This is a genomic window from Desulfobulbus rhabdoformis (assembly GCF_016919065.1).
GTDB classification, from domain to species: Bacteria; Desulfobacterota; Desulfobulbia; order Desulfobulbales; family Desulfobulbaceae; genus Desulfobulbus; species Desulfobulbus rhabdoformis.
Genome location: NZ_JAFFQA010000018.1, coordinates 1 through 88,709, shown reverse-complemented (window position 1 = coordinate 88,709; position 88,709 = coordinate 1). Strand labels below are relative to the sequence as shown.

The 88,709-nt window shown below is 51.3% G+C and carries 66 protein-coding genes, 1 rRNA gene, 1 pseudogene, 1 CRISPR repeat array and 3 riboswitches; of the genes and pseudogenes, 27 read left to right on the top strand and 41 right to left on the bottom strand.

The annotated features are described in order from the left end of the window. Nucleotides 1-217, bottom strand: a 16S ribosomal RNA gene (locus tag JWJ90_RS11270); the annotation flags it as partial. A gap of 517 nt (nucleotides 218-734) precedes the next feature. Here JWJ90_RS11270 and istA point away from each other — a divergent pair. Further along, a complete protein-coding gene (gene istA / locus JWJ90_RS11265; protein ID WP_205227322.1) occupies nucleotides 735-2,288 on the top strand; it encodes an IS21 family transposase in 1,554 nt (517 codons plus the stop codon). A gap of 11 nt (nucleotides 2,289-2,299) precedes the next feature. Continuing rightward, nucleotides 2,300-3,037 (top strand): IS21-like element helper ATPase IstB, encoded by a 738-nt coding sequence (istB, locus tag JWJ90_RS11260; RefSeq protein ID WP_205227321.1) that lies wholly within the window; start codon nucleotides 2,300-2,302, stop codon nucleotides 3,035-3,037. Nucleotides 3,038-3,417: 380 nt separating this feature from the next. Here the strand turns inward: istB and JWJ90_RS11255 are convergent, their stop codons facing one another. The 4 genes from JWJ90_RS11255 to metK form a co-directional block, all read right to left on the bottom strand. Beyond that, nucleotides 3,418-3,786 (bottom strand): NifB/NifX family molybdenum-iron cluster-binding protein, encoded by a 369-nt coding sequence (locus tag JWJ90_RS11255; protein ID WP_205227320.1) that lies wholly within the window; start codon nucleotides 3,784-3,786, stop codon nucleotides 3,418-3,420. Between the two features lie 689 nt (nucleotides 3,787-4,475). Next, nucleotides 4,476-5,102 (bottom strand): class I SAM-dependent DNA methyltransferase, encoded by a 627-nt coding sequence (locus JWJ90_RS11250; RefSeq protein ID WP_205227319.1) that lies wholly within the window; start codon nucleotides 5,100-5,102, stop codon nucleotides 4,476-4,478. 106 nt (nucleotides 5,103-5,208) lie between these two features. Next, the gene (gene ahcY, locus JWJ90_RS11245) at nucleotides 5,209-6,609 is read right to left on the bottom strand and encodes an adenosylhomocysteinase (protein ID WP_240194895.1); all 1,401 of its coding nucleotides are present in this window, start codon (nucleotides 6,607-6,609) and stop codon (nucleotides 5,209-5,211) included. Nucleotides 6,610-6,816: 207 nt separating this feature from the next. Further along, on the bottom strand, nucleotides 6,817-8,004 hold the full coding sequence (gene metK, locus JWJ90_RS11240; RefSeq protein ID WP_205227317.1) for a methionine adenosyltransferase: 1,188 nt from the start codon (nucleotides 8,002-8,004) through the stop codon (nucleotides 6,817-6,819). A gap of 1,137 nt (nucleotides 8,005-9,141) precedes the next feature. Between metK and JWJ90_RS11235 the strand changes: the two genes are divergently transcribed. Next, nucleotides 9,142-10,428 (top strand): sigma 54-interacting transcriptional regulator, encoded by a 1,287-nt coding sequence (locus JWJ90_RS11235; protein WP_205227316.1) that lies wholly within the window; start codon nucleotides 9,142-9,144, stop codon nucleotides 10,426-10,428. Between the two features lie 17 nt (nucleotides 10,429-10,445). Here JWJ90_RS11235 and JWJ90_RS11230 read toward each other — a convergent pair whose 3' ends face one another. The 10 genes from JWJ90_RS11230 to JWJ90_RS11185 all read right to left on the bottom strand — a co-directional run bounded on the left by JWJ90_RS11230 (nucleotide 10,446) and on the right by JWJ90_RS11185 (nucleotide 20,730). Continuing rightward, complete coding sequence (locus JWJ90_RS11230; protein WP_205227315.1) at nucleotides 10,446-11,114, bottom strand: sensor histidine kinase; 669 nt, start codon at nucleotides 11,112-11,114, stop codon at nucleotides 10,446-10,448. Next, the gene (locus tag JWJ90_RS11225) at nucleotides 11,104-11,493 is read right to left on the bottom strand and encodes a response regulator (protein WP_205227314.1); all 390 of its coding nucleotides are present in this window, start codon (nucleotides 11,491-11,493) and stop codon (nucleotides 11,104-11,106) included. Before JWJ90_RS11225 ends, JWJ90_RS11230 begins: the two co-directional genes overlap by 11 nt. Nucleotides 11,494-11,502: 9 nt before the next feature. Next, nucleotides 11,503-13,284 (bottom strand): sensor histidine kinase, encoded by a 1,782-nt coding sequence (locus JWJ90_RS11220; protein ID WP_205227313.1) that lies wholly within the window; start codon nucleotides 13,282-13,284, stop codon nucleotides 11,503-11,505. Further along, nucleotides 13,281-13,634, bottom strand: a complete 354-nt coding sequence (locus JWJ90_RS11215) for a hypothetical protein (protein WP_205227312.1) — start codon at nucleotides 13,632-13,634, stop codon at nucleotides 13,281-13,283. Before JWJ90_RS11215 ends, JWJ90_RS11220 begins: the two co-directional genes overlap by 4 nt. Before the next feature lie 12 nt (nucleotides 13,635-13,646). Next, entirely contained in the window at nucleotides 13,647-15,035 is a 1,389-nt protein-coding gene (locus JWJ90_RS11210; protein WP_205227311.1) for a sigma-54 interaction domain-containing protein, read from the bottom strand. A gap of 185 nt (nucleotides 15,036-15,220) precedes the next feature. Further along, entirely contained in the window at nucleotides 15,221-16,672 is a 1,452-nt protein-coding gene (gene nhaD, locus JWJ90_RS11205) for a sodium:proton antiporter NhaD (RefSeq protein WP_338032322.1), read from the bottom strand. Nucleotides 16,673-16,766: 94 nt separating this feature from the next. Continuing rightward, nucleotides 16,767-18,257 carry an SLC13 family permease gene (locus JWJ90_RS11200; protein WP_205227310.1) on the bottom strand — a complete coding sequence of 497 codons (1,491 nt, stop codon included), beginning with the start codon at nucleotides 18,255-18,257 and terminating at the stop codon, nucleotides 16,767-16,769. 10 nt (nucleotides 18,258-18,267) lie between these two features. Beyond that, on the bottom strand, nucleotides 18,268-18,810 hold the full coding sequence (locus JWJ90_RS11195) for a CBS domain-containing protein (protein ID WP_205227309.1): 543 nt from the start codon (nucleotides 18,808-18,810) through the stop codon (nucleotides 18,268-18,270). 140 nt (nucleotides 18,811-18,950) lie between these two features. Beyond that, a complete protein-coding gene (locus JWJ90_RS11190; protein WP_205227308.1) occupies nucleotides 18,951-19,391 on the bottom strand; it encodes a response regulator in 441 nt (146 codons plus the stop codon). A 121-nt stretch (nucleotides 19,392-19,512) separates the two neighbouring features. Next, nucleotides 19,513-20,730: a response regulator gene (locus JWJ90_RS11185; RefSeq protein ID WP_205227307.1), complete on the bottom strand. Its 1,218-nt coding sequence runs from the start codon at nucleotides 20,728-20,730 to the stop codon at nucleotides 19,513-19,515. Nucleotides 20,731-21,730: 1,000 nt separating this feature from the next. Here JWJ90_RS11185 and JWJ90_RS11180 point away from each other — a divergent pair. The 8 genes from JWJ90_RS11180 to JWJ90_RS23945 all read left to right on the top strand — a co-directional run bounded on the left by JWJ90_RS11180 (nucleotide 21,731) and on the right by JWJ90_RS23945 (nucleotide 33,360). Further along, complete coding sequence (locus JWJ90_RS11180; RefSeq protein ID WP_205227306.1) at nucleotides 21,731-22,549, top strand: flagellin N-terminal helical domain-containing protein; 819 nt, start codon at nucleotides 21,731-21,733, stop codon at nucleotides 22,547-22,549. Nucleotides 22,550-23,076: 527 nt separating this feature from the next. Continuing rightward, on the top strand, nucleotides 23,077-23,643 hold the full coding sequence (locus JWJ90_RS11175; RefSeq protein WP_205227305.1) for a nitroreductase family protein: 567 nt from the start codon (nucleotides 23,077-23,079) through the stop codon (nucleotides 23,641-23,643). A 139-nt stretch (nucleotides 23,644-23,782) separates the two neighbouring features. Next, the gene (locus tag JWJ90_RS11170; RefSeq protein ID WP_205227304.1) at nucleotides 23,783-25,645 is read left to right on the top strand and encodes an ATP-binding protein; all 1,863 of its coding nucleotides are present in this window, start codon (nucleotides 23,783-23,785) and stop codon (nucleotides 25,643-25,645) included. 86 nt (nucleotides 25,646-25,731) lie between these two features. After that, nucleotides 25,732-25,926: riboswitch (cobalamin riboswitch) on the top strand. Between the two features lie 433 nt (nucleotides 25,927-26,359). After that, on the top strand, nucleotides 26,360-28,525 hold the full coding sequence (locus JWJ90_RS11165; protein ID WP_205227303.1) for a TonB-dependent receptor: 2,166 nt from the start codon (nucleotides 26,360-26,362) through the stop codon (nucleotides 28,523-28,525). A gap of 289 nt (nucleotides 28,526-28,814) precedes the next feature. Further along, nucleotides 28,815-29,600 carry an ATP-binding cassette domain-containing protein gene (locus JWJ90_RS11160; RefSeq protein ID WP_240194888.1) on the top strand — a complete coding sequence of 262 codons (786 nt, stop codon included), beginning with the start codon at nucleotides 28,815-28,817 and terminating at the stop codon, nucleotides 29,598-29,600. Next, the gene (locus JWJ90_RS11155; RefSeq protein ID WP_205227302.1) at nucleotides 29,590-30,339 is read left to right on the top strand and encodes an ABC transporter permease; all 750 of its coding nucleotides are present in this window, start codon (nucleotides 29,590-29,592) and stop codon (nucleotides 30,337-30,339) included. Before JWJ90_RS11160 ends, JWJ90_RS11155 begins: the two co-directional genes overlap by 11 nt. Before the next feature lie 6 nt (nucleotides 30,340-30,345). Further along, nucleotides 30,346-31,341, top strand: coding sequence for an ABC transporter substrate-binding protein (locus JWJ90_RS11150; RefSeq protein ID WP_205227301.1), 996 nt, complete (start codon nucleotides 30,346-30,348; stop codon nucleotides 31,339-31,341). A 462-nt stretch (nucleotides 31,342-31,803) separates the two neighbouring features. Then, on the top strand, nucleotides 31,804-33,360 hold the full coding sequence (locus JWJ90_RS23945) for a DEAD/DEAH box helicase (RefSeq protein WP_420828905.1): 1,557 nt from the start codon (nucleotides 31,804-31,806) through the stop codon (nucleotides 33,358-33,360). 219 nt (nucleotides 33,361-33,579) lie between these two features. Here JWJ90_RS23945 and JWJ90_RS11135 read toward each other — a convergent pair whose 3' ends face one another. From JWJ90_RS11135 to JWJ90_RS11120, 4 genes are all read right to left on the bottom strand, one after another. Beyond that, complete coding sequence (locus JWJ90_RS11135) at nucleotides 33,580-34,371, bottom strand: HD domain-containing protein (protein ID WP_205227300.1); 792 nt, start codon at nucleotides 34,369-34,371, stop codon at nucleotides 33,580-33,582. Between the two features lie 67 nt (nucleotides 34,372-34,438). Next, nucleotides 34,439-34,579 carry a hypothetical protein gene (locus JWJ90_RS23940; protein WP_420828906.1) on the bottom strand — a complete coding sequence of 47 codons (141 nt, stop codon included), beginning with the start codon at nucleotides 34,577-34,579 and terminating at the stop codon, nucleotides 34,439-34,441. A gap of 201 nt (nucleotides 34,580-34,780) precedes the next feature. Beyond that, the gene (locus JWJ90_RS11125) at nucleotides 34,781-35,041 is read right to left on the bottom strand and encodes a hypothetical protein (RefSeq protein WP_205227298.1); all 261 of its coding nucleotides are present in this window, start codon (nucleotides 35,039-35,041) and stop codon (nucleotides 34,781-34,783) included. Nucleotides 35,042-35,049: 8 nt separating this feature from the next. Then, complete coding sequence (locus tag JWJ90_RS11120) at nucleotides 35,050-35,427, bottom strand: HIT family protein (protein WP_205227297.1); 378 nt, start codon at nucleotides 35,425-35,427, stop codon at nucleotides 35,050-35,052. 358 nt (nucleotides 35,428-35,785) lie between these two features. Between JWJ90_RS11120 and JWJ90_RS11115 the strand changes: the two genes are divergently transcribed. Beyond that, complete coding sequence (locus tag JWJ90_RS11115; RefSeq protein WP_205227296.1) at nucleotides 35,786-36,523, top strand: Mut7-C RNAse domain-containing protein; 738 nt, start codon at nucleotides 35,786-35,788, stop codon at nucleotides 36,521-36,523. A 329-nt stretch (nucleotides 36,524-36,852) separates the two neighbouring features. Here JWJ90_RS11115 and JWJ90_RS11110 read toward each other — a convergent pair whose 3' ends face one another. Next, complete coding sequence (locus JWJ90_RS11110) at nucleotides 36,853-37,344, bottom strand: ferritin family protein (RefSeq protein WP_205227295.1); 492 nt, start codon at nucleotides 37,342-37,344, stop codon at nucleotides 36,853-36,855. 557 nt (nucleotides 37,345-37,901) lie between these two features. On the opposite strand from JWJ90_RS11110, the gene JWJ90_RS11105 reads away from it, so the two are divergent. After that, entirely contained in the window at nucleotides 37,902-38,942 is a 1,041-nt protein-coding gene (locus tag JWJ90_RS11105; protein ID WP_205227294.1) for an acyltransferase family protein, read from the top strand. Nucleotides 38,943-39,018: 76 nt separating this feature from the next. Here the strand turns inward: JWJ90_RS11105 and JWJ90_RS11100 are convergent, their stop codons facing one another. The 7 genes from JWJ90_RS11100 to JWJ90_RS11070 all read right to left on the bottom strand — a co-directional run bounded on the left by JWJ90_RS11100 (nucleotide 39,019) and on the right by JWJ90_RS11070 (nucleotide 45,258). Continuing rightward, entirely contained in the window at nucleotides 39,019-39,930 is a 912-nt protein-coding gene (locus tag JWJ90_RS11100; protein ID WP_205227293.1) for a sirohydrochlorin cobaltochelatase, read from the bottom strand. 126 nt (nucleotides 39,931-40,056) lie between these two features. After that, complete coding sequence (locus JWJ90_RS11095; RefSeq protein WP_205227292.1) at nucleotides 40,057-41,349, bottom strand: tetratricopeptide repeat protein; 1,293 nt, start codon at nucleotides 41,347-41,349, stop codon at nucleotides 40,057-40,059. A gap of 4 nt (nucleotides 41,350-41,353) precedes the next feature. After that, nucleotides 41,354-42,031, bottom strand: a complete 678-nt coding sequence (locus tag JWJ90_RS11090; RefSeq protein ID WP_205227291.1) for an energy transducer TonB — start codon at nucleotides 42,029-42,031, stop codon at nucleotides 41,354-41,356. After that, a complete protein-coding gene (locus JWJ90_RS11085; protein WP_205227290.1) occupies nucleotides 42,031-42,447 on the bottom strand; it encodes an ExbD/TolR family protein in 417 nt (138 codons plus the stop codon). The genes JWJ90_RS11090 and JWJ90_RS11085 overlap by 1 nt, the downstream gene beginning before the upstream one ends. Then, entirely contained in the window at nucleotides 42,441-43,058 is a 618-nt protein-coding gene (locus JWJ90_RS11080; RefSeq protein ID WP_205227289.1) for a MotA/TolQ/ExbB proton channel family protein, read from the bottom strand. The genes JWJ90_RS11085 and JWJ90_RS11080 overlap by 7 nt, the downstream gene beginning before the upstream one ends. Further along, nucleotides 43,052-44,488: a MotA/TolQ/ExbB proton channel family protein gene (locus JWJ90_RS11075; RefSeq protein WP_205227288.1), complete on the bottom strand. Its 1,437-nt coding sequence runs from the start codon at nucleotides 44,486-44,488 to the stop codon at nucleotides 43,052-43,054. The genes JWJ90_RS11080 and JWJ90_RS11075 overlap by 7 nt, the downstream gene beginning before the upstream one ends. Continuing rightward, complete coding sequence (locus JWJ90_RS11070; RefSeq protein ID WP_205227287.1) at nucleotides 44,485-45,258, bottom strand: DUF3450 family protein; 774 nt, start codon at nucleotides 45,256-45,258, stop codon at nucleotides 44,485-44,487. The genes JWJ90_RS11075 and JWJ90_RS11070 overlap by 4 nt, the downstream gene beginning before the upstream one ends. A 164-nt stretch (nucleotides 45,259-45,422) precedes the next feature. Then, a riboswitch (cobalamin riboswitch) is annotated at nucleotides 45,423-45,607 on the bottom strand. Between the two features lie 223 nt (nucleotides 45,608-45,830). Next, nucleotides 45,831-46,044, top strand: a riboswitch (cobalamin riboswitch). A 173-nt stretch (nucleotides 46,045-46,217) separates the two neighbouring features. Between JWJ90_RS11070 and JWJ90_RS11065 the strand changes: the two genes are divergently transcribed. From JWJ90_RS11065 to JWJ90_RS11035, 7 genes are all read left to right on the top strand, one after another. After that, a complete protein-coding gene (locus tag JWJ90_RS11065) occupies nucleotides 46,218-46,640 on the top strand; it encodes a DUF4019 domain-containing protein (protein ID WP_205227286.1) in 423 nt (140 codons plus the stop codon). A gap of 19 nt (nucleotides 46,641-46,659) precedes the next feature. After that, nucleotides 46,660-48,702: an adenosylcobinamide amidohydrolase gene (locus JWJ90_RS11060; protein WP_205227285.1), complete on the top strand. Its 2,043-nt coding sequence runs from the start codon at nucleotides 46,660-46,662 to the stop codon at nucleotides 48,700-48,702. Then, complete coding sequence (locus JWJ90_RS11055; protein ID WP_338032321.1) at nucleotides 48,703-52,662, top strand: cobaltochelatase subunit CobN; 3,960 nt, start codon at nucleotides 48,703-48,705, stop codon at nucleotides 52,660-52,662. Between the two features lie 651 nt (nucleotides 52,663-53,313). Continuing rightward, entirely contained in the window at nucleotides 53,314-54,069 is a 756-nt protein-coding gene (locus JWJ90_RS11050; protein ID WP_205227284.1) for a DUF2162 family putative transporter, read from the top strand. Beyond that, the gene (locus JWJ90_RS11045; protein WP_205227283.1) at nucleotides 54,069-54,674 is read left to right on the top strand and encodes a MotA/TolQ/ExbB proton channel family protein; all 606 of its coding nucleotides are present in this window, start codon (nucleotides 54,069-54,071) and stop codon (nucleotides 54,672-54,674) included. Before JWJ90_RS11050 ends, JWJ90_RS11045 begins: the two co-directional genes overlap by 1 nt. 1 nt (nucleotide 54,675) lies before the next feature. After that, a complete protein-coding gene (locus tag JWJ90_RS11040) occupies nucleotides 54,676-55,044 on the top strand; it encodes a DUF2149 domain-containing protein (RefSeq protein WP_205227282.1) in 369 nt (122 codons plus the stop codon). Between the two features lie 49 nt (nucleotides 55,045-55,093). Next, entirely contained in the window at nucleotides 55,094-56,992 is a 1,899-nt protein-coding gene (locus JWJ90_RS11035) for a TonB-dependent receptor plug domain-containing protein (RefSeq protein ID WP_205227281.1), read from the top strand. Nucleotides 56,993-57,192: 200 nt separating this feature from the next. On the opposite strand, the gene JWJ90_RS11030 is transcribed toward JWJ90_RS11035, so the two are convergent. Then, complete coding sequence (locus JWJ90_RS11030; RefSeq protein WP_205227280.1) at nucleotides 57,193-58,506, bottom strand: hemolysin family protein; 1,314 nt, start codon at nucleotides 58,504-58,506, stop codon at nucleotides 57,193-57,195. A 553-nt stretch (nucleotides 58,507-59,059) separates the two neighbouring features. On the opposite strand from JWJ90_RS11030, the gene JWJ90_RS11025 reads away from it, so the two are divergent. Continuing rightward, nucleotides 59,060-59,524 (top strand): arsenate reductase ArsC, encoded by a 465-nt coding sequence (locus tag JWJ90_RS11025; protein WP_205227279.1) that lies wholly within the window; start codon nucleotides 59,060-59,062, stop codon nucleotides 59,522-59,524. Between the two features lie 12 nt (nucleotides 59,525-59,536). Here JWJ90_RS11025 and JWJ90_RS11020 read toward each other — a convergent pair whose 3' ends face one another. The 3 genes from JWJ90_RS11020 to JWJ90_RS11010 all read right to left on the bottom strand — a co-directional run bounded on the left by JWJ90_RS11020 (nucleotide 59,537) and on the right by JWJ90_RS11010 (nucleotide 62,105). Further along, nucleotides 59,537-60,646 (bottom strand): tetratricopeptide repeat-containing S1 family peptidase, encoded by a 1,110-nt coding sequence (locus JWJ90_RS11020; RefSeq protein WP_205227278.1) that lies wholly within the window; start codon nucleotides 60,644-60,646, stop codon nucleotides 59,537-59,539. Between the two features lie 31 nt (nucleotides 60,647-60,677). Then, nucleotides 60,678-61,277, bottom strand: coding sequence for a flavin reductase family protein (locus tag JWJ90_RS11015; RefSeq protein ID WP_205227277.1), 600 nt, complete (start codon nucleotides 61,275-61,277; stop codon nucleotides 60,678-60,680). A 306-nt stretch (nucleotides 61,278-61,583) separates the two neighbouring features. After that, nucleotides 61,584-62,105: a hypothetical protein gene (locus tag JWJ90_RS11010; RefSeq protein WP_205227276.1), complete on the bottom strand. Its 522-nt coding sequence runs from the start codon at nucleotides 62,103-62,105 to the stop codon at nucleotides 61,584-61,586. A gap of 306 nt (nucleotides 62,106-62,411) precedes the next feature. Here JWJ90_RS11010 and JWJ90_RS11005 point away from each other — a divergent pair, with 306 nt between their 5' ends. Next, a complete protein-coding gene (locus tag JWJ90_RS11005; RefSeq protein ID WP_205227275.1) occupies nucleotides 62,412-63,809 on the top strand; it encodes a tetratricopeptide repeat protein in 1,398 nt (465 codons plus the stop codon). A 12-nt stretch (nucleotides 63,810-63,821) separates the two neighbouring features. Next, nucleotides 63,822-67,316, top strand: a complete 3,495-nt coding sequence (locus JWJ90_RS11000) for a hybrid sensor histidine kinase/response regulator (protein WP_205227274.1) — start codon at nucleotides 63,822-63,824, stop codon at nucleotides 67,314-67,316. Nucleotides 67,317-67,367: 51 nt separating this feature from the next. On the opposite strand, the gene JWJ90_RS10995 is transcribed toward JWJ90_RS11000, so the two are convergent. Further along, the gene (locus tag JWJ90_RS10995) at nucleotides 67,368-68,108 is read right to left on the bottom strand and encodes a tRNA threonylcarbamoyladenosine dehydratase (RefSeq protein WP_205227273.1); all 741 of its coding nucleotides are present in this window, start codon (nucleotides 68,106-68,108) and stop codon (nucleotides 67,368-67,370) included. 277 nt (nucleotides 68,109-68,385) lie between these two features. On the opposite strand from JWJ90_RS10995, the gene JWJ90_RS10990 reads away from it, so the two are divergent. The 4 genes from JWJ90_RS10990 to JWJ90_RS10975 all read left to right on the top strand — a co-directional run bounded on the left by JWJ90_RS10990 (nucleotide 68,386) and on the right by JWJ90_RS10975 (nucleotide 72,008). Then, entirely contained in the window at nucleotides 68,386-68,964 is a 579-nt protein-coding gene (locus JWJ90_RS10990; RefSeq protein WP_205227272.1) for a TetR/AcrR family transcriptional regulator, read from the top strand. A gap of 70 nt (nucleotides 68,965-69,034) precedes the next feature. Continuing rightward, nucleotides 69,035-69,919, top strand: a complete 885-nt coding sequence (locus tag JWJ90_RS10985; RefSeq protein ID WP_205227271.1) for an NAD(P)-dependent oxidoreductase — start codon at nucleotides 69,035-69,037, stop codon at nucleotides 69,917-69,919. After that, on the top strand, nucleotides 69,919-70,437 hold the full coding sequence (locus JWJ90_RS10980) for a nitroreductase family protein (protein WP_205227270.1): 519 nt from the start codon (nucleotides 69,919-69,921) through the stop codon (nucleotides 70,435-70,437). Before JWJ90_RS10985 ends, JWJ90_RS10980 begins: the two co-directional genes overlap by 1 nt. Before the next feature lie 476 nt (nucleotides 70,438-70,913). Continuing rightward, the gene (locus tag JWJ90_RS10975) at nucleotides 70,914-72,008 is read left to right on the top strand and encodes an NADH:flavin oxidoreductase/NADH oxidase (RefSeq protein ID WP_205227269.1); all 1,095 of its coding nucleotides are present in this window, start codon (nucleotides 70,914-70,916) and stop codon (nucleotides 72,006-72,008) included. A 46-nt stretch (nucleotides 72,009-72,054) separates the two neighbouring features. Continuing rightward, nucleotides 72,055-78,594: direct repeats of the CRISPR family, unit length 31 nt; unit sequence GTTTCAATCCACGCCCCCGTGAAGGGGCGAC. 172 nt (nucleotides 78,595-78,766) lie between these two features. On the opposite strand, the gene cas2 is transcribed toward JWJ90_RS10975, so the two are convergent. From cas2 to JWJ90_RS10930, 9 genes and pseudogenes are all read right to left on the bottom strand, one after another. After that, on the bottom strand, nucleotides 78,767-79,057 hold the full coding sequence (gene cas2, locus JWJ90_RS10970; RefSeq protein ID WP_205227268.1) for a CRISPR-associated endonuclease Cas2: 291 nt from the start codon (nucleotides 79,055-79,057) through the stop codon (nucleotides 78,767-78,769). Between the two features lie 9 nt (nucleotides 79,058-79,066). After that, complete coding sequence (cas1c, locus tag JWJ90_RS10965; protein WP_205227267.1) at nucleotides 79,067-80,095, bottom strand: type I-C CRISPR-associated endonuclease Cas1c; 1,029 nt, start codon at nucleotides 80,093-80,095, stop codon at nucleotides 79,067-79,069. Continuing rightward, the gene (gene cas4 / locus JWJ90_RS10960) at nucleotides 80,092-80,694 is read right to left on the bottom strand and encodes a CRISPR-associated protein Cas4 (RefSeq protein ID WP_240194890.1); all 603 of its coding nucleotides are present in this window, start codon (nucleotides 80,692-80,694) and stop codon (nucleotides 80,092-80,094) included. Before cas4 ends, cas1c begins: the two co-directional genes overlap by 4 nt. A gap of 67 nt (nucleotides 80,695-80,761) precedes the next feature. Then, nucleotides 80,762-81,805 carry a virulence RhuM family protein/type II toxin-antitoxin system death-on-curing family toxin gene (locus JWJ90_RS10955; protein ID WP_240194886.1) on the bottom strand — a complete coding sequence of 348 codons (1,044 nt, stop codon included), beginning with the start codon at nucleotides 81,803-81,805 and terminating at the stop codon, nucleotides 80,762-80,764. A 23-nt stretch (nucleotides 81,806-81,828) separates the two neighbouring features. Next, a complete protein-coding gene (gene cas7c, locus JWJ90_RS10950; RefSeq protein WP_205227265.1) occupies nucleotides 81,829-82,689 on the bottom strand; it encodes a type I-C CRISPR-associated protein Cas7/Csd2 in 861 nt (286 codons plus the stop codon). Nucleotides 82,690-82,691: 2 nt separating this feature from the next. Continuing rightward, nucleotides 82,692-84,452: a type I-C CRISPR-associated protein Cas8c/Csd1 gene (gene cas8c / locus JWJ90_RS10945; RefSeq protein ID WP_205227264.1), complete on the bottom strand. Its 1,761-nt coding sequence runs from the start codon at nucleotides 84,450-84,452 to the stop codon at nucleotides 82,692-82,694. After that, nucleotides 84,449-85,114: a type I-C CRISPR-associated protein Cas5c gene (gene cas5c, locus JWJ90_RS10940; protein ID WP_205227263.1), complete on the bottom strand. Its 666-nt coding sequence runs from the start codon at nucleotides 85,112-85,114 to the stop codon at nucleotides 84,449-84,451. Before cas5c ends, cas8c begins: the two co-directional genes overlap by 4 nt. Before the next feature lie 126 nt (nucleotides 85,115-85,240). Continuing rightward, nucleotides 85,241-87,424, bottom strand: coding sequence for a CRISPR-associated helicase Cas3' (gene cas3, locus JWJ90_RS10935; protein ID WP_205227262.1), 2,184 nt, complete (start codon nucleotides 87,422-87,424; stop codon nucleotides 85,241-85,243). A 258-nt stretch (nucleotides 87,425-87,682) separates the two neighbouring features. Further along, nucleotides 87,683-88,093: pseudogene (locus JWJ90_RS10930) on the bottom strand (class I SAM-dependent methyltransferase); the annotation flags it as partial. Between the last annotated feature and the right edge of the window lie 616 nt (nucleotides 88,094-88,709).

Genomic DNA, 88,709 nt, shown 5'->3' with positions numbered 1-88,709 from the left:
AGAGGCCACCTTTACTTTCAATTCTTATAAAATGAAAGACCATCCGGTATTAGTCAGCCTTTCGGCTGGTTATTCCAGACATCAAGACAGGTTATCTACGCGTTACTCACCCGTGCGCCACTCTACTCAAGTTCCGAAGAACTCTTTCGCGTTCGACTTGCATGTGTTAAGCACGCCGCCAGCGTTCGTTCTGAGCCAGGATCAAACTCTCCAGTTTAATATCCTGACCAATCACAAATGATTGGTGCTAATCAATCAAAAACCAAAAAAAACTACTTGGCCCGCTCTTACTGTTCAGTTTTCAAAGATCAAAAGCGCTTGCGTTCCGCAAGCTGCGTCAATTAGTCTATCATGTTTTCGAAACGTTGTCAATCATTTTTTTATTTGATCTCAAATGTTTCCGTCGCTGCTTGATGCTGCTCGGCAGCGGCGAGGCGTTAATTAACCATGGATGAAACAAAAGGGCAAGAGCCTTTTGCACGTTGGGATCGCTTTTCTCGCAACTCTATACATCGCTGTTCGTGAAAAAGACGCCAGGGTGCGAATTCCAGACGATCCCGGCCACCCATTCCATTTGATCTCGGCCAGTGATTCCATTTCATTCCGGCCAGTGATTCCATTCGATCCCGGTCACTGATTCCAGACCATTCCGGTCACCATTTTCGGAGCGAAACGACGCATAGAACCAGATGGTATAAAACCCTTTCTTCAAAGAAATAATCAAGGAGGGGTTCATGCCAGGCAAGAGGGTATCTATGCGCAAAATACGAGAGGTGTTACGCCTCAAACATGACCTACGTCGCAGTAACCGGGAAATCGGTTTGAGTTGCGGCATAGGGAGCAGTACTGTTGGCGATTACCTGCAACGTGCCAGGAATGCCGGGCTGCGTTGGCCGTTGCCTGAGGAACTTGGTGATACAGAGCTTGAACAGCGACTATTTCCACCGCCCACACCAGCCAACAGCTCCCGGCTGTTCCCTGATTTTCAGGAAGTCCATAGGGAGCTGCAATCACGCAAGCATGTCACCTTGAACCTGTTATGGCAGGAGTACAAGGAGCAACACCCAGACGGCTACCAATACAGCTGGTTTTGTCAGCGGTATCGAGAGTGGGCCGCCAGACTGAATGTGGTGATGCGCCATGAGCACCGGGCAGGCGAAAAACTCTTTGTCGATTATGCCGGACAAACCATAGATGTCATCGATCCAAGCACGGGCGAGATCCGTAATGCCCAGATCTTTGTTGCTGTACTGGGGGCGAGCAATTACACCTACGCGGAAGCCACACTCAGCCAGCAGCTTGAAGATTGGATAGGATCGCATGTGCGGGCCTTCAATTTTCTCGGCGGAGTTCCGGAGGCTGTTGTTCCCGATAATCTCAAAAGCGGTGTCATCAAAACCTGTAAGTATGAGCCCGACATCAACCCAACCTATCACGACCTGGCACGACATTATCAGACCGTGGTCCTGCCTGCTCGTCCCAGAAAACCGCGTGACAAGGCCAAGGCGGAAGCCGGTGTACTCCTGGTGGAGCGGTGGATCTTGGCAAGGTTGCGCAAATACACCTTCTTCAATCTCGCGGATTTAAACCGGGAAATACAACGGCTGCTGCAGATCCTGAACACCAAACAGTTCAAGAAACTCCCCGGCACCCGCCACAGCCGTTTTTGCGAGATTGACCAGCCCGCCCTCAAACCACTTCCCCTTACTCCCTACGAGTTGGCCTATTGGAAAAAGGCGACCGTCCACCTTGATTATCATGTGGAAGTGGAGGGCCACTATTACTCCGTCCCCTATACCCTAGTGAAGAAGAAACTGGATGTTCGCTATACCGCGCACACGGTCGAATGTTTTTACCGGAATCGACGTATAGCCAGCCATCTCCGCAGTACTCTTCGCGGTCGCCACACCACCGTCAAAGCACACATGCCCCTCAATCACCAGAAATACTCGGAATGGAATCCTGAACGGTTCAAACGCTGGGCAGCCAAAATCGGGCCGCAGGCGCTCCTGCTCACCGAAACGCTGTTGGTCCAGCGCCAACACCCACAGCAGGCCTACCGAAGCCTGCTGGGCATTCTCAGGCTGGGTAAAGCCTATAGCGATGAACGGCTGGAAGCAGCATGTGCACGAGCACTCAAGATCAACGCGCTCTCCTACCGGTCCATCGAGTCCATTCTCAAAAACGGCCTGGATCAAAAAACGCTGGTTAACAACGAGAAGAGCAGCAAACCAGTTGAACACGGCAACATCCGTGGAGCCGATTACTACCACTCAACAGTCCATTAAAGGAGAATCACATGCTGTTGCATCCAACACTTGAAAAACTCAATACCTTGCGTTTCACCGGCATGGCAGCGGCCCTTGACGAGCAAATGCAGATGAACTCCCTTACCGACATGAGCTTTGAAGAACGACTTGGCCTGCTGCTTGACCGGGAAGTAACCGTTAGAGAAACACGGAGACTGCAAACCCGACTCAGAGCGGCCAAACTACGCCAAGATAGTTGCATCGAAGATATTGACTTCCGCCATCCACGTGGGCTGGATAAGTCATTGGCCCTCAGGTTGGCCGGCTGTGACTGGATCAGAGAGCGAAACAACCTGATCATTACCGGACCTACCGGCGTTGGTAAAACCTACCTTGCCTGCGCCTTTGCTCAGAAGGCCTGCCGAGAAGGGTTGAACACGCTGTACCTGAGAACGACAAAGCTCTTCGAGGACCTTGCCCTGGCCAAAGGTGACGGCAGATACCTAAAGCTCCTGAAAGCCTTAGCCAAAGCCGATCTGCTGGTACTTGATGACTATGGCTTGGTCCAGCTGGGGCGGGAGCAACGACATGACCTACTGGAGATACTGGAAGATCGTCATGGCTTGAAGTCGACCCTTGTCACCAGCCAGCTCCCTGTAGACCACTGGCATGAACAGATCGGTGATCCGACCGTGGCAGACGCCATCCTGGACCGGTTGGTCCACACTGCGCACAAAATACAACTGAAAGGAGAATCAATGAGAAAAAAGAAGGCAAACTTGACCTGAATGGCGACAACGAGGTAATGACTAAATAACCGCGTCGCTTCGCTCCGATCACCCGACCGAGATCACTGGAACAGGTGGCCGGGATCGAATGGATTCAGTGACCGGCTTCGACTGGAATGACTGGCCGGATTCCCTGGAATACGCACCAGGGCTCGGATATAGCCCAATTCCTCCTTCAAGCTCATCATGCATTTTTTTGAAAGGGGTGAATTGAGTAACCTCTACTGCCAAGGATTTTCGGCCAATTTTGTGCGATTAGAAGAAATTCTAAAACCCTCCGGCCGTATCGTCTCCAATATTTGCATAAAAAAAGGACATGCAGCCTATTGGCCGCATGCCCTTTGTCTTCCCTCAATTCGGGAAATTCAAGCGTGTTTGCTTTATGCGTGATGGTGATCGCCCTTGCACTCAGTGGTGCCATCAGCGTTACGTATAATATCTAATCGCCTTCCTTCCATTGCCTCCACAGCCGCTTTGACTGTCAGACCAGGAGCCATATAACGGGTAATCATTTCATCGGCAATAATTTCAAAGGAACTTTCTGACAACTTACCCGTAATAACTGCCTCGCACCCGTGCTCAGCTACTTTTCTCGCCAATTCCAAATCCGACCCCGGTGAGACTGCATGCTCGATTGCATTACAGTCCATAGTCTCCACATCAACGATGAGCAAAAAGGGGGCTTTGGCAAACTCCTCAAATACTGCGCTTTCCGGGGTAGCCCCTGCGGCGGTTACGGCAACTTTCATAGTACTCTCTCATTTAGGTAGTGTCTTAACATAAACCTGAATCCGTGGCGGAGGATGATAGCTTAACAGCTTGTCACTCTCCCTTGTGCTTGATTACATACCACATATTCTATACAGCCTCATCTTTTGTCTTCGATTTCTCATTCTGCTGTTGCCAGTGGGGATATAGTCGAATTAAAAAAGAAAACCTCTTCACCGCAGAAAGGGGGAGCTAAAAACGGTGAAGAGGTCTAGGAGAACAGAGGTTATAGGAGAACGCCTCTATTCTTTCCAGAGTAAACCTGAAATATTTGTTCTCTGTTTGGATTGCATCAGAGTTTCTCAAGCTTCCCTGGACAGGAGAACGCAATCTGAATCAGTGCCTCCCATTTTTTGCTAAACGAGACATCTTCTTCAAAAAAAAAACTTTTTTCAAAAGAACGCTTTATGTCCCCCTTTCGCTTCGCCTGCTGCTCCTCACATTTTCAGATAAAAAAAGCCCCAAATCCGCGAGAGTCAAAAGTGAGGGAAACTCTCAATGGGTTCGGGGCTTCTGGTGCATCCTGCACCAAGGGGGTTATTTCATTGTAACTTCGTTCAAGTTATTGTCAAATGAACATGAGAACTCTTTCCAAAAAGTAATCTTAGCAAGGGCTTCAACCTTAAAAAAAATGTACACCTAAAATCGTGTCCCAAGGACACGTATGCTCTTATGCAGTCACTCGATATGTACAAATCTTGCAGGAAACTTTTTCTTTCACAAAATACGTGGCATCGACAAGAGCGACTTGTTCCCAGGATTGGCCATGCTCCATCTCAGCCATTTTCTCCTGATACCCACAATCATCAAATGCCCCTTCGCGAATTGTGAAACAGATAATTCCTCCAGGTTTAGTAATGCGGACCAATTCTTCAAAGGCATCTGCCTGCACATGCCCGTAAGTAAAAGTCCCTGTGCAAATAACAGCATCGTAGCGGTTGTCTTCAAACTCGAGCCGCTTGCTCATGTCCGCCTGAAAAAGCTCATGATATACCTTTTTATCCCTGGCTTCCCCAAGCATCTGTTCAGAGCAATCAAGAGCGTCGACCTTTTGGTATCCACGTTGGCTTAGCTCCTTTCCGACAAGCCCTGTCCCACAGCCAGCATCAAGAATATAAGCACCTTTATGGCTCATGACCTGCTCAAAGGCATCTGCAGACTCGATATGGGCAACATATCCAAACCGATCTACCGTGTCTTTCTCATACTCGTTTGCCCACTCACCATACGCATCCATAAGCTCATCGTGATCTTTGGCGGTGTACACTTTGTCTAGGGTTTTATTTTCACTTATCATTTTGATTTTTTATGAAAAAAATGGCTCTTGCATTGCAGAGGAGGCAATGTATTCCCTCCTCTGCAAGCTCCTTAGCCCGAATTTCGGGAGCCCCCCTTGGCCCGTATTAATAACGGTAATGGTCAGGCTTATACGGCCCCTCTACAGCAACACCAATATACTCGGCCTGATCCGGGCGAAGCTCGGTAAGTAGAGCACCGAGTTTATCCAAATGGAGACGTGCGACCTCTTCATCCAGCTTTTTATCCAGGGTATAGACGCCAACCTCACGACTCTGCTTATTTCTCCACAGATCCATCTGGGCAAGGACCTGGTTGGTAAAAGAGTTGGACATAACAAAGCTCGGATGCCCGGTAGCGCAACCAAGGTTGACCAGACGCCCCTCGGCAAGCAGAAAGATCGAGTGACCGTCGGGGAAGGTGTATTTATCTACCTGCGGTTTGATATTTTCTTTGACCACCCCTGGCCAATTATTGAGCTTATCTACCTCGATTTCGTTATCGAAATGACCGATGTTACAGACAATGGCCTGGTCTTTCATCTTGCTCATGTGCTCAGCAGTGATGATATCTTTATTGCCTGTGGTGGTTACGTAAATATCTGCCTTGTCCAGCACATCCTCAACACGGCAGACAGTATACCCGCCCATGCAGGCCTGTAGGGCACAGATGGGATCGACCTCGGAAACAAAGACGCGACATTTCTGGCCAGCCAGGGATTCGGCAGACCCCTTTCCGACATCTCCAAAGCCACAAACCATGGCTTTTTTACCGGAAAGCATAACATCCATAGCACGGCAGATACCGTCGACCAGTGAATGGCGACATCCGTATACATTGTCAAATTTGGATTTGGTCACCGAATCATTCACGTTGATCGCAGGGACAAGCAGAGTCCCCTCTTTCTGCATATGATACAAGCGATGCACACCGGTGGTTGTCTCCTCGGAAACACCTTTCCACTGCTCAACTGCCCGATGCCAGAAATTGTTGTCCGTTTTAAGGACATCGCGCAAAAGATTTTGAACAATCTGGAGCTCTTCGTTATCTGCTTGACCTTCAAGCGTCGCGGCATCGTTTTCAGCAGCATACCCCTTATGGATAAGCAAGGTTGCGTCGCCACCGTCATCAACGATTAACTCAGGGGTAGAGCCATCAGGCCAGGTCATGGCCCGCAGTGTACACCACCAATACTCCTCAAGGGTTTCTCCCTTCCAGGCAAAGACCGGAACACCTGCAGCTGCAATAGCAGCCGCTGCGTGGTCCTGGGTAGAGAAAATATTACAGCTTGCCCAACGAACATCTGCGCCAAGTGCTGTCAGAGTCTCAATTAAAACAGCCGTCTGCACAGTCATATGGAGGCTGCCCATAATGCGCACCCCTTGCAGCGGCTTCTGGGGGCCGTATTTCTCCCGAGTCGCCATCAGACCGGGCATTTCGCTCTCTGCAATAGTGATCTCTTTGCGGCCCCAATCGGCCAAGCCGATATCCTTTACCTTATAGTTCATCTGGCCACTGTTCTGAGAGCTGGCAACGATCTCGGCAATCGTTGCCTTTTCCTTGGATCCTTCTGACAGAACGGTATCTGTTGACATGGTAACTCCTAAAATAATTCGATGATGGGAGGAATTAAGGCCCTCCCTTAAAGATGCAAAAACTTCGCAAAGCCTGTTCCTGCGGGCTTGGTTCTTTTACGAGAACCGCAAGATGACTTGTTACTTTTTGATAGCTGCAAGCAGTGCATCAACTTTGTTGGTCTGCTCCCAAGGAAAAATGGATCGGCCAAAATGCCCAGCCACTGCCGTGTCACGATAACTCCAGCCCGAAGGGTTGGTCAGATCAAGATCATTGATCAGTGAGGCAGGTCTGAAGTTAAATACCTCCTCAGATTCCAGCACTTTTTGGATCGACTCGTCAGAAACCGTTCCCGTTCCAAAGGTATCCACATTCACAGAGAGTGGCTTGGCTACGCCAATGGCGTAAGAGACCTGTATCTCGCATTTTTCCGCAAGTCCGGCGGCAACAATGTTTTTAGCCGCATACCGCGCATAATAAGCTGCGGAACGGTCCACCTTGGACGGATCCTTGCCGGAAAAGGCGCCGCCGCCATGGCAACCTACGCCACCATAGGTATCGACAATAATTTTACGCCCCGTCAATCCTGCATCACCGTGGGGACCACCGATAACAAACTTACCTGTCGGATTAATGTAGAATTCGGTGTCATTATCCAAAAGACCAGTTGGTGATAGCAGCTCTCTGGTCAACTGCACCAGGTCTTCCCGAATTCTGGCCAGGGGAACATCGGCGGTCTGGTGAGAGATAACAACGTTGGTAATCTTGACGGGCTGGCCGTTTTCATGCAGTACTGAAACCTGGGTTTTGGCATCTGGACGCAGATAGTCGATTGTGCCCTGGTGACGAACCTGCTGCAGTTTCAACAACAATTGGTGTGAGTAATGAATGGGGGCTGGCATTAACGAAGGGGTGGCAGAGGTGGCGTACCCAAACATCATCCCCTGGTCACCGGCTCCCTGCTCTTCAAACAGCCCCTTACCTTCATCTACTCCCTGCGCAATATCGCTGGACTGGGAATGAATACGGGAAACGTATTCAAAGGTATCACCGGAAAAGAGCAACTCCTCCCGGTTGTACCCGATATCGTTAACGACCCTGCGTGCAATGCTTTCCGGATTGATCTTATCCCAGCCGGAACAGGTAATTTCCCCCATGTTTACGAGGAAATTCGTTGTTACTCCGGTCTCACAGGCAACGCGGCTGGTTGCATCTTTCGCCAGACAGGCATCCAGAATGGCATCGGATACCTGATCACAGACTTTGTCAGGATGACCTTCGCTGACAGATTCACTCGTAAACACATGTGCATTGCGCAACTTGCTCATATTGCTCCTTTTTTAACTTGTAATACCATATATTTATTACCTTTACCGGGGAGGCACATCGGAAGGATGACTTGGACATGACAGTCTTTAGCAATGGTTGTACCACTCTGCAATTCAAAACGGCCACATTATTTTAGAGGCTTCTAAAACAATGTCTTCTTAGTGAGTTAGAAAAGGACCTTTTGGGAAAAAACATGCGATGGACCACACCGGAGACGACTCTCTGTGTCCTAATGCGGACAATAACAGGCAAATGGGCAATATATTTACATAATGCAACGCTAACAAACGAAGGGACATGCATTCCTCAAAAATTTAGACAGGCGCATTCATTATCCTAATACACTAATTTAAAAGAATTTATTTTCGATTCCTCAAGAGATTTCCAGGAACGGCTCTTTGCTTTTCAAAACGGGAAATATTTGCTCATCCCATATTTTCAGCCTGACACTACGGGCGAGTCGGGTCGAAATTGCTCAATCACATCCTCCAAAAAAATTCGCTGCCGGGATGTATTCGATCAGGGGCACCTGAAGGTACCGGCATCACCGTGCCTGAATCCGTGAGCAGTCTCACAGGATGCTCCCCTTATGGGGAGGTACTGTGCCGAGACCGCAGCGCCTGGGGAAGCTCATTATTAGTGGGTATGGACACGAATACAGAGAATTTTTCTCTCAAGGCAAAAAAGGATTTCATTCTTCATCCCAGGGAATACATAATTCAGATTCAGTCATTATATTAGCTGAATACTTTTGTCTTTTTTGATTAAAATGTTTTGTTTTTACTACTGATCATCCTCTGAAAAATCAAACACCTTGAGCTAGGTGTGCAATAATTTCACAGGTATTTACCGAAATATTGTTGCCCCCACGCGGCAACATGTTATCCTCTATGGGTTCTGAGAGGAATATCGTCAGTATTTTCACACTGGGCATATGCAAGCTCGTGCCCCCTCCTTCCCTCAGTGGAAATGTCTCGTTATAAACATCCTGTATTCAGATTTATTCTTATCCCTCATTTTTCCCAGGCCCACTATTTTTCATGGAGAACAGCAAGAGCAACACAATAAAAATACTATGCGTAGATGCGGGGCGAGAACTCGCCTGTCAGGTAGTGCGGATATTTGACGAAGATCATGTGTCATTATCCTATGAAAAAAGTCTTGAAAAAGTCGCTGACCGCTTTGAGCGGGACACCTTTGACCTGATGTTATTTTCCAGCTCCGTCACCGATCTCAACCCAGATGATGCCCTGGAAATCATAGAACTCATCTGTGCCAAATGCCCAAGCACGCTTATTCTCTTCTTTGCCCACCCCGGCACTTTAAAGATTGCCCATCAAGCACTGCGTGCTGGCATCTATCATTATTCCGCCCTTCCAGTTTCCGATGAAGAACTCAAGCTCCTCATTGAGACAGCCGTCGACAGAAAACCCCAAGTAGGAGTAAATCTCCTGCTCCAGTCAGAGGTCGAAAAAAACACCTTTGAAAGTATGATTGGCCGCTCCACCGCTATGCAGAATGTCTATCAGCAAATCAGGCAGGCAGCGGCCACAGATATTCCGGTATTAATTTCCGGTGAAACCGGTACCGGTAAAGAGCTTGCCGCCCTGGCCATCCATGAACTGAGTGAACGAACCAATGAACCTTATGTTCCTGTGCATATCGGCTCGTTACCGACGGACCTGGTTGCCAGTGAACTCTTTGGGCATGAGCGGGGAGCGTTTTCCGGGGCTACCTCCATGCGAAAGGGCTGCTTTGAAGTCGCAGACGGGGGCACGGTCTTCATGGATGAGATCGCCACCATTGATGAAAAAATGCAGGTCAGTTTGTTGCGTCTGCTTGAAACCAATGAATACTGCCGAATCGGCAGCCAAAACCAGATCCCTGTGGATGTGCGGATCATCGCTGCTTCCAATGCCGATCTGACCACTGAAATAAGCAATGGCAGCTTTCGGGAAGATCTCTACTACCGCCTAGACGTGCTCCATATTACCATGCCGCCACTGCGTGAACGGCACGGAGACCTGCACCTTCTGGTGGACCATTTTACTCAGCTGTCCTGCAGTACCTTTCAAAAATACATTCGCGGCATGTCTCCAGGATTCATCAGTTGCCTTGAATCCTACCCTTGGCCGGGAAATGTGCGTGAACTGAAAAACGTTATCCAACGCGCCGTCATCACCAGTACAGGGGACATCTTAGAGCGAAAGGAACTCCCCCCGCGCATTTCAAAGTTTCGCAATGAAGATGTAAAAGTGGTGGTACGCGTCGGAATGACGCTTGAAGAAGTGGAAAAAGAGATTATCGCCCGCACCCTGGAGCATACCAGTCAAAACAGGACCCAAGCGAGCGATATTCTCGGGATTTCAAGAAGATCTCTCTATAACAAAATGCGCAAATTCAATATGCTGAGCAAAAAGTAATGGTTCCCCCTTCCCGCTTAAGCAAGAGGAAGCGAAGGGATACGCACCCGTATTTCATGCCCCCCGTCCCTTTTCTCTATGACGCAGCTTCCCTGCAGGAGCGCAAGGGGAAGGTTGAGTTCTTCAGGCAGGTTCAATTGCGTTGCAGGCGCGCCTCGGTAGTAAAAACAAATCATCGCCTGTCCGTCATCCGCTCCGGTCTCTATGAGCAGACTGTCACCAGGCTCAAACCGCTCCTGAACGAGTGCAAAAAGTCTATAGAGAAGATGATGAAGCAGACTCGGATCGTTGTGAATGGAGATGGCTCCCGGTTCGGTGCGCCATGCCAGTTCACACTTGCTCAACCTGGCAAAGCGCTGCAGGAACATACAGAGCTCCTCAACCACCTGTCCGGGTTGAAAGGCTGAACAGGCGACATCGCTTCTATGGGCAAAACCACTGAGATGGTGCAACATTTGAGCGGTAGTTTTAACCCGCTCTTCTATCATTGCCGTTGCCTTTTCCAGTCGAGTGCGCACCTGCTCATCCAAATGCGCACCATGCATGGCAACCAGATCCTGCAAAAGGCCGCTTGATTCACGAATCACGCCCATATGATTTTTCATTTCATGGGAAAAACCAGCCAGCAGCCTCCCGTAGGAGTCAAGCTGCTCGGCACGCAGGGTATTTATGCTATCACTGTCCATGAGAAGTCTGCTCCATGCCGGCAGCGGCCTGTTCGATTTTCACCAGCAAATCACGTAAATCCACTGGCTTCATGATGTAGTCAAAGGCACCTTTTTCCATAGCCTCTATTCCGGCGGCAACAGAGCCGTGCCCTGTGAGCATGATTACCTCGGTGTGTGGATACTTTTCCTTGATCAGGCTCAAAATATCCAACCCGTTCATATCCGGCATTTTTAAATCCAGCAGGACGATATCGGGTTTGTAGCCTGCAAGCTGTTCAAGCCCTTCTGTGCCGCTATGTGCATCGCTGACATCCATACCCCGCAGAGCAAGTCGCTGGCGCAGGGTGGAGGCGAATTCCACTTCATCGTCTATAATTAATATTTTGCCCTGTATCATCCGTTGCCCTCATTGCTGTTCTTGAACCAGAGGGAGAACAATTGTAAATGTAGCCCCCTGCCCCGGCTCGGAGTTCACCTGAATGTCGCCTCCGAGTTTTTTTAATATTCCATAGGTGATAGACAGTCCAAGCCCTGTCCCCTTCCCTGTTTCCTTGGTAGTAAAAAATGGGTCGAAAATGCGTTGCACCACCTCAACAGACATCCCTGGTCCATCGTCCACCACAGTAATACGGATGCCGTCTTCCTTCTGCATCCGAGTTTTCAGCAGGATGGTCCCTTCATTGCCGATGGCATCGATTGCGTTATTGATAATATTAAGAAAAACTTGTTGCAACTGTCCGCGATCGCTCTGAATATGCTTCAGCCCCTCATCCAGATCAAAATTGATGGCTATCTGGTTATAGGTGGCCTCTTTGGCTAGAAAAGCCACCACTTCCTGCAGCAGCTGGTTCATATCGAGCTCTTCGATCATGACGTCCGTATGTCGGGCAAAGCCCAGAAGACGATGGGTAATGGTTCGGCATCGATTTACAGATTCCTGAACGCCATTGAGCGCCTGCTCCATAGCCTGCTTATATTTGAAATCCTCCGTCATTTCAAAATAATCCATGACCAGCCCGGTTTTCTGGTTAATGATTGACAGGGGATTATTGATTTCATGGGCAACCCCGGCGGCAAGGCGCCCGATGGCAGCGAGTTTATTGGCACTCTCCGCCTCCAGAAAAAAGTGCTGCCTGCGTCTGTCCGACTGGCGGATATGCGCGGTGATGACATGGCTCATCCGCAGGAGAATCAAGACTCCCAAGAGGATACAGCCCAGAATAATACTGAAAAGCCGCAGTTGGAAAAAGAACCAGGCATTGCCGTCTAGATAGAGATCTTTCACCAAAACCAGCCTCCAGGGCGTTGACTGCAAATCAATTGCCGCATGGAGCACTTCATTCCCTTCAGGAGTCTTCACCACGGTCACATCGGCATTTTTGACTAAAAGTTGCTGATAGTCAGCCAGAGTCTCGCTGATGGAATATTCGGTCAGGCCGTAATCATGGAGCAAAACACTCTTCTCTCCTATCAGACCGTACTTTCTCGGCTTGGTCTGCAGGTTTCCCGCGGCATCCACCAGATAGACATCACTGATCGAGTTGGTGACACCGATATCCACATAACGCTGGAGAGTGTTGACGTCAATGGTGACGCGTAAAACCCAGGAACCTTTGTTGTCGGGAAGCTTTCTACTCACGGCAATAACAAAATGAGGGACCTGGCGAAAGCCTGAAAAGACATTGCTGAGATAGACCCCTCGCTGCAGAACCTCCTTATACCAGTTTTGCTGGGTATAATCGTTGCCACTTAGTTCATAGGGCCCGATATAGGATTGCTGCCGACCGCTGGAGTCAATCACCTCGATATCGGCGAAATCTGGATATTCCTGCTGCAGGCGCACAAACAATGCTTTCAGTTCTTCGGTATTCCTTAGCTCCTCATAGCGATCATCCCGAGCAACAAACTTAATAATAGATTGGAGTTTGGAGACAAAGCGCTCGATGGTGTTTTGCGACTGCTCCAGGTTCAACACCAACTGGGTCAGCTCATTTTTCTGTAATAAATTCTGATATTGGTAATGCAAGAGCCCAGAAACAATAATCAACGGGGTCATGGTGAGCCCAAGAAGCAGAACAAAGAGCCGTCGTGAAAAATAGCGATAGTTCTTCTCCATCTCGGCGGTATCTTCAAAATACTCGGAGGGCGATGGTAATAACCGTGATATCCACATCCGTTTTGTATTCATGCGCGTACCCCCCAGGTAGTCACCCCGGGAAACAAGGAACCAGCTGTTAAATGGCCTTCAATTGCGGCGTGCAAAACAGGATCATAAGGCCCAACAATGCCGTCAAACACCTTGATATGCTTCCAGACGAGAAATTGATAATGCTGTTCTTCAATCCCTCCGCAAATAAGCATTCCAATATTTTCTTTCAGGGCAATATCACAGATACGCTCTGCGGAGACATGGTCAAGAATGATAGAACGAGGCTCCTCCAGAAGTTGATGGTCATAACAGGTGGCAATGAGAACCTCGGCGGCACAGTCAAACCTTGGGGCGACATAATCTCCCCGGATAGTCAAGAGTATCTTCAAAACTGTCTTCTCCTAGGCCAAGTCATATTTCTTCATTTTTCGCCAGAGGGTTGTCCTTCCACATCCGAGCAGGGCAGCGGCTTCAGAACGGTTCCCCCCTGTTTTACTCAGGGCATCAAGGAGGCGATCCCGCTCTACCTGAGCCCACCCTGCCAGTGGTTTTTCGTGCTGGAGAGGGGGCGCAGTATCACTTCCCAGCGTTGTCTTATCCTCTTCGCTCTCGTCAAAATCTGCCCCGACTGGTTGCAGAGCGTAAGGCGGTAGATCTTTAAAGGTGACCCTCTCCCCCCGGCTCATATTGACGGCATATTCCACTATATTTCGCAGTTCCCGCACATTGCCCGGATAAGAAAAATGAACAAGTGGCTCGAGCGCCTTAGGAGTAAAGCCCGCCATATTTTTCCCTAGTCGCTGAGCAAAAAACTGAAGAAAATGATCCAAAAGCAGCCGCACATCCCCTTCACGTTCCCGCAGGGGGGGCACATGCAAATGGAGAACATTGAGGCGATAAAACAGATCCTCGCGAAAAGTTCCACGACGGACTTCAGCCCGTAGCGGTTTATGCGTGGCGGCAATCACCCGCACATCAACACTTACTTTTTTACTGCTGCCAACAGGATAAAACTCATGATCATCGAGCACAGAGAGCAGTTTTACCTGCAAGGGCAAAGAGAGATCGCCTATTTCTGTTAAAAAAATCGTCCCCTTATCAGCCAGGCGAAACATTCCCTTATGTTCCTTCACAGCCCCGGTAAAGGCACCTTTTACATGACCAAAGAGTTCCGATTCCAAGAGCGCCTCAGGCAGGGCCCCACAGTTGACCTTTATAAATGGCTGCCTGCCTCTGGAAGAGAGTGTGTGTAACTGTTCGGCAATTTTATCTTTTCCCGTTCCTGTCTCGCCGGTGATCAAAACCGATGCGTCGGTCTTCGCCAGGACTGACATCATGGCAAAGACCTCTTTCATCTGCGGGCTATGCCCGAGGATATCTCCAGCGGCATCCGCATGTTTGCAGGCCGCCCGCGCTTCCTGCAAAGCCGACATATCCTCCAACACTATCAACACGGCCCTGGCACCGGTTGCATCTTCAAGTCGGGAAATGGTACAGCCAACCGGAATTTTTTTTCGCGCCTTGTTGATAAGGGTGCTGTCCTGGGAAACCGATTGCCCTGTCTCCATGACCGTCCGGACCACCTGATCGTTGCTGCCAAGACTTGTACGCAGGATAAAGTCTCCGTAGACGCCACGCACCTCTTCGGTAGTATAGCCGAGCATGGCCTCAAGGAATCGGTTCATGCCGGCGATACAGAGATTTGCATCCAACAGGGCAATCCCGTGGGGGATGGCATTGAGCAATTCGACCATGATGGTCTGATTTTTTAAAAAAGAGGCATGCTTCATAGGCCGGGTCCCCCAGGATAGAGATGAAAAATCGAGACAGTACGGGAACAAGCTTCGATAATACCTCTTTTCTCGATCACCGTCATGGCAAAGCGTCCCCCCGAGGGGAAAAGCCGTGCTGGGGGGACACGGGGTGCTACAACCATTTTCAACCTCGGGGGAACAGAGCCTCGTCTTCTCTTCTTTCAGGTTAGCGGCACCCCATCAAAAAAACGCCCATTGACCAGCAAATGAACAACAATACTGGCCGCGTAGCCCAGAGCAATGGCCGGAAGCCAGCGCAGATGTCCAAAAAAGGTGTATTTGCCGCGAGCCTGTCCCATAAGGGCAACACCAGCGGCCGAGCCGATAGAGAGCATGCTGCCACCAACACCAGCGGTGAGTGTTACCAGCAACCAGTGGCCCGCGGACATATCCGGAAACATGGTCAGCACGGCAAACATAACCGGAATATTATCGACCAGGGCAGAGAGCACACCTACCATGACATTGGCTGGCAATGGGCCCCAATCAACAAACATCACCTTGGAAACGATGGTCAGATAGCCGATAAAACCCAGGCCGCCAACGCAGAGAATGACCCCATAAAAGAACATCAGCGTATCCCACTCTGCCCTGGCTACCTTGCGAAAGACATCAAAGGCCACGGTATCGCCGATGCGTTCATCGGCTTTCTCCTCATCATAACCGGTGGATCCCGGAAGATTTTTATGGGTCCTTTTCAGGTAAAATCCATAAAATTTCAGGTACGCCAGACCGGTCATCATGCCCATCATCGGAGGCAGATGGAGAAAGTTATGAAAACTCACAGCGGTAACGATAGTCGCCAGGAAAAGCAGCATAACCACCACAGCCCCTCGTTTCATAGAGGCCATTCCCTCGCAGGGGGCCGGCTGTTCCTGGGGGAGAGCAAAGTGCATGATAGAAGCCGGCACAAGCCAGTTCACGGCTGAAGGAATGAAAAGGTGAAAAAAAGTCCAGAAATCGATAACGCCCTTCTGCCAGACCATCAGCGTGGTGATATCGCCAAATGGGCTGAAGGCGCCACCTGCATTGGCCGCGACCACGATATTTATACAGGCCAGAAGCACAAATTTTTGATTATCCCTGCCGATGGCTAGAACAACAGCACACATCAACAGTGCTGTGGTCAAGTTGTCGGCAATGGGGGAGATAAAAAAGGCGAGCGCCCCGGTGACCCAAAAAAGTTTTCGGAGTGAATACCCGGCATTGACCAACCTATCACGTAAAGCTGCAAAGACTTGCCGCTCTTCCATGGCATTAATATAGGTCATCGCCACCAACAAAAAGAGAAAAAGCTCAGCATATTCCAAAATGTTGTGGCGGACTGCGGTTTCAGCCTCATGGGTAAAGCCGTTGGCGGCATAAACCCAGGCAATGATTCCCCAAATGAGCCCTGCTGCCAGCAGAACAGGTTTTGACTTGCGCATATGGGTGTACTCTTCTGCGATGACCAACCCATATGCCCCGATAAAGAGCGCCAGGCAGAGATAGCCAACAGGGCTTGACGTTAAGTCGATCTGCGCTCCACCACCGGCGGCCCAGGCAGTGGAAACGGTTAAGGTGAAGAGACTCAAGAGGGTTAGACCCAGAGTTTTACAAACAAGGTGGTTCACACGTTCCTCCATTTTGCTTAAGGGGGTTGGCACCGGCCAGGCAGCCGCTTGACCGGTGCTTCCAGACATTGCATTAGCGTTTCAATCTATCTGCTTACATGACTTTGGGTACATAGACCTGCATACCCATCAGCGGCCAAATTACAGTGACAGCCAACCAGGTCACGCCCATCAGAAGAATACTTGCCGGGACTCCCCAGAGAAAAAACTCGCCAGTGGTAAATTGCTTGGAATTATAGGCAATGGCATTGGGAGCCGCTCCCACCAGCAACAGAAAAGGCATACCGGCAACAATCAGCGAAGAAAAAAGGATGACCTCTCCCGCCACTCCGAGATAGGGGGCTATAACCAGGGCCACCGGCAGCGAGATGGCGATTGCCGCCACGTTCATAATAAAGTTGGTCATGATCATCACAAAAAAGGCCATGCCAAGGATAAACACCAAGGGAGGTGCATTTTGAAAGAGTACCAGCCAGTTGACGGCCAGCCATTTGGCGGCCCCGGTCTCCCAGAGGCAGAAACCGATAGACATGGCACCGGCAAAGAGCAAAATGATGTTCCAGGGGATCTCCTCAAGATCATCCAAATCCAGGATATTGAGGACGAAAAATGCGATGGTGGAAACCAGCAATATACCGGTCTTATTCAGGCCACTAAGGGCCGGGATGAAATTCTTCAGGGCAATAACCAAAATCGTTGCAAAAACGATGAGCGCGGTGAGAATTTCCTGACGACTCCAGGCACCCAGCTCCAAATACATACGCTTGGACTTTTCCTTCAGCCCGGGAATGCGTGCACGTTCCGGTTTGAACACCAGCAGCATCAACCCCCAAAGCAAAAAGGTCATCAGCCAGCCAATGGGAAACATATAGGCTGTGAGTTGAAAAAAGCTGATGTCGACATTCATGATGTCTTTATAAAAACCAAGGGCAACCGCACCCCTCGCGGCACCTAAAAGGGTAATAATGGAACCGGCACCGGCCACATACGCCATGCCGATAAACATGCCCTTACCAAACTTAGTCGGCTGGCCGTCTTCGCTGTAGAGGGCATGAATGGCCATCAAAAGCGGAAACATGGTGGCTGCCACTGCCGTATGCGCCATGACATGGGTCAGGGCTGCCGTCATGACAAAGCACCCCAGAAGAATCATGTTGGTCTTCTCGCCCACGATAGAGAGCATCTTATAGGCGATACGTTTGGTGAGTCCGGTCTTGGTGAAGACCATGCCAATGACGATGGAACCAAAGATAAAAAGCACCGAGGGATCCATGAAATCTTTGAAGGCCACCTTGGGATCACGGATCATGAACAGGGCCTGGAGCGCGCCAATGGTCAAGCTGGTCACACCAATGGGCACCACCTCAAAGACCCACCAGGTTGCGGCCAGGCAAAACACGGCCAAGGCGCCCTTGGCCTGCTTGCTGAGTACAAAATGTTCACCCATGGGATCGATTGCATCCGGCCAGGGAGGGCAGTAATAGACAAAGGCAAAGAGCCCGACACCGAGCAGGAGAAAAAATATTCGTTTATAGTCTATCTTCTTTTGAGCCTCCGGGAGGCTGAGCGTTTCTATTGCAGACATTTGGCACACCTCATGAGTTCGCCTGTGGCAGCACACAGTAGGTGTTGCACATGGCAAGGAAAATTTCTTCAAGTCGAAGCACCCCGATCACACGTCCATTTTCGGTAACCGGAACGTTCAACTCGTTATGGGCCGACATCATGACCAGGGCTTTGAGAAGATGGGTCTCCCGGCTCAGCGTCAGCTTGATGGGTTGCACAAGTGGCAAAATGGGTTTGCTGCGATTTTTGCCGCATTCGGAAAAAGTGGATTCTTCAAGCAACAGGGCGAGATCTGTAAAATCTCCAGTTTTGCCGTCAAAATGCTCTACTTTGGTCTTCCCAAAGAGCTGGGGAGCAAATCCCCGCATAATGTCCATCAATGTCAACCGCCCAACCAACTGGTCCTTATCGTTGATCACAAGCAGCTGATTATGGGCTACCCGTTCATGCCCATCCGGCAGAAACTCCTTGAACTGGATGATGGCCTCTTCCAGTGAAGCGCTCTCCTGTATATGGGGGTACTGCTCCAGGGGGATGATCAGCCCTGCTATGGTTTTCTCGTTTTGGCTCATTTCCTGATCCTCTTTAGAAGTTCTTCTCTTGCTCGCCGACCACCGGAAACAGTTTTCCTGTTCAGGTTCGCTCAAGCGACCTGCTTTCGTACTTTCAGGATGTTAGACAGTGGATACGGCTAGCGAGGGACGCTGTTTTTTTACCAGCTCTTGCTTTTGAGAATGTGCTGTACCTCTTGCGCGGATTTTTCTGCCATGGCCGCCATGCGCGTTTCTTTGGCATAGCGGATCTTCTCCATGAGCACGTTAAGATCCACAGGTTTTTCCAGGTAGTCGCACGCACCATGTTTCATCGCTTCTATGCCGCTTTGAATAGTGGCATGACCGGTTAGCATGATGACTTCGATATCAGGACGAGCCTGTTTTATTTGAATAAGAGTTTCGATACCGTCTATCCCCGGCATGGCCAGATCGACAACGGCAACATCTATATTTTTATCGTCCATGGACCCAACCGCTTCCTCGCCACTGGTGACGGCAAGGACACGCAGCCCTCTGGTTTCGAGTCGCTGGGACATCAGGTCAACAAAGTCGGTTTCGTCATCAACCAACAAGACCTTGGTTGCAAATTGGCTATCCATTGTACTCCCTCCTTATGGAGTTATTGGTATACGCCCCTGTCCTGGAGCAGTGGGGCAGACGGGCATTGGCTCAGGGGCCACCCGGCAGGCAGATACTTCCCCCCTTGCTCCTGCACAGTGATCAGCAACGGCATACCTTTGCCTTGGCCACTTTTTCATGAGCCGTATCGATGAGTTTTGTCAGCTCTGCAATATCGACCGGTTTTTGCAGGTAGGCGTAGGCGCCAAGATCAAGACAGACCTTTCGATCCTCTTCGGAGCCGTGTCCCGTAAGTATGATAACTTCTATCTCCGGTTTCGCCTTCTTGGTCTGGCGCAAGACATCAACACCCTGCATCCCTGGCATTTTCAGATCAAGGACCATAACATCCGGTGTCTCTGATTCTAAAAGTTCCATGGCCTGTTCACCATCAAAAACCGGATAACTGCCATAGTTGCGGGTGTTCAGGCGATCGGACAGGGTCTGCACAAATTCCTGCTCATCATCGACTAACAAAACTTTGGCCGGCAATTCAAAGGCACAGTCGCGGTAGACCGAGACATGGTAATCCTTACCAGCGACAACCTCCACCTCTCCTACCCCGGCAACGCCTCGCACCAGGCTTTTCAAGGTGTCGGCCGTGTGTTCAAAGCTAAAAACGCTTTCATTGATATACACGGTTACATTGCCCTCTTGGCACTGTATCTGATTTGTGCATCCCTTGCTCAAGAGAGCACGTTCCACCCTGGCCGCCAAAGCCATGTCGTCGACCGCCTGAAGCGACTGGGCCGTCTGGAGCAGGGCTGTTTTCATGTCATTCTCCATGATAATCTGGACGGCCTTTTCCACCGAGGTTGCATTCATAGGCAGAAAGATATCGTAGAGCGAGCGGTCATTGGCCGGCTTTCTGTATATATAATGGGCCAAATCACCACTACTGACATCACTTTTCTTCATGATCTTCAGTGCTTTTTTCTCTGCCAGTCCTTCATCCAGAGCACGCTGCAGTCTATTTTTGGTCTCATCAAAGAGCCCAACACGTAAGACATGGGTAACCGTCTGGGGAATGAGCAAACCAATCATGCCGTAATAAATGGTGTCTACCTGTTTCAACTCCTCGGCGATGACCGACTTGCAGCGGGCAAGAATATTCTCTCGTTCCAGAGTAAATTTATTGAACACGGATGGGGGGCCAAAGAGGGCTCGCTCAACCTTTTCCCGATCCACCTGAAACTGTGCCGCTGTTTTTTCAATGAGATCACGATCGCGGACAACCGTATAACCCGTAACGGCGACTAACTGATCCAGCACTTCCTTTTCCCGACAAAACTTTGCGCAACTGATTGCTATTGATGACATATTTATCTCCTTATTCTCATGCATTTATACAATCAAGCGGGGTTACTTGCGATATAGCACAGAGCATGCCAATAAAAAATAATCGCGCAATTTCAGCCAAATAGATCAACAACCTTTCAACTGAAACAAAACCTGAAACAGTCGACAAAAACAAAATGAAACATAAGGAGAAAAATGTTCGGATTCGTTTCAATACGATTCAAAGAAAAAAGGGGAAGTGGGAATCACGATGACAGACAAGGAATCACAGCCTGAGCCTCAAGCAAAAAAATCAAGACTCTATGAAACGAAAAACGTTTTTTGAAAGGTGGTGCGAGAATAGACTCATCGGTTAAAGTCCGCCCAGAAATGCGTATTTTGTACAAACTCAGGCAAGCCCCGACTCCAAAAAGAACGTTTCTGATTGCCCCCCCCCTTACACAGTAATGAAGGCAACGTTGATGCCCCCAGCCAACAAGGGGCTGTACTTGCCCAACAGTCTTTCCTCGCCCGCCCCTGCTGTACTCGCGCCGCGCCTGTTTCCTTTCCTCCTTCTTTTCAGCTCGTTTTCGTCACGAAAATAAGGGTTTTCCCCAGTAGACAAATAGCCTGAATTTTATAAAAAAATTAACCGCCTACGTATACTCCCCTCAAAAAATTGGGTCTTTGAGCTGAAATCACTACTGCCCGATTAGCCACAGATCATTTTCCGTGGAGAAACAGCAGGTTGCCTCTCTGGAGGCTTAAATAATTCGATTACATCTCCTTTTGCAAAGAGGTTTAGCTACACAACACTCTGAAGAACCAGCCCTCTCAAAAGAGCGATTCAGCCTCATTTTGAGCTGGCCTGGCCCATAATTTCCTTTTGAAAGATATACGGGCTAGGGTACAATCAAAGATGAAAAGAGTTTGTTCGCAGGCCCCAGAACACAAATCCAACTTATTGACTTTTCGTTATTAATAAATACCTTTTACACATAGGTTGAATTGCTTTAGCGGCATTGGCAGGAGGAGGAAAAAAATGGTCACGATTAAAGGTACTTCGACAAACACAAATTACCTGAACAAAGCTCATGCACAAACCAATACCTCGCTCAACAGGTTGAGCAGTGGAAGCCGAATCAACAGCGCCAAGGATGATGCCGCGGGCCTGGCCATATCCGACAAAATGTCTGCCCTCATTCAGGGACTCAATCAGGCCATGACCAATGCCGGGGATGGTATTTCACTGACCCAGACAGCTGACGGTGCCCTGGCCGAATCGTCGGATGCCTTACAACGTATGCGGGAGTTGGCCGTACAATCCGGTAACGGCATCTACAACAGTTCCGACAGGGCGGCAATGAACAAAGAGTTCAGTCAACTACAGGAGGAATTGGCCCGAATCTCTGAGCAGACCACCTTTAATGGACAACAGCTTTTAAATGGCGATTTTGAAGGGGCATCGTTTCAGGTTGGTGCAAACAGCGGTGAAACCATTGAAGTCTCCATCAGTGACATGAGCCCGGAAAATCTTGGGTTAGGCGAACAGAATATCTCTACCGCTGAAAGTGCCCAGAATGCCCTTAAAGCGATAGATGGTGCCCTGACAACGATTTCGAATTCCCGCGCTGATCTTGGGGCAGTACAAAGCCGCTTCGAGTCCGCTATATCCAATCTGGGGACAACCTCAGTCAACATGGCCGAATCGAGATCACGCATTAATGACACCGATTTCGCAGCAGAGGCCTCCGAGCTTGTAAAAAGCCAGATACTTGAAAAGGCTGGGATCGCCATTCAAATGCAGGCGCGTCAATCGGCGGGTACGGCCTTGAAACTGTTCAGTATGGCGGAAGAATGAATTACCTGAATCCATGAGCACTGATAGGTGTGTCAGTTTCAATGTTTGCAACATGCCGATCAAAATATACTTTATCGGTATGTTGCAGACAATGTAGACGACGTACTGATGGATTCCTCAGAGGGCGGCGGGTGATATTGGACAAACATGTTTTTGTTAAAAAAAATCTTCCCAGTATAAGGATACCTTGTTCAGTCTCCCCGTCATCACGGATTCAGGACATAAAGCGTTAAGGGGGTAATTGCAAAACCTGGCACATATCCCACTCGCTGACAACGCGACATCGATCGCCCCACAATCCGTCCATAACTATACGATATTTTACTAGATATAAAACACACAAAGGTTCCTTCTCAATATAACAAGGAACCTTTTGTTGTTCTTTATGCAGACACAGCCTCCAGTTAATCTTCTTTCAAAACAAAGGTGCGATGTATTCCTCATCATGATCGAGATTGTTGAAAATCGAAGATTAACGTAGAGTAGCCTTTAACCTGACTCTGTAAGCATTCAACAAGGAGGAAAACATGGACGCCATTGAAATGATTAAAGAGCGTAGAAGCGTTCGAAAATTCAAAGATGAAAAAGTCAACCGCGAGACCATGCGGGAGATTATCGAGATCAGCCGTTGGGCACCTTCATGGGCAAATTACCAGATTGCCCGCTACACCCTGGTCGATGACGAGGCAACCATTGCCAAGCTGGCAAGTGATGGTGTTAAAGGCTTTGTCTACAACATGAAAACCCTGCAAAATGCAAAAGGGGTTGCTGTTCTGAGTTTTGTCAAAGGAAAGAGCGGCACCTTTGACCAGGCAAAACGCGATATGGTCAAAGAGGGATTGTCAGAGGATCACGCGCCCATCTGGGAAGCCTTTGACGCGGGAATCGCCTGTCAAACCTTTTGCCTGGCAGCTCATGCCAAAGGGGTCGGCACCTGCATCTTTGGTGTGATAGACGAGGATTCAATCGCTCAGGCGGTCAACCTGCCTAAGGAAGAAACTGTCGCGGCGCTTATCGTCTATGGCTACGAAGAAGGGGCCCACGTAAAACCAACACCACGAAAAGAAGTCGACGAGATTATGCGGTTCATATAATGCCGCATCCGTGGGTGATCACTTAACGGCGTATCATCTTCAATGTATACAGAATTTGAACCACCCACCCTGTTCAGCTTCACCCGCAGCCCCCAGGAGCATTCTGCATAGATTTCTGTAGGTTGAGGACCGAAAAGATATGCCCGAAAGTGAAAACTCAACGCAGATCCACAAGGAAGAACTCAACGACCATATCGCGGCTTTAGGCTACAGGCAGAGTCGAGCCAGCCTTCCCGGAGCAGGTATTCTTGCAATATTTGCGGCAATTATCTGTGCTGATTTCACTCATTTTCAGCTTGCCGATCAAAGTGCTCTTCTGGTCTGGCTCGCCGCCATGCTCAGCAGCTACCTGTTGCGCTACCTGCTGTTACTTCATCTGCAGAACGCCCCCTCCCGGCCTCGAAAAATATGGCTGCATCTCTGGACTTGGTCCGCCTGGGTTGGGGCTCTGGGCTGGGGGCTGCTCATTTATTTTTTTCTGCCCCAGGAGAAGAGTGTACACCAAATTTGTCTGCTCCTGATTATTGCCGGAATCGGTGCAGGATCTATCTCTTCTCTTTCCCCCTTCCCCATCCTCTTTCGCGGCTATCTCCTGCTCTTACTCAGCCCGTTGACCCTTCGTTTCATTCTCCTTGCGCAGGAGAATTGGCTCTACGGCTTGATGGCGGTGACTGTGGTTTTATTTCTCTTTTATATTTTACGCTCTGGCAACGAGGTCTATGCGGCTCTGGCAAGCTCAATAACCATGGGGTTGGAAAACAAAAAACTGGTTGCTCAGCTTGAAGAGGCTGTCGAAGCTGCCAACGCAGCTAATCAACAAAAAAGCCAGTTTCTTGCAAATATGAGCCACGAGATTCGAACGCCCATGAACGCAATCATCGGCATGACCCATCTCGCTTTGGAGGAGTCCTCCACGCCGAAGCAACACCACGTTCTCAAAACCGTGCAACAGTCGGCACAGAGCCTTCTGGGGATTATCAATGACATCCTCGATTTTTCAAAAATCGAAGCAGGGCAGCTTCAACTCGATCCCAGGCCGTTTACAATAATGACACTCCTCACTCCTCTAAGCGAGATCCTCACGGTTTCAGCTCAAGAAAAAGGACTCAACTTTACCCTGGACCTGGCGCCCAACCTGCCAGCCATGGTGCAAGGCGACGACCTGCGCATTCACCAGATTCTTCTGAACCTGGCGGGCAATGCGATTAAATTTACCTCTCAGGGGGAAGTGGTTTTACGGGTTGAGCCAGCCGTAGAGCAAAAGGAATCAGGGAAAATCTCCCTCCTGTTCAGCGTCAAAGACAGCGGTATAGGCATTGCTCCCGATAAGCTTGACTCTATTTTCGATACCTTTGAACAGGGAGACAACTCCTACACCCGCCAGTTCGGCGGAACGGGTCTGGGTCTGGCAATCAGCAAGCAACTCACCAGCCTCATGGGCGGGCAGCTCTGGGCTGAAAGCATCCCTGGTCAGGGCAGCACCTTTCATCTGATACTGGAACTTGAACGCTGTGAAGAAGCATCAAAAACACCTGCGCCACCCCAGCTTGAGGCCTCGAACGCTATTTCCAGGCAACTCGCACTTCTCGTGGTCGATGACAACGAGATCAACCGGGATGTCGCCGCAATGATGTTGGAAAAAGATCACCTGGTGCAGGTGGCCTCCAACGGACTTGAGGCTCTTCAGAAAATCAGCGAAAACACCTTCGATCTTGTGCTGATGGATGTTCAGATGCCTGTCATGGACGGACTCACCGCCACCAGGCTTATTCGGGAAATAGAGCAAGGGGCAACTCCCGAGGCTATGTTGCCAGCCCCCCTAATGACGGAGCTGAGTCAGCGTTTGTCTGGTGGGCACCTCACCATCATCGCCATAACTGCCCATGCCACCACCCAGGATCAGAAGCTCTGTCTGGCAGCGGGCATGGATGCCTACCTCACCAAACCTATTCAGCCCGACAAGCTCAACGCCTGTCTGCAGACACACACTAAACCTCAATGATTCTGCCCGAAATCGGAAGAGTGTTTTTTTCAGTTCCCCCCTGCTGCTAACCAGACAATATCCTTGACATTTTCACACCAACCTGTTCTTTTCTCATCACGTCAGGTGTTCATAAGAACATAAAAGGGAACCCTGTGTAAATCAGGGACGGGCCCGCCGCTGTGACCGAGAACGAACGCTGCACCATGTCACTAACCTTGGGATTGCTCATCCAGGTTGGGAAGACGCAGCTAGTAGACTGATCCGGAAGTCAGAAGACCTACCTGAACGCTCTCTAAGTCAGAAAGAGTACGTGTGCACAACCACTAAGACTCTTTGGCTTCAGGGAGCCTTTCTGGACGACTGCGTGGACGGCGGCGAATCCGGTACATACTATTTCTGCGGATATAAAGGGCTATCCCGGATCGAAATTTTTCGATCCGGGATTTTTTTTTGTATCCAGCAACCGTACTCCGGCCCCATGTTGTCGCTTCCTCTTTCTTTTTATGCGAGGAACCATGCAACACTCTCAGGCCATCCCTCATAGCTTACTGCCTCAGTCAGCCCTCCTCCCCTGCCTCTCCTCTTCCTGCTTGCCTTCTCTCAAGTCCCTTCTCCTGGGGGCATCGTTCCCTCAAGCATTACCAGAGCCTGGGAGTTGGGTCTGATGATCAGGTTGCGTGCCCCTCACTTTCAGTCTCAACAAAAAACCACAGCTTATCAAGGAGACGCACCATGAAAACACAGCCCCATGCTGGTCTTGGGCAAATAAGTATCCGCACCTGCGCTCTGGCTTTGTTCATCAGCCAGACAGCCCTGGCAGCAGAAAGCGATGAGCGTAGCAGCGCAACACAACAGTTCGACGAGATGACAGTTGTCGAAAAAAAAAGCTCCTCAGCGGTGCATCTGCAACCGCAAAAACTCACCATCGATATTGAAAACTACCAAAGTCCGTCCAATGCCCACAATGTCTCGGATTATCTAAAAGACCTGGTCATCATGGATTTCCAGGGGGAAAGCGATCTCGTCCCGGATGAAGACACCCTGTATATGCGTGGGTATTCCAGCAGGCGCTTTATCACCGCACTTGATGGTTCCGCCATTCGCAATATGGGGGGATATGGGGTCGGCATGACCAATTACGCGCTTTTTCCGCCCTTTCTGATCGACTCCCTTGAAGTCTTTCCCGGTCCACACTGGGCGCTTTACCCCGGGCAGGCAATTGGCGGGGCGGTCAACCTTAAAACTCGCCCTCCAAAACGAGCTGAGACACTCAAGCCAAACGGATCCCTTGCCACAACCTACGGGAGTTACAACACCTGGCAGCAGAATCTCAGCATCAGTGGAGGTGTCGAAAATTTCACCTATGATCTGGGGTATCAGCTCTATCACACCGATGGCTACCTGCGACATACGGAAACAGATATTGAAAATATCGTCGGCCGCCTTGGCTATATGCTGCCAAACAATGGTTTTATCACGCTGACGACCTCATTTGCCGACATTGAAACTGAATCGGCGGTGGTCAACGATCCCACAGACGCGCAGAGCAACTATGACAGCAACTACCCGACGCTCTCTTCGGCAACGACAAGCTCCTACGCCTGGCAGGCGCCTCGAAAAGAAACCACATCAACCCGTTTCCGCCTGGATTTCAATCTCCCCACCGATCTGGGAACCTGGATAGCCGATGCCTATTTTGAAGACGGTGGTTTTGATAATCCGAAACTCGCCTGGATAAACAGTCAAGATCCCTCGTTGGGCACCAAGGAAGCCTGGCACTATGTTGATTGGCGCATGGTCGGTGGTCAGCTCAAAAATTCATTCCAACTGCTGGACGGACACACAACAATCATTGGCGGAGGTGTTGAGCAGCTCTATAACAAGGAGGACGCCTACAACGCAGAAACGTCTTTTCGCTTAACCTCCTGGGATTCGTATAAAAAAAGGAGTGAGAGCCTGTTTGCCTTTGCCCAGGACACCTGGGAAATATCTCCCCAGCTCTCGCTGACTACCGGCCTGCGCTATGAATCCAACATGCACTGCTCCAGTAACTATGTTCCCAAAACAGGCAAATATTACATCAAGGGAGCAGGTCTGTGGGTCGAGCGGGACTACAACCAACTGGTGCCCAAATCATTTCTCACCTATAAACTCGATTCCCTTGCCCAGTCCCTGCGTGATACATCCCTTTCGGTCGGCATCAGTCGAATCTGGCGCGATCCAGGCCCCTTCTGGGAGACCCAGGCAAGGGGCATTCCCAACATTGGCTGGATCGAACCGGAGCACGGTGTGGGCTATGACCTTGTGCTTTCCCGGCGCCTGGTCGGAGACATCCAGATGCAGCTCAATTACTCCTATGCCCAGATCCATGATTTTATTGCCAGCAATGGCAGTTTTGCCAAAACCGACTATGACTATATCGTTAATCTTGAGGAGGTAATTCGTCAGGGGATTGAGCTACAGCTCTCAGGGAGCCTGACCGACAGCCTGCGCTTCAGGTTGGGGTGGGCCTGGCAGGAGTTTGAGAATAAAGGCGGGGAACCCGCTGGTGAAACAGCATTGGATGACCGGGCAAAAAATCGTCTCAACGCGGGATTAGACTGGAGGATATTTTCAGACACCACCCTGCTCTTTGATTACAGATATCAAAGTGATCAGATAATCGAGGTGGCAGAGGAACCCGTTCCTGGAGAATATGTTTTTCACCGTATAGCCATAGATTCCTCCCATGTGGTTGATTTTGGTGTTGAGCAGTTGCTTTTTCATCAGTGGAAAGACATCAAGGACTGTACCCTGAAACTCTATGTCAAAAACCTCTTCGACGAAACCTACCAGGACACCCGCGGGTACCCCGCAACTGATCGCACTATTGGTGCGGGGCTGCGTTTTAGCTTTTAAAGCTATGCCGCGATGGCAGGTAGTTAAAAGACCGCTTGCAGTGGTAACGGACCCATCCAAGATGGTATGACCATGAGGACCGGTAAGCAGAAACCAACACACTGCCGATCCTTTGCAACCTCAATGATCTGTCGCGGGCATGCCCGCGACAGTCAAAGCAGTTCATTTCAAATTTTCTTTCTTCCTTGAACATCTCGCCCCCCCTAAAATATACGCATTCTTTCAGCTCCGCTTTGGTGGCGTCTATATCGAATTAAAGGTTTCATCCTGGCGTAAAAACTGCTAAAGATTGAGATTTCCAGCAGACAACCACCCCATTGCAGGGCATGGCCCCCGCAACCACCTTCTGATGGCCCAGGGAGCCACAACGACGGCCGAGAGTATGTCCCTCATCTGCGAAAAGCTTACCTTTACCTATCCTGCAAAAGAAGCCCCAATCCTTGCGCAGGTATCGTTCCAACTTATCACACCGGGATTCCACTCTTTTTTCGGGCCTTCAGGGGCTGGAAAAACAACGCTTGCCAAAATTATCACCGGCGAACTGCATGACTACACTGGCCAGCTTATAACAAACGGCCTGGATCGCATTCTATACTCCCATAACAAAGAGCGGTTGCCCGGTTGGTCTTCGGTTGATCATCATCTCTCAAAAGTCATTACGCCCTCCTTGCTGCCAGAAAAAGACAAACTGGTGGACCTCTTTGGTTTGGCCGACTGTGTTAACGCGCGCTTTGACCAGTTGTCCATGGGTCAGCAGAACCGGGTCAATTTGATCCGCTACCTGCTGCAGGACTGTGACCTGCTGATTATGGACGAAAGCCTGGCCAATGTCGATGAACTGACACGGGAAACAATTATCCTTTCTCTCAAAGAAATGTTTCCCGCCCGTTACTTTATTTATATATCCCATAACGCCAGGGAAGTGGCCAAGTTCTGTGATTCGATTCTGGTGTTTCAGGGCAGCAACCAAGTACACGCTCCACGCATGCTCCAGGGATGCAATGTTAGAACAAACACAGAGCGTAACTCGGCAGAGCTGGATGCGGTCTTATTGGAGATCATGAATGCTGCTTAAACGTATCCTTCAATTTTTTCTGCTCTATGCTCTCTTTATCGGTTGCCTGCTACTTCTGAAATACAGTCTCCAGCTCTCGGATTACGTTATCCCCGGTCCTGTGGGAATGCTGCAGACACTGACAACCAAATACCGTTCCTACGGTCTTGCCACCCTCAACACCATGTCCATTGCGGTCATCGGCCAAGTGGTCTCAGTGATCCTGGCGTTTACTCTGGGAATTATTGGCCGCCAATCCACCTGGCTGGGCTCCTTTATCAAGGTTGCGGCCTACAATATTCAGGCCTACCCCATTGTCGCCCTGGCACCGATTCTCTTTATTCTTCTGGGGGATGGGTTTCTCACCCGCTTGCTTATCGCGGCCATGATCTGTTATTTTCCGCTTTTGCTCTCCGTTTTGGGGATCATGTCCAAGCCGGTTACCGATATCGAGCACTTTTACCGGGCCACCGGTCGCATGCGCTGGCAACTTGAAGTGAAAATCCGCACCTTTGAAAACTTAAACCAGTTGACCACGGTTATAGCCGGCTCTGCCACCCTGGCCATGGCGGGCACGATTGTCGGAGAGTTTATCGCCGCCAACGCAGGAATCGGCTACACCATTCGCATCGCCCTCTATCAGAGCGATCTGGCAAAAATACTCATCGCCCTTTTTTTTATCGGCATCACCATCGCCATCTATCAGGCCATGCTGGAGCTGCTGGGCATAGCCATCCGGCGCGCCTGGACCGGCAAATAAAAAACTATGACCATGATTCTACGATTTTTATCCCGATCGGTTTTGGTGTGCACCCTGCTGCTCTTTCTTCACAGCACATATTGTTCTGCCAATGACAACATCACCTACCGTCTTAAATGGTTGCGCAATGTCAGCGTCGTTGGAGCTTTATACGCTGAACACAACCAGCTGTTTTCAAAGGCAGGACTCAATGTAACGGTAAAACCAGGCGGGCCGGAACGGGACGCCATTCGTGAGTTGGAGCTGGGGCGGGCCGATTTCGGGGTGGCCTCTGCCGATCAGGTGTTACGTGCACGGGCCAAGGGGGCACCTATCGTGGTGATAGCCCAGCTCTTTCAAATAAACCCGCTGCAATGGATCTACCGCCCGGAAAAACTTCAGCTGGGTAGCCTTGCTGATTTGAAAGAAAAAGTCATTGGGGTAACCTTTGGCGGCAACGATGAATCCATCATGCGTACTTTGCTGGCTGAGGGCAACCTTGATAGTTCTCAGGTACGACTTTTCAGTGTTCGTTACGATTACACCCCCTTTTACCGTAAACGAGTCCAGCTCTGGCCGGTATACCGCAATGCTCAGGGCCCGATCATCACAGCGCAGCTTGCTCAGGAAGGGGAAAAAACAGCATATTTTAATCCCGCAGACTTTGGGGTGAAATTTGTGGCGAACTCTGTGGTCACCCACGTGCGCACCTTAAAAGAGAAACCGGAGCTGGTGCAGCGTTTTCTTGGTGTACTGCTCTCGGGGTGGCAGCAGGCTCTTGATCCTGAAAATGAGAAAGCGGTGCTGAGCCTCTTACAACACTATGAGCCAAACATCCCCCAAACCATACAGCAGGAGCAGCTGCGTATTACGCGAACCCTGATTCAGCCCGACCCAACCGTTGCCATTGGCAGGATAGATCATGCAGGCTGGGATCAGACCCAAGAAATCATGGTCAGTCAGAAGCTACTACCGCACACGTTTGCTCTTCAAGAGATACTCAAGCCCCAGAAATCTCTCTGATGCCACCTCAATCTATGCATGAGTACCTCCCCAGGGTGTATTTACTTGCACCTTTGCGCTATTCTGGATATTATGTAAGATTTATCCAAAGAACATTCTCTTTTTATCGTTCTTGTAAAATGCCTCGAGTACGACACTTCAAGCTTTGTACTTTCCTAATTTCAATGGCGAACTGTATATGTGTATTTGTTTACAGAGCCGTTCTTTTTGAGAGGCGCCCTTCCTGCCCGGATTCACAGAGAACCTGAGTCAGGAAATAATGAGCCTCAGCCAATGCATGCGACCTCTTTTGTGGTGTCTTGTGCATTCAACTTTTCTCCACACAGGCAACACAATCGTTGGGTCTTTAACAGACCAGCAGCCTAAAAAACACCTACAGCTCTCAGGAAAAACCTGACAACCAGACAATATTCCCAAGCGGGTATTTTTTCTGGTTTGTATTTTCTGAGGGCAGGAGCATGCATGAATTTCAGTACCTTTCAACTCAATGATCACCTTCTTCAAGCAATCAAACTATGCGGGTTCACTCAACCAACCCCTATTCAGGAACAGGCCATTCCCGCTATCCTTGAAGGACGCGATCTCCTTGGCCTTGCCCAGACCGGCACAGGAAAAACAGCGGCTTTTATTCTCCCGACGGTTCATCGCTTACTGGCCAGCCCCGGGAAAAATATCCGCGCTCTGGTAATGGCCCCGACCCGGGAACTTGCGGAACAGATCCATGATTTCACCCAGACCGTGACAAAAAACACGGGGTTACGTAGCCTTGCCGTCTATGGCGGTGTTGGAAAAAAAGCACAGGTGGATGCCCTTAGGCGAGGGGTCGATATCGTTATCGCCTGCCCTGGTCGCCTGCTTGATCTGGTGCAGGACAGAGTTATTGATCTTTCCCAGATCGAAGTGCTGATCCTCGATGAAGCCGACCAGATGCTCGACCAGGGGTTTATGCCCGATATTCGTCGCATTGTTCGCCTCGTCCCGGCTCAACGGCAGAATTTGATTTTTTCCGCCACTATGCCTGCGGAAATCAAAAATTTCGCCAGCAAAATGCTCGTCAACCAACACACGGTGACCATTAAGCCCAGCCGCTCCGTCAAAAGCATTTCACACCGGTTGTTCTTTATCGATCAAAAGCAGAAAATTTCCCTACTTATGCACCTGATCAAAGCAGAATCCATGGGGACAACCCTGGTCTTTACCCGAACGAAGCACAAAGCGAAAAAACTCGCGATCAAGCTCTCTAAAAAAGGATTGAAAGCTACCTCGCTGCAGGGAGACATGTCCCAAAACAACAGGACAAAGGCTCTGGAAGGCTTTAAAAATGGTACCTATTCCATCCTTGTTGCCACTGATATCGCTGCACGCGGGATCGACGTCAGCGGCATTTCCCACGTTATCAATTACGACATGCCCGATACCGCTGAAACCTATATTCATCGTACCGGAAGAACAGGCCGAGCGGGCAGCGTTGGCGAGGCATTGAATTTCGCCACCAATGATGACCGCCGATTAGTGGCACAGATTGAACGTTCGCTTAACCTCTCATTGCCCATGCAGAAGTTGCCAGAGGGACTCCAGATACCAGAAAGCCAGCCTGTCCTTGCCTCGCCAAAGCGGGGAAAAATCAACAAGAGAATCAAACAAACCGCTCACGCCACTTCGACTTCCCGTTCCCAGCAGGCCCCGTCCAACACCCGTGGAGGGATAGTTATGGGCCGAGCAAAAAATATCGTGCATACACGGGCAAAAAGCCCCACCAAAAAAGAACAACCTTCTGCGAGCCTGGGAAATCAACGTGGTGCCATCACCATGACGCAGGGAACCGTGAAATGGTTCAACGCATCAAAAGGATTTGGGTTCATAGCGCAGAGCGGGGGAAAAGACATTTTTGTGCACCAGTCTGCTGTTCAAGCTACTGGATATACGTCTCTCAAGGAGGGGGATCGCGTACGTTTTGATGTCGTTGACGGAACGAAAGGCCCTCATGCAGCAAATGTCGTCAAACAGAATATGACCTGAATCCGTGACGGAGGATGGTTGCTGAACAAACTTCCTGTACGTACACAAAGAATGAACAGACACGTTTCTTGTTCAGCCCTTCAGTACACCTCGTAGTGGATAACTCTACAAGGAGGAGCCCTGTGAAATTAGGGTTCCTCCTTTTTGTATTTTTCCATAAGAGCCTCTCACCTGCCCCGAGGGCATGCATTGGTACGCCCAAATCCTGGTGACAAACATTTATCGCGTTTCTTGCATCCGCTTTTCAAGATAGCCTCTGATCTTTTCATACAGTTCCTGCACCTTTCTGGATCCCTGTGGTAAAGTATCACGAATTGCCTCCAGATAGCCTCTGCGCCCAACCAGATCAAAGCTCTTCTGGTAGTTTAAATCATAGATCCATCCCATTTGCAGCAGCTTGAAATCGTTAAGCACTTGGAGATCTGCAAAACGTACCGGCCTGCCCGCCATGAGCCCCTGATAGATCGTCTCTGAAATGTCATCTGTATCCGGCAGCCCCAACTCCACGGCCTGATTTCGCTCACCCGCCGAGTTGCGGTAATAATCGATCACCACCCGCCATATATCGAGCTTATCCGCATCCCGAAGCATCTTTAAGGTGCGTAAAAAGATCTGATCTCCTTGGGCAGGTATTTCAAGGCGATTATGACAGGCTACTGCTCGAATAATTGCACCAGCTACAACAGCATCAAATCCTTGCAGCAGATTATTTTGCTGAATGATTTTGACACCAAGCGAAGCATGATTTTCCGATCTGCTGTCAGCAAAGGTCCTGTAGCGATGGTACTGCTCAAACCGGCCTATATCATGTAAAAGAGCTGCAGTTTCTGCGATAACAAGCTCCGGGGAAGAAATGCCCAGACTCTTACCTATCTCCAGGATATTTTCGCAGACCCGATGGGTATGTTCAGCCTTTAAGGCAATATTCTTCTGGACATCAGGTTCACCGGTATAAAAGCTGTTTACATACCGAGTAAACCAGGATTTCAATTCTAAAAGATGCGTATCCATTCTTTTGCCCTGTGCATGGCCACTGCCCCCCTGTCATTCAAAAAAATCGTTGTTGATGGTCAGTGGATTATATGTGCTGAACAAGGGGAGCGAGTCCCTCTACAACCAACTCTTGAAAAATCCACCAGCCTCGCACATCAACCGTGCAAATCGACGTCTCAAGGTCAACCCCACGCTGATACCAGATGGTGATGCCGTCGGCCTCAATGAAGTCATAGTTTTCCTGTAGACGTGGTTTACCCCGGCGAACCGCCGGGACGCGGCTGACAACCTGCCGCCCAGCGCATCAGCCTCCTGCACTGTGATGGCTCTCAAAGCAGATGGTGATGGCCTGGTCCTTGGCCAGAATGAATTCCTGCGCTCTATGGGTTATACAGATCATATCCCTTCCTTCTGAAAACAGATACCATCAGGATTTCAAGGGCAAAATGTCGACCCTCTCTTCAGCCAAAAACTGCAAAGTTTTACTACACACCGGTGCTGTTGTTTTAACGACAACAGCGATTCCTGACTTAACCTCTCGAATCTTCTTTATTTTTTCCAAAATCTTGCGCCCATCGGCCATGATGATACGGCTCTTCCGGTCCATGATCAAAGCAATGGTGGATGGATCGTGTTGCTCAAGTCGCGTGCGGGCGTTGAGGCCAAACTGATTGGGATCGAGTTTCATAAGTACTTTCAATAGTTCATTTTATCGGGAATGACACCACGAACACCGCCTCTGGGTGTAGGCGTATCCCCATCCCGTCTGGGAATGAGATGAATGTGACAGTGGAAAATGGTCTGGCCGGCTGAGGTCCCACAATTCACGCCAAGGTTAAAGCCTGTGACGCTTGTATCCACAGTACGGATCTGATCGCATAAAAGGCTGATCAGATGATCCGCATCCTGTTTTTCTGTAGAGGTTAATGAAAAGTAATCCTCTGCATGCCGTTTGGGGAGGACAAGGTGGTGCCTTTCTGTTACCGGAAACCTATCCTTTATGGCGACAACACTCTCATATTCCGCCACAATCAGGGGTTTGATATTACTGTAACAGAAAGGACAATTTATCATCTCGTCAACTCGCCTAACTCGTTTAACTCGCTACGTTCAATGCTCACGGATTCAGGTATTCAGCTTCACTTACCCTTCGGTACTATGCTACTGTAGAGAATCTTGAATCATTGCCTGAATCCGTGACGGCGGGTGCAACTGAACAATACATGAATTTGTAAAAATACGTCGTCTTATTAAAAAGATGCGTTGTTCAGTGACCACCCGCCGTCACGGATTCGGGTCATTGATTTTTCTACCAATCCCTCCATGGGCTGGCGCTTAGCTGGCCTTGATTGAAAAACTGATTATTCAAGACACCTATAAGTGAGGTCCCTCCCAGCAAACGGGAAGGACTCAAGGGCAACACACAAACACCATGGTCGCAACCTACCACTTTGCAGACGAATTGATCTGCCTGTTGCGTAAGCAATGGCGCAGTGACCAACCCATCAGGCTGGCGGTTTCCCGCTCGACCTCCATTAAGGATGTCATCGAGGCCTTTGGTGTTCCTCATACCGAGATTGGTGGCATTCTCTGCAATGGGAACGCGGTGGATTTCAGTCATCGCGTTCAAGACGAGCAGCATTTTACCCTGCAAGCCATTCATCCCCCCTGGGAAATTCATAAGACGACATTACTTCGCCCCGCCTATGTCGGCGATTTCCGTTTTCTGGTGGATAAGAATATCGGCAAGCTGGCCGGTTACCTGCGCATGGCAGGGTTTGACACACTTTATGATCCTGACTGGAACGAAACCGATATGGGAGAAAGAGTCCAGGAAGAGCTGCGTATAGTACTCACCCGCAACCTGGATCTACTTAAGCGTAAACAGGTTGTTTTTGGACACTGCCTGCGTAACGACGTTCCAGAGCAACAACTTCAAGAAATTCTTTCTCTCTTTGCCATCAACAGCCTGCCGCACCGGTTCAGCCGCTGTATGCGGTGCAACCATCTGCTTGACCCCGTTGCCAAGCAGGACATTCTCCCTCGTCTGGAACCTCTAACAAAACGCTATTTTGAAGTTTTCAAAATCTGCCCGCACTGCGATAAGATTTACTGGCAGGGAAGCCATACCGATAAAATGATGGATTTACTCAACCGCCTGGATCCGTGAAGGCGGGTGAGCAGATATGGTTTTTTCCCTGAATTCGCTTTCTGCCTGATTTATGGGTGTCTTGAATAATTAGATTTTTCAATCAAGGCCAAGGATTGCGCAAAATTTTACCGCAGGCATATAGCCGATATCGGAGTCTTCGCTTACCTCCGAGGATAAAATTTTAAGCATGACGCCGGGATTGGCAGAAAAAGCAATTATTCAAGATTCCCTTATGTTGTGGTTCGTGCCTCACCACCAACCTTGTCACGATATGTTGGCTGAATGAGGTTGTAAGTGGGAATTCTCGAGCAATATTCACACCTATGGTCGCGGGCATGGCCACGCTCCTACAGATGTATCTCGTATCCAGCCAGGGTATCGGCATTTTTGAGCATCTCTTCCAGGTGTTGCACATGCCCACGCTCCTGCTCGATGATCGCGTTGAGCTGGGCAAGAGCATTGGCGTCATCAAGAAAACCGAGCAGGAACTCATAAAAATCGATGGTATCCTCCTCAAACTCTATGGACTGGGTCAGTAACTCATCAAGGTTTCTCGCCTGCGCAAGCTGCTTACCATCCAGAGAGAAGGTCTGGCTGCTGACAATATCCTGCAAAAGAGAGCGGCCCATGGCCTCCAACTCTGCCTGTTCTTTGGAAAGATTGCGATCATCGATAATGGCAGAAAACGTCTCCCCATGGCGTTTTTCCTCCTCCGCCATCCAGATAAACATTCGCTGCAACTCCGCATCATCTACCTGCTCAGCCACCCGGCGGTAGGTTTCTTCCCCATTTTTTTCAATCTGGACTGCAATATTACGCACATCAGCGAGGGTAAACATAAAACAAAACTCCTTTACATGGCTCCATAGGCAGGTTCAATCGCCCCTAAACGTTCTCTTTCACAGTACCGGCTCACCGGATTCTCTGCAAGAGTCTCTACAGAGCCCACTTCAAAGGGGGACATACAAACCTCATTATCTTTCATAAAACTCATAACCCTCAAAAAAAATCGCTTGCGCTATTTGGAGCAAGCGTAAACAGGCATCAGGCTGTATAGTTAGTGTCCACTCAGAAATGGTCTTTTTGCTCAATTTCGGCGTTATGCTCAAAATTTTATCCTCGGAGGTAAGCGAAGACTCCGATATCATATATATGCCTGCGGTAAAATTTTTCACATGCCTTGAACTTGAACAAAAATCCTCATTTCTGGACGAACACTAGTTGCACCATCAGACCGGCATTCACTGGCAAATAAGCGCTTTATAGAGAGTATCTACTTTATCTGGTCCCACCGCTGACACCGTTCCCTCGCTCCTTTTCAACGACCGTAGACAACGACCCCGCCCCCAGTGAATGCCAGGTACCTATCTTTCCATGCATGTATCAGGTCACCATCATGTTTCTCAAATCCTTTGAATATTATCGTGGCATAGCCATTATTCTGATTATTACCGGCCACTGTTATTGGATAAGCGGCTGGAATTTTGCTTCCTACCCGGAGCGGGTACTTGCCAACATTATCACCGGAGGTACCTCGCTGTTTGTCTTCATCTCCGGCTTTCTCTTTCATCAGGTCTTTTATCCCCGCTTTCGTTACTCCCGGTTCATGCAGAAAAAACTGATGAAGGTTTTTCTGCCTTATCTTTTCTGGTCGATCCTGGCGCTGCTCCTCACCTATGCCACCCATATCCCCCTGCCTGGTGGTTTTGTTGGGCCGACACCCTCCTTTTGGGATCAGTATCTGCAACCGATTGTGCTCAGCCTGATTACGGGAGGTCATTTTCTTGCATACTGGTATATCCCCTTTATCATGATAATCTTTATGCTTTCGCCGCTATTTATAGGGTTCATTGAGCTCAGACGGCAGACCCAGCTTCTGACAACGATTCTGTTTCTCTGTGCGGCATTGCTTATTCAACGACCGGTGAACAATATTCTCGTCATTCAGTCGGTGCTTTTCTTTACTCCGGTCTACTTTTTTGGGATTCTCTGCTCGATAAACAGGGATTGGATCTATGCTTTTTTAGGCCCCAAGATCTGGTGGCTTGGTGCAGGCGTTCTCCTGCTCTCCTTGATACAGAGCAGTTACTATATGGGTGCGGGCAGTTACCACAAACCTTTGTTTATATTGCACGGCGTTGATATCAACCTGGTGCAGAAATTTCTTTTGTGCCTGCTCGCCATGCTTATTCTGCACCGGTTCGAAAACACAGAAAGCCGCATTCTTTCGAACCTGGCAGGCTCCAGCTTTGCCCTCTTTTTCATTCATGGCTGGGTCATTAAGGTTTTGACTCTGATAAAAACCAGCCATCCGTATACAGGAGGGCTGTGGTTGTTGCCCTTTATGACCTGCTTTGTGGTCTTCTGTTCTTACAGTATGGCCCTGCTGATCAAAAAACTCGCCTCCAAATACAGTTCCCACCTGATAGGCTGGTAAGCTGGCAAACCCAGAATAAAAAAAGCCCCGGAAAATCCGGGGCTTTTTTTTATGGTTTATGTCGTCCAAAAAGACATCAGTGATGATGCTTGGGTCCTATGCTCATTTTCAGATGATCAATCCACATGGCGTCAATGGCTTTGAGTTCTCCCAGGCCTTTCATAACCGGCACTGCCTTGATCCCCACGGCAGCCAGCTGGCTCTTCCAGGAATCCGGCTCGTCGCCAGCCATATCGTTCATGGCGTGATCACCAGCTACGGTCATCAACGGAATAAGATACACCTTTGTCACTTTCTTAGCCACCAGGGCATCACGAACCTCTTCAAAGGTCGGATGGCCCTCAACGGTTCCCACATACATATTAGGATCCATTTTCTGGGCCTTATACATCATGGCACTGTAGATGGCATCGCTAGTATGATGGGTGCCATGCCCCATGAGCACAACCGCCTCATCAGCTTTACGCTCTTTGGGCACAAGCTGATCTTTGATAATGTCCAAGGTCTGCTGCATGGCCGCGTCATTAATCAAGAGTGGCATGGAGACACGCAGGGCTTTGAATCCGTCGGCCATCTGGGCAAAGAGATTGGCGTTGGCTAGGATCTCATGGAACTCCGCACCGGGAATCATGTGCAATGACTGTACGGCCACATGGGTGTAGCCATCATCCATCAAACGGGCAAGCGCCATCTCCGGGGAGTCGATCATTGTGCCCTTTTTAGCCAGCTTATGGCGAATAATCTTTGAGGTATAGGCCCAGCGGATTTCAGTTTTCGGGAAGGCGGCCTTGACCTCTTTATCAATGGTATCAAAAGATTTCTGGGCCCGCTCAACACTCGTACCAAAGGTAACCAGCAAGATCGCCTTTTTCGCTTCTTTGGCTTTACCGTGATGTCCCGCCTGAGCAGGAAGACTCTGGAGGCAGAACCCTACCAGGGCGGCCATGACCAGCAGCAGCGTTTTTCTGACAACTGAACTTCTTTGCATTGCATTCTCCTTATTATTTCTGATTGTTTGTTTATCAGTAGAAAATATTTTTGACGACTCAACTTCTGCCAGCTTCTCAGCACTCAGCAAAGCCCCCCCTTATCAAACGCCCGCAAAGGAAAGGACTCATTGCACAACCTGATTCTCCCTCTGATGTTCAATCTGGGAGAGCGCAAGCGTCGCGGCCTTTTTCGCCCGATCATACTTGACGGCATTGGCCAGGGCTCTGCGGCTCGATGCATAGTCATGAGCCTGCATGGCGGAATATCCTGCCATAAGCCAGGACTGTCCCTGGTGGCGCCCCTTAATTTTTGCGGCGGACTGATAGCTGTTGGTGGCCTCTCCAAAACGTTTGAGACGGTAGCAGATCTCCCCTTCCAGCATCAGCAAATTGGGTTTACTTTTCAAGTTGCCATAGCCATGAAGTACCTGCAGCGCCTTGTCGGGCTGATCCAGCTGGCGGTAGCTTAAGGCCAGGCGTTGCACAATCTGGGCATCACTTTTGGATCTGAGCAACTGTCTATACAGCGGTGCCGCCTTGGCGGGAATACCGGTTTGCAGATAGAGATCAGCCAGGAGTTTCTTTTCCCGAGTCTTCATTGGCCCCAACATGGAGTACCCGATAAGGGCGGCCAGGCCGTCTTCATATCTGTTGGCAGCTAGCTGGATATGGGTCAGCGCCTTCCACCATTTTGCCTGCTCAGGATGATCTTCAATCAGCTGACGGGCAAGCTCCGTTCCCTGTTTATGCATGTTAAAGCGCATATATAAAGAAAGCAGCACCTCCTGCCAGCGCGTCTTCTGCTCTCCCGAACTGCGGGTAATCTGCTCACGAATCAGGGGGAGTGCTTTTTTCCGCTGGCCGCCATCGACCAAGGCGTGAATATACTGTTCCCGCCATTGGGCTTTCAGAGAACGCCTGTGGGCGGAAAAAAGTCGTTCATAGGCGGTAATGGCCCTTTGGTAGCTCCTTCCCTGCTGGTAGGAGGCTGCACTGAAATAAAGGGTTTGTGCTTTCTTGGATTTCCCATGCTTATAGGCCTGGCCAAAACTGTGGCCCGCCTCTTTATACGCTTTGCTCTCATACTGGGCCCTGGCCAGATTCAGCCAGGCGCTGGCATGTTTGGGGGCCAGTTGCACCGCCAGGGAGTAGGCTTTGATCGCCCCCTTGGTCTGCCCACCGAGCATACGACAGTTCCCCAAGGCAAAGGCGAGCTCTGCATTGCGCGTTTCCTTCTTTTTCAGGGCTGGCTCCAAAAGAGCAATGGCTTTGCCGTACGACTTAGAACTCATCAGAGGGGCTACCTTTGCCAGCACCAGGCGCGCCTGGGTGGACATCTCACCCGCTTGAACGGAGCCAGCGCTAGACAATACGGTGATCAGAACACAACAACCAAAAACTCTTAGCCAGGATTGCATGTTTCTACTCCAGTTTGAAGGTGATGGTCTGTTCAACCAGGGCTTTTACTGCTACGCCTCCCACGGTGCCGGGCTTAAAGCGCCATCTGGAAACGCAACGCAGCACGGATCGTTCAAAAACTCCCACAGGTTTGGCATTGAGTACGCTCACATTACTGACCCGCCCGTGTTCATCGACTAAAAAACGTACCTTGACCCAGCCCTGAATATTACGCCGCCGGGCTGAATGGGGATATTGCGGAGGCACCTGCACCAGAGTGGTCATTGGCCCATCAAGCTGGCCCACAGAAAAGGTATCGCTGAACTCTCCCTTGGGCAGGGCCGTCTCCATGGGGGGCATGTCCAGGGTGGTGGCGGTGCTGGGCAGCCGGGTATTGAGTTCAAAAGGCATCTGCAACTTGGGTTGCGGAAGCGGTGTGCTTGTCGGTTTGGGACGTTGCTGCGGCTTAGGCTCCGGTGGCTTAACCGGCTCGGGTTGTTTGCGTGTTTCCTGGGGGCGCAACCGGGTCAGATTGATCTGTGAAACCAGTGTATCGAAATCCGGCTTTTCAGGTGCTGTGGCGATCAACACCGGCATGAGCAGATACAGCCCCAGATTCAGCACGGCTGCGATGACCAGGGCTTTAAGCCAATCGTATGCACCTGCAGACTGCAGCTGCGGATGTCGCACCGTTCTGGTCATCAGGATCCCTGAGGCAGACTGGCTGCCAACGAGACATTGACCGCACCGGCCATGCGGCAGCCATCCATAACCCGAATGGCGGTCCCGGTGGCACTGGTTTTATCGGCAATGACAATCACGGCTGCCTCTGGATTTTCGGCCAGAGCACGTTCCACATTGGCCCGGACCGCACGCATATCGATCTCGCGCTGCTCCATGAAGATGCGATTATCCGCAGAGATGGCGATCAAAACAGAACGTTTTTTCTCCAGAGTGGCGGTTGAGGCAGTGGGGCGTGAGACCTCGATCCCGGTCTCCTTGACAAAAGAGGTGTTCACCAGAAAAAAGATCAACAAAATAAAAACCATGTCGATCAGAGGCGCGATATCAAGGCCCGGAGTCGAGCGGACGCGTCTGCTGCGGGCGATGTTCAGCATGGTGCCTCCTGAAGATGACGGCGCAGGTAGAACCCGGTGACAGTCAACTGCCTTCTGAGTGCCTGGGCCCGTCGTTCAAGAAAATTTTTCATATACAAACCAGGGATGGCGACGATCAGGCCGGTCTGCGTAGTCACCAGGGCTTCGGAGATTCCGCCTGCCATTCCCTTGGCATCACCGGTGCCAAAAAGCGACATAACATCAAAGGTGGACATCATACCGGTCACCGTACCCAAAAGGCCAAGCAGCGGCGCAATGGCTGCCAGGACGCCAATCAGGGGCAGGTATTTTGTCAGGCTGCGGTTCAGGGAGAGGACCAGCTCATCGAGGATGTTGCGATCAAGATTTGGATCGCCTGAACAACGATCAAGAAAACACAGGATCAGCACCCCCACTGCGCCGCCATCCTGGGATTCGGGCAACTGTTTTTCGTGGATACATTTCAAAGCAGCAGGGCCAGAGAAGGTATGCACCGAGAGCCTGCGCAAAACCAGGGCCCGCTCGGCAATCAAAAGCCACATGGTCAGACTTACCAGCAACAGGGGCACCATGACAGGGCCACCGGTACGGAAATAGGTGGCAAGGCTATACCAGCCATCAGCGATCAGCATTGCTGCTCCCGCCGCCGGTGAATAATATTCACCAGGGAGACCGCCTGCTCTTCAAGATCCCCCACCATGCGATCCACACCACGGGTGAGCATGTTATGGAGCAGCATCAGGGGAATGGCCACCGAAAGACCGAGCATGGTGGTGACCAGGGCCTCGGAAATACCACCGGACATGAGTCGCGGGTCACTGGCTCCATAAAGGGTGATCACGTGGAAGACGTTGATCATACCGGTGACCGTCCCCAGCAGCCCGAGCAGGGGAGCGATGGCGGTCAACATGCCAAGGGTGGAGAGAAAGTGTTCCAGCCCTGGTATCTCTTTGAGAATGGCCTCCTGGAGGGTGTTTTCCAGATCCTCACGTTGCAGATCCCGCGCCTGCACTCCGGCCAGGAGGACTCGCCCCAGAGGTTTTCCCTCTGCCTCGCTGCAGGCCTGCTCGCAGCCAGCCCAATCACCTTCGCGACTCTGCTGGCGAATCGTATCAATCAAAGGCAACTTAGCGTGTCGATTCCGCAGGAGCTTGATCGTCCGTTCGGCCACGATCAACAACCCTATGACCAGGATGGCGAGAATGGGCCAGACAATGGGCCCGCCCTTGGTGACCTGGTCGCTGAAACTGAGTCGATGGCTCAGTTGGCGCAGTGCGGCGCCCCGACCAATATCAACGGGAACAGAGTCAGCTTGCCCACTCATGTATTGAGCAAGTTGTTTTTGCAGGCCCTTTGCAGGAAGACGGGAGAGAGCGTAGAGTTTACTGCCATCCGAAGAATGATTGAGAAAGCCGGTCTCCTCCGGCAAGTGATAGGCCGCGGTAAAGGGACCGATAAAGAGAATATCCGCCTCAACCTCTCGCCCGGTGCGATCAATGATGGTGCCCTTTTCCAGGCGCACCTCTCCGGATCCCTTAATTTGCGTCAGCAGCGCCTCAGCCATGGCACGCACATCGTCCATGCCGGGAAAACGCTCATCGTCTGCAACCGCTGCCAGAAACGATGACGGTGCTGGTCCAACACCTGATTGGGGATTTTGACTGATCAGCGTGTCCAGGTCCTTGGCGTTAATACGTATCTGGCCAACAAGCTCTTTTATCATGCCATCGGTCTGGGCGAGCTCTTCATTGACCGCGGTCTCTTCCTCTGCCAGCTCAGTACTGGATTTTTCCAAGGTTTCGACCTGGCTGGATAACTGCTTTTTTTCTGCCTCGAGTTGTGCGACAGCGTTTTCCAGCGCCCGTCTGTCGGCAAAAACCTTGGCCCTGGTCGCAGCAGCTTCTCGCGCGGCTTCCGCCTTTTCTGCCAAGGCCTTTCTCGCCAGTTCGTCTTTGACCTGCTGAGCCTTGTGCGGCAGCTCTCGCATATCTGCGGCTTCAAGTGAAGCGGTCAGACAAGCTGCAGCCCAAAAGGGGAGCAGCAGCAGAATCAACTTTCTCATGGCTGCACCATCCTTCCGATGGGCAGGCTCACAAGCTCAACGGGTTGACGCTTGGCAGCCATAGCCACTGCCGATTTCAGGGGACGAAGAGCAGAGGGCTCAAGTGCCTGCCACTTCTGGTCGGCCTCGTTGAAAAATCCGCAACTGGCCTGATCCAGAGTAAGGTAAAAAAGGTTAAGACGGCCAAAGCGAAACACATCTACCAGGGTTGGCTGCCCACCAAGTTCAATATGATCCTGATAGACTTCAGTGGTCGTGCCGTATTCTGCTTCGACCAGCAGCCCTTCCATCAACCGTCTGTACTTTTCACCGACACTGATTGAGGGGTCATTGATCATTGCCTGCAGTTTTTCCTGGCGTTGCTGCCGCTCGCTCTGCAGAAAAGGAGGACCCGACCGGGATACCTCAATGAGTTGTTGAAAAAGTTGATCAAGAAAAGGCGTGATCTCGCCGGTAATTCTGGCAATTTCCTGTAATTGGTCTTTTTTTGAGGTCAGACGCTCTTGAGTTGCCTCTACCGCTACCTTGAGGTCGTCGTGGCGCTCCTGCAACTGCTTGATTTCTTCTTCGAGCAGTTCGTATTGGGCCGTCAGCCGTTCTCGGTCATCACGCCAGGCGTCAACTGTTTTCTGGGCAGATTGCCTGGTATCAACAGCCTGACGAAGTGGCTTTTCCACGCGTTGTTGGGTTTGGGTGGCCCGTGCCTGAGGGAGTGCTGACAACAGCATCAGGCAGAGCAGAGAAGAAAAAAAAGAACGAAAAAAAACCACGGGTTTCTCGCAAGGCTAGGGTTCAACACCTGGGAGCGAGGATGACCGGGTTTCCGGGAGAGTGGAGGGCAAAAAAAAACCGGATCGAAAAAACTCGATCCGGGATAGCCCTGTTTATCCGCAGGAAAATACAGCTTACCGGGAACGCTGCCGTCCTCGCAGTCGTTACCATGACCGTTCAGGCAGGTCTTCTGACTTCCGGATCTTCCTACAAACTGCGTCTTCCCAATCATTACGAGATCAGTGACATGATGCAGTGTTCGTCCCCGGTCACAGCGGCGGGCCCGTCCTCGAATTGCACGAGGTTCCCTTTTAGGTTTCGTAAAACACCTGAACACTTTGGGATAGAACCGATAAGCAGCAATTTGTCAAGAATTTTTTAAAAAGACAAAACGGATTATACTGTTTAATTTTTAACAGATTACGCACTTCTCAACGTATTGCAAACCTTCGCAAAACCTTCACTCTTTAGCTTATTTTTTTTTATTGCAGAACCACAAAGTGAGATACAAAAGTACAGTACAAGAATTATTCTTACAAACTTTCCTCTTGACTTTCAGCAGAAAACGTCTAAACAAGGCTGAATTTCAGGTGCTCGTTGAGCTTAATAGGGAACTCCGTGAGAATCGGAGACAGGCCCGCTGCTGTATTCGGGGACGAAAACTGCATCATGTCACTGACCTTTACTGTCGGTTCACAAATCACGCTGAATCGCAACAGGTTGGGAAGGCGCAGTAAGTAGGTAAATCCGTAAGTCAGAAGACCTGCCTGAAAAAAAGAGTGATTGCCTCGTGGACGGGGGCGCACTCAGTACATATCTACGGGTACAACAGGGACATCCCGGATCGTTTTTTTAAAATCGATCCGGGATTTTTTTTTGTCGTTCCAGCTTGATCGTGGGATTCGAGGTGCACCACTAACCTCTCACCTAACGCTGTGACATACAGCCAGGAGGATCTATGAAAACATTGTATGCTGTTGCCCTTGTATCCCTATTCATCTGTTCCCCTCTGCTCTCCCCTGTTTCTGCAACCACTGCTCAAAACGATACAGACCGTGCTGCGGCGGACTGGTTAAAGCTCATTGATATAGGTAATTATGACGCAAGCTGGCAGGCGGCCTCATCTCTATTTCAAAATGCAGTCAGCCAAGCCGATTGGTCCAAAACCATTCAAGCGGTTCGCTCTCCCCTGGGAGCAATGAGCACACGCCAGCTTACAAACAGCCAGGAAACCACCACCCTGCCAGGAGCCCCTGACGGGCATTACCGTATCCTGAGTTACTTCACCTCTTTTGCCAATAAACATTCCGCTGTTGAAACGCTCACCCTGATGCAGGAAACAGACGGTTCGTGGCGGTCTGCTGGGTATTTCATCCACTAATATCCCCCGGAGCTTCCCCATGCGCCAAATTGCCCAACGAACCCGCCCCTTTCACTCTTGGCTTCTTGTCCTCGTCCTGCTCACGAGCATGGCCACTCTCTCCCTGGCCAGCGACTATCCACTGACAATTACCGACAGTTTGGGGCGTGACATACATTTCAAACAACCGCCACAGCGGATCGTCTGTCTGATCAGCTCCGTGACCGATCTGTTGATGCACCTGCATCAGGAAAATCTTCTGGTTGGTATCACCCAGGAGGATTTACTCACCCATGCCCGTTTACGGGTAACCAGTATGGGCAGTTTTTTTGAACCTGATCCCAAGGCTATCGAAGCAGCCAGGCCCGATCTTATTATCGGGTCCACGCGCCAGCAACAGTTGCTTGCACCCTGGCTTGATGATCCGCATGCCTCTACCAAAGTGCTGCTTTATAAGGAAACCACATTGGCAGCAGGGTTTACTCGCATGGAAAACGTTGGCCGCCTGGTTGATTGTGCGCAGGCAGCACAGACGATCATTCAAACCAATCGTGAACAGATCAAGCGCGTTCAGGACCGCCTCAAAAAACTTCCCCCGGAGCAACGTAAACGGGTCGCCCGAGTCATCGTTGGTAAGGAAATTCTTTATAGTCCAGGTGATGATTCCTTTCAAAACGAGATGATCAGTGCTGCCGGTGGCCTGCCGCCCCGCCAAGGCAAAAACGGCAGTTTTGTGCCGGTGCGTCTCCAGGCCTGGAAAGACTTCAACCCGGAACTCATCTATGGCTGCAAACGCAATATGTCCAAGGTTCGTGCCCATCTTAATACGCCTGGCTGGCAAGAGGTGAATGCGGTTCAAAACCATAGGATAATCAGCCTTCCCTGCTCAGTTGTCTGCCAGGTCACCCCACGGGTTGGCGCGGCTATTCAATTTCTTGCAGCCTCCATTTACCCTGCCCTAATGGCTGATACTGCGCAAGCCGTCAGCTCGAACGGCCCCCTTGGCGAGCAGCCTCTTTCCTTGGATCTTGACTATGTAGCATCCGCCAAGGTGGTCACCCACAGGGTCAACGACGCTGACTTCAAATCTTTGATCCTGAGCTTTAAACGCCCCCAGGCAATCCTTTCCACCATTGACGGCAACCGGGATGCTATGCAGGCTGTAGGCAACACCTACGTGCCCATGCACGCAAGCCTGGGACATATGGCTTTTGGCGTGGATCAGGTCACCGCTGACATTGCCACTAACCTCGGTTACACCACCCAGAGTTATTCCGGGCTGATGACCGGGGCCAATATGGATAACCTTTCCCTCCAGGTGCAACGCGAAGGCGGCATAGAGGTGGTTGCCCTGGTGACCGCCGGAGTACGTGGTAACGCGCAGCGCATGTCCCGGGATATTGGTTACAATCATCCTCTGGGCACAATCAATATCATCATTCTCACCAACCATAAGCTGGCCCCTGAAGGCATGGCCCGCGCCATTATCACTGCAACCGAGGCAAAGACCGCAGCCCTGCTGGATCTTGATATTCGCAGTACCCCGCATCCCTTGGACTACCGGGCAACCGGTACAGGAACCGACTCGATGATTCTGGTTCAGGGGGAAGGCAAACTGGTCAAGTATACCGGCGGTCACGGCAAGATTGGCGAGCTGATTGCCAAGGCGGTCCACGCCGGCGTCACCGAGGCCCTAAGTCGTCAGAACGGCATCCTGGCCGGGCGCTCTCTCTTGCAACGGCTGGATGAACGGCAGATCAGCCTCTCCTGGTTGGTTGAGCACTATCCTTCCTCCCTGCCCCCTGCGAAGCTGAAAAAGAGACTGGCATTCGCCTTCTCCGATCCCCTGGTCAGGAGTTGTATCGAGACCGTGCTGGCCTTGAGTGATGATACCGATAAAGGATTAATCACGGATCTTCAGTTTTTTGATCAGCTCCGAACCATGTTCAGCGCCCATATTGCGGGGCACGCCATCACGGCACCGACAACTGTCCAGACAGAAATCCCTCCTCTTCTACATCAAACCTTTGCCCTGCTGGTGGCAAGTGTGAGCGCTAGAGAAGATGCAACCAAGGAGAAGTAAGTGAACCGATCAACGCCCCGTATTCTACTGCTGTTCTTCCTCGTTTTCGCCCTGACCTCCAACGCCTTGGCAGCCAAAACTGCCAAGGTTGCGCTTCTGGAAATCGACATGAACGGTTACCAGCTGCAACGCGCCCTAGACGCGCTGGACCTGCCCGGTTCCATCGAGACCCGCTTTTTCACCCTGGCGGAACTTGAGCAGGATCCACAAGCAGAGGTCTATGTAGCTGCCTGCTCCGTGGTGCTGGTCAATGTCATGGCAGGCGACCTGGCCAGATATATGATCGATCATCAACTCATGGCTGGTCGTACGGTCTATGCCATGAACCACTCCAGTGATCCTGAAGGGTTGCAGAAAAAGGGCTTTATTTTTGACTCCGACATCATGGCCTACCACCACCATACCAGCCAGAAAAATCTGGAGAATATGATTCGGCTGGTTGTCCATCGCCACATTGACGACTCCATCAGCTATCAGCCTCTCAAGGTACAACCAGCAATTTGCCTCCATCACCCAGACAGTGACCACAACTTCACCAGCCTGAGCGAATATCAACGCTGGTACGAACAGCAACAGGGCTTCAAGGCAGACAACCCCAGGGTTGCTATTCTCCTGTATAACAACAGTCTCAAGGTCGGGCTGATCGAGGCAGTGGATGAGATGATCCGCAAATTTGAGGCGGGTGGTCTCTCGGTCTATCCCTGTTTTGGATCCCTGCCCAAGGTACTGGCCAACTATCTCAAACCCGTGGACGGTAAGCCTCCGGTTGATATAGTGCTGGCCTTTACCCTCAAGTTTGCCTCGTCCATCAACGATGATATTCGCCTGGCACTTGAAGAGCTCAATGTCCCCCTGTTTAACCTGATCAACCCCTATGCTGAAACCGTGGAGGAATGGCGCAAGAACCCGGTTGGGATCACACCCTTTGCCGCCGCCTGGGCAGTGGCCACCCCGGAATTTTCAGGTGCCATCGAGCCCACCGTTATTCTGGGCAAGAAAAAGGTAACCGACCCAAGCAATGGCCGGGAACTCTTTGTCGGCCAGACGGTGGATGAGTGCATCGAATTTCTTCTGCCCCGACTCCACAACTGGGCCAAACTGCAACGCATGGCAAACAAAGATAAAAAGGTGGCGATCCTCTACTACAACCACCACCAGGGCAAACAAAACATCGCGGCGGCCTACCTCAATGTCTTTCGCAGCCTGCAAACCATCACTACCCGAATGAAGGCCGAGGGCTATCAGATCAATGACGCCGACAAGCTCACCGAGCGTGGTATTCAGGATATGGTTATGGCCAGTGGTCGCAACATCGGATCCTGGGCTCCGGGCGAATTGGATGCGCTGCTGGCCTCCGGCGGCGTGGAGCAGGTCTCGCTTACCGAGTACACCGCTTGGTTTAACAAGCTGCCCGAAGATTTCAAAAAACCGGTAATTGCCCAGTGGGGGAAAGCTGAAGATTGCGCCATCATGACCAAGGACGGCAATCTGGTCTTCCCCATGGTCAAACTGGGCAATGTGGTCCTGCTGCCGGAACCGGCCCGCGGCTGGAGCGATGATCCGCTCAAGCTCTACCACGACACAACCCTCTACCCGCACCACCAGTACATTGCCGCCTACCTCTGGCTCAAAGAAAAATTCCATGCCGATGCAATGATCCATCTCGGCACCCATGCCACCTACGAGTGGTTGCCGGGCAAGCAGGCCGGCCTGGCGCCCTCGGACCCACCGGAGATCATGCTCGGCGATATTCCCAACATTTACCCCTATATCGTGGACGACGTGGGGGAAGGCATCGAGGCTAAACGGCGTGGCCGGGCAGTGATCATCGATCACCTCACCCCGCCGATGAAGGAGGCGGACCTCTACAGCGAATACAAACAGATTCATGACCTCTATCACCAGTATGAGATCATCAGCGCCAAAGGTGGAGAGACGGCGGGGGAGTACCAAAAACAGATCTTTGACCTGGTTCAACAAACCGGCCTGGACAAGGATATAGGCCTGAAACAATTTGATGATGCAGCCATGGAGAAGATCCACCTCTACCTCCATGAGATCGATGACAACTCCCTACCCTACGGTCTTCATACCTTTGGTAAGGCCTACAGCGATGATGCCACTGATTCGACTCGTGCACTGATTCAAAAACAAAATCCCAGTGCGGATCCCGCTCAGATCAGAAAAGACCTGGTGGATTCGCCCCTGCGGGAAATGAACAACCTGATTCGCGCCCTGCGTGGCGAATATGTGCCCCCAGGCGAGGGGAACGATCCACTGCGCAACCTGGCCGCCATCCCCACGGGTAAAAACTTTTATGGGTTTTCCCCTGCCAAGGTGCCCTCCAAAGCGGCCTGGAATGTGGGAAAAAGGGCAGCGGAGGAGATGATCAGCACCAAACTTGCAGAAGAAGGCAAGTATCCCGAAAAAGTGGGGGTTGTGCTCTGGGCGACCGAAACCTCGCGTAACGAGGGCGTGAATGAATCGACGGTACTCGCGCTCATGGGCGTGGAGCCGGTCTGGGATCCCAGTGGGCGAGTCATCGATACCCGGGTTATTCCCGGCAAGGAGCTTAATCGTCCGCGCATTGACGTGCTCATCAATCCCTCGGGACTCTACCGGGATATGTTTCCCGAGAAGCTGTTATTCCTGGATGAGGCCGTACAAAAGGCCATGGCCCAGACCGATATCGAAAACTTCCTTGCCCGTAACCAGGCAACCATTCAAAAGGCGCTGATGGCCAAGGGGATGAGCGCAGAAGAGGCCGGAGAGCAGTCCCGTTTTCGCATCTTCACCGAAGAGGTGGGCTCCTACGGGACGGGTATCGCCGAGATGACCGGATCTTCCGGTATCTGGGATACCGATGCATCGGTGAGCGACGTCTATATCAACCGGGTTGGCTTTGCAATCGGCCAGGGCAAGTGGGGGGTCAAAGTTAAAGATACCTTCAAGGAAAACCTGCGCGGGGTGGATACCGCTGTGCATTCCCGTTCCACCAACGTGATTGGCATTATCGATACCGATGACTTCTTCCAGTACCTGGGAGGCATGTCGCTGGCGGTTAAGAACGTGCGTGGCGAGGCACCGTATACCCTGGTGACCATGCACCGCAAGAAAAACGAACTCATTGTCGAGGATGTGGCCAAAACCGTGGGCCGGGAGATGCGCACCCGCTACCTCAACCCCCAGTGGATTGAGGGGATGAAGGGCGATAATTACGCCGGTGCCCGCCAGATGGCGGATTTTGCCGAGAACCTCTGGGGCTGGCAGGTCACGGTGCCTGATGCAGTCAGTGCCGATAAGTGGCAGCAGGTCTATGAGGTCTATGTGGAAGACAAGTACGACATGGACCTGGCTGAGTTCTTTGACGAGAACTCCCCCTGGGCCTACCAGTCCATGACCGCCCGTATGCTGGAGACTGTGCGCAAGGGCTACTGGCAGCCGAAGGAGGCTGTCACCCAAAAGCTGGCCGCCGAGTACGCCACCAACGTGGTGCGCCGCGGCGTGGCCTGCTGTGATCATACCTGCAATAACCCCATGCTCAACCAGATGGTGGTCAACATCATCTCCATGCCCGGCGTGCTGGATCCCAAAATAGTTGAGCAATTCAAGCTGGCCATTGAGCAGGCCGCGCAAAAGACCTTGGAAGAACAGACCGCCGAGCGGGCAGAATTGATTGTCCAGCTCAATGCGGCACCAGCGGGCGAGCAGAAAAAGGAGCAGGAACCGGAGGAAAAGCAGAGCAAGGAAGCCCAAGAGGATCAGCAACAGCCAAAGGACGATGCACAGCCAAGCGACGAGGGCACCAAGGCTGAAAAAGTCGAGGGATACAAGATGGAGGAGATCAAGACCACTGATGATTCCACTGAGTTGAGTTCGTCTGGTATCCAGTGGGCCGCGAGTCTGTTTGTGGTCTTTGTGCTGGCACTGTTTATCTGGGGCTCGCGACGGCGGCGGTGAGGATGAGGAGTGGTCCTGTAGGTTGGAGGTGACGAAGGAACCCCAACTTTGGTGCTCGAACCGCATAGTTTTGTTGGGGTTTGAAGCCGGAAGAAGAGGCCAACTGTCTGAGCGCAGCGAGTTTTGGCCTCGCCGGTTTCAAACCCCACCGAACGGGGTAGTCTCAGCGGTACGGCTGCCCTTTTTTTGATTCTTTTTTTGGGCACGCAAAAAAAGAATGCCCCTCCAGCGAGGAGACCCAAATAAGCAAACAGCTCGGTGTTGAGTTCTTAATAAAAACTCATTGAAACTATCTGAAACCGCACAATTCCGTTGGGGTTCGTGCCTCACCACCAACCTACTGCCCTGGTGAATTGGCACGATTATTTGGTGGGGAAATTCTCAGATGACCGAAACACTGATGGTCGCGGGCATGGCCGCGCTCCAACAGGGCATCTTGAATAATTGTTTTTTCTGCCAATCCCGCGGAGTCTGGCGCTTACCTCGTCATGCTTAAAATTTTATCCTCGGAATATCATATATATGCCTGCGGTAAAATTTTGCGCAATCCTTGGCCTTGATTGAAAAATCTAATTATTCAAGACACCCTACAGTTCGAGAAAAAGGCATGCTTGACGTAACAAATACAACATCAACCAAGGAAACAGCACAATGATCTACAAATCTCTGATCATGGGCGTTCTCTTCAGCATCGGCATTTTTGCCGGAAAGAGCGGCATAGGCATGGCCTACCTCATAGGCAGAAAGAACAACACATCACTCAAAGCAAAGCTGACCAAAGTACTGGCGTTTTCGCTCTTCTATGCCCTCTTTTTCGCCCTGATCGGCCTGGGACTTCACGTACTTGATCCATTAGCCCATTTTGCCTCCATCCAGAGCTTTCTCCGCTCCGGCATGCAGGTGCACCTGATCCTGGCAGCGGTCATGGTGGGCTGGGGTTTGCTCCTGATCCGCAGGCCCCATGAACACAACAGGGCAGCAAGCCGAGGCTGGTTACTGCTGACCCTGCCCTGCCCGGTTTGCGCCACGGTGATCATTTTTTCCATCGCCTTTTGCCTCTCCCTCTTTCCCGACCAGTTCCCGCAGGTGGTGGGTGGGCTTTACCTTGCTTTTTTAGGTATCAGCCTCGTGAGCATGGGGATAATGCTGGGCATCAAATCCATCTCAAAACAATCGGCGGAATCGCTGCTCGGTAGCGGTATGTTGCTTCTGGGCATCTATTTCCTGATCTCCATGGCAGTCTTGCCCCAGTTCAGTGATATCGACAAGATCTACCGGTTGGCCCAGTACCACGTGGCCACCCACCAGCAAAGCCTCACCAGTCTTGCACCGGTGGTGGTACTCACCTTGCTTACCTTTACGGCCGGTTTTGGCCATACCTTTCAAAAAATACGGAGTTCCCGCTAATGGACATCGGCGCCCTGCTTAAAACCTTTATTTACCTGGTTTCTTCTTCTCTGCTCTACCCCGTGCTCCTGATGCTCAGCATCCTGGTACTGGTGGTAATTGTCCAGGCTGGAAACTTTTTTGCCGAATGGCTGGAACGGACCCGACTCACCTCCGGTGCGGTCATTGACCTGCCCGGCGCATTGCAATCTGCACAGACAGAAAACATCGTCTCACACCGGGTTAACCGCTACCTCAAATCCCTGAAAGCGATTCAACAAACCGCCACCAACACGGAACTGGCCGTGGAAAACCTGCTCCAGTCAACTACCTTGGAACTGTGGAAATCCATGGACAAGCTACGTCTTCTGGTGCGCACCGGTCCTTCACTTGGCTTGATCGGCACCCTTATTCCCATGGGAACGGGGCTTGCCGCCTTGGGCCAGGGGGACATGACTAAACTCAGCTCTGATCTGGTCATTGCCTTCACAACTACGGTAGTCGGCCTGGCCGTTGGAACCATCGCCTTTTGTTTTTACACCGTCCGCAGACGCTGGCTTGAAGAGGATATCAAGAATATGGAGCTTGCAACCGAACTGATGATGACCAACCAGGCGGAGCACTGAGATGCGCTACTTTCGCTCACGTCGCAGTAGTCAAGCGGGCAAAGGATTCAGCGACATGGCCTTTCGCGATGACGATCCCATGACCGGGGTGGCCAACCTCTTTGACATTGGCCTGGTCTTCATTGTCGGATTGATCCTCACCCTGTTCAGCGTCTACCGGCTGCAGGACCTTTTTGACGAGAACTCGGAGATGACCATCATGAAACAGCAGGCTTCCGGTGAAATGGAAATCATCGTTAAAAAAGGCACGCAGATCACAGCGACCCGTGTGACAAAAGAAACCGCTCAAGGCAAAGGAAACCGACTGGGGGTGGCCTACCAACTCGAGGATGGCTCCATGGTCTACGTTCCGGACACCTCCAAACCATAAACCCTGAATCCAAGGATCCCCTTCTTTTCAGATACAAAGGAGTCACCCCATGCACCAACCTTTCATAAAACGCACCACGTATCTGAGCCTTTGTTGCGGCTCACTCGTTTTCCTGCCCCAGCTCGCCCTGGCCGATCACAGCAGCCAGGGGCCTGCGCCTACCATCATGAGCACGGTGGAGGTCACCGCGGACAGGCTCAGCGAGTTCGCCGACAATAATCCGGGAATGGTAGAGGTCATGGGGCGCACGGAAATCGAAAGCCGCAACATGCTCAGCGTCGAAGAAGCCTTGAACGGCATGGGCGGCGTGGAGGTCAAACAGTCAACCGGGGTGGGCTCCCGTATCTCCATACGCGGCTCGGGAAAATCCGGTGGGGTCCTGGTGCTCTTAAATGGACGCCCCCTCAACAGCAATCAATTTGGCAGTGTTGATCTGGCAGGTATACCGGTGGAGACCATTGAATCGATCACCGTGTTCAAGCCGCCGGTCCCTGTCTGGCTTGGTTCAGGGGCAACGGATGGCGCAATTTCCATCGTCACCAAGGGGATCAGGGGGAATGGTGCATCTCCCAAAAGCCATGTCACCAAGCTGCGTGGCGCGGTCGGTTCCTACGGGACGGTTGAGGCCAGCGCCAGCCACCAGATGCAGCTGGAATCCGGTTCGTCGGTGATGGCCTCGGCCACAGGTAAGCACCGTGACGGCAAACGCGCCAACAAGGATCTGGACAGCGGCAACTTCACCCTGCACTGGGACGGTGATATAACCGACACCCAGCAGTTTGAAATCAATGGCCGCTACTACACCTCTGATTCCGGTTCTCCCGGCCCGGTGGACAACCCCACCCCCAATGCCCGCCAATCCTATGAAAAAATTTCTTTTGACAGTCGTCTCAGTGGCTTGGTGGGGTCAAACGGTGATTACACCTTAAACCTGTATGGCGATACCATCGAGCTTGAGGATAAAAGCGAGTCCGGCCTGGTTTCCACCCTGAATGACGACAAGATCGGACTCAAGGCTGAGTATAACTGGAACGATGATCAGGACCGCTGGGCCATCAGGACCAGTGGCCTCATTGAAAATGACGATTTGGATCACACCTTATCGGGCGAACATAACCGGATTACCGCCGGGCTTGGGATGCAGGCGGATCGCAAATGGGATGACTGGACCCTGACAGCCGGTGTTCGAGGCGATCGGGTTACGGGGTTCGACTTTAACCCCGGCGTTTCGGCGGGGATTCATCATGTGCTTGGCGGAGGCTGGGTGATGAAGGCCAATATCGGGCACAGCGTCAACATCCCCTCTTTTGGCCAGCTCTATCAGCCAAGTCACGGATCCATTGACCAGGTACGGGGAAATCCTGATCTGGATAAAGAAAAAATCCTCTCCATGGATGGTGGGCTGGAATACAGCTACGGTAAAACAGCCCGCCTGCAGATGACCCTGTTCCGCAGCGAAACAAACGATCCCATTCTCTACCAGCGCGACGCCATCACCCGCATTTACAGCCCTGTTAATGGTGGCAGCGCCTGGCGGCACGGCATAGAGTTGAACGGTAAATATGCGTTCAATGACAATCTCCGTCTGGAGGCCAACCTGATCTTGCAGGACTCAGAGGTAGAAGATACCGGTAACGAGATGACCTACACGCCCACAGTCAAGGGCAAGCTGACCCTGCTTTCCACTCTCTCCCAGACGAAAACACGGTTGGAGACAAGCCTGCGCTACACCGGCAAGCAGTACAGCGAGATGGAAAACCTTGAGGACCAACGACTCGATGATTACATAACCCTGGACTGCAAGGCCATCCAGCCCTTCACTCTGGCGGGTATGCAGGCCGAGTGGTTTGTCAATATCAACAACCTCTTTGACACCGGCTATTCCATTCATTACGGCTACCCGGATGAAGGGGTTCGTTTTATGACGGGGGTGAATCTCACTTTTTGATTATTTGTGAAGGAAAGTTGGTGGTATTGGGGTCGTGCCTCACCACCAACGTAGTCAATACCAGGGGATATGCATGATGCATTGAAGATTGCGACTATTCTTTGGTTAGCAACAAATGGTCGCGAGCATGGCCACGCTCCTACAGATCAAGGATAGGGAAGGATCAGATAAGATAATAATTCGAGGTTGGGAAAGAGCTCTCACCAAGCCTCTTCCGCCTCTCCCTCATCCTCACTGACCGGATAGACGAGCACCTTATCAATACGGTGCAGATCCATATCCACCACCTCAAAAACATAGCCCTGAGCCTGCACCTGATCCGACTCAACAGGAATTCGACCGAGCACATGAATAATAAATCCGGCAAGGGAATGATAATTCTGGTGCTCTTCTCCGGGTAACTCCTCGCGCATTCCTAGGGTCTGTTTGACCCAGTCAATAGCGACCTGCCCATCAATAAGCCAGGAGCCATCCTCCCGCGGAGTGATCGCATGCGAGTCGGTGGGATCAACGGGCACCTGGCCGACAATGGAGGTCAACACATCAGCCAGCGTCACCAGCCCCTGTATCTCACCGTACTCATCGACGACCAGCGCGCACTGGAGCTGAGCGCTTCGAAAATGGTCCAACAGCTGGGTGATGGTGTTATGCTCAGGCACATAGCTGGCCGGCCGCAGGTGGGACTCAATATTCAAGGGAGCATTGGCAAAAGCCCCTTGAAGAAGGTCCGCCGTTCTCAGCAAGCCAACAATCTCCCCCCACCCCCCTCGGCACACGATGATGCGCGAATGCGAGCAATGGGCAAGGTAGTCGCGCATCTCCTCCTCAGGCCACTCCAGTTCCAGGGGTTGTACATCCTGACGGTGGGTCATGATCGCTTCAATGGGGAGTTCATCAAGCCTGAGTACATTGGCCACCAGCATCTGTTCACTCTCATGAAAGACTCCGGTTTTGGCTCCCTGCTCCATCAGCAGCCGTATTTCTTCGTTACTGACAGTGACTTCCCGCCTATCACGGACACCAAGGAAGCGCAAAAGCCCCTTGGAGGAAGAGGCAAGCATCCAAACCAAGGGTCCTGCCACATGTGAGAGCATGCGCATGGGACGTGCGATCTTGGAGGCAATCTTCTCCGGCATCAACAGGCCCAGATGCTTGGGGACCAGTTCCCCGATCACCACCGTGACATAGGTCAGACCGATCACGACCAGCACCATGGCCAGGGTATGGGCAGAACTCTCAAGCATGGGAATTGATGCGAGCAACTGACCAAGGGGAACAATCAGAGCCTTTTCCCCCACGGCACCACTTAAGATCCCCACCATGGTAATGCCGACCTGGACGGTGGAGAGGAATGAGGCCGGAGCATTTTTAAGTTGCAGGGCAGATTGCGCGCCACGGTGGCGTTCACCAGCCAACTTACGCAGTCGTACCTCCCGGCTGGAGAGCACTGCGATCTCAGACATGGCAAAAAGGCCATTGAGTAGAATCAAACAAAGCAATACAACGATGTCCATAATCAGGCGACCTCTCCTCAAGAAGACCGTGTCAAATTAGGCGATTTTGTTCCTCGATGTGTTATTTAGGCACATTGTCTCTCTTCTGAAAAACAAGACGTTGCACCATCCGAATTTTTTTTCGCTCAAACGCAACGAGCAATCCGCTTTTGTACACAGGCTGAAAAAAAACGGCACTACCAATCAAATAATTCACTGTTTTACCGTCAATAACAAAAAAGATAAAAACGGACAAAAAACCGCTTTCCATTCTATATTTATCTTTTCACGAACTCTCTCCCAGAGGTGCAATCACGCTGCGACTGCGGATGCCTTGGAAACCTTCCCCCTATTTTGCATGGTCATACTCATCTTCTTTACAACTCGGGTTTCGTCATGACCCATTCCCGCAATACGGCCGGGGCGCATTTCTAGCGGGGTACAGGCTGGAGCTTCCTTCTGCAGAATCGAGCAAAGCAGGCGAGTCCTCAGCCCCCACAGACGACAATGCTTTCCCCAAGCGGAATCTTCCCTCACTCTGAGGTAACGTTGACATCACGATGGAGTACATACGATGCTGCGTGTTCTTTTTGTTTGCGAGCTCAATTCAGCACGAAGTCAAATGGCGGAAGTTTTTCTTAAACAGCTGGGAGGCAATAAAGATTTTTTTGTTGAAAGTTGCGGTATAGAGGCGGGCACGCTTAACCCGCTGGTTATTGAGGCCATGGATGAGCTCGGCTACGACTTGAGCAACAACACCACAAAAACCGTTTTCGATCTTCGGCAACAGGTGGGATATTACGATGTTGTGATATCGGTCTATCCACAGCTGCTCGACAGCGGTTGCCCCATTTTTCCCCGACGAGTCCGGTGGTTACATTGGCCCTTTGATGCTCCATCCCGGGTTCAGGGGGATCAACAGACCAAGCTGCATACTATACGCACAATACGCGACCAAATTAAGGGTCGGGTAGAAAATTTTATCAATGATTATCGCCAAACAAGGCAAACGGTTCTCAAAGGAACAGGCTTCATTTAGGGAGCAAGGAGGTTACTCATGCCTGTGGGTATGTGACTCCTGTATTCGCAGTGAACCGCCCTGATCATAATACGACTGCAGCTCCCCGGCCTTGACAGGATCCAACTGTTTCAATGCATCCAGAGCCTTCAACGAACGAGCATGCTCACCGGCAGCAGCAGAGGCCAGACTCAAATTCAACCAGCCCTCCACATCGCCCGGCCGCAGGCTGACCACCTGCTCATAGGCCTGGGCAGCTTCGGAAAAATGCATCAGATCGGACTGGGCAAAACCAATATTACTCCAGCCGTCAATATCACTGGGGTCGATACGCACGGTCTCTTGAAAAGCCTGTAAAGCCTCCTGGGGTTGCTCCAGTTGAATACAGGCATAGCCCAGACTGTGCCAGGCGGTGGAATTTTCCGGGAGTTCACCGCTCCAACTCTGGCTCAACTCGCGCAGAGCTGCCCAGTCTGCATTTTTTTCAGCCAGGGCAGCCCGTTTCAGCCAATAGAGACTGCGGCTGGCCCCATCCTTCCCCCGGCCAGCATGGAGCGAACTCAGCCACTCAACAGGTGCTGCAAAGTAAAGTTGTCGCTTTCCCTGCTTAAAAACCGTGGTTATACCCACCAGGTGCCCCTGTTGATCAAACACTCCGCGCCCCAACAGGGAGGGAGTCGCCACAAGCGTGGTTTCGATGAGTGGCCCCACGGTTCCTCGCAACTGGGTGATAATTGCGGGCTCGACCGCATTGGCCCCACCGGTCCCGGCAACTCCCCAGACCGATCCCTGTTGCACGAGAGATGTGCTGGCTCCCCGTTGCGCTGGTCTGGAATTCAACCCCGGTACTGCCAGCAGGCACAGCTCCCTGTCCTGGTCGGCCAGAAGCAGGGTTGCAGCCATGCTCCTGCTGCCGACATGGATCTCTATCGCCCCCTCCTCGGAGACAAGGGCGCAGGAGGTAATCACCTGATGGGGACGAATAACAATCCCGCTGCCTCGCAAAGGCGCATCTGTTGACGTTTTCACGGTGCTGACCGTCACCAGGGAAGAACCAACTCGGGCAAACAGGGTGCGTGCCTTCTCCTGTTGGGCCCAGATAGTGTGGCTCCCCGCAAGCACCCACAGAAAAACTAAGCTCATCACCACCCTGGTTCCGTACATTCCCATCATCTTACTTTTTTTTGGTGTGCTTTGAGGCATTCTCCGCTTTTTTCTCCACGGAAAAACCAAATTTACCAATTTTACGCCCCATGGAGTAGTAGCCGCCGTGGGCAAAAACCAGAGGCTCGGATTTATGGAGCATGAAGGCACCGTTCTTCGGATTAATGTACTGCTCATCCGCCTTAACATTCACCACTTCGGCCATAAACATATCATGGGTTCCCAGGTGTTTAATTTCCACCACCTTACACTCGATATTGATGGGAGCCTCTTCGATAAGAGGCGCTTTTACCAGGCTCGCTGATCCAGCGGTCAGTCCCATTTCTTCAAATTTCCGATACTTCCTCCCTGATCGTACACCGCACCAGTCCGTGGCAAAGGCCAGCGGTGCATTGGTGAGATTGATCACAAACTCGCGTGTTCGCGCAAGGATTGCGTAAGAGTGACGCTCAGGTCGCACAGAGATATAGCACATCGGCGGGTCGGAGCAGATGGTTCCGGTCCAGGCAATGGTTATAATATTATACTCTTCTGGTGTTTCCCCTAGACTGACCATAACCGCGGGCAAGGGGAAAATCATAGTCCCCGGCTTCCAATCAACTTTTGCCATAGTACATTTAAAATTATTCGTGTTTGTGCAGAAGATGCACAGCTCTTCCAACTCGTTGCAGGGTGTATTTCAGGGAATCTTGAATAATTGCTTTTTCTGCCAATCTCGGCGTCATGCTGATAATTTTATCCTCGGAATATCAAACATATGCCTGCGGTAAAATTATCAGCAATCCTTGACCTTGATTGAAAAATCTAATTATTCAAGACACCCTTCAAAAAAACACAGTTCTTTCGGCGGAGCAAATCTCCCCCCCTATTCCCTCAGGACAGACCAGGCACCTCGCGTTGGGCACATTGAACCAGGTTATTTATTCGGCCCGTTCCCCTGTCCCTTACCGCGTCCCTTGCCATGACCGTGTCCCTTACCCTGGCCTTTCCCCTGACCTTTTCCAGGATTCCGAGATCCCTGGTATTCAGGATATTCTGGATTGCGTCCCTTAACCTGCTTCAAGGTGAAATTCCCCTGCTTGAGAGCATGAAAGTTTGCAGAGCCGGGTTTAATGCCCATTTGTTGAGCAATTCTCCCCCACCCCTGCCCTCTATTTTGTTGGTACGTTCGCAACACCCGTTGCGGTGGAACGCCAAGCATTTGAGAAATTTGCAAACACATAAAGGCATCAGCCGGGGATGATACCGAACGGAGGAGTAACTCAACATTGGGAAGAGCGACTCCAAACTGAGAGGATAAACGCAGGCCATAATCCTGGTGGTTGCCACGGGCCTGAACATTCAACTCATAGAGAAAACTTGATAAATCCGCCCGAGCAGGAGAGCCCAGAGCAACACTGACACAGAGCGTCAGTAAGACAACAGTGATTTTTTTCATTCTTCTTCCTCGTTTTCAACTGAATCCATGTGCAGGCATCAAGGTGTCAGTATCGCTTTTTGCGACATACCAATCAAAACGCACATCAAAGGCTTATTACGAACAATGAAGGTGGCGTACAGCCGGGAGACGTAACGGACCGGGAAAAATACAGATGTTCTCAACTATAGCCACAAACGACAATTCTGCCAGGGGGTCCCTGGTATGCAGATTGAATTTCACAATTTTGCCCGGAGCCGTACAATAGAATTATACCATGCACAGATGCCCCCCCGTTTCTGATGATTATTGCAACGTGAGGCAACCATGCCAAGTCGCGAAGAGCAGCAGGATTTTGTCGTCCAGATGGCAAGACAGGCTGCGTTGCTGAGTGCCGAGCAGCCTACAGGTCAGCATATGCGCCAGCCCGAAGACGAAGCCCCTTATCAACAGGCGATGCAGCTCGCCCAAACACTGCAGATGCCAGAGGCCACTCTTACGCTTAACCAATTTCTGGCCTTGGCCGCTTTTGACAGAAATGAATTCGATCTGGCAAAGCAGCGTTTTGCTGAGTTGGCCAGCAAAGGAGCACAGCTCAACTTGCCCCAGATAGAGGCCGATGCCTACCACCAGTTGGGCCGCATTGCCCAAAAACAAGGCAACCTCAATACCGCCCAAAAACATTTTGAACAGGCCCTTGCCCTCTTTCAGCAGGAAGAGCACAGCCATGACCGCGCCATCATCTTTCACCAGCTCGGGGCCATTGCCTTCAAACAGAACACTCTGGATCAAAGCGCAGCCTACTATAAAAAGGCATTAACCCTCTTTGAAGCACAGCAAAACGATCAAGGAATAGCAGGAGCCTGCCACCAGCTTGGTCGCATAGCGCAAAAACAAGGTGATAAGGCTCTTGCCAACCGCTGGTATACTCGAGCGCTCGCCCTCTTTCAAAAGCGATGCAATGCGCATGCCGCCGCCAGCACCTGCCATCAGCTTGGCCGTATAGCCCAGGAGCAGCAAGATTACGAGGCAGCTCAATCCTGGTATGCAAAATCATTACAAATATTTGAGCAGGAGGGCAACGAGCACGATGCAGCTCTTGCCTATCACCAACTCGGACGTATTGCCCAGGAGCAACGCTACTTTGATACCGCCGAACAATGGTACCACAAGGCGCTGGATATTTTTCAGCAACAGGGGGACAATCGCAGCCTGGCCAACACCCACAGCCAGCTGGGTATCCTTGCCCAGGAACAATGCGACTTCGCCTCGGCCCAGTATTGCTACACCCAGGCACTTGCCCTGTACGAAATTTTGGATCAGCCCTTGGCCATGGCGGCCACTTGCAATCAACTCGGAGGTGTGGCACAAAGCCAAAAATTGTACCAGCAAGCCGAAACCTGGTACGAACGCTCCCGCCTACTCTACGAGCAGGAAGAGCAATATTTTGACGCCGCTCGAACCTATGGCCAGCTTGGGTATCTCAAACAATTACAAGCAAGGCACGAAGAGGCGGGGCAATGGTTTAAAAGGGCCATTGACAGCTTTGCCGAGCAGGAAGACAGCTATCGTATGAGCACGGCCATGGTCTTTTTCCTTAAAAATCTGCAGCAGGCAGATGCACACACCCAAGAGTTGCTGCACAGGCTTTGGGAAAAGTCTGAGTTTGACAGCATCATCACCCTGGACGAACTTGCAGAGCAGGTGAATGCAGATCAGGAGTAGCCGCAAAATTCCATGACATCAATGAATACAACCAACAAACCGCTCCTTCGCCCGGTAAAACTCCTGCGGGGGACACCTGGAAAAACTCTCATCGTTTGGTGTCTTGTTCTCTTCATCGCCTCTATCTTTCTTGCAAGCCTTGTTTACCCGCAGGCAGGCGCACTGTCTCCCAAACGGGTCCTGCTCATAAGCTCATACCACCCCGGATTTCCCACCTTTTTTGAACAGATCAACGGGATCAAATCGGTTTTTACAAAAGAAGGCATTCACCTGGATGTCGAGTTCATGGACAGCAAACGGTTTGCCGAGAAAGAACACGAACGCCTCTTTCACCAGCAATTGACCTACAAGCTTACCCACACAAAACCATACGATCTGGTACTGAGCGCAGACGATGCGGCTTTACTGTATCTGCTGAAAACGAAAAACCAACTCTTCCCCGACCAACCTCTGGTCTTCTTCGGGGTCAACAATATCGCCACAGCCAAGGCACAGAATGAACGCAAGGATATAACCGGAGTTATTGAAGCGGTTTCCATGGCCCAAACTGTCGAAATGATGCTTGCCTTGCAGCCGCACACTACAACCATTCTCGCCCTGGTCGACAACACCCCAAGTAGCCAGGGTGACCTGGCCACCTTCAGGCAGGTAGCAAAAAATTTTCCCCACCTTGATTTTAAGGCGCTCAACCTTGGTGAATACACCTTTGCTGATTATGCACAAGAGTTGCAGTCCATTGGTGAGGCTACCGGTGTCCTGCTGCTGTCTGCTTATGCGGACACGAACGGGCAACGCATGACTTTTTCCGACAGCCTGCACCTGATCTTAGGCAATCTCAGCCGTCCGCTGTTTCACCTCTGGAACCACGGTCTTGGCGATGGCATTTTGGGGGGCAAGGTCATCTCACACTATGAACAGGGGAAAACCGCAGCCAGGATGGCACTGCGCATATTGCATGACATTCCTCCAGCCTCCATACCGGTTACCGCCACCAGCCCCAACATCAGTATCGTTGACTACAACGTATTAAAAAAATACGACATTTCGGAGAAGCTTTTGCCTAAAGGGGTTCGGATTCTTAATTCCCCCGTGTCCCTCTACCAGCAGCACAAAAAAGCGGTCTGGCTTGGCAGCCTTTTCTTTGTGGTCCAGTCAGGTATCATTTTTTTGCTCATCCTTACCTTGCAAAAAAACAGGCGCACACAGCTGGCTCTGGTGGAAAGTGAGACTAAGTATGCCAGCTTATATAACAACAACCATTCGATATTCTTCCTGCTCAATCCCCGGACAGGAATTATAGAAGACATCAACCCGGCGGCCTGTGAGTTTTACGGCTATCCACGGGAAGAGCTTGTGGGTAAAGAGATAACCCTGCTCAATCCCATGCCTTTACTGCAACTCAAAGAGAAGATGGCCATGGCCGTTGCCGGCCAGGGAAATTTGTTTCACTTTCAGCACCGGCTAGCAGACGGCCAACTGCGTGATGTGGAGATTCACTCCGGGCCGATAATGATAGGGGGAAGGCAACTCCTCTGTTCCATTGTCCATGATATTACCGAACGCATTCAGGCAGAGCGTGCTGTCAGGGAACGGGAACTCTTTCTTGACGCTATTTTACAAACAACCGCTGATGGTTTTTTGGTCCTTGATAGAAATGGCTTCATCACTGAAACCAATGGGGCTTACTGCGCCATGCTCGGCTACTCTAAAAAGGAGTTGATCGGCAGACACATAAGTAGCATTGACATTCACGATACGGAACAGGAGGTGGCCCTACACAGCAGCCGGATCAAGGGACTTAAAAGTGAATGTTTTGTGACCGACCACCAGCGCAAGGATGGCTCAACGATCCCTCTTGAGATCTCTGTGAGCTATCTCAATGAGAAGGAAGGACGATTCGTCAGTTTCTGCCGTGATCTCAGCGAAAGAAAACTTGCGGACGAAAAACTGCAACACGCACTGCAGCAAACCCACATCATCACATCCAACCTGCAACTTGGTCTTCTGCTGGTCAACACCCAAGACTGTATCGAGTTTATCAACCAGACCTTCTGTGACCTGACAGGGATTGAAGAAACACCAGACCAGATTATAGGCATGAGCAGTGAGGAGTTCATGCAAACAATCTCGGTGGCGTTTGACGATCCTCAGGCAGAGATCACCCGCATCAGAAAGTTGATCGCCCAGGATACACTGGTACAAAACGATGAGTTGAGGTTAAAAAACAAGCGGACCATACTCCGCGACCTGGTCCCCATTGTCATCGATGGTATCCCCTATGGTCGCCTCTGGTACTTGAACGATATCACAGAGCTGCGAGAAGCGATTGATGCGCGTAAACAGCTGGAGCAGCAGTTGGTCCAGGCACAAAAGATGGAAGCCATCGGCACCCTTGCTGGCGGGATCGCCCATGATTTCAACAATATTCTCGGCGCGGTGATCGGCTACGCCGAAATGGCAAAAAACAAGGCGAAACCAGACAGTAAAATTGAATATGACCTGGAGATGGTACTCGATGCAGCTCAAAGGGCCACCGGCCTGGTTCGCCAGATTCTTGCTTTCAGTCGCCAGGGAGAGGCCAAGCCCATCAAACTCAAGCCCGCTCAAAGTGTCGAAGAAGCACTCAAGCTGCTGCGCTCTACCATTCCCTCCACAATCACCATAGAACCCCAGATAGAAACTGAAGATCTCTATACACTTGCCGATCCGGTCCAACTTCAGCAGGTGGTGATCAACCTCTGTACCAACGCCTTTCACGCCATGGAGAAAACCGGAGGCAGGCTGCGTCTCGCCCTGAAGGGCTGCACCCTTACGGAAGCGGACCTCCGCTCTCAGCCCCAGGTTCAACCAGGAACCTTTATCCGGCTCACGGTCGCCGATACCGGGCCGGGCGTTCCCCCCCTGCTTCTTGATAAAATTTTTGACCCTTATTTCACCACCAAGGAAACTGGAAGAGGTACAGGAATGGGGCTTGCCATTGTCCATGGAATTGTCACGACAATCGGTGGTTTCATTACCTATGACGGTATACCAGGCAAAGGAGCGATCTTTCACATCTACCTGCCAGCCGTAGATGGTACGTCACTAGCGGCTCAACCCGTTACCATCTCGAATATTCAAGGCAGCGGAAACATTCTTTTGGTGGATGATGAGGAGATGCTCGTGGAAATGGGGGAGGAAATGTTGCAAATGCTGGGGTACAACGTGACCACCTGCACCAACAGCAGGAACGCCTTGGAAATTTTTCAGGGAACCCCGGATAAATTTTCTGCGGTCATAACCGATCAGACCATGCCGGAGATGACCGGATCAGTTCTGGCTCAGAAGATTCTGGAGATACGTCCGGATTTGCCCATTATCCTCTGTACGGGGTACAGCCATATTATTGACAAGAGCCAGGCCAAAAGCTTGGGAATCCAGGGCTTTTTAATGAAGCCGTATTCCCAACAAAAACTCGGTGCTTTGCTCAAGCAAGTACTAACGAAAGAGGTAAACGGACCTCATTGAGTCCCAACTCCTCGGCCGGCACCTGCCAGCCTGGCGAGCAGGACACCGAAGTTAGTCTGAAGGACGGCTCAGGGCAAGCAGCGCCTGGTTGGCCAGGGTCAAACCAAAAATGCCTGTAATGGTGGGCATGCTGCCTAAAACATTACGCGGGCAGCCGCGCCATGCCATGGTGGGAATTTCTTCTTCCTGCGGTCCCTCATAAGCAAAATCCACCGGCTCAGAAGAATACACACATCCGATCCCCTGCTCGATCCCCAGACGTCGTAGCCGCTTACGTACCCGCTTTGCCAGCGGGCAGCCACGGGTCTTGCTCAGGTCGGCAAAGCCAATTTTCGTTGGATCGGTACGCAGGGCAGCCCCCATGGAAGAAAGCGTCGGGATCCCAAGCTCATGGCAGGTTTTCAGCAACTGCACCTTGGGCCCAAGCGAATCAATGGCATCAACAACCATATCCGGCCTTGGATCAAGGATGGTGTGCACGGTCTGTTCATCGCAAAAAATCTGCATCCCCTGAACTTCGCAGGCGGGGTTGATCAAGCGCACCCGTTCTGCCGCCACCTCGGATTTACACCGATCCAGTGTGGTTTCCAGGGCCAGAATCTGCCGGTTAATGTTGGTCGTGCCGATAACATCAAAATCGCAGAGACGAAGCTTACCGATGCCACCGCGGGCCAATCCCTCCAGGACATAACCGCCCACTGCTCCCAGCCCGACCACGACCACATAACTGGCTTGCAGGCGGGCAAAGGGTTCTGGCCCCAGTAATTTTTCTATGCGGGAAAACCGATCCATATCCTTGTGCGTATTGTTTCAAATAATCCTGATTCCGTGAATAAAGCGCGGGAATATACCAAGGGTGCACAAAATGGCGAGTTTTTTCCAATGATTTTTTCTGTAACCGGAATCGATAACCTCATCGATATCCCCCTGAGGTTCAACCGACCGCCCCGCTGACAGCCCCTCGACAACTCCTTGGAGATACGCTCAAATTCTCTTCTAGATGAAAAATTCGGATATCCCCTTGACCGAGTAGACGACCGGTCTAATATTCTTTCCCATGAAACAAACCATGCCTGATAAAAAAACAGAAATCATCGAACAAGGCACCGAGCTCATTGCCATGAACGGGTACAACGCAACCGGTATAGAGGCTATTCTTCGCCGGGCCGGAGTACCTAAAGGGTCATTTTATCACTACTTTAGCAGTAAAGAGGACTTTGGCCTGGCTGTGATTGATCAGTTTGCCGAGCAGTACGAGACAAAGCTGGACTCGTTTTTTAACGACCCCAAATTTCCCCCACTCGAGCGAATTCGCAACTATTTCGAGCAAAGCCTGAAGCAGATGACTGACAACCAGTTCACCAAGGGATGTCTGATAGGTAACCTTGGCCAGGAGCTTGCCGATCAAAATGAACGATTTCGTGAACGGTTGGAAACCATATTCCAGCAATGGAAAGATCGTTTTGCACTCTGTCTGAGCCAGGCCCAGCAGCGTGGTGAACTCTCCTCTGCCCTGCAGCCCGATGGGCTCGCCGATTTCATTCTTGCCGCTTGGGAGGGAGTCATCTTACGCGCCAAGGTGATGAAGTCGCCAGATTCGATCCGTAATTTTATCGATACGCTTTTTACCACCGTACTGCGGCCCTGAATTTGTTGAGAACCAAAACCAGACGACCGATCTAATACTTAATAAAAGTTAGAAGTTCATGAGGAACATTATGAAAACTGCAGGCTGGATAGGAACAGGCCAAATGGGAACCCCCATGGTGAAAAACCTGCTCAAGGCAGGTTTCAGCGTTAACCTCTACAATCGTACACCGGAAAAGGCTGCCCCCCTGGTTGCGGCAGACGCCTTTCAACTGGCCTCACCTGCTGAAGTGGTCAAGCAATCAGATGTTACCTTTCTCATGCTGACAAACGGGGCAGCTATTGGCGAGGTCATGGAAGCCCAGGCCGGTGTTTTGGCAGGGGTCACAGAGGGAACGACCATTGTTGATATGAGTACCATCGCTCCGATGGATTCCACCTCCTTTGCCCACAGGGTAGCACAAAAGGGAGGGCGCTATATCGATGCTCCGGTTTCTGGCTCTGTGGGAGCGGCCGAGTCAGCCCAGTTGGTTATTCTTGTGGGAGCCCTGGAAAGCGAACTGGGGCAACTACAACCTTTTTTCGACGCACTGGGAAAGAAAACCATCGCCTTTGGCGAGGTCGGCAAGGGCAGCAGTGCCAAACTTGCCATTAACCTCCTGCTTGGCATAACCGCCCAGGGGATTGCCGAGTCACTGCTGTTTGCAGAAAAGGCAGGAGTGGACCTGACAAGTATGCTCGAGTTGATTGGACAATCAGCGGTCAACACACCACTGTTTCAATTCAAAAAAGACATGTACGCCAGAAAATCATTTCCTCCGGCATTTGCCCTTGAACTGATGACCAAGGATTTAGGCCTCATCACCGATGAAGCACAACAAAAAAATATCACCCTGCCTTTGGCCCAAAAAGCTCAGGAAACCTACAGTAAGGCCAAGCGGAACGGGAAAGGAAAAGAAGACATGGCTGCCGTCTATCTTGAAATAGAAGAGCAAAACAAAAACGAGGTGCATTAATGGATGTATTCGACGCCTTACACACGAGAAGAAGCATCAGAAAATACCTGCAAAAAGGTATTCCTGAAGATCTGGTGCAGCAAATCCTTGCCGCGGCGATGATGGCGCCCAGTGCTGGTAACGAACGGCCATGGCAATTTGTACTTGTCAGTGAACAGGAGAAAAAAGAGCAAATCAAGGCGGCACACCCGTATGCAGGCATGATGGCAAATGCGCCTCTGGGGATATTGATCTGCGGTGATCTGACAAAGCAAAAACACGAGGGATTCTGGGTACAGGACTGTTCTGCAGCTATGCAAAACCTGTTGCTCGCAGCTCATGCAAGTGGGTTGGGCGCGGTCTGGACGGGTATTTACCCCGTGGAGGATCGAGTCAAACAATTCAGCACAATCTTCAACCTACCCGAGCAGATCATTCCCTTTGGCTTGGCTGTAATGGGCTGGCCGGATCAGTCCAGCAAAACACCGGAGAGGTTTGATCCAAGCCGAATCCACCGCAACACCTGGCAGGGAGGCTAATACCTGAATGTGAGTATTGCCATGTGGGAATCTTGCATTTCAGGGATACATTAAACCTGAATCCGTGAGCATTCATCGGAGGGTCAGTCTCAAAGTTTGTGACGTACCGATTAAAGGGTGTCTTGAATAATTAGATTTTTCAATCAAGGTCAGATAAGCGCAGACTTCGAGGCATGCAAAAAATTTTACCGCAGGCATATACATGATATTCCGAGGATAAAATTTTTCGCATAACAAGGTAAGCGCCAGACTCCGGGAGAATGGCAGAAAAAGCAATTATTCAAGATTCCCTGAAGTACACTTTATCGGTATGTCGCAGGCAATGCAGGTGCCGTACTGATGGATGCCATCAAGGGGCGGCGGGTGAAGCTGAACAACAAATGGATTATTTAAAAATCTTTGTCCCATTAATAGGATACGCTGTTCCGTGACCACCCGCAGTCACGGATACAAGGTTAAGATCAGGAGGAGCGAATATGTCAGCCCTTTTTACCCCCTTCACTTTAAAGGACATCACCCTTAAAAATCGCATCGTTGTTCCCCCCATGTGCCAATACACTGCCACCGATGGAGTTCCAAACGCCTGGCACTTGGTCCATTATCCCTCCCTTGCCCGAGGGGGTGCCGGGCTGGTTATCGTTGAGGCAACGGCCGTATCATCGGAAGGGCGCATTACTCCGGCTTGCCTTGGCATCTGGAACGATGAACAGGCCCAGGTACACAGCCAGATAGCGGCGTTTATTCAGGCAGCCGGGGCTGTTCCCGGCCTGCAGATTGGTCATGCAGGACGAAAGGCCAGCGCCAACCTCCCCTGGGAGGGTGATAACCATTTAGCGGCTGACGATCCCCGGAGCTGGGACACCTTCTCCCCTTCCGCCCTGCCCTTTGGTGCCAATCTGCCCAAAGTCCCGCAGGAGATGAGCCTTGAGGATATAAAGCGGGTTAAGGCGGACTTTGTCGCCGCGGCCAAACGAGCCCTGCAGGCAGGGTATAAATGGCTGGAGCTGCATTTTGCCCACGGCTATCTAGGGCAGAGCTTTTTCAGCGTCCATGCCAACAAACGCGATGATCTGTATGGCGGTGATGCCGAAGGCCGGGGGCGTTTTCTCCTGGAAACCTTGGCAGCGGTCCGCGAGGTATGGCCGGAAAACTTCCCTCTGGCCGCTCGTTTTGGTGTGATTGAATTTGATGGCCGGGATGAGGAAACCCTTGCAGAGGCTATTGCGCTCAGCAAGCAGTTCCGTGAAGATGGCCTGGATTTTTTAAGTGTCAGCCTGGGATTTTCCACCCCCGCGGCAAACATCCCCTGGGGGCCTGGTTTCATGGGACCGATTGCCGGGCGTGTCCGGCAGGAAACAGGCCTGCCCGTGGCCTCGGCCTGGGGATTTGGCCGTCCCGACCTTGCGGAAAACGCAGTTAAAAATAATCAGCTCGACCTGGTAATGGTAGGCCGTTCCCATTTGGAAAATCCCCACTGGCCGTATCTTGCAGCCAGGAAGCTGGGGGTTGAAAAGCCCTCCTGGGTATTGCCCCCTTCATATGCTCATTGGCTGGAGCGTTATGAAATGTGAATATACAAACACTACAAGTGTCCCCAAGAGGTATCAAACATTTATTATTAAAGCCCACGCCCCCGTGAAGGGGCGACAGATTAAAACCGCTTTAACCAGCTGCGGATCGCTGTTTCAATCCACGCCCCCGTGAAGGGGCGACCTGGGAGCATCTGCTGGCGCAATGTGGAGCAGGTGTTTCAATCCACGCCCCCGTGAAGGGGCGACTTATGACATGGAGAGACCGGATTCATCTGAATTGTTTCAATCCACGCCCCCGTGAAGGGGCGACACGCAGTTCTTTCCTGGGACACCTCGGCAAACTGGTTTCAATCCACGCCCCCGTGAAGGGGCGACATCGTCACAAGCTGTAAGCGCCATGCAAGTTATGTTTCAATCCACGCCCCCGTGAAGGGGCGACTCACCTTCCTGCATGTTTCCTTGATTCTTCTCTGGCTTCGTTTCAATCCACGCCCCCGTGAAGGGGCGACACCAGCTCGCGGGGGAGCGGATCAGTAAAACGCCTGTTTCAATCCACGCCCCCGTGAAGGGGCGACCTGAGAGTGAAAAACGGCAACTCTCAACCGATGAGTTTCAATCCACGCCCCCGTGAAGGGGCGACCACCAGTTGTAATGGACAGTTTCAGTCATTGCAGGTTTCAATCCACGCCCCCGTGAAGGGGCGACCGGACAGACGGATCTTTGGTTACCCAGGATTTCGGGTTTCAATCCACGCCCCCGTGAAGGGGCGACACGTGGGTTGTTGCTTGCTGTTCCAAATCTGCAGCGTTTCAATCCACGCCCCCGTGAAGGGGCGACGCTACCTGTCTCCCATGATGTACAAAAAACATCTGTTTCAATCCACGCCCCCGTGAAGGGGCGACCTGCTTTCATGCGGCCACCTCCGCAAACTTATTCGCGTTTCAATCCACGCCCCCGTGAAGGGGCGACGTTCCAGCGAAGGACAGCTTGCCGATCTTATCAATGTTTCAATCCACGCCCCCGTGAAGGGGCGACTGCCGTGTCTTGGGTCAGGCATTTAAACGCAGCAAGTTTCAATCCACGCCCCCGTGAAGGGGCGACCTCCAGCCTGTTTGCCCGGTCCACCAGTTGCACAATGTTTCAATCCACGCCCCCGTGAAGGGGCGACCTTATCTCTTGACTTTTTGTAATTTGGGCAAGTCGTTTCAATCCACGCCCCCGTGAAGGGGCGACTGCTTTATCTCGCAACTGCGAAGCCAAACATATTGGTTTCAATCCACGCCCCCGTGAAGGGGCGACAGGATTTGAACCTCCGGCCCCCTGAACCCCATTCAAGTTTCAATCCACGCCCCCGTGAAGGGGCGACCACCGGTGATGTCACGTCTTCCTCAGATCCTTAAAGTTTCAATCCACGCCCCCGTGAAGGGGCGACAGGGGCACCCCAGGATGCAGGCTACCTTTGACCTGTTTCAATCCACGCCCCCGTGAAGGGGCGACTACAGGAGCAGGATGCCGAGGCCTGCGGCGACCAGTTTCAATCCACGCCCCCGTGAAGGGGCGACTTTGTTGCTTTGAGATATTTTACAATAGCTATCAGTTTCAATCCACGCCCCCGTGAAGGGGCGACCGCGAGCTTTTTTGAGTTCCCGACCAGCCTCTTTGTTTCAATCCACGCCCCCGTGAAGGGGCGACCTGGTGTACATCGAGTACCTGCTCAAATTCGAGGTCGCGTTTCAATCCACGCCCCCGTGAAGGGGCGACTGACAGTCAATGCGGTAATCCCCTTATGCCCCAAAGTTTCAATCCACGCCCCCGTGAAGGGGCGACACCTTTGATCTTCGGGCTGGTCTCGGTGTTATTGCCGTTTCAATCCACGCCCCCGTGAAGGGGCGACAGAGTCAAAGCGGCTCAGAAAATACGTCAGCAAAAAAGTTTCAATCCACGCCCCCGTGAAGGGGCGACAAGGCCGCGTTGACCTGCTCTTGACGGCCTTAGAGGTTTCAATCCACGCCCCCGTGAAGGGGCGACTTTCAATTTCCTCTTATAAGGAGAGCATTATGGCTGTTTCAATCCACGCCCCCGTGAAGGGGCGACATGGTACCAACCTGGATGCTGGCCTAGCTAAAGATGTTTCAATCCACGCCCCCGTGAAGGGGCGACTAGATGATGCCATCAGCAGAGCGTCAGCTTTGTTGTGTTTCAATCCACGCCCCCGTGAAGGGGCGACGATCGCCACGTTAGGCGTCGCGTACTGCTTCCATGTTTCAATCCACGCCCCCGTGAAGGGGCGACGTGATCTTCGGTGCTGCTCAGGTACTTGCCGTCCCTGTTTCAATCCACGCCCCCGTGAAGGGGCGACTTTACGGCTGCAAGATTTCCACAAAGCCATGGCTGTTTCAATCCACGCCCCCGTGAAGGGGCGACACGGTGTTGCTGTACGCTGAAAGAGCAGGAGCATTGTTTCAATCCACGCCCCCGTGAAGGGGCGACAAAGAAAGAAGTAAAGAAAAAGACATTTGCGCAATGTTTCAATCCACGCCCCCGTGAAGGGGCGACTTTTCTATGGCTATCTTCCTAATCGGGGCATTTAGTTTCAATCCACGCCCCCGTGAAGGGGCGACCAGCTGGTGGAAAAGGTTGAGCGCTTGACCGAGGCGTTTCAATCCACGCCCCCGTGAAGGGGCGACTTTCTTGATCTGGTCTATGGTCATTTCATGACGAGTTTCAATCCACGCCCCCGTGAAGGGGCGACCTGATCCGGAGCATCGGTGACAACCACATCCTTTGAGTTTCAATCCACGCCCCCGTGAAGGGGCGACTTTACGAGCAAATCGCTCTCGGGATGATGGAGAAGTTTCAATCCACGCCCCCGTGAAGGGGCGACTCGGCCAGGTATGCCTCTGCTTCCTGCACCTGGATGTTTCAATCCACGCCCCCGTGAAGGGGCGACCCGCCGACTGCGTAAATCTTGTCAAGAATGACCTGTTTCAATCCACGCCCCCGTGAAGGGGCGACGAGACTCTTGCTACACAAATGCGAGGCAGCTATGGGGGTTTCAATCCACGCCCCCGTGAAGGGGCGACGTGACAGAGACGCTATTTTGTAAACCAGGCTCAACGTTTCAATCCACGCCCCCGTGAAGGGGCGACTCCGGTTTGGTCAGCCCTTACAGTCTCTTCGCTCTGTTTCAATCCACGCCCCCGTGAAGGGGCGACTTAGACGGCAGATCAATGTCTCAAGATATGGAGAGTTTCAATCCACGCCCCCGTGAAGGGGCGACAAAGGCGGTACAGGACAAGCTCAAGGCCTTTGAGGGTTTCAATCCACGCCCCCGTGAAGGGGCGACATACAAGGGTTTGAAATTACAGATAGCACGGACTTGTTTCAATCCACGCCCCCGTGAAGGGGCGACCTCGGCAATGCGTCTATCTGTCGCGCCGCTAAACGTTTCAATCCACGCCCCCGTGAAGGGGCGACCGATGTTCCAGCAACAAAGGGCGCTCCGCCGTTCACGTTTCAATCCACGCCCCCGTGAAGGGGCGACTGCTTGTTGATGTTGATGTAGATGCTATTGGCGGAGTTTCAATCCACGCCCCCGTGAAGGGGCGACTGACTTCGGCGGCAGGCTCTCCAACAACATAGAGGTTTCAATCCACGCCCCCGTGAAGGGGCGACCCGGGGCAAGCTCCGAGCAGATCTTGGCTCTGAAGTTTCAATCCACGCCCCCGTGAAGGGGCGACATGGCATCATCTAAAGATCTTTATATGGCTCTTATGTTTCAATCCACGCCCCCGTGAAGGGGCGACCTGAGAGAGCTTGCAATAAATCGGTGACGGAAATAGTTTCAATCCACGCCCCCGTGAAGGGGCGACCTTCCCATTGCCTGGTAGTGTACTCTCCGCTCACGAGTTTCAATCCACGCCCCCGTGAAGGGGCGACTCTGCTGCCTGTTCGTCGCTGATCGGTTCGGAAGTGTTTCAATCCACGCCCCCGTGAAGGGGCGACCTTTACCCATGTCTTTAGCAATACAACAAGCCCTTGTTTCAATCCACGCCCCCGTGAAGGGGCGACCCCATTGTCCTGGCATGGACCAGTTAAGATTGAAGTTTCAATCCACGCCCCCGTGAAGGGGCGACGGCTCAAAGCCTGCGAGTTCAGCGACATCAACCAGGTTTCAATCCACGCCCCCGTGAAGGGGCGACTCATCACGGGTATACGTGTCTTTCCCTTTAACTCGGTTTCAATCCACGCCCCCGTGAAGGGGCGACGCAGGACAATGCAAAGAAGTGGGTTCAGGTTGAAGTTTCAATCCACGCCCCCGTGAAGGGGCGACGAGATCATCTCTTCTCATCCTCGGCCAATTCGCTGTTTCAATCCACGCCCCCGTGAAGGGGCGACGCGTCGAGCGAAGTCCATGCATATTCACAGTCTGCGTTTCAATCCACGCCCCCGTGAAGGGGCGACGGGGCGCTTTTGTTTCAAACAATCACTTCAATTTCGTTTCAATCCACGCCCCCGTGAAGGGGCGACCCGCAATTTAAACGACTGGCGGTCACGTCTCCTGGGTTTCAATCCACGCCCCCGTGAAGGGGCGACCAATCTCTGTTTCCAGCGAATCAACTTATGGTGGGTTTCAATCCACGCCCCCGTGAAGGGGCGACGGCAAGACTCCTTTACTGGTGTCGCCAGCGCACTGTTTCAATCCACGCCCCCGTGAAGGGGCGACGCACAACCGCTACTGGTGAAAATTGGACTCCTGAGGTTTCAATCCACGCCCCCGTGAAGGGGCGACAGTGGTTGCTCGACGATGAACTGTGGGAAGCTGAGTTTCAATCCACGCCCCCGTGAAGGGGCGACGCGCTACGGAAAGACGGCACGGCGCTTTGGCCGGAGTTTCAATCCACGCCCCCGTGAAGGGGCGACAGTTGGATTGCCGCAGAGTTCCGGCAATCCTTGTGTTTCAATCCACGCCCCCGTGAAGGGGCGACTGTCTTGAGATATCTCTGTCCGTTTTGACCTTTCAGTTTCAATCCACGCCCCCGTGAAGGGGCGACTGGCGACGATGTACCGTTCTAAGCAAAGGGGGAAGTTTCAATCCACGCCCCCGTGAAGGGGCGACTTTTCCTTTAATCATTTACTCTTGTGCCTCAGAAGTTTCAATCCACGCCCCCGTGAAGGGGCGACTTTTACCCTAACCGCAACCTTTGACGATGGCACTGTTTCAATCCACGCCCCCGTGAAGGGGCGACTGCAACACTCGACCACCTTGCTCAGAGACAGACCGTTTCAATCCACGCCCCCGTGAAGGGGCGACGCCATGCGCTTTCAGGGGATTTTTTTTTGAAAGGTGTTTCAATCCACGCCCCCGTGAAGGGGCGACTTCCACCGTCGTGATACCATCCTGCTGTGATGGATGTTTCAATCCACGCCCCCGTGAAGGGGCGACGGCAGTGAGGTCACCCCGGTGCCACTCAGGTCTAGGTTTCAATCCACGCCCCCGTGAAGGGGCGACTATGCCGCTCCGTTACAGACTTTGTCGTCAAGAGAGTTTCAATCCACGCCCCCGTGAAGGGGCGACTGAGTTGGTTGTCTGCATCACTGAGGGAATTCCGGGTTTCAATCCACGCCCCCGTGAAGGGGCGACCGGTACCACTGGTGCCCGCTGTGGTGGCCACCATGGTTTCAATCCACGCCCCCGTGAAGGGGCGACAGAAATATCTTTTATATTTTAATCATGAAAATAAAGTTTCAATCCACGCCCCCGTGAAGGGGCGACGAGTTGACGCCTTGGAAGTCGCAAACGCTGACAAGTTTCAATCCACGCCCCCGTGAAGGGGCGACTAGATGTTTCCAATCACCTGCAATCAAGTCGTGGGTTTCAATCCACGCCCCCGTGAAGGGGCGACCGGTGTCAACCGGGGTGCGAAGGATTACCCGGCGTTTCAATCCACGCCCCCGTGAAGGGGCGACTTGGTGGGAGCTTTACCAGCAGGACAATGCAAAGTTTCAATCCACGCCCCCGTGAAGGGGCGACTCACATATTAAGCTAATAGTCAATGATTTACCGGTTTCAATCCACGCCCCCGTGAAGGGGCGACGAGGCTCTTTCCATCCTGATTAACAGCCACCCCCGGTTTCAATCCACGCCCCCGTGAAGGGGCGACACGTGACCGTAACAGAGGCTGACAACTACCATACGTTTCAATCCACGCCCCCGTGAAGGGGCGACGCAGGACAATGCAAAGAAGTGGGTTCAGGTTGAAGTTTCAATCCACGCCCCCGTGAAGGGGCGACTCCGCTGAGTTCGGCGTTATGCCTCGTACTCCAGGTTTCAATCCACGCCCCCGTGAAGGGGCGACTGAGACGGTTTTGACTACCTGGGGAGGAGAAAAAGAGTTTCAATCCACGCCCCCGTGAAGGGGCGACCCAACGAGTTAGGCCTTTTTTGGGCGGAAATATTAGTTTCAATCCACGCCCCCGTGAAGGGGCGACCAGGCGGCGGAGCCCCAACCGAGACAGGCCACCAGGGTTTCAATCCACGCCCCCGTGAAGGGGCGACAACAAGAACAATAAATCCTGAAATTACCGCAATAGGTTTCAATCCACGCCCCCGTGAAGGGGCGACTGCTGAATCATAACATTCTGAAATTCATCAGCTAATTTACTGTATTCCGCGATTGTTAAAAATTGGCGGATATTTTCACCTCCTCGCCCCCAACCATGATGCACCAACACCGCATTATAGTGTATCGCGAACCAGCCGGAAATTTTTGGTTACAGGCGGTTCGCGGCCTCTTTCAAATAATTAAAGGACCTTCCTGGTCCACAGTTACTTTGGCACCTATATGTTCAACGCGGTTACGCCAATTGGCACCAAGGAAATAAAAGCGCAGGCTATCCGCCTCCGGATCAATCTCGTTTATTAGTGCTTGCCGTAATTTGACCCATTGTGCAGGATCGACGATACACTCAAACACTGAGAACTGGACCCGTTGCCCATGATTTCGGCAGACTTTTGCCACCCTGCGAAGTCTCTTAGCCCCACCTGGCTCGCTTGTCCTCACGTCGTAACTCACCAAGACCATCATGGCCGACTCCTATTTCCAGAAAATGGGCGGGTAACTATCCAGTTCACCGCGTAAAAACCGAGCAAACAAAAGGGCCTGGATATGAAAAAACAATCCCCAAGTCATCTTTTCCTCAAGAAAGGGATGGACAACCTCTTCCTGTTTTCGCTTCTGGTAGGCAACCAGCAATGTTTTCCGGGCCTTGTCACTCATGCGGACGGCACCACCATCGCTCAGAACAAAATCATTTTCGCGCATCTGCCCTAAATTAACCAGAGACACGGCCAATCGATCGACCAGGGGGCGAAACTCTTCCATTAAATCAAGAGCCAGCCCTGCCCGACCAGGACGATCACGGTGCAGATACCCTACTGCCGGATCAAGACCAACAGCCTCGACAGCAGAACGAATATCGTTGAGAAGCAGCGTGTATAAAAACGAGAGCAGACAGTTTATGCGATCAAGCGGGGGTCGACGACTCCGTTGACGCATAAAAAAATGGTCCTTATTGCGTACAAGCAAATGATCGAATGCACCAAAATAAACACGGGCGGCATCTCCTTCCACGCCGCGGACGGAGTCAAGATCTAAAGGTTCCTGTACACGCCTGGTTGCGGCTCCAAGCCGATCGATAGCCGACTGCATAGCTTCCTGATCGATTTTTTCAGCATGATCACGCAACCCACGCAATAACACGGTCCGACAATTCGCTATCTTTCCAAGTACACAGGCGGCGGCAACCTTTGCCGAAAAAGCAAGATCATCGGCCCGCCGATATTGCTCACGACGTAACAGCACATTGCCTGAAGTAGGCCCTTTGACACGTGCTAAAAAACGACCTTTTTCAGTCAAAAAGCTTAAACCGACGTTACGCTCACCGCACATACCCATCAAAAACGGGCTACAACCGACGTTACCGAAACAGACCACGGATTCCAAAGTATGCACCGGCACACGCAAAGCGGTTTCTTTCTCAATGCGAACAGCTACGGTTTCCCCATCCTTGGCTAGATACGCTCCTTGAGTCGTTACAAACAGGGTATTGAGGTGTTTTCTCATCTTTCCACCATTTGCTGTAAATATTTGCCGACCTGTTTCTGGGACGCGACTTTAGGCAGGCACGTGGCTATAAAAGAACAGTTCTCACACCGTTTATTATAGTGCGGTGGTGGCGTCCTTCTCTCTTTTAACAATGTATGGACAGCCATAGCTGTCTTGCTGGTATTTGCTCGTAAATCCGTATCAAAGAACACCTCAACACGGCGTTTTTTTTGCCCGTAATACAAGGCCCCTTGCTGCACTTCACATTGTAACATTTCCTCCAGACAAAGCGCCTGGGCACAGAGTTGCACCCGATCGGTATCATCCTTTTTAGGCCGCCCGCGCTTGTATTCCACTGGAAGCGGAAGCCAGTGACCATCTTCCTGCAAATGAAACTCGACAATATCTGCCCGTCCGATAATTCCAAGCTTCAAGGAACGAATGGGAACGTCAAACTCCACCCGCATGGTCCGACGTGACTCTTTGCCACCTCCATGGACCCGCTCATGCAGGATACGCCCTTCGGCGGTAAACCTGTTCTCCTGCCACTGCTGCTCAATATGGATCAGCGCACATTGACGAGGACAGAAAAGATAATGTTGAAGGGCAGAAATCATGACCAGATCATCTTCGAAGTACACGGATATCCTCAATTCATTAGATGACAGAATGCCAGGGGAAGGATTAGTCATGGTGCAAACCTCGCGAAGGACTGGTCGGATCGACCAACAGGTTCACGATCAGCCGAATAAGCAGTTCCTTTTGTGCAGGGTCAGAAGCTGCGACCAGCAAGGCCAGTGCGACAAGCGCCTTATTATCAAAGCGAACCGTATCTGCCAGGCCATTTTCCTGTAAATAGAGCAGGAAAAGAAAAGAACCGATGCGCTTATTCCCATCGCTGAAGGGGTGATCTTTGATCACAAAATAGAGAAGATGAGCAGCCTTTTCTTCGATAGAAGAATAGAGATCCTGTCCCCCAAAGGTCTGGTGAATGGCACCAAGAATCCCCTCAAGGCTTGTCCCTCGTTCTTGGCCAAAAAGCCCTGTAGCCTCACCACGCTCTGCCAATTCCGAACGTAGACAGACAATACTCTCACGGACAACAGCCAGATCAAAGAGTGCCGATTCCCGTCGATTAATCGAGGCAGGAAGAGCAAGCTGGTCTTCATCATACTGAAGCAATAGCCGCCAACTCAACCCATAACGTCTGACCAACTGAACAACAGCTAAGCCAGTGTCATCGGTCAGATGGTGTTGCTCCAAGGTTGTAGCAATGAGGTCCAGCGCTCCGCGCAACTCGGCCACGCCTTGCTCTTGTAGTCGCTGTTGGTTGAGGGCATAGCCTTTGATAAGATATTCTTTGAGGATAGAGGAAGCCCAGATACGGAACTGGGTGCCACGCTTTGAGTTCACCCGGTAACCGACGGAGATAATCGCGTCCAAATTGTAATAATCAACCTGGTATGTTTTGCCATCGGCGGCAGTTGTTGCATTTTTTGCAACAACTGCCGCCTTCATCAATTCTCCCTCTCGAAAAACATTCCGAAGGTGCCTGGAGATAACTGATTTATCACGGTCGAATAACTCGGCCATTTGCCTCAATGAAAGCCAAACTGTTTCCTCCTGCAAGCGGACATCCAGCTCAATTTTTCCGTCCTCAGCTTTGTAAAAAAGCATGATGCCGGTTTTATTTTCAGCATATCGCTGTTTTGGAAACACCGTATCCATAGCACTCCGACCATCTCAAATAATTACAGTTTTTCCTGCAATGTGACACCAGCAGGCAGAGTGTCGACATGCACCACATAATCCTTAAACGAACGAGCCGGCCCGGTTGATTCCTCAGCACGCCGAATGTTAACCAGGTCAAAAAGCTTATGCGCCGGAGCATTCCCCATGCGGCTGTCATGTCTGAAGACAAAAAGCTTGCGGCTACTCATCAGGCCACGTGCGGCTGAACGATCATGCTCAAACATGTTGATGAGGGCCTCCCACAACAGCTCCAAATCTTCATCGGAAAATCCTGTTTTTTCCGCCAAAGGAGCTGAAATGAATCCGTGTGCCACATAGAGTCCATAGGGAACGATATGTTTACGCCCCATGGTGCGCTCTTTTTCCAAATCTTTCTCATTGGTCACAGCCATGCGGGTAATACTGATCTCCTGAGGCATGATGCTTTCTACGCTTTTGGCGAATGCCAACTGTACCGGCCCACGAACCTGGCCACAGTTTACCTCCGTGGTCATGACCGCACCGAAGGCTCGAATATCGTAAAAGTTAGTACACATCCAGCCTGTAACACGACGAGCATCTTCAACTTTTTTGGGCAATTTTTTCTTTTCCACTTTCAGATCGCAGGCTTTGTATGCTTTTTCGTTGATCTGATTGAGAACCGCTTTTTCCTGAACATAAATCTGAAATCCCTCAGCACCATCTTTGGATAAGGCTACATGGTTCCTAATTTTTCGTTTCAAACATACATCCGTAACTAAACCATGCCCGGTTTCCGGATCGACACGAGGGGTATTGCCCGCATCCGGGTCCCCATTGGGATTGCCGTTTTCCACATCAAAAAGCAGCACAAACTCATAACGGTTGGAAATGGCGGTCATGGTTAATTCTCCTCGGCCGTGTCGGCGCTTGTTTTCTTGCTGGTGTAAAGATCTTTCATCCGTTGATAGTATCCAATCATGAAGAGCCCCTGCTCTTCAGGCAACAAAGTTGGAGGGAAATCCGTTAAATTGATAACCGCATCCTGAATGGATTTCTCCAAGGTAATGGCCCAGCCGGTTTTCATCGGGTCTTTACGTAATTTGGCAGTATGATTAGCTGCATTTTTCAACAGCATGGGGAATACCCGGGCCGGGGTTGCAGGAGCCGAGGCAAAAAAACGATCTTTCATAGTGGCGTTAGTCCCAGGAATAGCATCGTTTTGCGCCTTTTCGAGAACCGCAAAAAGGCCGCCAAGGATATAGGGCACCTCTTTTCTGTCGGGGTCGTAATACATTGAAATCTCCATTTTTTTGTTGCGAACAAGATAGGCTTTCAGCAATGCCGCCCTAAAATAGCCGACCTCTCGCTCGGCACGGATACGTCCCAAAACGGCTGCAAGCAGACTATGTGGATACGGAGCGCCGTTGAGCATGGCTTTGGCCATACCGCCTGCAAGTACGGGTAAGATGTTTTCGTTTTTTCCAAGGGTTGCTGTTTGACAAAGTAGACGCCAAAGAGGTGGGAATTTAGGATCACTATCGAATTTGCGCACTATTTCAAGTTGACGAAAATGTGTACCGATATGCTCCAAAAAACTTCCAACCGTCCCTTCCAACCAGAAACGGATTGAAAGACGTGCAGCATTGGGAGTCAGCCCCAAGATAAAAAAACGTACGACAGGGTCCAAGTCCGGGACGATATCAACCACAGACTCGCCGGAACGTATTTTTCTCAGCAGATGGAAAATTTTATCGGCAGTTTGCTGATCATCTGCTAATTCTGCCGCCTTGGGGTTAGCTATATCCGGTGCAAAGAGATCAGCGAATATACCTTCAATAACACTAGGGCGTTCAGCCCAAAACACGACAGTTGTATCTCCAATAACGATCTTTTGACGACTCTCGGGCGCTAACAGTGTATTCAAGGCGGTAACGTAATTAAATGCGGCCTTTTCGCCTACAGGCGCATTGATTGACTGATCCTTTCCGTAAGATTCAAAGGCCGGAAGGTTAAACGAAACAATGGATGCGCCCATGGACTGAGCCCCCCGGACCCCCTTAATAGATGGGTGCAACCGTGCTATAGGCTGAGCATTTTCCCCAGAAATAAGACATTGTCCAATATTTGCGGCTTTACGTTGTCCTAGACAGCGTGCCCATGCTTTCCGTGCTGCCTCACGGTCATGAATATAACCGGGCGCTCCACTCAAGCGAAAAACTAGATTTGAGCCACAGATATCCTCCCAATTGGGCCGAGAAATTATTGTCCGGTAATTATGATCGTAGAAAGAAATGACGGCCTTTAGTCCTTGATCATCAGACAAACAGGTAGAACGCACAAGTTGAACGAAAGCTTCATGACATTTATCCGTCCGGTCCTGCTTGCCCTTGTCATCCAATCCAAGCACATAACTGGTCGAATCCCAGAGAAAATTGGGTTTAATGCCACTCGCTTTTTTCTCTGCTGCTGGCACAATCATCTTACGCGGCCGCAGATTCTTCCCCTTCTGCTGCCGTAAGTCTTCCACCTCCAGCAATTCCCCACTTTCATTGAGCACCAAAGCAAATGAAATATTCTCCACACTTGTGCCATAGGAAGGAATAGTTGATTCGGGGTCAGAAGCTTTTCGTTCGTAATAACGATTCAGTTCCTGAAGAATCATGACCGAACCTCCGCCGACCACGGTGCAGGCGGGGTAATCACGCCATCCTCCATAGTGGCCTTAAAAAAGAGTGGCTGCATGCCGCCCGCAAAATCTATGTCCAACAGCATGTAGCCTAACTCTTTTGTTTCTCCCTTGTAACAGGAGTCGGGTAAGGGGCCTTCCTGCAGTTCATAAAATGCGGGAAATTCCCGGCAGCCCAAACAGGGTTGATGGAAAAATTGCCCGGATCGGGCGCGGCGGTTGAATATATCTAGGTGCTTCCCAGCGTTATCCTCTTGTCCGGCTTTCTTGGTTAGCTCAAAATGAGCTTCAATCACATAATCCACTCCGCGTAACAAGGTGGAGGCTCGCTGCTGGCGGTTGTCTCCATCATCAACCAAGAAAAATAACGGTTTTCCGTCACGCATAACGGTCTTAGGATTTGGTTTAGGTATTTTCGACTTCACCTCATTTCGGCGGATATTGTCGAAACGGATGGGATTGAGTACGTGAATTCTGTCGACAACCCAGCGGATAGCCGGTTTCCAGTGAATGGCTTCAAGAATGCCTCTTGCCGCCGACGGCGTGATTACGTCATACGACACTCTTTCCACCTTCATTTCCGGCCGAGAAAAACAGGCGTAATCGCCCCAGACACGGAGCTTTACTCCATACCCCATAGGCCTTGCCTCCTTGATTGGATGAGAAAGGGAGGGGTGAGGAACCGGCGCCCCTCCAATTACAAATAGGATCTTGAATTACTATGTTACATCACAAGCTCATTCAAAAAATGCGTGTTTTACTCACTAAATACAAAAATACTCCGGGTCCCAAAGTTCGGTCATATCTTCACAAAAACCAAGGCCTTCATTGTAGGCCTGTGCGTTCGATAAATAGGGGTAAGTATCACGAATCATCTCAACGGCCCCCTGATGATGTAAGCGTTGTAATACATTGGTCCGGACCACCACGGCGTACCGCTGCAGTTTTTTTGCGGCTGACTGAGGAAAGGGGGAATGCCGCAACTGCTCAATCAACAGAGCGACGCTCGCCTGATCTTCCGCCAACCCCGGCATGATCACGCCCACGCCTTGGTCATCGATAAGACGGAAATCCTCTGCAATCTCCCGAAAAGGAAAAATCAATTCCTGGTGTGGCTTAGGATTCAAACGTTTGATTATTTTTTTGGCATCCAGACTTTCCACATCATAAAGAAGTTCGAAAAAACGTTGCATGGGAGCCAAAGACAAACAGTCTTCCCCAGAGAAGGTGCGCAGGGTTTCTCTGGTACGGGTCATACGACGCTGCAACCAGGGCATGGCAGGTAATTCATCCGGTTCATAAACATACGTCTGCCCATACTCCAACTTGCCTTCCCGGTTACATCGTCCGGCCGCCTGCGCGATGGAATCGAGCCCGGCCATAGCCCGGTAGACCACGGGAAAATCCAAATCAACCCCGGCCTCCACCAATGAAGTTGACACGACCCGGCATGGCAATCCGTTGCTCAAGCGTTGCCGAATGGTTGCCAAAACACGCAATCGATGCTCCGGGTACATGTTGGTTGAGAGGTGAAAATTTTCCTCAGTACCCGGCAATTGACGCACCACCTGCTGGGCCTGCTTCTTGGTTGAAACGATGCACAAAACCTTCGAGTGAGCGGCAAGACGTTGAGCCAAATCCTCTGTATTCAGTGTGCCAAGAAAGACGACCTGCACCCGTTTGAGGTCGCTATAGAGAGCTGAGGGGTCTTCAACGAGTTCTGTTATCTTTGGCAGTTTCAAAGACTGCAGCTTGCTATCCTGCAACGCAGGTTGAGTAGCTGTACACAACACCACCGTACACCCATAGCGCAGAACCAATTCGCGCAAGGCGGCCAAACAAGGCTCGAAAAATTCCGTAGGGATGGCCTGAGCCTCATCAAGCACGATAACGCTGCCAGCGATGTTATGTAACTTTCGGCAACGCGAGGTTGCATTGCTGTATAAGGACTCAAAAAACTGCACGTTGGTCGTAACCACCACCGGTGCATCCCAGTTTTCTGCAGCCAGACTTCGCCACTGAGCATAAGCGGAGTCTTCCTTGTCTTCCTCAATGCGAAAGTTACAGTGGTGCTCCAACACATTGGCTTCGCCAAGGGCCTGACGGAAAACTTCTGCGTTCTGCTCAATGATAGAGGTGAAGGGGATGGCATAGATCACCCGAGCGAGGTCGTGCTCCACTGCATGCTCAAGAGCGAAAGCCAGGGAGGAAAGGGTCTTGCCTCCTCCTGTTGGCACGGTCAAGGTGTACACCCCCTGCTCTCCTTTTGCCTCCGTGAGACATCGTGCCAACACCTGCTGACGAGCGTCATTGACGACACCCGGTTTCGCCTGGGCCTGTTTTTGGGCAAGGAAGGCCTGTACGTTCATGCGTAACTGGCTCATATCATCAGGTTGTATAGCTGCCCGCTGCGCCGATTTTTCTGAAGTACAAAAATTTTCCGTATCCAGAAAATCAGCATCGACCAGACAGGAAAAAAGCATCCGAGTAAAAAAAGCCAGGCTGAACATGCCCCATTTTTCTTCCAGCTGAAACGGGAAAGCCGGAGGAGAAAGACTATCGATCTCCGGTTGCAGTTCGACAGGTTCGGTCTCCTTGCGCAACCGAAAATGCAGCTGTCCTTCCTGTATGCCTCCGTCCGGCAGCCCTCCATGATGGCCGCAGATCACGTAGGCAAGGAGCATCCCCAGAGATCCACACCGTTCCTTCGCTAGTTTTGCCCCTATGGTGGCATGGTCGACACGAATATTGCTTCCTTCCAACCTGGCAAGAAAAGCAGGACAGGCCTTGCCTATATCGTGGAGTAGCCCAGCATAAAGCCCCCATTGTCCAGCCTGGAAGGTCGTAGCAAATTTTTCCGCCAATCCTGCAACATTATGTAGATGATCAGAAAGTGTTTGCCAGTCCGTTTTATCCTTTGATTCAGTAGAGTGAGCGTAATACTGCATGATGACACCGCATTAAACTTTGAGAAAGAATTGTTGGACGAAACCGCTGCGAGGCAGAATAAAAGCCAGTGTTTACTCGTGAAGAGTTTGATTTTCAGACACTTGCAGCAAGAAGTAAGAAGTATGCAATAGAAAAAGTCTAACCATTCAATACTTATAGCAAAGTTCCCCTACGCGAAACAGCCCGACACATAGCGATGCCAAGTCGGGCGGGGCAGAAATAGTATCGGTGAAGACAGTGATGGGAGCATCCGAAGCTTATGGAATTAAAAAGTTCGCCGCCCGCAGTATGGGCCAATTTCCCATGCTGACGTCTACCTGAAGTGTGGTTCGAACAATTTGCCATAAGTAGCGGATGCACCCGACAGTGATGGCATTAAATCCAAACGGGGCTGTATGAGTTTTGAACTGCACAATCATCTCATCCCACTGGCTGCGCTCAACGAAGTGGAGGCAGCCATGGGCAATGATCAAGTCATACTTTTCTAGAAAGGAAAATTTGGTCATGTCCGCACCCCTGCAGTGGATTGTTAGTCCCTCGCGAGCCGACAAGGTATCCAGTTTCCATATCCCAGCTTCGGATATGTCAACTGCAGTGACCATGAAGCCAGCCCGGGCCAGCGGGATGGAATTACGACCATCTCCACAACCGAGATCAAGTACTTTGGCCCCCGGTGGAAAGAGGGATGAGGTTCAGAATTTCCTGGCTGGCATCGCCGAAACTCTTTACATCGAGATCGGCGTAAGGGTGTCTTGAATAATTAGATTTTTCAATCAAGGTCAAGGATTGCTGACAATTTCACCGCAGGCATATAGTTGATATCGGAGTCTTCGCTTACCTCCGAGGATAAAATTTTAAGCATGACGAGGTAAGCGCCAGACTCCGCGGGATTGGCAGAAAAAGCAATTATTCAAGATTCCCGTAAGTTGTTTCCCAAAGTGATTGTGCCATCGACTTCTTTTGTGCCGAACAAAAAAAATCAAGGGCTCGAGGCTTCTGGCGTGTCCCCTTGTGCGTCAAGTTGGGTTGCCCCGGACGGTAGCGGGGAATCTTTTGACACAAGCTCTGCAGGTTCCCCCACAATCGCTCGATTACGCCTTTCAGTGATCTCCTGAATACGAGTCACTATTGCATCCAGATTTGTCACAGCAGATGGCTGTAGATTCGCATTCCCGCCGCCCCGAAAATCCGCTTAAATTCTCATGAAGCATTACCAGTAACGAGAAAGTCTCTACCAGTCAAAGTAAGAAAAATGATCACCACGTGGTGTGGTCGTGGATTGCA

What these genes read in the sequence shown, in the direction of transcription:
- istA (WP_205227322.1), top strand. Translation starts at nt 735, where the DNA reads ATGCCAGGCAAGAGGGTATCTATGCGCAAAATACGAGAGGTGTTACGC.
- istB (WP_205227321.1), top strand. Translation starts at nt 2,300, where the DNA reads ATGCTGTTGCATCCAACACTTGAAAAACTCAATACCTTGCGTTTCACC.
- JWJ90_RS11255 (WP_205227320.1), bottom strand. Translation starts at nt 3,786, where the DNA reads ATGAAAGTTGCCGTAACCGCCGCAGGGGCTACCCCGGAAAGCGCAGTA.
- JWJ90_RS11250 (WP_205227319.1), bottom strand. Translation starts at nt 5,102, where the DNA reads ATGATAAGTGAAAATAAAACCCTAGACAAAGTGTACACCGCCAAAGAT.
- ahcY (WP_240194895.1), bottom strand. Translation starts at nt 6,609, where the DNA reads ATGAACTATAAGGTAAAGGATATCGGCTTGGCCGATTGGGGCCGCAAA.
- metK (WP_205227317.1), bottom strand. Translation starts at nt 8,004, where the DNA reads ATGAGCAAGTTGCGCAATGCACATGTGTTTACGAGTGAATCTGTCAGC.
- JWJ90_RS11230 (WP_205227315.1), bottom strand. Translation starts at nt 11,114, where the DNA reads ATGGACAGTGATAGCATAAATACCCTGCGTGCCGAGCAGCTTGACTCC.
- JWJ90_RS11225 (WP_205227314.1), bottom strand. Translation starts at nt 11,493, where the DNA reads ATGATACAGGGCAAAATATTAATTATAGACGATGAAGTGGAATTCGCC.
- JWJ90_RS11220 (WP_205227313.1), bottom strand. Translation starts at nt 13,284, where the DNA reads ATGAATACAAAACGGATGTGGATATCACGGTTATTACCATCGCCCTCC.
- JWJ90_RS11210 (WP_205227311.1), bottom strand. Translation starts at nt 15,035, where the DNA reads ATGAAGCATGCCTCTTTTTTAAAAAATCAGACCATCATGGTCGAATTG.
- JWJ90_RS11200 (WP_205227310.1), bottom strand. Translation starts at nt 18,257, where the DNA reads ATGTCTGCAATAGAAACGCTCAGCCTCCCGGAGGCTCAAAAGAAGATA.
- JWJ90_RS11195 (WP_205227309.1), bottom strand. Translation starts at nt 18,810, where the DNA reads ATGAGCCAAAACGAGAAAACCATAGCAGGGCTGATCATCCCCCTGGAG.
- JWJ90_RS11190 (WP_205227308.1), bottom strand. Translation starts at nt 19,391, where the DNA reads ATGGATAGCCAATTTGCAACCAAGGTCTTGTTGGTTGATGACGAAACC.
- JWJ90_RS11185 (WP_205227307.1), bottom strand. Translation starts at nt 20,730, where the DNA reads ATGTCATCAATAGCAATCAGTTGCGCAAAGTTTTGTCGGGAAAAGGAA.
- JWJ90_RS11180 (WP_205227306.1), top strand. Translation starts at nt 21,731, where the DNA reads ATGGTCACGATTAAAGGTACTTCGACAAACACAAATTACCTGAACAAA.
- JWJ90_RS11175 (WP_205227305.1), top strand. Translation starts at nt 23,077, where the DNA reads ATGGACGCCATTGAAATGATTAAAGAGCGTAGAAGCGTTCGAAAATTC.
- JWJ90_RS11170 (WP_205227304.1), top strand. Translation starts at nt 23,783, where the DNA reads ATGCCCGAAAGTGAAAACTCAACGCAGATCCACAAGGAAGAACTCAAC.
- JWJ90_RS11165 (WP_205227303.1), top strand. Translation starts at nt 26,360, where the DNA reads ATGAAAACACAGCCCCATGCTGGTCTTGGGCAAATAAGTATCCGCACC.
- JWJ90_RS11155 (WP_205227302.1), top strand. Translation starts at nt 29,590, where the DNA reads ATGCTGCTTAAACGTATCCTTCAATTTTTTCTGCTCTATGCTCTCTTT.
- JWJ90_RS11150 (WP_205227301.1), top strand. Translation starts at nt 30,346, where the DNA reads ATGACCATGATTCTACGATTTTTATCCCGATCGGTTTTGGTGTGCACC.
- JWJ90_RS23945 (WP_420828905.1), top strand. Translation starts at nt 31,804, where the DNA reads ATGAATTTCAGTACCTTTCAACTCAATGATCACCTTCTTCAAGCAATC.
- JWJ90_RS11135 (WP_205227300.1), bottom strand. Translation starts at nt 34,371, where the DNA reads ATGGATACGCATCTTTTAGAATTGAAATCCTGGTTTACTCGGTATGTA.
- JWJ90_RS11125 (WP_205227298.1), bottom strand. Translation starts at nt 35,041, where the DNA reads ATGAAACTCGATCCCAATCAGTTTGGCCTCAACGCCCGCACGCGACTT.
- JWJ90_RS11120 (WP_205227297.1), bottom strand. Translation starts at nt 35,427, where the DNA reads ATGATAAATTGTCCTTTCTGTTACAGTAATATCAAACCCCTGATTGTG.
- JWJ90_RS11115 (WP_205227296.1), top strand. Translation starts at nt 35,786, where the DNA reads ATGGTCGCAACCTACCACTTTGCAGACGAATTGATCTGCCTGTTGCGT.
- JWJ90_RS11110 (WP_205227295.1), bottom strand. Translation starts at nt 37,344, where the DNA reads ATGTTTACCCTCGCTGATGTGCGTAATATTGCAGTCCAGATTGAAAAA.
- JWJ90_RS11105 (WP_205227294.1), top strand. Translation starts at nt 37,902, where the DNA reads ATGTTTCTCAAATCCTTTGAATATTATCGTGGCATAGCCATTATTCTG.
- JWJ90_RS11100 (WP_205227293.1), bottom strand. Translation starts at nt 39,930, where the DNA reads ATGCAAAGAAGTTCAGTTGTCAGAAAAACGCTGCTGCTGGTCATGGCC.
- JWJ90_RS11095 (WP_205227292.1), bottom strand. Translation starts at nt 41,349, where the DNA reads ATGCAATCCTGGCTAAGAGTTTTTGGTTGTTGTGTTCTGATCACCGTA.
- JWJ90_RS11090 (WP_205227291.1), bottom strand. Translation starts at nt 42,031, where the DNA reads ATGACCAGAACGGTGCGACATCCGCAGCTGCAGTCTGCAGGTGCATAC.
- JWJ90_RS11085 (WP_205227290.1), bottom strand. Translation starts at nt 42,447, where the DNA reads ATGCTGAACATCGCCCGCAGCAGACGCGTCCGCTCGACTCCGGGCCTT.
- JWJ90_RS11080 (WP_205227289.1), bottom strand. Translation starts at nt 43,058, where the DNA reads ATGCTGATCGCTGATGGCTGGTATAGCCTTGCCACCTATTTCCGTACC.
- JWJ90_RS11075 (WP_205227288.1), bottom strand. Translation starts at nt 44,488, where the DNA reads ATGAGAAAGTTGATTCTGCTGCTGCTCCCCTTTTGGGCTGCAGCTTGT.
- JWJ90_RS11065 (WP_205227286.1), top strand. Translation starts at nt 46,218, where the DNA reads ATGAAAACATTGTATGCTGTTGCCCTTGTATCCCTATTCATCTGTTCC.
- JWJ90_RS11060 (WP_205227285.1), top strand. Translation starts at nt 46,660, where the DNA reads ATGCGCCAAATTGCCCAACGAACCCGCCCCTTTCACTCTTGGCTTCTT.
- JWJ90_RS11050 (WP_205227284.1), top strand. Translation starts at nt 53,314, where the DNA reads ATGATCTACAAATCTCTGATCATGGGCGTTCTCTTCAGCATCGGCATT.
- JWJ90_RS11045 (WP_205227283.1), top strand. Translation starts at nt 54,069, where the DNA reads ATGGACATCGGCGCCCTGCTTAAAACCTTTATTTACCTGGTTTCTTCT.
- JWJ90_RS11040 (WP_205227282.1), top strand. Translation starts at nt 54,676, where the DNA reads ATGCGCTACTTTCGCTCACGTCGCAGTAGTCAAGCGGGCAAAGGATTC.
- JWJ90_RS11035 (WP_205227281.1), top strand. Translation starts at nt 55,094, where the DNA reads ATGCACCAACCTTTCATAAAACGCACCACGTATCTGAGCCTTTGTTGC.
- JWJ90_RS11030 (WP_205227280.1), bottom strand. Translation starts at nt 58,506, where the DNA reads ATGGACATCGTTGTATTGCTTTGTTTGATTCTACTCAATGGCCTTTTT.
- JWJ90_RS11025 (WP_205227279.1), top strand. Translation starts at nt 59,060, where the DNA reads ATGCTGCGTGTTCTTTTTGTTTGCGAGCTCAATTCAGCACGAAGTCAA.
- JWJ90_RS11020 (WP_205227278.1), bottom strand. Translation starts at nt 60,646, where the DNA reads ATGAGCTTAGTTTTTCTGTGGGTGCTTGCGGGGAGCCACACTATCTGG.
- JWJ90_RS11015 (WP_205227277.1), bottom strand. Translation starts at nt 61,277, where the DNA reads ATGGCAAAAGTTGATTGGAAGCCGGGGACTATGATTTTCCCCTTGCCC.
- JWJ90_RS11010 (WP_205227276.1), bottom strand. Translation starts at nt 62,105, where the DNA reads ATGAAAAAAATCACTGTTGTCTTACTGACGCTCTGTGTCAGTGTTGCT.
- JWJ90_RS11005 (WP_205227275.1), top strand. Translation starts at nt 62,412, where the DNA reads ATGCCAAGTCGCGAAGAGCAGCAGGATTTTGTCGTCCAGATGGCAAGA.
- JWJ90_RS11000 (WP_205227274.1), top strand. Translation starts at nt 63,822, where the DNA reads ATGACATCAATGAATACAACCAACAAACCGCTCCTTCGCCCGGTAAAA.
- JWJ90_RS10995 (WP_205227273.1), bottom strand. Translation starts at nt 68,108, where the DNA reads ATGGATCGGTTTTCCCGCATAGAAAAATTACTGGGGCCAGAACCCTTT.
- JWJ90_RS10990 (WP_205227272.1), top strand. Translation starts at nt 68,386, where the DNA reads ATGCCTGATAAAAAAACAGAAATCATCGAACAAGGCACCGAGCTCATT.
- JWJ90_RS10985 (WP_205227271.1), top strand. Translation starts at nt 69,035, where the DNA reads ATGAAAACTGCAGGCTGGATAGGAACAGGCCAAATGGGAACCCCCATG.
- JWJ90_RS10980 (WP_205227270.1), top strand. Translation starts at nt 69,919, where the DNA reads ATGGATGTATTCGACGCCTTACACACGAGAAGAAGCATCAGAAAATAC.
- JWJ90_RS10975 (WP_205227269.1), top strand. Translation starts at nt 70,914, where the DNA reads ATGTCAGCCCTTTTTACCCCCTTCACTTTAAAGGACATCACCCTTAAA.
- cas2 (WP_205227268.1), bottom strand. Translation starts at nt 79,057, where the DNA reads ATGATGGTCTTGGTGAGTTACGACGTGAGGACAAGCGAGCCAGGTGGG.
- cas1c (WP_205227267.1), bottom strand. Translation starts at nt 80,095, where the DNA reads ATGAGAAAACACCTCAATACCCTGTTTGTAACGACTCAAGGAGCGTAT.
- cas4 (WP_240194890.1), bottom strand. Translation starts at nt 80,694, where the DNA reads ATGATTTCTGCCCTTCAACATTATCTTTTCTGTCCTCGTCAATGTGCG.
- JWJ90_RS10955 (WP_240194886.1), bottom strand. Translation starts at nt 81,805, where the DNA reads ATGGATACGGTGTTTCCAAAACAGCGATATGCTGAAAATAAAACCGGC.
- cas7c (WP_205227265.1), bottom strand. Translation starts at nt 82,689, where the DNA reads ATGACCGCCATTTCCAACCGTTATGAGTTTGTGCTGCTTTTTGATGTG.
- cas8c (WP_205227264.1), bottom strand. Translation starts at nt 84,452, where the DNA reads ATGATTCTTCAGGAACTGAATCGTTATTACGAACGAAAAGCTTCTGAC.
- cas5c (WP_205227263.1), bottom strand. Translation starts at nt 85,114, where the DNA reads ATGGGGTATGGAGTAAAGCTCCGTGTCTGGGGCGATTACGCCTGTTTT.
- cas3 (WP_205227262.1), bottom strand. Translation starts at nt 87,424, where the DNA reads ATGCAGTATTACGCTCACTCTACTGAATCAAAGGATAAAACGGACTGG.